The organism is Slackia piriformis YIT 12062, assembly GCF_000296445.1.
Classification (GTDB): Bacteria; Actinomycetota; Coriobacteriia; order Coriobacteriales; family Eggerthellaceae; genus Slackia; species Slackia piriformis.
Genome location: NZ_JH815199.1, coordinates 1 through 115,343, shown reverse-complemented (window position 1 = coordinate 115,343; position 115,343 = coordinate 1). Strand labels below are relative to the sequence as shown.

General features: G+C 55.3%; 85 protein-coding genes, 10 tRNA genes, 1 rRNA gene and 1 riboswitch (1 of these 97 running past the window's edge). Of the genes, 48 read left to right on the top strand and 48 right to left on the bottom strand.

All coding sequences use genetic code 11. The features are described from left to right. Positions 1 to 1,061, bottom strand: the 5' portion of a protein-coding gene (locus HMPREF9451_RS08375; RefSeq protein WP_009139860.1) for a PH domain-containing protein. 1,006 nt of this gene lie to the left of the window's left edge; 1,061 of the gene's 2,067 nt are visible here — the first part of the coding sequence; it begins with the start codon at positions 1,059 to 1,061; the stop codon falls past the left edge of the window. Positions 1,062 to 1,063: 2 nt separating this feature from the next. Next, positions 1,064 to 1,555 carry a PH domain-containing protein gene (locus HMPREF9451_RS08370; protein ID WP_009139859.1) on the bottom strand — a complete coding sequence of 164 codons (492 nt, stop codon included), beginning with the start codon at positions 1,553 to 1,555 and terminating at the stop codon, positions 1,064 to 1,066. Between the two features lie 251 nt (positions 1,556 to 1,806). Between HMPREF9451_RS08370 and HMPREF9451_RS08365 the strand changes: the two genes are divergently transcribed. Beyond that, complete coding sequence (locus HMPREF9451_RS08365) at positions 1,807 to 3,312, top strand: Mur ligase family protein (protein WP_009139858.1); 1,506 nt, start codon at positions 1,807 to 1,809, stop codon at positions 3,310 to 3,312. A gap of 220 nt (positions 3,313 to 3,532) precedes the next feature. Here HMPREF9451_RS08365 and asnB read toward each other — a convergent pair whose 3' ends face one another. The 6 genes from asnB to HMPREF9451_RS08335 form a co-directional block, all read right to left on the bottom strand. After that, complete coding sequence (asnB, locus tag HMPREF9451_RS08360; RefSeq protein WP_009139857.1) at positions 3,533 to 5,398, bottom strand: asparagine synthase (glutamine-hydrolyzing); 1,866 nt, start codon at positions 5,396 to 5,398, stop codon at positions 3,533 to 3,535. Positions 5,399 to 5,763: 365 nt separating this feature from the next. Then, positions 5,764 to 7,014: a carboxylate--amine ligase gene (locus HMPREF9451_RS08355; protein WP_009139856.1), complete on the bottom strand. Its 1,251-nt coding sequence runs from the start codon at positions 7,012 to 7,014 to the stop codon at positions 5,764 to 5,766. 161 nt (positions 7,015 to 7,175) lie between these two features. Then, positions 7,176 to 7,607 carry a GatB/YqeY domain-containing protein gene (locus HMPREF9451_RS08350; protein WP_009139855.1) on the bottom strand — a complete coding sequence of 144 codons (432 nt, stop codon included), beginning with the start codon at positions 7,605 to 7,607 and terminating at the stop codon, positions 7,176 to 7,178. A 263-nt stretch (positions 7,608 to 7,870) separates the two neighbouring features. Next, entirely contained in the window at positions 7,871 to 8,926 is a 1,056-nt protein-coding gene (gene cydB, locus HMPREF9451_RS08345) for a cytochrome d ubiquinol oxidase subunit II (protein WP_009139854.1), read from the bottom strand. Positions 8,927 to 8,929: 3 nt separating this feature from the next. After that, positions 8,930 to 10,402, bottom strand: coding sequence for a cytochrome ubiquinol oxidase subunit I (locus HMPREF9451_RS08340; protein ID WP_009139853.1), 1,473 nt, complete (start codon positions 10,400 to 10,402; stop codon positions 8,930 to 8,932). A gap of 435 nt (positions 10,403 to 10,837) precedes the next feature. Then, positions 10,838 to 11,320: an HsmA family protein gene (locus tag HMPREF9451_RS08335; RefSeq protein ID WP_009139852.1), complete on the bottom strand. Its 483-nt coding sequence runs from the start codon at positions 11,318 to 11,320 to the stop codon at positions 10,838 to 10,840. A gap of 244 nt (positions 11,321 to 11,564) precedes the next feature. On the opposite strand from HMPREF9451_RS08335, the gene HMPREF9451_RS08330 reads away from it, so the two are divergent. Next, positions 11,565 to 12,152 carry a TetR/AcrR family transcriptional regulator gene (locus tag HMPREF9451_RS08330; RefSeq protein WP_009139851.1) on the top strand — a complete coding sequence of 196 codons (588 nt, stop codon included), beginning with the start codon at positions 11,565 to 11,567 and terminating at the stop codon, positions 12,150 to 12,152. A 157-nt stretch (positions 12,153 to 12,309) separates the two neighbouring features. Here HMPREF9451_RS08330 and nagA read toward each other — a convergent pair whose 3' ends face one another. From nagA to HMPREF9451_RS08315, 3 genes are all read right to left on the bottom strand, one after another. Next, complete coding sequence (nagA, locus tag HMPREF9451_RS08325; protein WP_009139850.1) at positions 12,310 to 13,431, bottom strand: N-acetylglucosamine-6-phosphate deacetylase; 1,122 nt, start codon at positions 13,429 to 13,431, stop codon at positions 12,310 to 12,312. Positions 13,432 to 13,653: 222 nt separating this feature from the next. Further along, entirely contained in the window at positions 13,654 to 14,439 is a 786-nt protein-coding gene (gene nagB / locus HMPREF9451_RS08320; RefSeq protein ID WP_009139849.1) for a glucosamine-6-phosphate deaminase, read from the bottom strand. A gap of 317 nt (positions 14,440 to 14,756) precedes the next feature. Beyond that, a complete protein-coding gene (locus tag HMPREF9451_RS08315; protein WP_009139848.1) occupies positions 14,757 to 16,445 on the bottom strand; it encodes an FAD-dependent oxidoreductase in 1,689 nt (562 codons plus the stop codon). A 254-nt stretch (positions 16,446 to 16,699) separates the two neighbouring features. Here HMPREF9451_RS08315 and HMPREF9451_RS08310 point away from each other — a divergent pair, with 254 nt between their 5' ends. From HMPREF9451_RS08310 to HMPREF9451_RS08290, 6 genes are all read left to right on the top strand, one after another. After that, positions 16,700 to 18,175: a helix-turn-helix transcriptional regulator gene (locus HMPREF9451_RS08310; protein WP_009139847.1), complete on the top strand. Its 1,476-nt coding sequence runs from the start codon at positions 16,700 to 16,702 to the stop codon at positions 18,173 to 18,175. Next, the gene (locus HMPREF9451_RS08305; RefSeq protein WP_009139846.1) at positions 18,162 to 18,815 is read left to right on the top strand and encodes an HAD family hydrolase; all 654 of its coding nucleotides are present in this window, start codon (positions 18,162 to 18,164) and stop codon (positions 18,813 to 18,815) included. Before HMPREF9451_RS08310 ends, HMPREF9451_RS08305 begins: the two co-directional genes overlap by 14 nt. A 118-nt stretch (positions 18,816 to 18,933) precedes the next feature. Continuing rightward, the gene (locus HMPREF9451_RS10000; protein WP_009139845.1) at positions 18,934 to 19,647 is read left to right on the top strand and encodes a hypothetical protein; all 714 of its coding nucleotides are present in this window, start codon (positions 18,934 to 18,936) and stop codon (positions 19,645 to 19,647) included. Between the two features lie 56 nt (positions 19,648 to 19,703). Continuing rightward, entirely contained in the window at positions 19,704 to 20,093 is a 390-nt protein-coding gene (locus HMPREF9451_RS09995) for a 5-bromo-4-chloroindolyl phosphate hydrolysis family protein (RefSeq protein ID WP_009139844.1), read from the top strand. A gap of 58 nt (positions 20,094 to 20,151) precedes the next feature. Continuing rightward, positions 20,152 to 21,324: a toxic anion resistance protein gene (locus HMPREF9451_RS08295; protein WP_009139843.1), complete on the top strand. Its 1,173-nt coding sequence runs from the start codon at positions 20,152 to 20,154 to the stop codon at positions 21,322 to 21,324. 199 nt (positions 21,325 to 21,523) lie between these two features. Beyond that, positions 21,524 to 22,465 (top strand): 3-hydroxyacyl-CoA dehydrogenase, encoded by a 942-nt coding sequence (locus tag HMPREF9451_RS08290; protein ID WP_009139842.1) that lies wholly within the window; start codon positions 21,524 to 21,526, stop codon positions 22,463 to 22,465. 57 nt (positions 22,466 to 22,522) lie between these two features. On the opposite strand, the gene HMPREF9451_RS08285 is transcribed toward HMPREF9451_RS08290, so the two are convergent. The 11 genes from HMPREF9451_RS08285 to rpsF all read right to left on the bottom strand — a co-directional run bounded on the left by HMPREF9451_RS08285 (position 22,523) and on the right by rpsF (position 33,609). Beyond that, positions 22,523 to 22,598 (bottom strand) — tRNA-Phe (locus tag HMPREF9451_RS08285). Between the two features lie 206 nt (positions 22,599 to 22,804). After that, on the bottom strand, positions 22,805 to 24,139 hold the full coding sequence (locus tag HMPREF9451_RS08280; protein WP_009139841.1) for a coproporphyrinogen III oxidase family protein: 1,335 nt from the start codon (positions 24,137 to 24,139) through the stop codon (positions 22,805 to 22,807). Between the two features lie 6 nt (positions 24,140 to 24,145). Further along, a complete protein-coding gene (gene purD / locus HMPREF9451_RS08275) occupies positions 24,146 to 25,417 on the bottom strand; it encodes a phosphoribosylamine--glycine ligase (RefSeq protein WP_009139840.1) in 1,272 nt (423 codons plus the stop codon). 168 nt (positions 25,418 to 25,585) lie between these two features. Further along, positions 25,586 to 26,896 (bottom strand): adenylosuccinate synthase, encoded by a 1,311-nt coding sequence (locus HMPREF9451_RS08270; protein ID WP_009139839.1) that lies wholly within the window; start codon positions 26,894 to 26,896, stop codon positions 25,586 to 25,588. A 44-nt stretch (positions 26,897 to 26,940) separates the two neighbouring features. After that, positions 26,941 to 29,079: an ATP-binding protein gene (locus HMPREF9451_RS08265; protein ID WP_009139838.1), complete on the bottom strand. Its 2,139-nt coding sequence runs from the start codon at positions 29,077 to 29,079 to the stop codon at positions 26,941 to 26,943. Further along, the gene (locus HMPREF9451_RS08260) at positions 29,076 to 30,338 is read right to left on the bottom strand and encodes a metallophosphoesterase family protein (protein WP_009139837.1); all 1,263 of its coding nucleotides are present in this window, start codon (positions 30,336 to 30,338) and stop codon (positions 29,076 to 29,078) included. Before HMPREF9451_RS08260 ends, HMPREF9451_RS08265 begins: the two co-directional genes overlap by 4 nt. Before the next feature lie 20 nt (positions 30,339 to 30,358). Further along, complete coding sequence (gene dnaB, locus HMPREF9451_RS08255; protein ID WP_009139836.1) at positions 30,359 to 31,738, bottom strand: replicative DNA helicase; 1,380 nt, start codon at positions 31,736 to 31,738, stop codon at positions 30,359 to 30,361. Positions 31,739 to 31,951: 213 nt separating this feature from the next. Then, positions 31,952 to 32,473 carry a 50S ribosomal protein L9 gene (gene rplI / locus HMPREF9451_RS08250; RefSeq protein ID WP_009139835.1) on the bottom strand — a complete coding sequence of 174 codons (522 nt, stop codon included), beginning with the start codon at positions 32,471 to 32,473 and terminating at the stop codon, positions 31,952 to 31,954. 9 nt (positions 32,474 to 32,482) lie between these two features. Beyond that, positions 32,483 to 32,743, bottom strand: coding sequence for a 30S ribosomal protein S18 (gene rpsR / locus HMPREF9451_RS08245; RefSeq protein ID WP_009139834.1), 261 nt, complete (start codon positions 32,741 to 32,743; stop codon positions 32,483 to 32,485). A 49-nt stretch (positions 32,744 to 32,792) separates the two neighbouring features. Then, on the bottom strand, positions 32,793 to 33,251 hold the full coding sequence (locus HMPREF9451_RS08240) for a single-stranded DNA-binding protein (protein WP_009139833.1): 459 nt from the start codon (positions 33,249 to 33,251) through the stop codon (positions 32,793 to 32,795). 64 nt (positions 33,252 to 33,315) lie between these two features. Continuing rightward, positions 33,316 to 33,609 (bottom strand): 30S ribosomal protein S6, encoded by a 294-nt coding sequence (rpsF, locus tag HMPREF9451_RS08235; protein ID WP_009139832.1) that lies wholly within the window; start codon positions 33,607 to 33,609, stop codon positions 33,316 to 33,318. A gap of 358 nt (positions 33,610 to 33,967) precedes the next feature. Here rpsF and HMPREF9451_RS08225 point away from each other — a divergent pair, with 358 nt between their 5' ends. Further along, positions 33,968 to 34,441 carry a hypothetical protein gene (locus tag HMPREF9451_RS08225; RefSeq protein ID WP_009139831.1) on the top strand — a complete coding sequence of 158 codons (474 nt, stop codon included), beginning with the start codon at positions 33,968 to 33,970 and terminating at the stop codon, positions 34,439 to 34,441. A 262-nt stretch (positions 34,442 to 34,703) separates the two neighbouring features. Here the strand turns inward: HMPREF9451_RS08225 and HMPREF9451_RS08220 are convergent, their stop codons facing one another. Together HMPREF9451_RS08220 and HMPREF9451_RS08215 are read right to left on the bottom strand one after the other, a co-directional pair. Beyond that, positions 34,704 to 35,537, bottom strand: a complete 834-nt coding sequence (locus HMPREF9451_RS08220; RefSeq protein ID WP_009139830.1) for a VanW family protein — start codon at positions 35,535 to 35,537, stop codon at positions 34,704 to 34,706. A gap of 37 nt (positions 35,538 to 35,574) precedes the next feature. Beyond that, the gene (locus tag HMPREF9451_RS08215) at positions 35,575 to 36,105 is read right to left on the bottom strand and encodes a YqeG family HAD IIIA-type phosphatase (protein WP_009139829.1); all 531 of its coding nucleotides are present in this window, start codon (positions 36,103 to 36,105) and stop codon (positions 35,575 to 35,577) included. A gap of 90 nt (positions 36,106 to 36,195) precedes the next feature. Here HMPREF9451_RS08215 and HMPREF9451_RS08210 point away from each other — a divergent pair, with 90 nt between their 5' ends. Next, a complete protein-coding gene (locus tag HMPREF9451_RS08210) occupies positions 36,196 to 36,864 on the top strand; it encodes a hypothetical protein (protein ID WP_009139828.1) in 669 nt (222 codons plus the stop codon). Positions 36,865 to 36,940: 76 nt separating this feature from the next. On the opposite strand, the gene HMPREF9451_RS08205 is transcribed toward HMPREF9451_RS08210, so the two are convergent. The 14 genes from HMPREF9451_RS08205 to HMPREF9451_RS08140 form a co-directional block, all read right to left on the bottom strand. Beyond that, positions 36,941 to 37,033: transfer RNA gene (locus HMPREF9451_RS08205), tRNA-Ser, on the bottom strand. A gap of 180 nt (positions 37,034 to 37,213) precedes the next feature. Then, positions 37,214 to 37,305: transfer RNA gene (locus tag HMPREF9451_RS08200), tRNA-Ser, on the bottom strand. Positions 37,306 to 37,448: 143 nt separating this feature from the next. Continuing rightward, positions 37,449 to 38,693 carry a peptidylprolyl isomerase gene (locus HMPREF9451_RS08195; RefSeq protein ID WP_051001038.1) on the bottom strand — a complete coding sequence of 415 codons (1,245 nt, stop codon included), beginning with the start codon at positions 38,691 to 38,693 and terminating at the stop codon, positions 37,449 to 37,451. A gap of 232 nt (positions 38,694 to 38,925) precedes the next feature. Next, entirely contained in the window at positions 38,926 to 40,737 is a 1,812-nt protein-coding gene (typA, locus tag HMPREF9451_RS08190) for a translational GTPase TypA (RefSeq protein WP_009139826.1), read from the bottom strand. A gap of 2 nt (positions 40,738 to 40,739) precedes the next feature. Then, a complete protein-coding gene (locus HMPREF9451_RS08185) occupies positions 40,740 to 41,279 on the bottom strand; it encodes a J domain-containing protein (protein ID WP_009139825.1) in 540 nt (179 codons plus the stop codon). Positions 41,280 to 41,426: 147 nt separating this feature from the next. Beyond that, positions 41,427 to 41,502: transfer RNA gene (locus HMPREF9451_RS08180), tRNA-Ala, on the bottom strand. A gap of 72 nt (positions 41,503 to 41,574) precedes the next feature. Then, a tRNA-Ile gene (locus HMPREF9451_RS08175) sits at positions 41,575 to 41,651 on the bottom strand. 251 nt (positions 41,652 to 41,902) lie between these two features. Then, entirely contained in the window at positions 41,903 to 44,491 is a 2,589-nt protein-coding gene (gyrA, locus tag HMPREF9451_RS08170) for a DNA gyrase subunit A (protein WP_009139824.1), read from the bottom strand. A 134-nt stretch (positions 44,492 to 44,625) separates the two neighbouring features. After that, positions 44,626 to 46,575 (bottom strand): DNA topoisomerase (ATP-hydrolyzing) subunit B, encoded by a 1,950-nt coding sequence (gene gyrB / locus HMPREF9451_RS08165; protein ID WP_009139823.1) that lies wholly within the window; start codon positions 46,573 to 46,575, stop codon positions 44,626 to 44,628. 180 nt (positions 46,576 to 46,755) lie between these two features. Beyond that, positions 46,756 to 47,289 carry a DciA family protein gene (locus tag HMPREF9451_RS08160; protein WP_232204121.1) on the bottom strand — a complete coding sequence of 178 codons (534 nt, stop codon included), beginning with the start codon at positions 47,287 to 47,289 and terminating at the stop codon, positions 46,756 to 46,758. 5 nt (positions 47,290 to 47,294) lie between these two features. Continuing rightward, complete coding sequence (gene recF / locus HMPREF9451_RS08155; RefSeq protein ID WP_009139821.1) at positions 47,295 to 48,425, bottom strand: DNA replication/repair protein RecF; 1,131 nt, start codon at positions 48,423 to 48,425, stop codon at positions 47,295 to 47,297. 11 nt (positions 48,426 to 48,436) lie between these two features. After that, positions 48,437 to 49,534 (bottom strand): DNA polymerase III subunit beta, encoded by a 1,098-nt coding sequence (dnaN, locus tag HMPREF9451_RS08150; protein ID WP_009139820.1) that lies wholly within the window; start codon positions 49,532 to 49,534, stop codon positions 48,437 to 48,439. 198 nt (positions 49,535 to 49,732) lie between these two features. Beyond that, on the bottom strand, positions 49,733 to 51,538 hold the full coding sequence (dnaA, locus tag HMPREF9451_RS08145) for a chromosomal replication initiator protein DnaA (RefSeq protein ID WP_009139819.1): 1,806 nt from the start codon (positions 51,536 to 51,538) through the stop codon (positions 49,733 to 49,735). Between the two features lie 125 nt (positions 51,539 to 51,663). Further along, a complete protein-coding gene (locus HMPREF9451_RS08140; RefSeq protein WP_009139818.1) occupies positions 51,664 to 52,488 on the bottom strand; it encodes a helix-turn-helix domain-containing protein in 825 nt (274 codons plus the stop codon). A 686-nt stretch (positions 52,489 to 53,174) separates the two neighbouring features. Between HMPREF9451_RS08140 and rpmH the strand changes: the two genes are divergently transcribed. From rpmH to rlmN, 9 genes are all read left to right on the top strand, one after another. Beyond that, entirely contained in the window at positions 53,175 to 53,309 is a 135-nt protein-coding gene (gene rpmH, locus HMPREF9451_RS08135; RefSeq protein ID WP_040626826.1) for a 50S ribosomal protein L34, read from the top strand. Positions 53,310 to 53,324: 15 nt separating this feature from the next. Then, complete coding sequence (rnpA, locus tag HMPREF9451_RS08130; protein WP_009139817.1) at positions 53,325 to 53,678, top strand: ribonuclease P protein component; 354 nt, start codon at positions 53,325 to 53,327, stop codon at positions 53,676 to 53,678. Between the two features lie 2 nt (positions 53,679 to 53,680). After that, positions 53,681 to 53,968, top strand: a complete 288-nt coding sequence (gene yidD / locus HMPREF9451_RS09735) for a membrane protein insertion efficiency factor YidD (protein ID WP_449329013.1) — start codon at positions 53,681 to 53,683, stop codon at positions 53,966 to 53,968. Between the two features lie 11 nt (positions 53,969 to 53,979). Then, the gene (locus tag HMPREF9451_RS08125; protein WP_009139815.1) at positions 53,980 to 54,750 is read left to right on the top strand and encodes a YidC/Oxa1 family membrane protein insertase; all 771 of its coding nucleotides are present in this window, start codon (positions 53,980 to 53,982) and stop codon (positions 54,748 to 54,750) included. A 59-nt stretch (positions 54,751 to 54,809) separates the two neighbouring features. Continuing rightward, the gene (locus tag HMPREF9451_RS08120) at positions 54,810 to 55,373 is read left to right on the top strand and encodes a Jag family protein (RefSeq protein ID WP_009139814.1); all 564 of its coding nucleotides are present in this window, start codon (positions 54,810 to 54,812) and stop codon (positions 55,371 to 55,373) included. 170 nt (positions 55,374 to 55,543) lie between these two features. Next, on the top strand, positions 55,544 to 56,257 hold the full coding sequence (rsmG, locus tag HMPREF9451_RS08115; protein WP_009139813.1) for a 16S rRNA (guanine(527)-N(7))-methyltransferase RsmG: 714 nt from the start codon (positions 55,544 to 55,546) through the stop codon (positions 56,255 to 56,257). Between the two features lie 618 nt (positions 56,258 to 56,875). Beyond that, positions 56,876 to 57,889 (top strand): ParA family protein, encoded by a 1,014-nt coding sequence (locus HMPREF9451_RS08105; RefSeq protein ID WP_009139812.1) that lies wholly within the window; start codon positions 56,876 to 56,878, stop codon positions 57,887 to 57,889. Beyond that, positions 57,882 to 59,171, top strand: coding sequence for a ParB/RepB/Spo0J family partition protein (locus tag HMPREF9451_RS08100; protein WP_009139811.1), 1,290 nt, complete (start codon positions 57,882 to 57,884; stop codon positions 59,169 to 59,171). Before HMPREF9451_RS08105 ends, HMPREF9451_RS08100 begins: the two co-directional genes overlap by 8 nt. Before the next feature lie 110 nt (positions 59,172 to 59,281). Then, positions 59,282 to 60,301, top strand: a complete 1,020-nt coding sequence (gene rlmN, locus HMPREF9451_RS08095; protein ID WP_009139810.1) for a dual-specificity RNA methyltransferase RlmN — start codon at positions 59,282 to 59,284, stop codon at positions 60,299 to 60,301. Between the two features lie 86 nt (positions 60,302 to 60,387). Here the strand turns inward: rlmN and HMPREF9451_RS08090 are convergent, their stop codons facing one another. Next, positions 60,388 to 60,882: a ferritin family protein gene (locus tag HMPREF9451_RS08090; RefSeq protein WP_009139809.1), complete on the bottom strand. Its 495-nt coding sequence runs from the start codon at positions 60,880 to 60,882 to the stop codon at positions 60,388 to 60,390. 178 nt (positions 60,883 to 61,060) lie between these two features. Here HMPREF9451_RS08090 and HMPREF9451_RS08085 point away from each other — a divergent pair, with 178 nt between their 5' ends. Next, positions 61,061 to 62,014 carry a D-alanine--D-alanine ligase family protein gene (locus tag HMPREF9451_RS08085; protein WP_009139808.1) on the top strand — a complete coding sequence of 318 codons (954 nt, stop codon included), beginning with the start codon at positions 61,061 to 61,063 and terminating at the stop codon, positions 62,012 to 62,014. A gap of 55 nt (positions 62,015 to 62,069) precedes the next feature. On the opposite strand, the gene HMPREF9451_RS08080 is transcribed toward HMPREF9451_RS08085, so the two are convergent. Continuing rightward, the gene (locus tag HMPREF9451_RS08080; protein WP_009139807.1) at positions 62,070 to 62,729 is read right to left on the bottom strand and encodes a hypothetical protein; all 660 of its coding nucleotides are present in this window, start codon (positions 62,727 to 62,729) and stop codon (positions 62,070 to 62,072) included. A gap of 61 nt (positions 62,730 to 62,790) precedes the next feature. Between HMPREF9451_RS08080 and HMPREF9451_RS08075 the strand changes: the two genes are divergently transcribed. The 4 genes from HMPREF9451_RS08075 (at position 62,791) to HMPREF9451_RS09990 (ending at position 71,417) form a co-directional block, all read left to right on the top strand. Further along, positions 62,791 to 65,835, top strand: coding sequence for a helicase C-terminal domain-containing protein (locus HMPREF9451_RS08075; RefSeq protein WP_009139806.1), 3,045 nt, complete (start codon positions 62,791 to 62,793; stop codon positions 65,833 to 65,835). Between the two features lie 83 nt (positions 65,836 to 65,918). Then, positions 65,919 to 67,319, top strand: coding sequence for a hypothetical protein (locus HMPREF9451_RS08070; protein ID WP_009139805.1), 1,401 nt, complete (start codon positions 65,919 to 65,921; stop codon positions 67,317 to 67,319). 60 nt (positions 67,320 to 67,379) lie between these two features. Further along, positions 67,380 to 71,093: a hypothetical protein gene (locus HMPREF9451_RS09540; RefSeq protein ID WP_009139804.1), complete on the top strand. Its 3,714-nt coding sequence runs from the start codon at positions 67,380 to 67,382 to the stop codon at positions 71,091 to 71,093. A 174-nt stretch (positions 71,094 to 71,267) separates the two neighbouring features. Then, positions 71,268 to 71,417, top strand: coding sequence for a DUF5679 domain-containing protein (locus tag HMPREF9451_RS09990; protein ID WP_009139803.1), 150 nt, complete (start codon positions 71,268 to 71,270; stop codon positions 71,415 to 71,417). A gap of 97 nt (positions 71,418 to 71,514) precedes the next feature. On the opposite strand, the gene HMPREF9451_RS08050 is transcribed toward HMPREF9451_RS09990, so the two are convergent. Next, entirely contained in the window at positions 71,515 to 72,849 is a 1,335-nt protein-coding gene (locus HMPREF9451_RS08050; RefSeq protein ID WP_009139802.1) for a coproporphyrinogen III oxidase family protein, read from the bottom strand. A 257-nt stretch (positions 72,850 to 73,106) separates the two neighbouring features. Between HMPREF9451_RS08050 and HMPREF9451_RS08045 the strand changes: the two genes are divergently transcribed. Continuing rightward, positions 73,107 to 73,181, top strand: a tRNA-Gly gene (locus tag HMPREF9451_RS08045). 194 nt (positions 73,182 to 73,375) lie between these two features. Here HMPREF9451_RS08045 and HMPREF9451_RS09535 read toward each other — a convergent pair. Both HMPREF9451_RS09535 and HMPREF9451_RS08035 read right to left on the bottom strand, forming a co-directional pair. Then, the gene (locus HMPREF9451_RS09535) at positions 73,376 to 74,056 is read right to left on the bottom strand and encodes a 5-formyltetrahydrofolate cyclo-ligase (RefSeq protein ID WP_009139801.1); all 681 of its coding nucleotides are present in this window, start codon (positions 74,054 to 74,056) and stop codon (positions 73,376 to 73,378) included. A gap of 27 nt (positions 74,057 to 74,083) precedes the next feature. After that, a complete protein-coding gene (locus tag HMPREF9451_RS08035) occupies positions 74,084 to 75,334 on the bottom strand; it encodes a multidrug effflux MFS transporter (protein ID WP_009139800.1) in 1,251 nt (416 codons plus the stop codon). Positions 75,335 to 75,522: 188 nt separating this feature from the next. Here HMPREF9451_RS08035 and HMPREF9451_RS08030 point away from each other — a divergent pair. From HMPREF9451_RS08030 to HMPREF9451_RS07975, 12 genes are all read left to right on the top strand, one after another. Continuing rightward, a tRNA-Arg gene (locus tag HMPREF9451_RS08030) sits at positions 75,523 to 75,599 on the top strand. Between the two features lie 475 nt (positions 75,600 to 76,074). Then, a tRNA-Arg gene (locus HMPREF9451_RS08025) sits at positions 76,075 to 76,151 on the top strand. 184 nt (positions 76,152 to 76,335) lie between these two features. Next, positions 76,336 to 77,685 carry a magnesium transporter gene (locus HMPREF9451_RS08020; protein ID WP_009139799.1) on the top strand — a complete coding sequence of 450 codons (1,350 nt, stop codon included), beginning with the start codon at positions 76,336 to 76,338 and terminating at the stop codon, positions 77,683 to 77,685. Then, on the top strand, positions 77,685 to 79,046 hold the full coding sequence (locus tag HMPREF9451_RS08015; RefSeq protein ID WP_009139798.1) for an Nramp family divalent metal transporter: 1,362 nt from the start codon (positions 77,685 to 77,687) through the stop codon (positions 79,044 to 79,046). Before HMPREF9451_RS08020 ends, HMPREF9451_RS08015 begins: the two co-directional genes overlap by 1 nt. Before the next feature lie 193 nt (positions 79,047 to 79,239). Continuing rightward, on the top strand, positions 79,240 to 80,322 hold the full coding sequence (gene serC, locus HMPREF9451_RS08010) for a 3-phosphoserine/phosphohydroxythreonine transaminase (protein ID WP_009139797.1): 1,083 nt from the start codon (positions 79,240 to 79,242) through the stop codon (positions 80,320 to 80,322). Between the two features lie 93 nt (positions 80,323 to 80,415). Further along, positions 80,416 to 81,330 carry a 3-phosphoglycerate dehydrogenase gene (locus HMPREF9451_RS08005; RefSeq protein ID WP_009139796.1) on the top strand — a complete coding sequence of 305 codons (915 nt, stop codon included), beginning with the start codon at positions 80,416 to 80,418 and terminating at the stop codon, positions 81,328 to 81,330. A 104-nt stretch (positions 81,331 to 81,434) separates the two neighbouring features. Then, complete coding sequence (locus HMPREF9451_RS08000; protein ID WP_009139795.1) at positions 81,435 to 82,685, top strand: DUF1015 domain-containing protein; 1,251 nt, start codon at positions 81,435 to 81,437, stop codon at positions 82,683 to 82,685. Between the two features lie 295 nt (positions 82,686 to 82,980). Next, on the top strand, positions 82,981 to 84,318 hold the full coding sequence (locus HMPREF9451_RS07995) for a citrate/2-methylcitrate synthase (protein ID WP_009139794.1): 1,338 nt from the start codon (positions 82,981 to 82,983) through the stop codon (positions 84,316 to 84,318). Between the two features lie 174 nt (positions 84,319 to 84,492). Beyond that, entirely contained in the window at positions 84,493 to 85,632 is a 1,140-nt protein-coding gene (locus tag HMPREF9451_RS07990) for a pyridoxal phosphate-dependent aminotransferase (protein WP_009139793.1), read from the top strand. A 248-nt stretch (positions 85,633 to 85,880) separates the two neighbouring features. After that, positions 85,881 to 86,948, top strand: a complete 1,068-nt coding sequence (gene galE / locus HMPREF9451_RS07985; protein ID WP_009139792.1) for a UDP-glucose 4-epimerase GalE — start codon at positions 85,881 to 85,883, stop codon at positions 86,946 to 86,948. A gap of 199 nt (positions 86,949 to 87,147) precedes the next feature. After that, the gene (locus HMPREF9451_RS07980) at positions 87,148 to 90,450 is read left to right on the top strand and encodes an ABC transporter ATP-binding protein/permease (RefSeq protein ID WP_009139791.1); all 3,303 of its coding nucleotides are present in this window, start codon (positions 87,148 to 87,150) and stop codon (positions 90,448 to 90,450) included. Positions 90,451 to 90,984: 534 nt separating this feature from the next. Next, positions 90,985 to 92,463, top strand: coding sequence for an RNA-binding domain-containing protein (locus tag HMPREF9451_RS07975; RefSeq protein ID WP_009139790.1), 1,479 nt, complete (start codon positions 90,985 to 90,987; stop codon positions 92,461 to 92,463). Between the two features lie 108 nt (positions 92,464 to 92,571). Here HMPREF9451_RS07975 and HMPREF9451_RS07970 read toward each other — a convergent pair whose 3' ends face one another. The 4 genes from HMPREF9451_RS07970 to HMPREF9451_RS07955 form a co-directional block, all read right to left on the bottom strand. Then, on the bottom strand, positions 92,572 to 96,069 hold the full coding sequence (locus HMPREF9451_RS07970; protein ID WP_009139789.1) for a hypothetical protein: 3,498 nt from the start codon (positions 96,067 to 96,069) through the stop codon (positions 92,572 to 92,574). Between the two features lie 217 nt (positions 96,070 to 96,286). Beyond that, positions 96,287 to 96,362: transfer RNA gene (locus HMPREF9451_RS07965), tRNA-Arg, on the bottom strand. A gap of 121 nt (positions 96,363 to 96,483) precedes the next feature. Then, the gene (locus tag HMPREF9451_RS07960) at positions 96,484 to 97,635 is read right to left on the bottom strand and encodes an FAD:protein FMN transferase (protein WP_009139788.1); all 1,152 of its coding nucleotides are present in this window, start codon (positions 97,633 to 97,635) and stop codon (positions 96,484 to 96,486) included. Positions 97,636 to 97,791: 156 nt separating this feature from the next. Further along, positions 97,792 to 98,946 carry an amidohydrolase gene (locus tag HMPREF9451_RS07955; RefSeq protein WP_009139787.1) on the bottom strand — a complete coding sequence of 385 codons (1,155 nt, stop codon included), beginning with the start codon at positions 98,944 to 98,946 and terminating at the stop codon, positions 97,792 to 97,794. A gap of 542 nt (positions 98,947 to 99,488) precedes the next feature. Further along, a riboswitch (Lysine riboswitch) is annotated at positions 99,489 to 99,658 on the top strand. Between the two features lie 109 nt (positions 99,659 to 99,767). On the opposite strand from HMPREF9451_RS07955, the gene HMPREF9451_RS07950 reads away from it, so the two are divergent. From HMPREF9451_RS07950 to HMPREF9451_RS07905, 8 genes are all read left to right on the top strand, one after another. After that, complete coding sequence (locus HMPREF9451_RS07950; RefSeq protein ID WP_009139785.1) at positions 99,768 to 101,045, top strand: diaminopimelate decarboxylase; 1,278 nt, start codon at positions 99,768 to 99,770, stop codon at positions 101,043 to 101,045. Between the two features lie 87 nt (positions 101,046 to 101,132). Continuing rightward, entirely contained in the window at positions 101,133 to 102,029 is an 897-nt protein-coding gene (gene dapA / locus HMPREF9451_RS07945; RefSeq protein WP_009139784.1) for a 4-hydroxy-tetrahydrodipicolinate synthase, read from the top strand. Continuing rightward, positions 102,022 to 102,741, top strand: coding sequence for a 4-hydroxy-tetrahydrodipicolinate reductase (gene dapB, locus HMPREF9451_RS07940; RefSeq protein ID WP_148508753.1), 720 nt, complete (start codon positions 102,022 to 102,024; stop codon positions 102,739 to 102,741). The genes dapA and dapB overlap by 8 nt, the downstream gene beginning before the upstream one ends. A 212-nt stretch (positions 102,742 to 102,953) precedes the next feature. Next, the gene (gene dapD, locus HMPREF9451_RS07935) at positions 102,954 to 103,673 is read left to right on the top strand and encodes a 2,3,4,5-tetrahydropyridine-2,6-dicarboxylate N-acetyltransferase (protein ID WP_040626816.1); all 720 of its coding nucleotides are present in this window, start codon (positions 102,954 to 102,956) and stop codon (positions 103,671 to 103,673) included. A gap of 1,135 nt (positions 103,674 to 104,808) precedes the next feature. Next, positions 104,809 to 105,282: an IS200/IS605 family transposase gene (gene tnpA / locus HMPREF9451_RS07925; protein ID WP_009139780.1), complete on the top strand. Its 474-nt coding sequence runs from the start codon at positions 104,809 to 104,811 to the stop codon at positions 105,280 to 105,282. 764 nt (positions 105,283 to 106,046) lie between these two features. After that, positions 106,047 to 107,753, top strand: coding sequence for a hypothetical protein (locus HMPREF9451_RS07920; RefSeq protein WP_148508749.1), 1,707 nt, complete (start codon positions 106,047 to 106,049; stop codon positions 107,751 to 107,753). Positions 107,754 to 107,833: 80 nt separating this feature from the next. Then, on the top strand, positions 107,834 to 108,553 hold the full coding sequence (locus HMPREF9451_RS07915; protein WP_009139778.1) for a zinc ribbon domain-containing protein: 720 nt from the start codon (positions 107,834 to 107,836) through the stop codon (positions 108,551 to 108,553). Positions 108,554 to 109,731: 1,178 nt separating this feature from the next. After that, positions 109,732 to 110,484, top strand: coding sequence for an alpha/beta fold hydrolase (locus HMPREF9451_RS07905; protein ID WP_262361694.1), 753 nt, complete (start codon positions 109,732 to 109,734; stop codon positions 110,482 to 110,484). A gap of 406 nt (positions 110,485 to 110,890) precedes the next feature. Here the strand turns inward: HMPREF9451_RS07905 and HMPREF9451_RS07900 are convergent, their stop codons facing one another. Next, the gene (locus HMPREF9451_RS07900; RefSeq protein ID WP_009139776.1) at positions 110,891 to 112,333 is read right to left on the bottom strand and encodes a helix-turn-helix transcriptional regulator; all 1,443 of its coding nucleotides are present in this window, start codon (positions 112,331 to 112,333) and stop codon (positions 110,891 to 110,893) included. 370 nt (positions 112,334 to 112,703) lie between these two features. Between HMPREF9451_RS07900 and HMPREF9451_RS07895 the strand changes: the two genes are divergently transcribed. The 3 genes from HMPREF9451_RS07895 to HMPREF9451_RS07885 all read left to right on the top strand — a co-directional run. Next, on the top strand, positions 112,704 to 114,497 hold the full coding sequence (locus tag HMPREF9451_RS07895) for an FAD-binding protein (protein WP_009139775.1): 1,794 nt from the start codon (positions 112,704 to 112,706) through the stop codon (positions 114,495 to 114,497). Between the two features lie 329 nt (positions 114,498 to 114,826). Continuing rightward, positions 114,827 to 114,914: transfer RNA gene (locus tag HMPREF9451_RS07890), tRNA-Ser, on the top strand. A 347-nt stretch (positions 114,915 to 115,261) separates the two neighbouring features. Beyond that, positions 115,262 to 115,343 (top strand): 16S ribosomal RNA (locus HMPREF9451_RS07885); the annotation flags it as partial.

Genomic DNA, 115,343 nt, shown 5'->3' with positions numbered 1-115,343 from the left:
CACGCCTGAATGCTTGATTCGAATATCTGCGCCACAAACGACGCCACGCCGATGATGCCGGCGATAATCACACCGAAATGCCCAGCAGCGCCCGAAAGGCCAGCGAAGAAAAGCTCTTTGTTGCTCAATCCCGTTTCGTATGAGACGGACCCCGTTGCAACCTCTTCTCCACCGAAGACGCCGCGGATGTCCTGCAGCACTTCGTCTGCACCATCGAGAACATTGCCCGAAAGCTGCGCCGCCGTTGAAGCGACACGCGCATCTGCCGCGGCGAATGCGGCGCTGGCCCGAACGGACGCGGGGTCTTCGCCGAAGGCGATACGCACGGCGCGCTCGTCGCCTGCGGCGTTCGCCATCATCCACGCGGAAGGAACGACCATGCCAGAAACAAACGCGTTGCCGAATTCGTCGACGGCGCCTCCTGCCAACAAAATCTTCTTGCGGCGGAATATCTCGGAACGCAAGGCTTCGGCCTCGGAGGTCTGCACGAACTTCAACATGATGGCGTCGTTGGATGCGCCGCCCGCCGTGTCAATCTTCACATCGCACACGCCCAGTATGCGCTGCAAAACCCCCGCCTGCTGATTGACCGATTGCACGCGCTGATACGGAACATGGCGGCGCTTCTTGTTCAAAATGCCTGAATACAGATTGAATTCCTCCGGCAGCAGTTCGTAGGAAAGATGCTTCCAGGAAAGCCACTGCACTAGAAACACCACGGCAAAAACGACTACCACCAGCACCATCACGCCGAGGGCAACAAAAGGCACGACGAGCAACGAGGACGGGGCTTTCGCGAGAGCACCTACGACGCTGCCGAACATGGATACGACCATAAGAACGGCAACGGTCATGGCGGCGCCCAATCCACCCAGCCAAACATAGGAACTATGCACTCGGTGCTTCCCCGGCCTCAAAGATTCGGGAACCAGCGCACGAGGGTCGCCGGGAGAAAGCCCTTCGGCGCCCGCGCGGGCGTAAGCGACAAGCTGGTCTCGATACGCGGCCCATTCGGGGTCCAAGGACGTGAAAGCGGTCCTTTGGGGATTCTCGCTCATCATGGCTACACGTCCTCCTGCGCAAGGCGCGCCTGAGTGGCAATGCGATCGCGCAGCATATCCGCCTCTTCGAAGGCAAGGCCGGGAATGACATGCTCTCCCGCCGCCGTTGAAACGGTGACGCTTGCTAGATTAAACATCCGCAAAATAGGGCCTTGCTTCGTGTCAGTGTTTTGCACGCGCACGAAGGGGATGACGAAACGGGCGCGCCAGATGATGCCGCGCGCTATGTCAAGCTCGTTTTCTCCCACCTCATAGCGCCAGCGCATATGCCGTATGGGAGGCAGGATGCCGACCATCACGACAAGCGCGACGACCCATGCGACCGTCATAGCCGCAACCACGATCCATGCCCACGAGGATTCCGGATCGACAAGGGCAATGATGAAAAAGGTGGCCGAGCAAGCTGCATAAGCAAGCGTCAGCCACAACGCATCGCTGATGCGCCATACGCTTTTCACTTTGGGGTCGAGCTGGTTTTTGGGAAGAGGACGCATTTATGGCTCCTTCCGAAGGTAGAGATACGCGCCATATGTCGGAGCACCCTTCGATAATACCGAGAAAACGTCAATTTTTATTTAAGAAACGCATCGCAATTCGTCAACGCTTTAAAACCCCCTGACGCAAAGCCACAGTCACAACTGCCGTGGAATCTTCTAGCTTATAACAGGAAAACGGCTTCGAGCCTATCCATTTGGGATAAGCTATATCGACACCGCATCAACAATCCCCGAGCGAATGGAGCACCATGCCCCCCTTGAAGGCGTTTCACGCAAGCGATGTCGTCGACAACCTCATGAGCAACGAATGCCGCGCACGACTCATCGGAGCCGACATCGCAATACAAGGCATGTCCATAGACTCCCGCGCAATAGAAAAAGGTTGCCTTTTCGTATGCAAGGGCGTCTCTTTCAAACCGCAGTTCCTTTCCATGGCACTTGCATCTGGGGCCTCCGCGTATATGTGCGAAAAATCGGCCGAAGAAGCCCTTGCCCGCGTAGCTCCGGGCGCACCGCATATCGTGGTTGAAGACATTCGCCGAGCCATGGCTCTGGCTGCAGCTTTCATGTATGACCATCCCGATCGCGCTCTTAACGTCATCGGCATAACCGGCACTAAGGGGAAATCGACCACCGCCTATATGCTGCGCTCGATTCTCGACGCCGCAAACATGCCCTCCTCCATCCTCGGTTCGATTGAAACCGACGACGGCCTGGTGCGTCATGAGAGCCACAACACCACACCCGAAGCACCCGACTTGTGGCGTCACCTGCATAACACCGAACAATCCGGCCGCAAGGTCATGGTCATGGAGGTATCCAGCCACGGCCTGAAATACGAACGCGTCCTAGGCCTTCATTTCGAAACCGCCTGTTTCCTCAATATCGGGCGAGACCACATATCTCCCGTCGAACACTCCGACTTTGAAGATTACTTCTCTTCGAAGCTCAAGATTTTCGACCAGTGCTCCACCGCTGTGGTCAATATCGATTCCGACCACAAGGACCGCATTCTTGATGCCGCACGCAAGGCTCAGCGCATCGTAACCTTCAGCGCCGAGCAAAGCGACGCCGACTACACCGCACGAAACATATCGCTCTCGGCAAGAGGCACGTCTTTCGACCTCATTGCGGAAGGAGAGACTAGAAAAATCGACCTCGGTATAGCGGGACGCTTTAATGTATCAAACGCTCTCGCCGCCATCGTCATGGCGCGGCTTTCGGGTGTCAATTTCGACAGCATAGAAAAAGGCCTTTCGTCCGTAAGGGTTCCAGGACGCATGGAGATTGTGGCCTCTTCGGATGAGGAAAGCCTCGCTATCGTCGACTACGCGCATAACGAGCTCTCTTTCAAGACGCTCTTCGAATCGGTAGAAAACGACTACCCAGGTCGAAAAATCATAGCGGTGTTCGGAGCCCCTGGAGGAAAGGCGGAAGAACGTCGCGAATGCCTTCCCCGCGTTGCCGCGCAATATGCCGATTTCGTTATTTACACCGAAGAAGACCCCGCGCACGAACGCGTGGAGGACATCTGCGCGGAACTTGCCGCAAACACGCCGTCCAACCTTTCCTACGAGGTCATCGTGGACCGCGAACAGGCCATTGAACAAGCTTTCCGAATTGCCGAAGGTCATCCCTCCGTCGTCTTGCTTCTGGCGAAAGGAGACGAAACAAGCCAACATCGCGGAGACCGCTATGTCGAAGTGGAAAGCGACCTTTCTATAGCAAAGCGAATTCTGACGAGTTGTCATTAAAAGCATCCGCCTTGCTCAGAGGCGCCCCAAGCCGCTGCCGAAAGAATTGCTCGCCTTTTTAGCAAGCGGCAAGCAGCCCAGGACATAGAAAAGCCGCCCTTCGTATCCCGTCTTTCTTCTACCGTGCCAAGAAGAAAGACGGGATACGAAGGGCGGCTTTCGTTTGCCTAAAATCGGCGCTAAAGCACTGCTCTCGGCCAAAATAGCGCGGTGGCAAGAATTACGCCGCGGACGAAACTCCCTGTTCATCGATGAAATAACGCTTGTACCAGATAAGGAACGTAAGCGCGGTGTAAATCTTGCGATGATTGAGCGCTTTGCCCTCGTAATGGTCATCCAGCATGGCCATGAGCTTCTTGGTGTCGAAGAACTCTTCGGCCCACGACGCGGTGAAATATTCCTTCACGTAATCGTAGTACTTCTGCTCGCGCAGCCAGAACTTCAGCGGAACCGGGAAGCCCTTCTTGGGGCGCGTTGCCCATTCGTCGGGCAGAACACGATTTGCCGCATGACGAAGCACCTGCTTGTTTCCACTCTCATTCACGCGGAAGGAAGCAGGAATGTGCTGAGCGAACTCCATGACCTTTTTGTCGAGGAACGGAACGCGCAGCTCCAGAGAATGCGCCATGCACATCTTGTCGGCCTTGAGGAGGATGTCTCCCGGTAGCCACATGTTCATATCCAGATATTGGCGCTTGGACAAATCGCAGAAATTCTGCACGCGGTCGTACACCGGCGCGCACAGCTCAAAGGCGTCGGGGCCCTTGGCATAGGCGGGCTTCACGACGTCATCGATTTCGTCGCTGCGATAGATGAACGCCTGGCCGGTGAACCACTTCTCCGGCATCTCGGCAGCCTTCAGCAAGAAGTTCCTGCCCTTGAAATACGGCTTGTTCTCGACGAACTTGCCCAGGCTGCGACGAATGCCGCGCGGAACAATGCGCTTGAATCGCGCAAGGGAGGGAACGTCTTCGTAATACGCATAGCCGGCAAACAGCTCGTCTGCGCCTTCGCCCGAAAGCACGACGGTGACCTGCTCGGCGGCCAGCTGGGCCAAAAACCACAGCGGCACGCTGGACAGGTTGCTCTGAGGCTCGTCCATGTGGTACTGGATTTCAGGCAGCGTGTTGAAAAACTCGTCCGCCGTCACCATTTTGCGGTAATTTTTGATGCCGAGCTTGTCGGAAAGTTCGGCCGCATAATTGGTTTCGTTGAAGTCTTTGTAGTCAAAGCCGACGGAGAACGTATTGTCGGGCATAAGGCATGCGGCAATGTAGCTTGAGTCAACGCCGCCGGAAAGGAACGATCCCACCTTGACGTCAGCTATACGATGCGCAGAAACGCTTTCATGGACCACCTGGTCGCATTCCTCCACATACTGGCCGAACGTCTTCGAGTCATCGTCGGAGAAATCGGCATCCCAATAGCGGCGCACGGACATTTCGCCCGAGGCAAGGTCGTAAGTGAAGCAATGCGCAGCGGGAAGCTTGTACACACCCGCGAAAAACGTTTCGTCCGTAGCGGGGAACTGCATGGTGAGATACGGGCGCAAGGCCTGCTTGTTGACCTCTTTCACAAAGTGAGGATGGTCGAGGAAGCTTTTGATCTCGCTGCCGAAAAGAAGGTCGTTTTGAGCCGTGCGGCAATAATAAAACGGCTTGATGCCGAAAATATCGCGAGCGCCGAACAGGCGGTTTTTCTTGGCATCCCAAATGACGAAAGCATACATACCGCGCAAGCGGTCGACAATTTGCTCTCCCCACTCTTCGTAGCCATGCAGCAGCGATTCTGTGTCGGTGCCGCTATGGAAAACGTAGCCCTTAGCTTCAAGCTCGCTGCGAATCTCCTGGAAGTTATAGATTTCGCCATTGAAGGTGATGACGACGGTTTCCTCGTCGTTGCGCATAGGCTGTTTTCCAGCCTCGCTCAAGTCAAGGATGGACAAACGGCGAAAGCCCAGCGCCACGCTATCGTTGATGAACTGATCGCCCATATCCGGCCCGCGATGGACAATGCGACCCATCATTGCCGCAAGAACCTGCTGCTTGTTTTCGACATCGCCGGTGAAGCCGACAAAACCGCACATAGGGTACCTTTCGTTGTAAAGCGAACGCGAGCCTAGCGGCGGTTTCGCCCGCCCGACAGCGCCTTCGCTTGCCATGCATCGTCAGGATGCCCCGCAAGCCATCCGACCGATTGCCTTTCGAAACGATGATTGTACCGCTTGCAAGGCTCCCTGTGAAAAACTGCGCCGTTTCCCTATGAGAAGAGCCCCATCGAAACATCTCGGTGGGGCTCTTCGAGCAAGACGGATTCTTTGAGGCCGACTCTAGGCAGAGCGGTTCGCTTCTTCGCGAAGCTTCTCCGACAAATCGGATTCACTTCTCGCGAGGTCCTTCTGACGGGTCGAACTCACTGTTCGCAGAATTTTCCGAACGGAATGGGGTTCCTTTATTTGTAGTTATCCGGATTCGCGAATTTGTCGATATAGCGATGCACGTGAATCTTCATCCAAGCCCAACGCATAGGGTTAAAGCGCAAATCATACGGATAGTCAAAGCTCATAGACTCTTTGCCCTGAGCAACCAACTCCTTGGCGCGAGCCACGAACTCGGGGTCTTTCACGTATTCGTAAACAACCTTACGAGGCACCGAATGCCAGAAGACCTCATTGGTGTTTTGCACGCATTCCCCCAAATCGCGCTTGAATACACGATCTTCCACCACGTAACGGGCTATGTTGTGACCCGCCGCTGTAACATGGTAGTTCGTGCGACCCTGGCGGAGATTGACCTCGAAGATTTTGTACGAACCGTCGCGGTCGTCGCGTTTGATATCAAAATTGGCGAAACCGGTGAATTCGATCTTCTCGAGGAAGTTCTTAATCAGCTCCTGCAGCTCTGGGTTGGGCTGTGTGATGATGGCGCACGGGTTGCCCAGCGCCGTGGGCGTATGTTCCTCCAAGCCTTCGCGGCCGAAGCAGATAAGTTTCACCTTGCAGTTGCGGTCGCAATACGCCGTAAGCACGTTCATGTTGCAATCTTCGCCCACGACCATATCCTGCAGCAGTACTTCGTCAGGATAGCCCGCACCGAAAATCAACCCCAAAATGCGCAGGGCTTCCGCCGGGGAATCGGCCGTATAGACCTTCTTCATGCCTTCAAAGGGATGCTCCCAATACGTCACGCTCATAGCCGGCTTCACGATGACAGGATAGGAAAAGCCAAGGACGTTCTCGGACACGTCGGCCTCGGAAAGGCCTTCGCCAAAGCGCGCCGGCGTCACCGAGAACGTTGTGGGGTAGGGAAGACCGTGCTCTTCGCACATCTGGTAAAAGCTCGTCTTGGACTCAAGACGGTCGCGCAGGTCGGCGTTGATATAAAGCGTCACGCAGTTCTTGGGCAGGTCATCCTGAATTTCCGAAAGAAGCTCTGCATACACGTCTGCGCATCCCCATACCAAATGCATGGTTTCGGGATGCTTTGCAGCAAACTCCTTGATGGTGGCAAGAAGCACGTCGGGCTTGTCGAGGTCTTCGTTGTACTGGCATTCGACAATGCGGCTGTGCATGGTGTCACCGGCGGCAAAACGGCCGAACGCGTAGCTTTTCTTGCCATACTGTTCATGTATTGCACGTGCTACGGAATAGCAGTTCATATCCCCGCCTATAAGAACGGGAATGAAGTCGATTTCCTCAGACAAAATTACTCCTTGTACGTTTTCTCGCGCAGCAAAAACGGAGGCGAGCCTCGATTCGTTACCGTATATGATGCACCTCATGGGCATAAAGCGCGGCGGCGCTTCCTCGGCCGTTCAGAAGCGTTGGCGCGGCACTGCCGCAACGCCCCAAACGATATGGCGGCTTACGCCAGGCGGCTTCCCACCTCTTTGGCCGCAGCCGCTTTGTCAAAGTTACCGCCGGTGGCTGCAGTCAAAGCCCCCATGACCTTGCCCATGTCGCGTTTGGTCTCGGCCCCCAGATCGGCAATGGTTTTTTCAATAAGAGCAATGAGCTCGTCGCCAGATACCTGCTTCGGCAGATACTCTTCAAGAATGGCAACCTGCTCTTTCAGCATGGCCGTACGCTCTTCGCTCGTTGCCGCCTTAATGGACCCTTCAAGCGTTTCGCCCGTCTGCTTGAGCATGGCATCGACGTCCGCCTCGACGATGTCGCGGCGCTCGTTTACTTCGATGTTCTTCACCTCGCCATGAACCTGGCGAAGGATGCTCAGACGGTTCTTGTCGTGAGCGCGCATGGCGTTTTTAATCTCTTCCTGGAGCTTTTCGTATTGCATGGGTTCCTCCCAACAAACTTTCACGCGGATGAGACCCAGTATAGCCAAAACGAACGAAAGCGCACCGTCGCCCGCTCATAGCACAGAAGACCCACGGAGGTCGGGCAGCGTAAGAAGCGTATCGTGGGTTTTGTGCGTCGCCCGCCTCCACCTGCCCGCATACGCAGGCTCGCCCGAGACGCCATCGCATGGCGCAGGCACAATCGGGACAAGAAAAAACCGGCCTCGAACGAGACCGGTTTTTCAGTGCATCAAGACGGGCTTTAGTAGTCCAGCTCGTCCATCTTCACACGACCGCGGAACGTGCGGTAAATGATGAAGTGATACGCGAGCACCAGCGGCAAACCGACGCAGGTGATGCCGAGCATCCAGGTAAGCGCAAGCTCGCTCGAGGCCGCAGTAGCGATGGTGATGTTCTCGCCCGATGCCGCCGTGCCGAACAAGGCGATAGGATCGCCCGCGCCGGCAACAACCAGATTCGGGAACATGAGCGACGCCCACAGGCCAACCAGCATGACGCATGCAGCGGACGTGGCAATGAAGACCACCAGGTCAGAAGAGTCGCTGCCGTTCTTCATGATGGCAACCGCCAAAGCAACGATCACCAGAGCGAAGAAGACCATGCGAAGCAAAGACAGCTCCGGAGCCATTTCGGGCTTGAGCACGAACAGCGCATACGCAGCCGTCGCGAAGAACAGAACGGCACCGACGATAAGCATGACGCCGCGAATCTTCTTGGCGCGAGCGAGTACTTCAGAACCGAGGGGCGCCTTCAGGGAAAGCCAGCTGGCGCCCTGGAACAAGAAGAAGCTCAGACCCAAAAGGCCGGTAAGCAGCGTGAACGGGGTTACCAGGCCCAACAGAGGAACGCCGATGTAGTCGCCGTTGGCATCCATGGGAATGCCCGCGAACACATTGCCTGCAGCCACACCGAAAAGCAGCGCAGGAAGCAAGGAACCTACGAAGAACAACGCATTCCACAGCTTCGACCATGCTTTGTCATGACCGGCAAACTCGAGGGAAACCGCACGGACGATCAAGCCCATCAAAACGAGCATGATGGCAAGATAGAAGCCCGAAAACGTGGTGGCATACGCCGGAGCGAACGCCGCGAAAAGAGCACCGCCCGCAGTAAGCAGCCAAACCTCGTTGCCGTCCCACACGGGACCGACGCTCGAGCGCACAATAGCCTTCTCTTCGTCGTTTTTCGCTACGAAGGGACTCAAGACGCCCGCTCCCAGATCAAAGCCGTCGAGTACGAAATAGCCTGCGATCAAGACGAAGATGAGGCAGAACCAGATAATGCCGAGGATAGTCATGGCTTATGCCTCCTTCTTCTTTTCGTCCGCGGACGCATCGGAACCGACCGCAAAGCTGGCGGCCGATGCGGCAGTGTCGGAGCCGGCCGCCGCAGCCTTCTCAGACTCGAGCACGGGACCCTCTTTGACAGCTTTGCCGATGAGACGGACCCATGCAACAAGCAGGAGCAGATAGACCACTGCGAACAAGGCGATGGTGATCATAAGCTCGGGAGGGGTAACGGACTGGGACGCCGCCTCGTTGGTGAGCAGAGACACACCGTCAGGACCGCTCACGGAAGGATAGACAACGTAGGGCTGACGGCCGAATTCAGCCGTAGACCAGCCGGACTGGATGGCAATGAACGGAGCCAGAGGAGACAGGATTAAAATCCACTGGACCCACTTCTTCGATCCGAGCTTGCTGCCCTTCTTGAAGGCGGCAATAGCCGCCAAAATAAGCACCAACACAATGACGCCGAACAGGGCGACCATCAGGTGGTAGCTCTGGAACACCAGGTTGACGGGAAGGTCGCTATGCTCGATTTCGTCATTTTCAGCGACGATCTGGTTCAAGCCGGGGTATTCCTTGTTGAAGTCGCCCGAAGCCAGGAAGCTCGTGAATCCGGGCAAAGCAATGGGAGCCGCCGTTTCCTGAGCCTCTTCGTCAACCCAACCGACCGCATACAGCGGCAACGTGCCGGTTTCGTAGTGGCCTTCCATCATGGCGATTTTGCTCGGCTGCTCTTCGGCAACGACCACGGCAGCGGAATGAGCGGAAACAAGCAGGCAGCCCGTAGCAATGACAGCGGCCACAACGCCAACCTTCATGGTCTTTTGGGCGAAGTGCTCGTGCTTGTTCTTATGCATGTACCATGCAGACATTGCAATCGCCACGAAAGAGCCAAGTGCCAATGCGGCAAGAACCGTATGGGTGTAGCGGGGAAGTGTGGAGGGATTGAACGCCGCAGCGAAGAAGTCGGTGATGACCGCCTTGCTGCCGTCGGCCACAAGCTCGGCGCCTGCGGGAGTCTGCATCCAGGAGTTGGCAATGAGAATCCACAGCGCGGACAGGCAGCTGCCGAAGAAGACCAACCAAGCGGAAACAAGATAGAACTTCGGGCTTACCTTCTTGCGCCCGAAAATCACGATGCCCAGGAACACGGACTCGAGGAAGAAGGCCAACAGCGCCTCTGCCGCAAGCGGCGCGCCGAAGATGTCTCCGACGAAACGGCTGTAATCAGCCCAGTTCGTTCCGAACGAGAATTCCATGGTGATACCCGTGGCAACACCCACAGCGAACGTTGTGGTGAAGATTTTCACCCAGAAACGCGTTGCCGCTTCATCCTTGGGATTGCGCGAGCGGTAATACCGCGTTTCGTTGATGGCCATGATCAAGCCGATACCGATGGACAGCGGAACGAATACAAAGTGAACGAACACGACCAAAGCGAACTGCACGCGCGAAAGAAACGCAGCATCGGTCAAAAGCTCCATAGCACACCCCCTTTTTCGTTATGACGCACCCTCAGGTGCTCTTTTTCGCCTCCGATGCTGGGGTTCTATCCTGTCCCCAAAGCACCCCGCATCAAAAGCCCTTCTTCTGTGCTTTCCTTGACCTACGTCGCATGTCCTGCGCCGTCACGCCAGACCGCGCAGCGCACGTCGCGTTATTGGCCCAGGAAAGCACCGTAACCATAATAACACGTTCTTGTTTTTATATGTTATTTTTTTAGTAACATATTACCGAAGAGGCTCATCTATAGTTCAGGGGGCAAAACGCGCCCCGAACAGGATGAAGTCACAATAAAACCCCGCGGCTCGCCCTGGCAGACAGCCGGCAAGCCGCGGGGTTTCTCGTTTTCGTACGAATTTCGCCAACCCGTTGGGCGAGCGCACCAGATTCGTCAAACGACACGAATCGAATCGTCTCTAATGAGACTTGCGCGTCTTCGCACGACGGAAGAGAACCATCGCGAACGCGGACACCACGATGACGCTCGTGCCGACCGCACATACGGCGCGAAGATGAATAGCCGGAATGCCCACAAGCAATCCGATGATATAAGGAACCAGCCAGAGTAGCCACACAAGCGTGCTAAACGTATGAAATGTTTTCTCCGCACGCTCATTGCGACGCAAGAACGTGACCGTGGCCCATACCGCATGAATCAGCATCAGGATAATTGCGGCCAATCCGGAAATGGCATGAATACCAAAACCCGTCGCACCCGAAGTCTGAGCAATATTCGTCATGATGGTCGTTCCCGTGGTATCGAAAACCAAGCCACACCAAAACAGTATTACGTGACTCTTCTTCAGAAATCCCGCACGGCGCTCCGAAAACACGCCTATGGTGTAAAAGACCAGCGCCAGCGTAATGGCGCTCGAAGCAGCAACAAGTTCCAAACTCATATCAATCCCTCCCCATAGCCGACCGTGCCGGCTGCCTTCTATTCTGAACATTGTTCATAAATGAACGTCGTTCAGAATAACGAAATTCTGACGGGCTGGCAAGAACGCCTTTCCCTCTTCACAGAATATTCTCTGCAGCAGCACGCGTCCGACAATCGCGCTCAAACACGTTCCATGCGTTTGTATAATTCATTCGCACAGCAAACCGTACAAAGACAGAAGCCAATGGGCAAAGAGGCAAAGCATGGGAAACAAAGCCGTCATTTCTAAAGACCTCATCCTCGAGGCATCATACAAACTGGTTCTTGAGTCGGGGCCGGCAAATCTCAGCATCAGAAGCGTTGCGAAAGCGTGCGGAGTGTCTGTCGGTTCCATCTACAATTACTACCCCACGAAAGCGATGCTTGTCGCCGACGCCGTAGGAATGTTTTGGCAGACCTCCCTTAGCAAGGAAATGTTCGTGGCGTCTTCGGGGGAGGACTTCGTCACGTTTTGCGAACGCCTTATGCACGATCTCGAGCACACGATCAAGGCCTTCCGAAAAAGCTGGCTCAGCGAGCTTGCAGCATTGGATTCCGAGAGCAGAAAAGAAGTTCGTGCGCGGGAAAATGCCGCATTTGCCCATATAAAACGCGGATTGGTCGTAGCCATCGAGCACGACGAGGGAATCAACCTTGACGCTTTATCCTCATGCAGCGTCAAGCAGGGCAATAAGCCGGCCGAATCGCTTGCAGCTCTGGTCTGGGGCGTCATGGTTTTGTCCCTCCAAAACAACGACACCGCCTATCAGTCTCTTTTTGCCCTTATGAGGACGGCACTGTATAAAAACTAGAGCGCACGAACAAAACGTATGCCATATAAAGAGAGACAAAAAGCGGGCGGTTCGCCATGAACCGCCCGCTTTCCGTTTTCCATATTCGCCGGACCTCGAAAATCGCGGCCTTTCTGCCATCGCTTTCCCCGCCCATCTTTCATGAAGGGTCGGTGTTCTACAAAACCCTGCCTCGCACAACCACCGTACGAAGATCGAGATTCTCATCAAGAACAACCATGTCGGCAACAGAGCCAATGTTGAGATTGCCACGCGTCTCGCCAAGGCCAATGGCTCGGGCGGGATTCACGCTCGCCGCCTTAACGGCGGACACCAAGGGAATTTCCATGTCTCGCACCGCGATTTTGAAGCACGACATGAGGTCGGTCGCACTTCCCGCAAGTGTTCCATCGTGAAGGGTTGCCCGATTACCGCGCACGGTGACCGCTTGACCACCGAGACTGTATTCACCGTCGTCGAGACCCGTCGCCATCATGGAATCACTGACGAAAATCATATGGTCGTCGTCAAACAGCTTAAAAGCCGCACGTACCGCCGACGGGTGGATGTGCACGCCGTCAGCAATAATCTCGGGCGTGGCCTTGGCGTCTGCCGCAGCGCCGATAACGCCCGGCTCCCTATGGGCCAACGGAGGCATCGCGTTGAACAGATGCGTCACATGGCTGGCGCCCGCTTCAAAAGCGGCATGCGCCTGGTCGTATGTCGCGGTGGTGTGGGCAATGGATATGCGCACTTCGTTGTGCACCTCTTTGACGAAATCAAGCGCACCAGGCTCTTCGGGGGCAATGTCCACGATTTTGAACAGACCACCCGCCGCCTCCTGCAGACGATGGAACATGCCGGCGTCTGGGCATTGGACGTATGCGGGGTTTTGCGCTCCAACTTTATTCGGGCTGATGAACGGCCCTTCCATATTGATGCCCACGAGCGCCGCGGCGTCATCTGCATCCTCGTGTTCGGCGGCGCATCGCGCGATTCCTGCAAGCTTTTCCTCAGGATAGGTCATGGTCGCAGGGCAATACGCCGTCACGCCACGCGATGCCTGGTAACGGCAGATGGCATCGATCGCCTCGTGCGTACCGTCGCAAAAATCGTAGCCGACGGCACCGTGGGAATGCACGTCGACCAGGCCGGGAATGACATAGCATCCACGGGCGTCGATGTCCTCAACGTCAGCGCCGTCCGCCAAATCCTCGACGATGCGACCGTCGCACACAAACAGGGTTTTTTCTTCGAAGGCTTCACCGGTGAAAACCTGGCCGCCTGTGATTCTCAGCATGTTCAAAACGCTCTCCTCTCGCATGCGTATAGGGCCATCATACAAAACGAGGCCGCCGAACCATTCGGCAGCCTCGTTAAAGCCAGAATCTACGCAGCATATTCCGTAATTCCGCAAAAGCCTCGCAACATGCGGCGACGCTTGAGCCGCTTCGCAGCCTCACGGGCGACATATCCAGCAAACATGCCGCTTTCGCGCTTGCTTTCGCCTCCTGCACGCAGGCTAGCAGCAGCAACCGCCTTCGTGGTCATGACCGCAGCCGCACGTACCTTCAGCGATTTCCTCACATGCAGAAAACGCAGCTTCGTCGACAACGGCGATGGCATTGGGGTGGAACTGCAGGATGGAAGCGGGAACCTTCGGGGTAACAGGGCCGAAGAAGACGTCACGCACAATCTGCGCCTTGTCTTCGCCGCTTACAACCAGGAGAATCTGCTTGGCGGCCATGATGGTGCCAATGCCCATGGTGTACGCCTGGCGGGGCACTTCGTCTGCGGAATTGAACAGACGGCTGTTGGCCTGAATGGTGCTTTCGGTCAAATCGACGCAGTTGGTCTCCTTGGTGAATTCGTCGGCGGGCTCGTTGAAGCCAATGTGACCGTTGTGGCCAAGGCCCAAAAGCTGCAGGTCAACGCCGCCGGACAGGGCGATGGACGCCTCGTAGGCGTCGCATGCCGCTTCAGCATCGGGATTGGCGCCGTTGGGGACATGCGTGTTCTCGGGACGAACGTTCACATGATCGAACAGATGCTTCTGCATGAAATAGTGATAGCTCTGCTCATGGTCGTGAGAAAGGCCGCGATACTCGTCCAAGTTGAAGGTGGCCACGCGGGAGAAGTCGAGACCTTCCTCTTCGTAGCGCTTGACGAGTTCGGCATAAAGGCCCTCGGGCGTAGAACCCGTGGCGAGACCGAGCACGCAGCCAGGCTTTTCGGAAACCAGTTCCGCGATGATATCCGCAGCCGCTTCGCTCATATCCTGATAATCTTTAGCAACGATGATCTCCATCGAAACCCCTTTCGCTTCATACCAGCCCGAGCTCTTTCAGCCGCGGGCGAAACGCAGCCTTCGCATACCGCCCCATGATGACAAAACGGGCAAGGGCGATTCATCCATAACGAAAAACCGCACGGAATAACCAAGGCGCGAAACCAAGCCTACAACAAGCCAGACAACGATGATACCGCACCAAGAACATGCGGGAAAGACGCCCGCGGTATGACCCTGAAGCCCCAGAGCGCAAGAAAGGGGCGTGCCAATTGACACGCCCCGATCGAAAACGCGTCCGAAAAAGGGGAGGGGAAGGACGCGCGGAAATTGGTTGATTAGTCTAGCGCAACAACATCGGCCTCGGTAATGGGCGTGGTCGGCTCGAGCTTTCCGCCCGTAGCTGCCTGAATGCCGCAAATACGACCGGTGGTCATGCAATGGCCAGCCGACATTCCTCCCTGGAACATCGACCAGTCAGGCAGACCGCATAGTTGTCCGGCGGAAAATCCCGTAATCCACAGGTTCGGAATAACGTTGCGGTCTTTATCAAGAGCTTGATAATTGCCATTTACCGCAGCGCCTGCGCACATGGCGGACACGCGGATATGCTTGTGAATGCCCCAATACGGAGGCTGCTCGATCTTTTTGAGGTACTTCGCCTTCTTGCCGAAATCGGAATCGAAGCCCGCATCGCACATCTCGTTGTAGCGCTCGACAGATTTCTTCAGCGCGTCGGCAGGGATGCCGAGCTTTTCGGCAAGTTCGTCCAACGTATCGCAGCAATACGTGTCAATGAGGTCCTCGATGACGTTTGCTCCACTTTCCGCAGAGCGATCCATCTCAACATCGGGCATGTAAACCTTGATCGCTTCTTTATCGGTCGGTTTGCCGCCCCATTCCGTCACCTGGTCAACATAGTTGTCGTCGAAGATTTGACTATACCAGCCAGGCTTGGGCTGATAGCGCAAAACGCAGTTGAGCTGTTCGAATTCAGCGTCTTCGTTCATGAAGCGCTCGCCGTTTTCGTTGACCGTCAAAAACGGCTCGTTATACATCGGGCCCGAATCGAAATCGTGCATCATATGAGAATGTCCCACGGGAACGAACGTACCGCCGATTGCCATAGCCATCATGATGCCGTCGCCCGTCTTGTTGGTCTGCTTGCGGTCGAAGTCTTTCACATCGGGGCAGTAGCGCTCTATCAAGCTCTGGTTGTTCTGGTAGTCGCCCGTCGAAAGAATGACGCCTTTGGTAGCATTGAATTTGATGTAGTCAGTACCGCTTTTGCCCACAACGCCGGTCACTGCCCCGGATTCGTCGGTAACAAGCTGAACGCCAGGCGTGCTATAGAAGAACTCGACGCCTTTTTCGGCGGCTAGCTCGGCTAGCGCCTTAATTGCATTTCCGTTGTTGTACGGCTTAGGCCCGAACAGAATGGAGCGACGAGAGCATTTGCTACCGTCCTCGTATTCAGTCACGGCCGTAGGACGGATTTTGTACGGAGGAAAACCGGCCTCCGCGGTACGCACTTGCATCCAGCGGATTGTCTCACCCGAGTATTTGGCCCACGTGGTGGCCAAATCTCGATCGGCGCGCCAATGGCAATCCTCCATGAAGGCCTGAATGAAGTTCATCACGCCCTGTTCGTCCGATTCGTCGAGCAGCACGCCCGTGCACGTGCCACCCTGCGCAATCGGCGTGGGCTCTTTCTGAAGCACGGCAACCGTCGCGCCTTCTTCAAGCGCGGAAAGAGCCGCCGGAACGCCACCCGTTCCGGCACCGACGACTACGACGTCGTAGGTCTTCTCTTCAGAGAACTTAGTAATGGGGTCGAGCTCTACAGGCGAGCTCTCGAAGTCAGAAGCCTGCAATCCTTCGGGGTACGGAGTACCGCCTTCGGTAGCGCCCGACTCGGGTTTTTCGCCCGATTCGGAAGGCGAACAGCCGGCAAGCGCTACGCCCGCAGCAGCAACAGCGCCCGTAGCAAAAGCGCCTTTGAGAAAATGACGACGATCGAGTTCCATAGCCCCTCCTTGTATCTCCAAGTATTCTTTCGAGCGCTTTGCTCAAGGTGGCAAATCACCTCGAGCAAACACCTCGACAGGCGAAACTCTATGACACCGATAATGCATTCCGCGTACCACCAACGGTCTGAACTACGGTTTTGCCTCACGTCGTCTACTACAAACAGGATGAATTCGAAATGAGAGCAAGAGTCGAGCCGTTCTTGCGAACGCAAGCGTCATACGTTTCCTATAATCGCTATGGGAGGGAAACCATGCTGAAAACATTCTTGAAGGAAACGCCTCAAGCGGCGTCAATTGTCATAGGGCTCGCTTGCGCGGGGCTTGCCTTGGAGGCGTTACGAACTCCTGCCGTACGCAACGTCACCTTCGAAGTTTTCCATCCGATTCCATACCTCATTGAGGGCATCGGATTATTGATTGCCGCTTTCGTTCTCGGTAAAGCAAGCAAAACATTTCGCATGGATAAGCATCCATTCCTATCGATCGGAGTGGGTGCGGCAGCAAGCATTTCCCTCTTCCTTATTATGCAGTCGGGCGACCCTTTAACCGGAGACGTCTCAAGAAACGTCGTAGTGAGCGCCTATCGGCTTTCGAGCGCTCTGCTTTTCGTTCTATGGGCAGAACGCCTTTACCCCATGGGAGCACGGCGCGCGGCATATGCCTACGCCCTTTCCCTTGTCGTCGCAGCTATCCTGATGGCGGTTCTCTCGTTCTGCTCTCTAGCCATCGGACAATCCGTGCTGGCAACGCTCCCCCTACTTTCCGTTGGGTTGCTTCTTTCGTCACACAATTCCGAGGAGGACACAGAAAGCAATACGGGCGCTGAAGACACGCATCCTCTCGCCGAAAGCCTCCCGGCACTCAGGACGAAAACAAAACGCGACATCCTTATTGCAGCCGTTCTGCTGCTCACGCCACTCGTCATGCGCGGCCCCTTTATTTCCGTGCAGTCGTCATGGATCGATCAGCAAAGCGACTCGATTGCTTCATTCTTGATTCAAGTGAGCATGGCAATCGGTCTCCTCCTCGGATGCGGCCTGATCTTCATGCTTATCCGCTTTCTCTGGAACAAACGCTGCATCATGTTCTTTGAGCTGCTCATCGTCCCGCTGTCCCTCCTGGCTTTCTACGCTGCGCAAGCATCGGAGACGCTGTGGTTCTTCTACGTCCCCATCGTCGATGCCACATATCGCACGCTCCTGCTCTTCGTCATCCTCATGCCCTTCCTCGTAAAAACAAAGAACTCGTTCGCCCTGATGCCAATTGGCCTTGGCGTACTCATTATCGGCCGTGCGCCGTTTTCCCTCCTCGTATCGATACTGCCTGAAGCCGCATATGCGGGCGTTTTCGTAGCGTTCGTCATGCTAGGAATTGCAGGCAGCATCACCGCGCTCCTTGCAAGCGGCATGTTCGAAGATGAAAGGCCGGAGCAATCTCTCGTTCAACCCGCCTCCTCTGCGTTGAACGGCAACCTCGAACTTGCATGCGACACCCTTGCGCAGCAACGCAGGCTCACGGCGCGAGAACGCGAAGTGCTCGGTCTGCTCGCGCAACACTACAACGCCCCCTACATCGCCAAAAAGCTGGTCCTCAGCACTTCCACAGTCAAAACCCATATGCGAAACCTCTATGCGAAATTGGAAGTCCATTCGCAAAGCGACCTATACTTGCTCCTGGAGAGCACCGCGAAAATCTCAAGCCAGGAGGAGTCCCATGACCGCCCGTAGAACTTTCGACGCATTCGTTTTCGACCTTGACGGAACACTGCTCGACACGCTCCCCGACCTTGTCGCGGTAACTAACGAAGTGCTCGCAAGCTTCGAGCTCCCAACCCACTCTCGCGATGAAATCCTTGCCATGGTCGGCAATGGCCTGCGATCTCTCATCTCTCAAGCCGTGCCGCAAGACCTTCCCCAAGACGAGGTCGAGCGCATCCTCACTTGCTGGAAAAAGGCTTACGACGAGCACGGACAAACGCATACGTCGATTTACGACGGCATGATGGAGGCACTCCTGGAGCTTAAGCAGCGCGGAAAAAAGCTTGCCGTGTTCTCCAACAAGTTCGATGGCGGCGTAAAAACGGTCATGAATCATTTTATGCCGGGACTCATGGATTACGAACTCGGCGAAGGCCCCGTGCCGCGCAAGCCCGATCCCCAAGGACTCTTCCTCATAGCAACCGAGCTCGGCATCGATCCAAAGCGCATAGCATTCGTAGGGGATTCGGCCGACACCGACATGCAAGTGGCTCGCAATGCCGGCGCTTTCGCACTGGGAGTGAGCTGGGGTTATCAGCCGGTAGAACGTCTGCGCGAAACGGCGGATGCCGTTATAGACAACCCTTCGCAGCTGCTCGATTTCGCGTAATGCGACAAACGAGACGATTCCTCGCCGCAATCGAAGCGTTGCGCTCCCGTAAAGTCCTTACGCTACAATAATCTGACGCAAACGAACCATTCCGCAAAAGCGAGCCGAGGAGGCAACCATGGCCTCGCCTAAAAACATCGGAGACCAGATTTTTGATGCTGTGCAAGACGCCGTGAGCTCTCAAGACTTCAGCGCATTGCAATCGACCATCGAGTATTCCGTAGGCCTTGCTGCGAAGAATATCAGCAAAGGCCTGGCCCACGCCTCAAGAAGCATGCAGCAGGCGCAAGCCGAATATCAGCAAGAGCAAGAAAAACGCCGCCAAAAGCAGCTGATGCAGGCCATCTATGCGAAAAGCACCCCCTCGAAAGCCATCGGGTACGCCATGGCCATCGGGGGAGGCGTTGCAGTCGTTCCTTTCCTCCTTGGCGCAGCCATCGTTTCCACGAGCGGGATTGCCGCATTCTTCGTACCTCCTCTTTTATTCGCCGCAGGAGGACTGGTTTTATGCGGTTTCGGCATACGCCGCCTGCGTCTGACAAAATCTTTCGAGCTGTACAGGGACATCATTTCCACGCGCGAATACTGCACCGTAGAAGAACTTGCCGCCCGCACGGCCGCGTCGTCGAAAACCGTCATGAAGAACCTCAAGGCCATGCTGAAAAAAGCATGTTCAAGCAAGCTGCGTTCGACGACGACGAACAATTCCTCATCACGACGCACGACGCCTACAGGGAATACCGCGCCGCTCAGCTTGAAGCGCAGCATCTCCGCCACCAAGAAGCCCTCGCTCAAAGCGTCGATGCCCCATCCGGACAAAGCCAGGCCTTAACCCCCGAAGCGCAAGCCCTGCTCGCGCGCGGCGAGGCATTCGTCGCGAAGATTCGCATGAGCAACGACGCCATTCCGGGCGAGGATATATCCCGCACAATAGACCAGATAGAGCACACCGTACGCACCATCCTCAAACGCGCCGAAGAATACCCCCAGGTCATCAATGACCTTGACCGACTGATGGACTATTACCTTCCCACTACGGTCAAGCTTTTGGATGCATACAAAGAACTTGATGCACAGCCTATCCAAGGAGAGAACATCCAGAAGTCCAAGAAAGAAATCGAGGCGGCGCTTGATACGCTCAGCACAGCTTTCGAGAAGCTTCTCGACTCCGTATTCAAAGAAATGGCTTGGGACGTTTCCACCGACATATCGGTCTTGCACACCGTCCTCGCACAGGAAGGCCTTGTGGAAGACCCTTTTACAAAGATGCGTCCCTAACAAAACGCGAGCACAGAACCGACCCGAGCATCCATCCGAAACCGAAAGGCAGGATATCATGAGCGACCTCCTTAACAACGACCAGATGCAGGCCCCCGGCGTGCCCACGCTAACGCTCACGCCCACCATGAGCGACGCTGCGGCCCCTGCGCCTGCGCCCACCCTGGTTGCGACGCCCGAAGAAAAAGCCCCAGCCGCGCTCGACGACAGCATGCTGAGCGACGAAGAAAAACGCATGGTAGACAACTTCTCTCAGCAGATCAACGTGCGTGATTCCAGCATGATTCTCCAATACGGAGCCGGGGCCCAGAAGAAAATGGCAGACTTCTCCGAATCAGCGCTCGCCAGCGTGCGCACGCAAGACCTGGGCGAGGTGGGCGACCTGATCAGCAGCGTGGTCGTCGAACTGCGCAGCTTCGACGCTACCGAAGAAAAAGGCGTCTTCGGCTTCTTCAAGAAAGGCGCGAACAAAATCGAGTCCATGCGTGCCAAATACGACAAGGCCGAAGCGAACGTGGATAAAATCGTTGGAGCCCTGCAGGGCCACCAGATGAAGCTCATGAAAGACGCCGCCATGCTCGATAAGATGTACGACCTCAATCTGATGTACTTCAAAGAGCTGACGATGTACATTCTGGCAGGCAAGAAGAAACTCGCCGAAGTGCGCGATGTCGAGCTGAAAGAACTCGTGGCCAAAGCACATGCAACGGGACGCGCCGAAGATGCGCAGGCGGCGCAAGACCTCGAGGCCATGTGCACGCGCTTCGAGAAGAAGATCTCGGACCTCGACCTTACGCGCACCATCGCTATGCAAACCGCGCCGCAGATCCGCCTGGTGCAGAACAACGAGGTCACCATGGTGGAAAAAATCCAGACCACCATCGTGAACACCATTCCCCTGTGGAAAAGCCAGATGGTTCTGGCATTGGGCATCGCGAATTCCGCCGAAGCGGTGCGTGCACAGAATGCCGTCACCAACATGACCAACGACCTTCTGAAGAAAAACGCCGAGATGCTGCACACCTCCACCGTGGAGGTGGCGCGCGAATCCGAGCGCGGCATCGTAGACATCGAAACCCTGAAAAACACGAATGAAACGCTGATCAGAACCTTCGACGAAGTCATCCAGATTCAAAAAGAGGGCCGCCAAAAACGCGCCGAGGCCGAAGCCGAGATGCGCCGCATGGAGGCCGACCTCAAACAAAAGATGCTCGAGATTCCACGCGCCTAGCAAAAACCGGCGGGAGATGCAGCCAAGCGCATCTCCCGCTTTTCTTTTCTCTGGGCATAGTTAGTTTAGAAGCCGCACGTCACGCAAACCATCCCGCTTGCGGAAGAACCCGCCCTTCTTTATGCAAGAGACGTATGCTTGACGCATATGTAAACGCTTACGGTTCATGCTCGCGCAGACGAGCGGAAAGCGAGGCTTCATGAACATCAAGAAGGTCGTTGTTGCAGGCGCGGGCGTTCTAGGGAGCCAAATTGCCTTTCAAAGCGCATACAAAGGCTTTGACGTTATCGTGTGGGCGCGCAGCGAAGGCTCAGTCGAACGAGCTCGTCCCAAATTCGAACGCCTACTGGACATATACGAGACGACTCTCGAGGCCATGAAAACAAATCCGGCCGCCTACTGCCGCGGACTGGCCGAAAGCCCTCAAGTTTCAGAGGAAAAAATAGACTCCCTGAAAGACGCGGCGAAAAAAGCCTTTGAAAGCCTGAAGTTCACAACGAGCTACGAAGAGGCCGCAAACGATGCCGACTTGGTAATTGAAGCCATCGCCGAAGATCCGGAACAGAAAATTGCATTCTATACCGAGCTCGCGCACTACCTTCCCGAAAAGACCATCCTAGCTACGAATTCCTCCACCATGCTCCCGAGCACATTCGCCGAAGCAACAGGACGTCCCGAGAAATACCTGGCGCTGCATTTCGCCAATGAAATCTGGAGGAACAACACTGCCGAAATAATGGGGCATGCCGGCACCGCGCAGCAGCCATACGAAGAAGTGGTCAAATTCGCCGACGCCATTGGCATGATTCCTCTGTGCCTCAAGAAAGAACAGCCCGGCTACATCCTGAACAGCCTGCTTGTGCCGTTCTTGAAATCGGCGCAGGCTCTGTACGCAACAGGAGTCGCCGACCCCGAGACAATCGACAAGACGTGGATGCTTGCAACGGGCGCACCCCTCGGCCCATTCAGAATCCTCGATATCGTCGGGTTAACCACGACCTACAACATCGCAATCATGGACCCGCTGGCAGCGGACCCTGAAACGGTTCAGGGCAAGGTGGCAGCCATGCTCAAAGAGCGCATTGGTGCTGGAAAGACGGGCGTCAACGCAGGAGAAGGTTTTTACCGATACGAGAAATAGTTTCGCATAACGGGTAGTACCAAAAAAGGCCGCTCAATGAGCGGCCTTACAATTCAATGGTGGTCAGAGAGGGACTCGAACCCCCGGCACGGGGATTTTCAATCCCCTGCTCTACCAACTGAGCTACCTGACCAGTTACGCTAAGCGCAGGTATGTATATTACAGAAACCTCTTCGTCTTTGCAAGAAGAATTTCTGACTTTTTTAAAGGACGACCCTGGCTCATATTGCCGCATACACGCTCGTCACGCGCGCGCAGCCATCCCCTGAAAAAACGGATTCGAAGCATTATTTCGCTCCGAATCCGCCATCGAACTTTGTTCCGATAGCCCAATCGATGTTATTTCATCGCGCAACCAGCGCCGAAAAGAAGGTCGCGTTCGTCCTCGGGAAGTGCGGCGCGCGCTTGGTCACGAAGATTATTTACGCCGATGAAGAACTGACGCATCATGACGACCATAAGATAGCGCCCTTTTGGCGTTAGCGTGATTTGTTCGTCGTCGTCGACATCGAACGCACCCGACATCTTCATGAACGCATACTCGGCAGGAAGGCCTTGGGCAACGCTGCAACCGAAATCACGCTTCCACTGCTTTTTATCCAATCGAAGGCCGAAAAGCTGCATCATGAAGCGATAGCGCATACGGTTGTGCTTGGAAAACGTCGCCTTGCCCATGACGGACATGCGGTTCGCCTGTATGGCTTCGTTGTATTCGCGAACACTGAAGGTGTTAACGTATTGGGTGTCGCCCAAATACGTCATGCCGCCGCTGCCAATTGCGGGATACTCCTCGTAATCGACAATATACTCGTCAATCATCTGGCCCCCGCGAGCGTCCGACAAATTGCCTTCGGGACGTTTATTGAACGTCCATGCGCTGCCATGGATGAATGGGGAGTTGCCACCGCCTGCCAAGGTGTCGCAAATAATCTCGTAAAAATGCCTCTCGCGGTTGTAGTCAACCTTCCCCACGGTGGCGGCAAGGGACTTTTCCACCGAAGGAGATGCCATAAGGGGATAGAACGTAGTCTGGCTCGTGCCGCTTTCAAGCACCATTTCCAAATCGCGACGAAGAATCTCCTCGGTCTGCGCCGGGAAGTTAAAAATCATGTCCACGTTAAGCGATTTGAAGTACGGCGCGGCCACCTTGATAGCCTCCAGGGTGCTCTCGCCGCTTCCGTACTTGTCGTAGCGATCCATCTGCTTCAAAAGGCCGTCATCGAAGCTCTGGACACCCACGCTCATACGGTCAACACGACCCTGCAAACGCTCCAGGTATTCGGGAATCAGATGATTCGGATTGGTTTCGCAGGACACCTCTTTGATGGAAAACTCGGACTTCGCCATGTCTATGATGTCGCACAGCTCACCAAGGACGATGGTTGGCGTACCTCCGCCAATGTAGACGGAATCGAAATCGTAGCCGAGCTCTTTGAGCATCATCATTTCGCGACGAAGGTTGGCGAAATACGGCAGAGCGTAATCTTCCGAAAACGGGAAGCGATTGAACGAGCAGTACGGGCACAATCGTTCGCAGAAAGGAATGTGGATGTAGAGCATATACGGCTGGCCCGGCTTGGGTCCAGGGATACGCGCATCAGAGCAGGGGTCTATCTTCATGAAGCGCGATGCGCACATACGCACCGCGCTTGTAAGCATTCGTTCGCTGAGCATGCGGTCCTAACCTTTGAGCGCTCGCAATGCAATATCGCGGCGCAGTTGTTTACCTTCGAAGTTGATTTTGTCGCACGCCTCGTATGCGAGTTCGCGCGCATCTTCGAACGTATCAGCAAGGGCGACAACATTCAACACACGCCCGCCATTCGTGACAAGCTCTTCATCTGCATTGAACGCCGTTCCCGCATGAAAGACCGTAACGCCTTCGAGGGCTTCGGCCTCTTCGATTCCGAGAATGACTTTTCCTTTTTCGTAGGAACCGGGGTAGCCTTCGCTTGCCAGCACGACGCAGACTGCGCACTTGTCGCTCCATTGCAGGTCAATGTCGCCCATGCGGTTTTCAGCGACGGCCTTGAACACCTCCACAGCGTCACTTTTCATGCGAGGCATGACAACCTGGGTTTCCGGATCACCGAAACGAGCATTGAATTCGAGCAGCTTGGGTCCTTCGGGAGTCAGCATAAAGCCGCCATAGAGAACGCCCGTGTATGCCGCCTCGAAATCCTCCGCAGTAGCAGCAGCGGCCTTTTGCATGATGCCCTGCATCCGAGCCTCAAGCTCGGGCGTAACGCACGGAACGGGGGAGTACACGCCCATGCCGCCCGTGTTGGGACCGCGGTCTCCATCGTATGCGCGCTTATGGTCCTGGGCACACGGCATGCAAAGGGCCTTACCGCCGGCAAGATACGCAAGCATGCTGCACTCGGGGCCTTCGAGCATCTCTTCGATGACGACGATAGAGCCTGCCTCGCCGAAGTCTCCCGCAAAGCAGTCGCGAACGGCTTCTTGGGCATCCTCCAGGCAATCGGCAACGATAACGCCTTTGCCGGCAGCCAAGCCGTCGGCCTTAACGACAATGGGAGCGCCTACTTCGTCAAGATAGGCCATAGCTTCCTGCTCGCTGGTGCATTTCTTGTAGCGCGCCGTGGGAAGGTCGTGAGCCAGCATGAATTCCTTGGAGAAGCTCTTGCTGCCTTCGAGCTGCGCACCCTGGGCGTCGGGGCCGAACACGGCAAAGCCGGCATGGCGAACCTTTTCGGCAACGCCTTCGACCAAGGGAGCCTCAGGGCCTACGACAACCAGCTCGATATCGTTGTCGCGGGAGAAGCCGATGATGGCCTCGGCATCGAGAATATCGAGCGGGACGTTTTTCGCAATGGCCGCCGTACCGCCGTTACCAGGAGCCACATACAGCTCTCCGATATGAGACGACTTAGCAAGCGCCCACGTCAGGGCGTGCTCGCGACCGCCACTACCAAGCACCAGTACGTTCACTTACGTTCCTTTCAACGTGCAGACACGCTGCTTATTGAGAATCGACCCCGGACCAAGCCGGGATCGATTCGTTCATGCATTGATCATAGTGTTTCTTTTGGCGAATCGGACAGAGCGGTTTGCCGCCGAACCCGTCCGCCATACAACCGACAGAGCGGGACGATCCTTTTACCAGCCCCTCATAAACGTCTGGTTGCGATCGGGACCGACCGAGATGATGGAGGCCTTCACGCCGCTAAGACGCTCGATTTCCGAAACATAGTCTTTCGCTTCCTGCGGCAGCTCGTCGAAGCTTTTCGCGGAGGTGATGTCTTTACCCTTCCAACCAGGCATGGTCTTATAGATCGGCTTGGCATGGAACAGCACGCTCTGCTGCATGGGGAAGTAATCGTAGCGCTTTCCTTCGCACTCGTAGGCGACGCAGATTTTCAGCTCGTCGAAAGCGGAAAGCACGTCGAGCTTGGTGAGCGCGATATCGGTCAGGCCATTGACTTCCGCCGCATAGCGGGCAATGACAGCGTCAAACCAGCCGCAGCGACGTTTGCGACCCGTGGTAACGCCGAATTCATGGCCCTCGGAGCACAGCAGATCGCCATCGATGGCGTCCTGGCCCTCGCCGCCGTTTTCGGGATACAAAAGCTCGGTGGGGAAGGGACCGGCGCCAACGCGGGTAACGTACGCCTTCTGAATGCCGAGCACGCGGTCGATGGCCGTGGGACCGACGCCCGAACCCGTTGCAGCGCCTCCAGCACAGCAGGAAGAGCTGGTAACGAACGGATACGTGCCGTGGTCTATATCGAGCAGGGTACCCTGCGCACCCTCGAACAGAATCTGCTTCCCTTCGCGCAGCGCATCGTTGAGCAACTGGGCGGTTTCCGCCATATGAGGACGAATGACCTCGGCATACGGCAGGTACGCTTCGCAGATTTCTTCAACCGTGAAGGTGCGCTTGCCGTACACTTTTTCAAGAATAGCGTTCTTGGTTTCCAGAGCCGCTTCAACTTTCATGCGGAAAACGTGCTCGTCAAGAAGATCCTGTATGCGGATGCCGCTGCGGGCGGCCTTATCCTGATAGCAAGGACCGATGCCGCGGTTCGTTGTGCCGATTTCGTTTTTCCCGAGACGGAACTCCGAAGCTTTGTCCAGCTCAATGTGATAGGGCATGATGACGTGGGCATCGCAAGAGATTTTCAAGCGATCGCAGGAAAGACCTTCGCCCTCCAGCATCTCCATCTCTTCAACCAAAACCTGAGGGTTCACCACGACGCCGTTGCCGATAACCGGAATGGCGTCTTCATACATGATGCCCGAAGGAATCAGATGCAGGGCAAGTTTCTTTTCTCCGTGGATGACCGTATGGCCGGCATTATTGCCGCCCTGATAGCGAACCACGTAGTCGAAATCTCGGGCAATAAGATCGGTGACCTTGCCCTTGCCCTCGTCGCCCCATTGGGCGCCGACCAACACCACGTTCGGCATGTTCGTCCTTTCACTTGACGATATCGTGTTAGACAACCTTGTAATTATAGCGCGACCATTGTATGACCGTCGGCATATTGCCGAACGGCCTCAACAATCTCCTTATGGCAGGTAAAAAGAATGACCTGGCGTTTTTCAGCAAGCTCGCTCAACGCTCGAACGGCCCCTTTGCGGCGTTCGTCGTCGAAGTTTACGAGTATATCATCTGCGAGCACGGGCACGGCGTTCCCGACACCTTCTACGCACTCGAGCAGCGCGATGCGCAGGGCGAGATAGAGCTGCTGGCAGGTACCCATGGAAAGAAAGCGAGGCTCCCTTTCGCCCCGGGATACATCCACGGCCACCAGGCGCCCGTCGTCTTTCATCCGAATCTCAACCCACGTTCCGCCCGTCATCAGAGAAAGCAGGTGCGACGCGCGAGCATACACCTCGGGCACGCTTTCGCTTTTCCATTCTTCGATAGCACGAGCCAAAACGCGGCGGGCAAGAAGAAGCTTTGCAAGGTTTTCCGCCTCTTCGTTCTTTCTTGTGATGATCTGCGCACGCTGCGTTTTCAGAAGGTCGAATTCACGAGAGCGCTCCGCATCGAACAGGCATTGCCTCAGTTCGCCAAGGCGAATGTCGTTTCGACGCATGGACTCAAGGAGAACATCCCTCTCCTCGAGCGCTTCCTCGAGTGCCTGATGAACGCCTTCGAGGCCTTGATCTTCAGCACATTCGACGCGACGGAAGAATTCGCAGCGGCGCGCCTCCTCCCGATCGAGGGTCTCATGCTCTGCGGTTTTTCGGGCTTCGAGAGCCCTTATCCGCTCCTCGATTCCGCGCAGCTCCGAAAGCTGAGAGCGAGACCTCTCCATAATGATGCGGGCGTTTCGAATTGAGCCCTGCGCTTCGGCAAGACCCATGGCATCAAGCTCTTCCTGAACGCGCAACGAAAACATGAGCTCGTCCTGCTCGCACACTTCAAGAACACGACGCGCCTTTGAAACTTCGCCTTCGCCCTTCTTTGCCGATGCGGCACGGGATTTTTTCTTCCGCTGGGAAAAAAGAAACGACCCCACGCCAACCGCACACGCACCAACCGCAACCCCCACGCATAAAAGGAAGGCGTCGGAGCCCGACAATCCTTTGACCGCCGTTGCCGCACCGGCGAGGAAAAGAACGATACAGCATGCGAGGATAGCTTTATCGGATTTCGAAAACGCTGCCGTGTCCTGTTCGTCGCACGCTTCAGCCTGCGCTCGGGCCCGGTCGAAGGCGTCTTGAGCCGACTCGATCCTACGCTCAAGACGCACGGATTCCTTCTCCAGCCCTTCAAGCCGACGAAGCACCGTTGCTTCGGAGCTTTCGTCCGCCGCATAGACTCCTCCGCGCTGTCGCAAGGCCCGAACCCCTGCAGCAGCTTCGTCCAGAGAACGATTACAACGAGCAATCTCTTCCGTCGAAGCGTCTATTCTTTCTTCCGTCCGACGAATCTCAGCCTCGCATGCTCCAAGCAGTTCGACACGAGCATTGAGCTTGCCTATTTCGACGAGGCGCTCGTCCTTCCGACGAAGCAGGCCTTCGTACTCTTCGCCCTCCTTCTTGAATCGGTCCGACTCTTCCCGCGCCAGGGCAAGACGCCGCTTGCATTCGTCTTCTTCGGCCTGGATGCGCACAAGGGAGTGCTTCGCCGAGGCCGAACGACTTGTGCGCGCCGCTATGGATTCGTCGATGGCACGAAGGGCCTCAGCGGGGGATATCTCGGTGCCCGACCCGGCGGTCAAGAGCTTCGAGGTCATGTTAGCCGCGCTTCCAAGGCTTCGAAGTTCATCGCTGTCCAGGGAAAACATGGTTTTAAATGTCTCTTTATCGAGCGATTCCGCAATGCTTTTCGCCTCCGCCGACGAGCAGGAGAGGCCGTCAGCGTTGCGTGTACGCGACACTTCGTGAAAACAGCCCTCCTCATCAACGAAACGAAGCGTCCCCGACCTCTGCGCAAACGGAGGCTTGTACGTATTTTTCTGGCCGCGCGCATCCTCCCATCCGAAAAGAACACCGCCGACAAACGCGTTTATCGTTGTTTTCCCCGCTTCGTTTTCCCCGTAGACGACATTCAGCCCCGAAGAAAACGGACCGATATTCTTGTCGAAAAATTTCCCGAACGCCTGAATATGAATTCTGTCAAGGTGAAGACGGCTCATCGCGCATCACCTCGTTTTTCAAGAAGAGACAGAATTTCATCCTCGCCCAATTCGTACAGACGGTCTATGGAACTCTCCACGGAGCCGGGAAGCGTGAGCCCCCTTTTCGAAAACTCCTCTTGCAGGTAGAGAAGCGCGTCTTCTTTCGAATCCTTCTCTTTTTCGAAGCCATTCAACAACGTCGAGTAAAACGAAGCGGAACGGGCAAGGGCCCGCTTGTCACGCGGCGGCACGGTGGCGCACAACAGCGCGTCGCAATAAAACGACGGATACCCTTCGTTGAGTTCGCGCCTCAACGACTCAAGAGCCTCTTCGCGAGAAAGCATCTCGTGAAGAGGCGTCGTTCCTTCGAGCGTAATACGCACGACCATCTCATCGCACGCGCTGGCGGCGTTCTCATCGAACACGCGGCGAATGCACGCCGAGATAACGTCGTCGTAGCCCGCACACTGCGACACATCGACGCGAAGACGCTCCCACTCGACCGATTCGCACGCGACGAATTCAACCTGATTCGCAAAGCCCTGTTCGAGGGTCACCATAAAACAGCCCCGGTCGCCCGTTTCCTTGATGTCCCTACCTTGGACACACCCGCAGAACGCGACGCGAGGATTCGTCTCGGAATTCATATATCTCTTGTGTATGTGCCCCAAAGCCCAGTAGTCCATCCCGGAGGCCATAAGTTTCTGCTCGGAAGTCGGGGCTTTATAAGGGTCCATCCAAAGTCCCGTATGGAGCATCCCTACGCAAAACGGCGCTTTTACCCCGCACTTTTCTTCTGCCGCCGCCCTGGTCATGCCCTCGGAAATATCTTCCCCGGGAGCCATATTGCAAAAACCGCGGGCGGCTATGACGGCAAGAGGCTCTCCGTTTTTCTCGTGGCAGACAAACCCCGGCTTATCCGAAGGAAAAAGATATGCGTTCTCGGGAAGGTCTGGAATGACGGCACGCCAGTTCGGGTAAGGGTCGTGGTTTCCGGCGATAATGTATGCTTTTATCCCCTCGTCACCGAGACGCTTCAGCCCCTGGATAAACCGACGATAATGGGCATAGCTCGGTTTATCGGTATCGAACACGTCTCCGCAAAGCAGGAGAAAGTCGACCTGGTTTTCCACGCACGCCTGAATAACGCGATCATACGCATCGGGAATCGCATGCACCAGGCGGTCGGCCCATGCGGGAGACAGGGCACGCAGCCCTCTGAAAGGGGCACCCAGATGAATGTCCCCCGCATGAATGAATGTAAGTCTCTCTCCCAATCTAGGCCCATACCTCGTCGTTAAATTTGGGACGCGTCAATATAATTGCCGAACTTCGTGTATTCGGGATTGAACGAAAGCGTGATATCGCGCGTCGCGCCGTTGCGGTGCTTTGCGACAATAAGCTCCGCCGTACCAAGGTCGGGGCGGCCGTCCTGTTCGGCCTCCACCTCGTCCATGCTTCGGTCGATGAACATGACGATGTCGGCGTCCTGTTCGATAGAGCCGGATTCACGCAAGTCGGAGAGCATAGGACGCTTCGTTCCGCGCATCTCTACTGCACGAGAAAGCTGAGAGAGAGCCAGCAGCGGCATATCAAGCTCTTTGGCAAGGACCTTCAATCCTCGAGAGATCTCGGCAACCTCGACGGCGCGGTTTCCATCACGACGCGTCGAAGGCGGCTGCATCAACTGCAGGTAGTCGACGATAATCAACCCCTTTTTCTTATCGCGAAGCTGACGACGCGCCTTCGCACGCATCTCGAGCAGAGAGAGACCAGGGGTGTCGTCTATATAAAGCTCAAGTCCCGACAGCGTTGCCGCCGCATTCATGATGGCGTTCCAGTCTCCTTCTTTCAGGTTGCCGGCTCTCAGCTGACCAAGATTGACGCGGGCTTCCGCGCACAAGATACGCTGGACAAGCTGATTGGCTCCCATCTCCAGGCTGAACATCGCAACAGCAGCTCCGGATTTTGCCGCATTCGTTGCCAAGTTGAGCGCGAAGGACGTTTTGCCGACACCAGGGCGCGCCGCAAGAATAAGAAGATCGCCTCCTCGGAGACCCCAGAACAGCTTGTCAACATCGGTAAAGCCCGTAGGAACACCAGCCATATGACTTTTGTTGTTGACCAGCTCGTCAATATCATCGAAGGCCTGGGTGAGAAGGTCGGTGATGTTTTGAAAGGAAGACGAAACGCGCTTCTGCGTTACGTTGAAGAGCATTTTCTCCGCTTCTTCGATAACCGCGTTCGTATCGTCAGGCGCATCGTAGGCAAGTGCATTGATGTTGGTGGAGGCATACACCAAATCACGCAGCACGCTCGTCCTTTTCACGATTTCGGTATGGCTTTTCCAATTGGTCAGGGCAAGCGTATTGTTAGCAAGCTCTACCAAATACGGCCTTCCGCCAACGGCCTCAAGCTGCCCTTCCGCAGACAGACGCTCGGCAAGCGAAATCTGGTCGATAGGTATATGACGAAGATTCAACTCGAGCATGCCTTCGAAAATACGCTGATGAGCAGGCCTGAAGAAGTTCTCAGGAGCGAGCTTTGTCGCAATTTCATCGATAGCATCCGGATTCAACATGCAGGCGGCCAAAACCGACTTTTCAGCCTCTATGTTGCTCGGCAGGGGTCGGCCTGTTGTGGATTGCAGAACAGGCGCCGCGTTGTTCTCAGCCATGTAATTTCGCTCCGTCTTTCGCGCGTATGTGGAAAATCGTCTTCTATCGCCATCTTACTTCATCGCTTGGAAGGAACGATGGAGGACGTCGAACCGAAGCGAGAAGCGGGCGGATCGTTACGTTGAAAAGAAGGCAGGATGCAACGATTCGTGCGTACAAAAAAAACCGACGGAACTATGTTCCGCCGGTTTCAAAGCCTATGGGAGCAAGCGTTACTCAGCAGCCTCTTCGGTTGCCTCGACAGCTTCCTCGACGACCTCTTCGGTCTCCTCGACAGGCTCTTCGACCTTCTCTTCGCCAACGAAGAGGTTGAGGTCAACCTTGATGTCGCGGTAGATGGAAAGGGTGACGACATGCTCGCCAGCAACCTTGATGGCCTTCTTGAGCTCAAGGCGCTTACGGTCGATGTCGATGTCGAGCTCCTTCTTGACGGCGTCGACGATCATCTGAGCGGTGACGGAGCCGAAGAGGATGCCCTCTTCGCCAACCTTAGCCTCGACCAGGATCTTCTTGCCTTCCAGGGAAGCCTTGAGAGCGTTGGCATCTTCGATGCGCTTTTCCTCGCGCTTTGCGATATTGCCGCGACGCTGCTCGAGCTGCTTCAGGTTGCCCTTGGTGGCCAGGATAGCCATCTTCTGAGGGCCAAGATAGTTATTGAAGAAGCCAGGAGCAACTTCGACGACGTCGCCTTCGCCGCCCTTGCCCTTCAACTCGGTAAGCAGGATAACCTTCATGGAAACCTCCTAGCGATTGCGACGATCGCCACGACCGCTAACTGCGGGCACCGTGTAGGGCATGAGAGCCATCTCACGAGCGTTCTTGATAGCGTTGGCGACATCGCGCTGGTGCTGGACGCAAGCACCCGTCACGCGACGGGGCTTGATCTTGCCACGATCGGTCATGTATTTGCGCAGCATAGCCGTATCTTTGTAATCAACGTACTGTGCGTCCTCTTTGCAGAACTGGCAGTACTTGCGGCGAGGCTGCTTGGTGTATTCAGCCATGATTTCCTCTTTCAATCCTTAAATGGGGTAGTCTCGGTATGCCCAAGGTCTAGAAGGGAATATCCTCGTCGTAGACAGACGTGTCTACCGCAGGGGCTGCGGGAGCCGGAGCGTAAGTCGGGGCCGCATACGCGGGTGCGGGAGCGCTCATGTGGGACATGCCCATATTTCCGCCCTCGCCTCGAGCCGTCATGAACTCGATCTCGTCCACAACAACCTCGATTTTGCTACGCTTCTGACCATCGCGTTCCCACTGGGACCAACGAAGTTTTCCTTCAATTGCAACCTTGGAGCCTTTGCTCAAGAAACGAGAAACGCTCTCTGCACGAGCGCCGAACATCGTGCAATCGATGAAATTGGGGTAATCTTCCCACTCGCCAGTCTGCTGGTTTTTGCGACGATCATTGACCGCAACGCCAAAACCGAGAACAGGGAAGCCGTTTGCTGTCTGACGCAGCTCGGGATCGCGCGTGAGATTGCCCGAAATCACCACTTTGTTGATGCTCATTACTCTTCCTCATTCCTCGAAGCAATGAGGGCCATGCCCTCGATCCGATAGCTAAAACCGTGAACTAGTCGCGGTCAGCGCGGCGGACGATCTTGTGGCGAACCACCGCGTCGGTGATGCGCAGCACGCGGTCCAACTCCGCGATGTTAGCAGGATTTGCATGGAAATCGATCAGGGTGTAATCACCCTCGGTCAGGCCAGCGACCTCATAAGCGAGCTTGCGCTTGCCCCAGTCCTCAACGTTGTCGACCTTACCCTCGCCCTCGGCGATAGTGGTCTCGATACGCTTCATAACTGCCAAACGGGTCTCGTCTTCGATCGTAGGCGCGACAAAGAACAACAATTCATAAGCCTTCATTATGTCACCTCCTCTGGACTTACGGCCCCGGGACGCATGAAGGCATCTGCCCGGGACAGGAAACTTGCTCATAATATCAGCAGCATCCGCCCGATGCAAACAAAAAATCCCACGTCGCCGCGCTCATCACAACTTGTCCATGATGATACAAAAGACCGCTTTCGCGTTTCTTCCCGATGTCATCAACCCCTCTTCCAACAACCACTCGAAACCCTGCCGTCTTTCTGCGCGAAAACGAACGCTTTCGTCCGCTCTCCAAGTGATTCTCTTGTTCTTTTCCCCTCGCTACGCCACCTGTCCTATACTTCTTTCAGGATATGAAACCGCGGCATAATGCCGCCTAACCCAAGGAGATACGATGGCTGATAGAAATGTCGAAAGCGATACCATCGGAGTTCCCAAGCTAGACGAAACGCTTGAAATCCTTCTTCTTCAGGTGATTGAGGAAGCACAGCAGCGCATGGAAAACGGCGAGGACGTAGTTCCGTTCACGGCCCTCCTTGTAGGCGATTCCGTCTTCGAGGAAACCCACAACGGTACCACCGACGAATGCTTCGCCTCTGCGCAGAAAACCGTCGAGGGGGCAGAAGGAGCGCGCGCTTACGCGTTTTGCTATGACGGCTACATCGAAACCGACGATGGGGACAAAGACGCCATCATTGCCGAGGGAGGCATCCCGGGCGAAAAAGACGGCGTGGCAGTGGGCCTGCTCTATGACGCGAGCGGGGAGGAAATAGCCTTCGAAGAAGAGGTTTGCTACATCGCCGAAGCCCCGAACTTCCTGGCAAGCAAAGAGCCCGTTCCCGCCATCATAGAGGACGACGAGGAGTAACACATCCTCTTGGTTTTCCGATTGAGGTCCGCCCATAGAGGCGGACCTTCTTTTTTTTCATGGCGACAGAACAAGGCGCATAGGGGAGAAGCGCGCGTATCGAACAGACATGAAGCCTGAAGAACTAAAAACGCGCACCATCGCTCAAATCACCAAAAAACGGCGGCTTCGCATTCCTATGCTGCGGAGCCGCCGCTCATCAAAACCCATGCGTCCTTTCTTGCCGGGGCGCCCCTCGCCGTCTGCCCACGGAGCAGGAACGCTACTCCCTTATCTGATCGGCGGGTATCTCGGATGGATCGAACATCACCTTCGATCGATTGTCCCATATAAGGTCGCGGCGGACGAACGCCCCCGTGCTCTTGTCCTTGACGTCGCGATAGATTTTGCTTACGCGATAATAGTCTTCACCCTCTTTTTCGAAATGATGGTCTTCCTCCACGATTTCATACGCTAAAGGGATTTCCTTCTCGCAGCGAAGCTCACCGTACATGCGCTCTTCATCGAACCAGATCAAAAGTTGAAAATCCTGATCGGTATTGTTCTTGAACCTGAAGTCGACGTAGTTGTACCCCACGGATGTCCCTGCGCTCATCGGAACGCGCTTCCCATGATCTGGAGCCAATGCATCGGAGTGCGTGTGGAATTCGGTCACATCGAGAGGACTATCCAGCACAAGAAGATGGATGGTGTTGGCAAGATTGCACAACCCTCCTCCCACATCCGGCACCAGTTTTCCTCCCTGAATCACACGACCGGCCTTATAGCCTTTTTTCGGAGTTATCTTTCCCGTTAGCTTGAAGAAAGAAAACGTCTCCCCCGGATGAATAACAAGCCCGTTCATAGGCTCGCTGGCAATTTTGAGGTTCACGACCTTGTTCCGCTGAAGCACAGGGTCGACACCTTTTCCCGTCTTAATGAGGATATTGCTTTTATGGGAGAGAACGACAGGAAGCTTTTCTTCGCAGCGCGCCGTTGCGAAGCGCTCGGAAGAACGCGCATTCTCGATATGCCTCTTCGCTATCTCTTTCTTCACTGAAATTGCGTACGTTACAGGATTGATATCGCAAAAACGAACACGCTTCTTATCGGCCATCTCGTACCTTACCTGATATGATTTCTTCCATTTTCTTCTACAAGGGGCGCTCGACAAATCCTAGGCGCTGATGCAGACGCCCGCTTTTCCTCCACAGGACAAGCAGCGCCTTCTCCACATAACGACGCTTTCCGATGCGCTGCCCTGGAACCGTGACGTAGTGAACCAAGATGCTCGCAAGGCCGCTCGCGTTCGCTCCGCGGATATCGGTAAACATCTGGTCGCCTATAACGATTGCCTCGCTACGCTCCAAGCCCAGTTTCTCAAGAGCAGCTTCGTAGCCCTTCGGGCTCGGCTTTCCTGCATCCGGGATAAACGGGATATGGGTCTTCGCGGTAAACGACTCCAGACGCGACGTTTCGTTGTCCGACAAAAGCACAACCCTGAAACCACGAGATTGCAGTTCGAGGAGAAAGGCATCCACTTCTTCCGTCGATGGGTCTCCGTGATGCACGAGGGTATTGTCAACGTCAAAAATAAGGCCTCGATACCCCAGCTCGTACAACTTATCGTAATCGATGCTGAAAACGCTTTGCGCGTATTCATACGGATAGAACTGCTCAAACACGATATTCCTCCCATGCGGTACAAAGGCCATATTACCACGGAGCTGTATAATGACGGCGTTGTAAACACAAGCCCTCGAGAGGCGCCGCATATGAACACCAACCCTGAACTCATCGTCATGCTGACGCATAACGACCGAACCGTATCAAACGCACAAGAGATCTTCGAAGCATGCAAGAACTCCAAGGCTCGCTTCTGGGGGTTCAAGGAAGAGCCTCTTCCTCTTGAAGATATGAAAAGGCTTTACTCAGTCATGAAGAAATGCGGCAAAATGACGTTTCTGGAAGTTGTCGCATACACGGATGCAGAATGCCTTGCCGGAGCGGAAATGGCGGTGGAATGCGGCGTAGACGTGCTTCTCGGCACAATGTACTCGGACTCCATACGGGAGCTTTGCGAGGCTCACGGACTAAAGTATATGCCGTTCATAGGGAAAGTATCTGGCCGGCCATCCGTTCTCGAGGGCTCCCTCGAGGAGATGATTGACGAGGCGCGCAGAGCGTTGGAGAAGGGCGTTTACGGCTTCGATCTCCTAGGATACCGATACGCAGGAGATGCGGCCGCCCTGAATAAGGCATTCGTGCAGGCTATTGATGCGCCCGTATGCCTTGCCGGCAGCATCAACAGCTACCAGCGCCTCGACGAGGTCAAGGAGGCCTCGCCATGGGCCTTCACTATCGGCGGGGCTTTCTTCGAGGGGAAGTTTGGAACGTCGTTCGAGGAACAGATTAACGCCGTCTGCGACTACGTAGCCCGTTGATGCCTGAATCGAAGAAGCAATCGACACCCGAGAGCAAAAAGCGGGCCCGATAATACCGGGCCCGCTTTGTTGTATCTGGCGGAGGAGGAGGGATTCGAACCCTCGTCACCCGGGTTGCGGGTGAAACGGTTTTCGAGACCGCCGCATTCAACCACTCTGCCACCCCTCCGTAGGATGGCGCGACTTCCGTCATGCGCAATAGTGCATGGTAACAGGTTCGCTCAAATCGGACAAGTGTTTTGTTTCCCGGGACAATGTTTCACGTGAAACACTCCGTGGACTAAACCGCTTCCGAATGATTTAACACCCGAATAAAGAAAAACGCCGCTTGAAGCGGCGTGGTAATTTCTGGCGGAGAGATGGGGATTCGAACCCCAGATACGCTTTTGGCGTATACACGATTTCCAATCGTGCTCCTTCGGCCAGCTCGGACATCTCTCCTTGGCTCTTCTGCATGTATTTCATGCAGCGAACATGCAGTATAGCAAAGATTGCGAAAAAGGAAATAGGTTTTCGCAAAAAATAATTGGAGCCGCATTGGCGCGGCTCCAATCGAACGAAATCAGTCCAAAAGAGAAACTTCTCTACGAAGCGGGAGTTGCTTCGGGAATCTGCTCAGACTCAGAAGAGGATGCTTCGGCAGCGGGCTCTTCAGATGCTGCCTCTCCCTGCCCCTCGGCAGAGGAGGAACCCTCGCCGGTCGATTCTTCGCCTTCAGAGGCCCCTTCGCTCTGCGTTGCTGCGGCGGTTGAACCCTCGCTCGGCTCGATGCCGTCAGTGCTTACATCGTAGGCAAGACCGCTCGGCATATCGGTGGTCTCGATCTCGGCAGACTCTTTATAGCTCTGGTACCAATCGGAGTAAGACTGATTCTTGCTCGAGGCCTCGAGAGATTGCTTGATGCTGTCCGAGAATTCGGAGGGAATCTGATCGATGGACGTCACCTCGTCGGGCGCGGTGAATACGTCCGTGCACTTGATGATATGGATGCCGTACGTTGACGTAACGAGAGCGCTTACCTGATCTTTTTCAAGGCCGTCAAGAGCCGTCTGGTATTCGTCGACGAAAGAGGTCAGTTTATCCCAGCCAACGTTTCCGCCATCGGCTTTAGATCCTTCATCCTGGGAATACTGCTGCGCGGCATCGGCGAAATCAAGCTCACCGGAATTGATCTTATCGAGAACCTCCTGCGCTGTTGCCTGGTCATCGGATGCAAACAGAATATGGCTTGATTTCTTCGCACCATCATAGGCGGATGCGTACATCTGAGCATACTGAAGCATTTCCTCGTCCGTAGGCTCGGTCGCCGTGGCTACCTTATCCTTCAGCCCCGTCTCGGTCAGGCTAAGCTCAATCATGTCTCGATACTGGTCCTCGGTGGTTCCGACAGCCTCGAGGGCGGCATTCCACTCCTCATCGGAAGAGTAATAGCTGCGCATGGTGGAAATCTGACCGTCAACCTCGGAGGAATCAACCGTGACGCCATTTTCGGACGCCGCCTGGCGAATCAGTTCCTGGCTCACGTAGTAGTCGATAACCTGGCTGCGCACATCCGATGCCGTAAATCCGTTATCGACCATCCATTGAGCCCACGCAGTGTCGTCGGCAAGTCCGTTCGAGTTCCGGAAATTAGCCACGTACGCCGTCACAGCGTTTTCACCTATCTCCGCTCCGTTGACCTTGGCGGCAACACCGCCGGACACGTCGGAGACATCAATTCCCGATCCTGTCTGGGATTGCCCATCCTGGGAGCACGCAGCAAGGCCAAAACAGCACGAAGCAGCCAACGCTGCAGTGCATACGACCTTGAGCAGTCCGGTCGATTTCATACGCACACCTCTCATATACAAGGACAACAAGGCTTTCGCCTTGGGTTTAAGCGTTTGTATTGTGCCATATGCCCTTTCGCGGGCGAAGCCGTCCACAATACACTCACAAGGGTCGTACGGTTCCGCCATGTTTCATGCCTGCTCCGCATGTAAAAAACCAAGACACGCAATGTCCCGCAAACAAAGAGAGGGCTCCGATGAGCCCTCTCTTTAAAGATAACGCACGTAGTTTCTATTTTTTATTCGCCTTGCGACGGTCGGTTGCGGAAAGCAGACGCTTGCGCAAGCGGATGCTCTGAGGCGTCACTTCGACGAGCTCATCGTCCTCGATGTACTCGAGAGCCTCTTCAAGCGTGAACGTAACGGGAGGAGTGAGCTGAATGGCTTTATCAGCGCTCGAGGAACGCTGATTGCCGAGAGACTTCGCCTTCTCGACGTTAACGACCATGTCGCCTTCCTTCGCGCTCTCTCCGACAATCATGCCTTCGTAGCATTCGTCGCCAGGGCTCACGAAAAGGCGTCCGCGCTCCTGAAGCGTATCGAGAGCATATGCAACGGCCTTACCCGTGCTCATGGCAATCATGCCGCCGTTTTTACGACCGGTCATATCACCCGAGAACGGGCCGTATTCACGGAAGTGGTGGAACAAAACAGCCTCGCCGTGGCTCACATTCAGCACGCGGGTCTTAAGACCCATCGTGCCTCGGGAAGGAATGCGGAACGTAAGATGGGTGAGGGTTTCGTCGGTGACCATATCCTCCATGATGCCGCCGGCGGTGCCCAAAACTTCGATGACCTTGCCGGCGTAATCGTTAGGAACGTCGACCGTAGCCTCCTCGATAGGCTCGAGCTTGTTGCCGTTTTCGTCCGTCTTGTACACAACCTGAGGACGACCGACCTGGAACTCGAATCCTTCACGACGCATGGTCTCCATGAGGACGGACAGATGAAGAACTCCTCGGCCGGCAACGCGAACGCCGGAATGGTCTTCCGTCTCCTCGATGCGCATGGAGATATTGCTCTCCTTCTCGCGCATCAGACGCTCCTTCAACTGGCGCGCGCCAACGATATCGCCTTCACGACCGACAATCGGGCTCGTGGACGCCTCGAACACGACAGCCATCGTAGGTTCTTCGACGGCAATGGGATCGAGCTCGACCGGGTTCTCACGGTCGGTGATGATATCTCCGATGTCGGCATCCTCAATGCCAATGACCGCGATGATATCGCCCGCCTGAGCCTCGGAGACTTCGGCCTTTCCGAGATTCTCGAACGTATAGACCTTGCGGACCTGTGCGTTGTATTCGCTGCCATCGGCCTTTTTGACCAACACAAGTTCTTTTTCATGCATAACGCCGCTATGAAGACGACCGATGCCGATACGGCCTTCGTAGCTGCTATGGTCGATGGTGCACACCTGTAAAGCAACCGGCGCCTCAACCTCCACCTCGGGAGCGGGAATCTCCTTCAGAATGGTATCGAGCAGCGGAACCATGTCCATATTGCCGTCTTCGGGATCGAAGCGGGCATAGCCGTTCACTGCAGAGGCATATACCACGGGGAAGTCGAGTTGATCATCAGAAGCACCGAGCTCAACCATAAGGTCAAACACCTTGTCGACCGCGCCTTCCGGGTTCGCATTCGGACGGTCGATCTTGTTCACCACCACCACGATGCGCAAACCGAGCTCCAGGGCATGGGACAGGACGAAACGAGTCTGGGGCTTGGGTCCTTCGTAGGCATCGACGATAAGCAGAGCGCCGTCCGCCATATTGAGGACACGCTCCACCTCTCCGCCGAAATCGGCGTGGCCGGGCGTGTCGATGACATTGATCTTGGTGTCTTTGTATCGAATGGAGATGTTCTTGGACAGAATGGTGATGCCGCGCTCTCGCTCCTGATCGTTGCTGTCGAGCACGCGCTCCTCGACCTGCTGGTTGCTGCGAAAGACGTTGGCGGCAAACAGCAGGCGGTCGACCATCGTGGTCTTGCCGTGGTCAACGTGGGCAATGATGGCCACGTTTCTAAGCTGCTCTTGTTTCATGGTTATTCTTCTTCCCATTCTTCTTCGATACTGCGCTTTTGCAGCTCGATTTCTTTCAGATGCTCGTTTATCGTCGAAATGTTTTGGTGGGTCGAGATGAAGGACACAATGCCCCATATCACCAAAGTGCCGAAAATAGCGGCGATCCATACGATGCGCCTTAGAAGCACAGCTCCCACCGCGCCTGCCGCCATCATGATGAGGGCGTTGCGACGCTCGTCATAAAGGGCGTCACGCTGCGCTATAAGCTGCGTTCGCGCGGCAGCCAATCCCGCAAGTTTCGCTTCCGCAAAATGAGGGGGAGGAGCCGACCTTGAGCGAGACGAGCCCGACGAAGACTTCGACCCACGTCCGCTTGAAAGATAGTCATAGGCGTCTTGAAGACGCTTGAACTGTTCGGTTGCCCGATCTTGCAGCTTCGCGTTGCCAGCAAATCTGTCTGGATGCAGGATTTGAACACACTCTTTGTAGGCGACCTTAATATCCCGATCCGTTGCATCGTCATCGAGCCCGAGAATATTAAGCGCTTCTATGCGGTTCACCCCGCCTCCTTTCGGATTGACCAGATTCCTGGATTTTACGGCGTGCCATTATAACATCGGACGCAGGGGCGCTAGACGCCCTGCAAAGAAAACAACAAACGCCGTATAAGCAAAAAACGCCGGCTCGTAAGCCGGCGTCAAGATTCATGGTGGAGCTTAGGGGGATCGAACCCCTGACCTCAGGCTTGCAAAGCCCGCGCTCTCCCAGCTGAGCTAAAGCCCCATGGAGACTACACTTTTTGAATAAACGCTCCACCGGCTCGTGGCTCACGGTGGAGCGTTTATTTATCGCGGATGGTGGGCCTGACAAGACTCGAACTTGTGACCTCACGCTTATCAGGCGTGCGCTCTAACCACCTGAGCTACAGGCCCGCGAAAAGTGCTCCGCTATAATACAACGCTGATTTTCATTTGCCAAGCACTTTTTTAGAAAATTTTCGACATTTCTGCCAATCCATAGCAAATCAAGCTTCCAGCAATCAATAAAACACCAGGTCAAAAAGGTTTTACGAAGTAGAGAAAAATTTTAAACTTTTTTGAAACAAAGTCGTTTTCTCGGTTCAGAACAAGAAGAAAGAGGCATGACGCCTCTTTCTTCTTGTTTATATTTTTTAGCCAGGGCCTTATTGGTCCGCTTCGGAAGATTCAAAATCTTCGTCAACGTCCTCTCCGTCAGCGTCTTCGTCGACAAACACATCGCCCGACTCCAACTGCTCGAAGTCGGTCTCGGCATCCTCGGAATCCTCGCTTGACTTTTCCTTCGTCGAATCCGTCGCGATCGCCACAGCCGTCACCTTGTCTTCCTCTGCGACATTCATGACCCGTACGCCCTGTGTGGAACGCCCAAGCTGGCTTACGTCTTCGACCGGAGTGCGAATGACGACGCCCTCCTCCGAAATGATCATGAGCTCATCGGCCTCCCTCACGACCTTCATAGCCGTCAGAAGCCCTTTCTTCTCCGTCATGGTGATGGTGAACACACCCTGACCGCCGCGATGATGCTCGGGATATTCCGATACCGGAGTGCGCTTACCGTACCCTTTCTCGGTAATGACGAACAGCTCGGTGTCCGGTTTGGCAATCTCCATACCCAAGACCTTGACGTCGCCAGGCACCGTCATGCCGCGCACGCCCATGGTGTCGCGACCCATGGCTCGAGCCTCGGCTTCGTCCCACATGATGGCCTTACCGGCGCTCGACACCATCATGACCTTCTCGCCCCGTTTCACGCGGCGTACGGCAATCAGGCTGTCACCCTCTTTGAGGTTGATGGCAATCAACCCGTCACGACGCGTGCGGTCGTACAGGCTCATGGAGGTCTTCTTCACCATACCCTGCTCGGTTCCGAACATAAGGAACTCATCCTCGGGGAAATCCTTCGTCGCGATAATGGCGGAGATTGTCTCCCCCTTAGCGAGAGGCAGCAGGTTCACGATGGCCGTTCCACGAGCATGGCGGCTCGCCTCGGGCAGTTCATAGACTTTCAGACGATACACCTTGCCTGCGGTGGAGAAGAACAGCATGTAGCTGTGAGTCGACGCCACAAACAGATGCTCGACGAAATCATTGTCTTTCAGGTTCACACCCTGCATGCCCTTGCCGCCGCGTTTCTGCTGGCGATACGTTGCGACGGGGAGGCGCTTCACATAGCCAGCCTTGGTCACCGTAACGACCATGTCCTCTTCGGCGATCAAATCCTCCATATCGAGGTCTTTCGCCGCGGCAGAAAGGAGCGTGCGACGCGGGGTGTTGAATTTGTTCTTTATCTCCTGAAGCTCTTCCTTGATAACCTGGCGCATCAAGACTTCATCGGACAGAATCTGCTTGTAGTACGCAATCTTCTCGCGCAGCTCCTTCAATTCGTCTTCGAGCTTATGACGCTCCAAGCCGGTAAGACGACGCAGGCGCATTTCGAGAATAGCCGCCGTCTGGGCTTCGGAGAGATTGAAGCGCTCGATCAACTTCGCAGAAGCTTCCTTGTCGGTCTGAGAGCCGCGAATAATAGCGATGACTTCGTCGATGTTATCGAGCGCAACAAGCAGGCCTTCCAGGATATGGGCGCGCTCTTCGGCCTTACGCAGGTCGTAGCGCGTACGGCGAATGATGACGTCCTCCTGGTGCTTGATGTAGTGGAACAGCATCTCCTTGAGCGAAAGCGTGTGAGGAACGCCATCCACAAGAGCGAGCATGTTGACACCCCAGCCCACCTGAAGCTGCGTATGCTTGTACAGCTTGTTCAGCACAACCTGAGGAATGGCGTTCTGCTTCAATTCGATGATGATATCGACCGGACTATTGCGGTCGGCGCCGTCATGCACGTTGGAGATCTCGGGGAGCTTCTTTTCGCGAATGAGCTCTCCGAGCTTTTGCATCAGGTTCGTTCGGTTGACCTGATAGGGTATCTCGGTGATGACGATCGAGCTTTTCCCGTTCTTGCCTTCGACGATTTTGTGCTTCGCGCGAATAGTCAGGCTTCCTCGTCCGGTTTCATACGCATCGATGATTCCCTTTCGGCCCATGACGATGCCCCCGGTGGGGAAGTCGGGACCGGGAAGAACCTTCATAAGCTCTTCGGTGGTCACATCGGGATTGTCGAGCATCAGACACGTAGCGTCGATGGTCTCGCCGAGATTGTGCGGGGGGATATTCGTCGCCATGCCGACGGCAATACCGTTCGACCCGTTGACCAAAAGGTTCGGGAAGCGCGCCGGCAGCACCTCAGGCTCCTGCAGACTTTCGTCGTAGTTAGGACGCCAATCCACCGTCTCTTTCTCAAGGTCGCGCAGAAGCTCCATGGCGGGCTTCGCCAAGCGCGCCTCGGTGTAACGCATAGCCGCAGCGGAGTCGCCGTCGATGCTTCCGAAGTTTCCATGGCCGTCGACCAAAGGGACGCGCATGGAGAAATCCTGAGCCAAGCGAACCATGGTGTCGTACACAGCGAAGTCGCCGTGGGGATGATATTTGCCGATAACGTCGCCGACTGTACGGGCAGACTTGCTGTGCGGACGATTCGGGGTGATGCCGCTGTCGTACATCGCATACAGGATGCGGCGATGAACCGGCTTGAGGCCGTCGCGCACGTCAGGAAGCGCACGCGACATGATAACGCTCATTGAATATTCGAGGAACGACGTGCGCATCTCCTTGCCGAGCTCGGCGGATTTGACGCCGGCGGCTCCAGAGTCGATTTCGTCGAATTTTTGTTCAGCCACGATTCTTCCTCCAACGTAGAAATCGTAGTTCCATCATTTGCAAAAACGCGTGAAACGCCCGGATGTTTCACGTGAAACATCCGGCGGCCCGGCGCCATCGCATCAATCGATAGCCAAAACGCCGGACCACGGCGCTAAATGTCCAGGAAGCGAACGTCGCGCGCGTGCTTCTGGATGAACTCCTTACGGGGTTCGACCTGGTCGCCCATGAGCTCGGAAACCGCGAGCTCCGCAGCGGCGGCGTCTTCGATGCTCACCTGCAAAAGCGTGCGCGTCTCGGGCTCCATCGTGGTTTCCCACAGCTGCCCAGGATCCATCTCGCCGAGGCCTTTATAGCGCTGCATGTCGTATTTCTCGGCATCGTCGCCAAGCTCCTCCATCAGAGCGTCTTTCGCTTCGTCGTTGAAGAGGTACTTCAAAATCTTGCCCGACTTCGAGTTTTTCTTCTTCAGACCGTACAGCGGAGGCTGCGCGATGTATATGTATCCGCGATTGATGAGATCGGGCATATAACGGTAGAAGAACGTGAGCAACAGGCAGCGGATATGGGCTCCGTCGACATCGGCATCGGTCATGATGATGATGCGATGGTAGCGGGCGGCATCTCCGTTGTAGTCGTCCCCGATATTCGTACCGATGGCCGTGATGAGGCTTGAAATGGTATCGCTCGACAGGGCTCGGTTAAGGCCGGCGCGCTCGACATTCAGAATCTTGCCGCGCAAGGGCAAGATGGCCTGATACTTACGGTCGCGAGCCTGCTTTGCCGATCCACCTGCCGAGTCGCCCTCGACAATGAAGATTTCAGACAATGCCGGGTCTTTGCTCGAGCAGTCGGCAAGCTTGCCGGGCATGCTGAAGCTGTCGAGCACACCTTTGCGACGAGTCATCTCACGCGCTTTGCGCGCGGCTTCGCGCGCCTTGAGGGCCTGGGTCGCCTTGCCGATGATTCGCTTCGCGGGCGCCGGGTTCTCCTCGAGAAACTCCGCGAGGCCCTTGGTCACCGCCCCTTGGACAAGGCCGCGAATCTCCGTGTTTCCAAGCTTCGTTTTCGTCTGACCCTCGAACTGGGGATCGTGCAGCTTCACGCTGATAATGGCCGCAAGACCCTCGCGCGTGTCGTCGCCGGAAAGGTTGCTGTCCTTCTCTTTCAGGATTCCGTGCGTGCGCGCGTAATCGTTGATCGTGCGCGTCAGGGCGTTCTTGAAGCCGTCGAGGTGAGTACCGCCCTCGTGGGTGTTAATGTTGTTGGCGAACGCCAAGATGCCGTTCGAGGAGTAGCTGCTCGACCACTGCATGGCAATTTCGACCGTGCCATCGTCGCTTTCCGCCTCGAAATAGATCGGTTTGTTGAGGGTTTCTTTTCCTTCGTTGATGTAATTGACGAAGTCCACAATGCCGCCTGCAAACTGGAACGTTTCGCTTTTCGGCTTGCCGCTTCCGTCAAGATCGCGCTCGTCGGTCAGCTCAATATGAAGGCCCTTGTTCAAGAAGGCCATCTCGCGAAAACGCTGCGCAAGCGTGCTGTAGTCGTAGACGAGCGTCTCGGTAAACACTTCGGGGTCGGGCCAAAACGTGGTCTTGGTTCCCGTTCCCTCCGCATCTCCGATGCGGCGGAGCTTTTCCACCGTTTTGCCGCGCTCAAACGCGATAAAATACAGCCCGCCGTCACGCTTGACCTCAACTTCGAGACGAGTGGAAAGGGCGTTGACGCAGGAAACGCCGACGCCATGGAGGCCGCCGGAGACTTTGTAGCCCTCGCCGCCGAACTTGCCGCCCGCGTGAAGGATGGTAAGAACGACTTCAACCGTAGGAATTTTTTCCTTTGGATGTTCGTCAATAGGAATACCGCGGCCGTTGTCTACAACCGTAATGGAGTTGTCCTCGTGAATGGTCACGTCGATCTTCGTGCAGAATCCGGCCAGAGCCTCGTCGACAGAGTTGTCGACGACCTCATAGACCAGATGGTGAAGACCACGCGGACCAGTGGAGCCAATGTACATGCCAGGACGTTTGCGGACCGCTTCCAGGCCCTCGAGCACCTGGATATCCGAACCATCGTAATGGCCGGGGTTTTTCTGTGCCACGTGCGTACTCCTTTTCTGGTTCTGTTGACGGGCTAGGGGTTGACGGAAAACTTCCCGCACCGCGCGGGCAAACACGCTGCGACTGCAGGCGAAATCCGTTTTCCAGCAATCTATAAATTCTACCATAAACCGCTGTTTCATAGATTCATTAAACAGCGCGTTTGAGATGCTTCACATCCCCTACAAGGCTCGATTATTGCTTTTTCTTTTTTCTATGCCAGATTTCCACTCCAAATCGGAAATCATCGCTTTCAAAAGCGATTTGCGAAGACGTTCGTCGGAAATGAGCGAACACTGCTCCTCCAACTCAGCCTTCCTTTCTTCGGGAAGCGGAACCCGAACAGCAGGCTCCACGTAAAACGGATCGCCGCCTTGGTCTCGGAATGGATAATTCTGCTTGTACCTGCCGCGGGAAATGAGAATTTTGAACTCTTCGATTTCCTCGTTGAATTTCTGCAGGAATTTAAGCTTGATCAATTCCCTTCGCGCATTGAGCTCGGCAGCGAACATGCTGTCGTCGACATAGACGATGAGCGTCTTTTCGTCGCCCTCGCGAACGATGTAGACAGCGTTCGTGTGGTCGAGAAAAACGGGATCCACGGCCTCACGCCACATCTGCTTCACCTTGTTCGCCCGCGCGGCCTTCGCGGCAAGCTCGCTCGAGGCCGCCGTCGACCTGAGGCTATTCTGCAGAACGGAAGAAAACGACTTCATCGAGCTCACCGCAACCCGCCTTTCAGCTCCACGACGCTGGCTGCGCCCAGCGCGGCCTCTTCGAAAAAAGAAGTATCGGTGGTTGTCACGAACACCTGGGATCCCTTCGAGACAAGGGCCATGAGGGCGGCGCGACGTGAGGCATCAAGCTCGCTCATGACGTCGTCCAGAAGCAGGACAGGGGGAACCCCGAGCATTTCCTCCACAATCCCGACCTCGGCAATCTTCCACGCCAAGACCAGGGAGCGCTGCTGCCCTTGAGACGCAAACATCGATGCATTACGACCGTCGATGAAGAATTCCACGTGGTCGGCATGAGGGCCCACGACGCTTCTTCGACGCGCGCGCTCCTCTGTTCCTCGGCGTTGCATGGCCCGGCGAAGCGAAACCTCCGCCGATTCCCTATCGTAATGAAGACCCAAGGGTTGCACTCGCGACGCCTGCTTGACATGTTCTTCTTCCCAGGAGGGGACATACACCGCCTCTATATGCTCGGCACCGCCCGCAATCGCCTCGTAGGCGGACGCCATTCGCTTCGCCAGGTTCGAAACCAGGGCCTGGCGATACAGAAACAGCTGCAATGCCGTTGGAGCAAGCATGTCATTCACGGATTCCAGAAGAAGAGCCGGCGCCTCATCACGAAGAAGCGCGTTTTTATGCTTGACCAGTTTCTCGTAATCCCGCTTGATAACGCGGTGGTTCCGAGAAAGTTGGCACCCAACGAGATCGAGCGCGGCACGGCGGGCCGATTGGGTCCCTTTCACGAGAAAAAGGTCGTCGGGAGAAAACGTCACCGACGGCAATATGCCCTGGAGGTCTTGGACGGCCTTTTTCTTGCCGTTCACGGCATAGGAACGCACCCCGGGTCTGACCTCGAGAGAGATGGAAAGATCGCGCGTGTCGGAGACGAAGCGGGCGCGAAGGCGCGCCCGCTGCTTGCCCCAGCGTATCAAATCGGCAGAACGTGGGTTTCTGAAAGAACCGCATGCCGTCAGAAGCTGCATCCCCTCGATAGCGTTCGTTTTCCCCGCGGCGTTAGGTCCGACAAGTACCGTTGTGCCTGCAAGGTTATCCAGCTCGAAAGACGCGTAGCTTCGAAAGTCTTCGAATCGTACCGTGTCTATATGAAGACCCATGGACGCATACCTTACGCAATGCGAACAGGCATGACCAGATATAGAAATTTGTCCTCACCAGCCGCTTTGAAGATGCCAGGCTTCAAGGGAGATTGCGTCTCAAGGAACACCTGCGGCGTAGAAATCGACATCAACCCGTCAAGAACGTACTGATGGTTGAACGCGATCTGGGTGCTTTCGCCGTCCACCTCGCAAGGCAGAATTTCTTCCGCCGACCCGACATCCTGCGACGTTGTGTTGATGATGGCGTTTTTCGTCGCTTCGTTGATGTCGAATTTGATAGGGGAGGAAAGACTGCTTACCAGGCCTACGCGCTTAACCGCCGTAATGAGATCTTGCGTGGCAAAGCACGATTTCGTCACGTACGTTGCGGGGATGAGCTGCTTGTAGTTGGGGAAGTTGCCTTCGATTCTCCTGTTGATGAAAACCATGCTCTGATAGGTAAGCACGACCTGGTTTTCCGAAAGGCCGATTTCAATGGAGTCTCCGATTTTAGGAAGAGAAGCTACTTCCTGCAAAAAGGCTCCGGAAACAATGGCTTCGAATCCTTCTTCTATTCCTTGCACTTCGGTTTCAGATACCGCAAGACGATAAGAGTCGGTTGCGACCATTTTCAGCGATTGTTCGCTTGTAGAGATGAGAACGCCCGTAAGAACTGCGCGGCTCTGATCTTTCGAAACGACCTTCGCAACGCGTTTAATCATATGGCAGAACGTGTCGAAGGGAACGCTGATACGGTTGTCTACATCGACGACAGGGAATTCGGGGAAGTCGTTCGGGTCGAGAGTCTTAAGAACGAAGGAGGATTTATCGCACGATACCGATACCGTGCCTTCCTGGGTTTCGAATCCCACGGCGGCTTCGGGGAGCTGTTTGACAATATCGAGCAGAAGTTTCTCGGGAATAACGATGGATCCCTCTTCCTCAATGAGTGCAGGGACAGTGTATCGGATCGAACGTTCCAGGTCCGTCGTCTGCATGACGAGATTCGATTCTTGCGCCTTGACGTAGACACCCGAGAGCACTGGAAGCGTCGAACGGGAAGATGCCGCTTTCGATACGATTGTCAGGGCATTGAGCAGCTCGCTCTTGTTTATGTTGAATCTCACGCCTCTATCCCTTCTATCAGTAAAGGTAAAGTAATTAGAATAGTAGTAATAATAAGGGCGGTGGAATTGGGGAAAAATCCGAATAACGCCATGTCACCGTGCTTTTTTATCGGATGAATATCTGTACCGAGTATTGCACACGATCCCACCGGAATTATTGCCTATATTATCATTCCACGGCATTGCACGATCTTTACCTTAGTTTTCCCGTATGTTCTTAATGATCAATTCGAGTTCTTCCTGGAGGTCCCTGCTCTTCGTGAGCTTCTCTTCCACTTGCCCGACCGAATACATGACGGAGGAGTGGTCTCGGTCGAATTTCTTCCCGATGTCGTTGTAGGGGATATCGAGCATTTGGCGGCACAGGTACATGGCAACCTGGCGTGCGTAAGCGATGTTGCGCGATCTTTTCTTTCCTACCAGATCGGCGTGGCTGACTTTATAGTAGCGTTCCACCTCGTGCTGAATCGAACCCACGTCGAGACGCTTCATGGCACCCGACGAGAAGTGGTTTTCCAGCAAGGAGCGGACGTCGGCAAGGGAGATGTCCGGGTTGTCGAAGTATGTGATTTGAGAGATGACCTTCGTCACGGCGCTTTTAAGCTCGCGAACGTTCGAGCTGGAGATTTCCGCTATGTACATCTGTATGTCTTCGGGAACGTACAGGTCGTAGGCGTTCTCGGAGGTTCGATATTCCTCGATAAAGCCCTTGATGATTCCCAGCTTCGTTTCGACCTCCGGCGGTTGGATGTCATACGTTCCGCCGGAGTTGAATCGGCTTGTGTAGCGCTCGTCAATGTCGATCATCTTCGGTGCGCGGTCTGCCGAGAGGACCACCTGTTTTCCCATGTCGGTGAGCTTGTTGAAAAGCTGGAAGACAATATCGACCGTTGCCGATTTTCCTTGGAAGTACTGGACGTCGTCGATGAGGAGGACGTCGGCATCGAGATAGCGGTTCTGGAAATTCTGATAGCTGTCCTTATTCTTGTCATGCGCCGCAACGGCTGCGGTGTAGTCAGAGAGGAACTCAGCCGAGTCGATGTAGACGACATGCATATGCTCGTTCGTGGTGAGGATGTAGTTTTGAATGGCGCGAAGTAGATGCGTTTTCCCAAGGCCGCTTCGCCCGTAGATAAAGAGGGGGTTGAGGTTTTTCTTCCCAGGCTCTTCAGCTACGGCGACGGCCATGGAGTAGGCGAGCCTGTTCGAATTTCCCACAACGAAGGTCTCGAACGTAAGGGACGATGCGAGCGCGGAGTTGACGCCGCGTTTTCCCTGCTCACGATTTGTATTTTGCTGGTCTTCCCGCGAACCTTCCATGCGTTCCGGCTTGGCGATATTCGCATTTTCCATCATGAATTCTTCGAACGAGGAGTCTTCCTCGGGCATGAAAGACGGCATGCGATCGACCGGGTTGGTCTGTTCGGCGGCGTGGTTTTGTGCGGGCGAAATGCTCTCCTGCGCCGCGACGGTTTGATTCGCGTTGTTCGCGGCGGGAGATTCTGGCGTTGGCACGTAGGTCGGTGCGGGCGCGGCGGGCTGCTCGGCCGTGGGTTGTGCTTGCGGCGCGTACGGGGTCGGGGACGTCGTTGCGTCGACCGGGGGAGTTGCGAATATGGGCTGGGCAGGCTGAGGCGCGGCGTTTTGGGGCGCAGGGGCCGAAGGGTACGGAGCATGGGGCGCGGCGGGCGGAACGGTTTGTGCGGGCGCTGCCTGCGCGGTGACGAGGGGCTGTCCTGCGGTGGGGTCTACCTCTATCTCGACAAGGTAGTCTATGCCGAACAGGTCTTTGAGAGCCTGCTGTATGGTGGTAAGGAACCTTCTCTCCACCTGGTCTTTTATGAATGCGGTATCGGCGGTTACGATCAAAAACCCGTCGGATATGGCCTGGGGTTGGAGGCGGCCGAAGAAAGCGTCGACCTGGATGGCGTTGACCGTGTCGTAACTTTTCACCTGGGCGCAGACGAGCTGCCAGGTTTCGTAGAGGTTGCTGGAGTCTACCATGGTTGCACTTTCTCTTTCGTTCGATAGAGGCTGCTTCGTCGTCTTGTTTAACGAAATAGCCGTGTCGTATATGCGTAATGCCGCTGTCTTCTTGCTGTAGGTGCGGCGTACCTTGTCTAGAGGGGTTAAAACAGGTCTTCCGCAATGCCCAGGCCAAAGTCGGTCAGGCATCTCATCTTCCCGACCGATTCCACAAGCCCGGCCTCCTCGAGGTTCCCGAGGATTCGGTGCGCGGTGCTAGGGCTTAGGCCGAGATCGTTTTTGATGTCCGTGAGCCTCAGAGATCCTTCTTGCATGAGGAGGCGGAGGATGTCCTTCTCTCGGTCGGTGAGACGCGGGGTCGAGTCGTTACGCTGGGGCGTGCTCGTGTGACGTTTCGATGGGCTGCGGTCCTGACCAGGTGCGACGCTTATGGTGACGACCGCTCCCGCCCTGAGGTTGTCTTCTATGGTAATGCGCCCATGGGAGAAGGAGAGGTATTCCTTGACAAGGGGCAACCCGCTTCCCACCCCTCGAATGTATCGTTTCATGGGGTCTGTGGCGGAAGAGAACCCCGGCATCTGGGCTTTCTCTTTCTGGGGAATGCCCGGGCCTTGGTCGGAGAACCTGATGGTGTTTCCTCCGTCATATATGGAAACGACGATTTCGCAGAATCGGGCATGAATGAAGTTCTCGCTTACTTCTCTGATAACGGTGTAGGGGATGGACCCGCCCGTTTGCTGCGCCTGCGTGTAGATTGTGGAGGCAAGGCTCTCGATGAATTCCGCTGTTGTGTTCGGTGCAATCTCGGTAACACGTGGTGCGCTGCGGAAATCGTCGTAGCATGCGATGCGCGCGGAAGTGAGTGCATGGGAAAAATCGTCGCTCAACGAGCCGACGGTTTCTGGAGCGTCTTGCGGTGTGTTTGATGTGGGTTCCAACGCTTTTCCATTTAATTCCGAAGTTTTCATCATTTTCCGACGATTCCAGGAAGCGAGATAGTTTTCCCCGAATCGGTTTTCCCCATTTTACGGATTGTGGAAAACTTTTCCAAGGGGCATTTCGAGGGTACGTGGAAAATTTCAAGCAGTATCACCCCGCCTTTTATAAGTTTTCAACATTTTATTCAACCATTGTGGAAAGTCAGGAATCATTCTTGAAAAGTTGATTGAAAACAGTGGGCAACGCTTCTAAAAATGAGGAAAACCCTGCGGGCTGCTTTGTCGAGAAGGGAAAATTCCATGTTTTTAAACTGGAAAAAGCCTGGAAAAGCGTGGCAGTTCTGAAAAATGGCAAAAAGCAGAAACATTGAAGCTATTTTGTATAATGCCTGTTCAGATAGGTATAAGATTGCATACTGCCTTTTTTCACAAGGATATTTTCCATACGGAAAGAACAGTGTGGAATGTTTTCCAGAGACTTTTCAACCGCGAATTCCTGGGATTATGCCACTTTTCAACGTTTTCAACATTTCGAAGATGGCGCTCATGGAAGAAGAAGCCTCCAGCTAGAGGGACGGGAAAGACCGGTCCGTGGCTCTTCATGGAGTAACGGGGATATTGTTTTCAAAAAGGGTTTACTTTTCGGTTGCGCGCGGTACAATCATACGGCTATTCACTAATGGACTATCAAATGCTGACCGTGAAAGGGAGACGATATGAAGCGCACTTACCAGCCGAATAAGCGCAAGCGCGCCAAGTGCCACGGTTTCCGTGCTCGCATGGCTACCAAAGGTGGTCGTGCTGTCTTGGCCGCTCGTCGTGCTAAGGGCCGCAAGCGTCTTTGCGTGTAGAAGAAAGGCATCGGTGTGAAATCGACCATAAAGTCGAGCGCCGATATCTCGCTTCTTTTCTCGCAAGGAAAAAGATTCAGCACGCCTTTTCTTACGGTGATTGTGCTGAAGCAAAACAATCAACACGACCATGAACTACTTCATGGTCGTGTTGCTTTTATTGCGGGTAAAAAGTCGGGAGGTGCCGTCTGGCGCAATGGCGCAAAAAGGCGCATGCGTGCTCTCGCCTATGATTTCGGGGGGCCGTGGGAAGGCTACGACGTGGTATTTCTGGCCCGTGCACCCATCTTGAAGGCTTCTTATAGTAAAGTGAGCAAAGCGTGTGAAAAGGCCTTAGCAAAGGCCGGAATCGTTCAGTCTGCTTCGTGATAATGCTCCGGGCGGATATGAGAAGGTTGCATATGTCTTTGAAATCGGTGTTTTGCTTCATGGGCACGTTGCCGTCGAGGGCTGCCCTTGGGCTCATCATGTTCTATCGCTCTGCAATCTCCCCGCTCTTCCCGGCATGTTGTCGCTATATTCCCACGTGTTCAGAATACGGCATGATCGCGATCCGAAGATTCGGGTTCATCAAGGGAGGCTGGCTGACTATCAAGCGGATTTGCAGGTGTCATCCTTTTCATCCTGGCGGGTATGACCCTGTACCTGACGAATTGTAGAAAGGAACCGTATGTGGGACGCGTTTAAAGATTGGATATTCAGCTGTATCCAATTCTTCTCCAACTTTGTGGGCGACTGGGGCTTGGCCATTATCATCATCACGGTCATCTTCCGCCTTATCGTTGCTCCGATCATGCACAAGCAGATCAAGTCGAGCTTCCAGATGCAAAAGATTCAGCCTCTTATCAAGGAAGTTCAGACGAAGTTCTCCAACGATCCCGTTCGCATGAACGAGGAGATGCAGAAGCTGTACGCCGAGACGAAGTTCAACCCTTTGGCGGGCTGTCTCCCCATGCTTCTTCAAATGCCGATCTTCTTGGCTATGTTTCAGACCTTGCGCGAGCTTGGTGGCCGTCAGACTGGTACGAGCTACACTTTTTACGGGATGGTTCCGGATTTGACGCTGACCCCGTCTGAAATGTTCTCTCACGGCATCGCGGCGTTTTTCCCGTACCTCGTCCTCATGCTGGTGTTCGCCCTGGCAACGTTCTTGCCGATGATCCTCCAGAACATCCACAACGATAGCGCCCAGCGCAATCAGATGCTCATCATGGGCGGCATCATGACCTTGATGATGCTTTGGATTTCGTGGGGTTCTCCTGCCGGCGTTTTGCTGTTCTGGGGCACCTCGTCTGTTATCGGCATTCTTCAGAACCAGATCACCATGCGTATGATGAAAAAAGCTGAAGCTGCTAAAGAGGCGGAAATGATCGACGTGAAGCCGGTCAAGGTCAACGTGGAGCGCAAGCAGAAGAAGAAGCGCCCCACCAAGAAGCGTTAAATGAAACAGGGCGCGTTCTCTTGAGGAGGATGTGCTGTTGATGGAAGGAAGGACGCGTTATGACCGAAGAGGATATCGTGGCCGTAGAAGGCGTCGAAGAAGATTCCGAACAGGAAATTCAGGCAGACAGCTCTCATACCGAAATGGTGGAGCTTACCGAAGAGGAGCTTGACCGCGTGGCGGACACCGCCATAGACGCGCTGCAGGGCATCCTGAAGCACTTCGATGTCGGAGAGGTCACTATCGACGAGTACGAAGGCGATGAAGGCGAGCTGATTCTCGACATTACCGGCGACAATCTGGCCATCTTGATTGGTCGCCATGGAAAGACGCTCGATGCTCTCCAGTTCATCATCTCTGCCATTACGACGCGCACGCTTGGGTTCCGCTATCCCGTCGTGGTTGACGTGGAAGGCTACAAAAATCGTCAGCGCCAGAAGCTCGAGTCCATTGCACGCTCGGCAGCGAACCGCGCGGCGTCTCAGCATCGCAACGTTAAACTTCGTCCGATGACCCCCTATGAGCGCCGCATTGTTCATTTGACTTTGCGCGACTTCGACGACGTGGAAACCGCCTCCGAAGGGGAGGGAAGCGCCCGTCACGTGGTGGTTATCCCTCGTTAGCGTAAAGCGTGCGAGTCTGCAAAAGCCCGATTGCGGGTTTGAGCCTTCTGGGGGCTTGCCAACAACGAAGATGAAGCCGGGTCGGATAGATGTATCCGACCCGGCTTTCTTTGTTGGCATGCCTTCTTCGCGTACAATAAGCCAATCGACTGTATATATGAGAGGTGAACATGGGCCGTTTAGCCGAATTGATGAAGGGATACCACGGCATTGAGGTGAAGGAAGACCGTGAGCGTTTGCTCATGGACGACCTTCATGCGATCATGGATGTGAATAAGACCATGAATCTAACCCGGATTCTTTCCGAAGAGGGCGGTATCGTCTTGCACCTCGAAGACAGTTTAACGGGGCTTCCTTACATCGGCGACGCACCCGAGGGTCTTTATGCCGATCTGGGAACGGGCGGCGGGTTTCCGGGCATCCCCCTTTGCATCATGACGGGCCGCAAGACCCTTCTTGTCGATTCGGTCAAGAAGAAGGTCGCCGCGCTTGATGGTGTTGCGGGCAATCTTGGTCTCGGGGACCTTATCGATGTGTACGCAGGGAGGATTGAGGACCTCGCCAAGGAGAGGAAAGGGCAGTTTTCCGTACTGACGGCACGAGCATTGAGCTCTCTTCCGTCTTTGATGGAGCTTGCCTCTCCGCTTCTGAAGAAGGGAGGCCGCCTTATCTGCTATAAGGCTCAGCCTACCGGCGAAGAGATCGAGAATGCGCTGGGAATCCAAGAGATTGTAGGGCTTCGTTTGGAGTGCGATCAGACGTTTCGCCTCAGCGATGATTCGACCCGAAGGATTTTTGTTTTCGAGAAAACAGGAGCTCCTCGGATAAAGCTTCCTCGAAGAATCGGCCTTGCCCAGAAAGATCCTCTACGTCCTCGGTCATAATCGGGCCGTTGTGGCGGATTGGGGTTCGGGGTGGATTTGTTTCACGCAGCGGACCGGGCGGGCTCTTAAGCAATGCGCCGGTCTGGCAGGATTGCATTCGGCTGTCCCTCGTATCATGTAACAATGGGTGATACAAAAATGCCAGATATTATTCTATTCGACATAATACTCGTCGAATAGAAGAGGAAGATGCTTGCCTCATGCACTTGGTTGGGCATGAGGCAAGCTCCGATAAAGCTATCTTTTCGATGCGCAAGTTTCGTTTTTGGCGGAAGTTTCACGTGAAACATTCTCTTAGGTCGTGGCTTGCGCATCGCCCTTTTGCCAAAAAATCCCGAATCGGGTATTTTTGGCAAAAGGGCGAACACGGGCGCGAGCCTGGTGCCAACGTTGAGATGTTGTCGCCGCCGGTTCGATTTCGTTCGCGTGTCTCGCGTAAAGAAAATACGCATACAGATGCTTATTGCAATGCGTCGGCTTGCAGCACGCTATAATAACGAGATTAGCCGCTCGGCTTTTCATGGTGATTAGAGTGTTTCACGTGAAACACCCCGCTATTACAGATGCGTATATATATCGGTAGGGCGAGCCTGTGCCGTTGTCGTTGAGGAGGATCTTGTGGGACTATTTGATGGTTTTAAGCGTCAGGTCAATCATCATGAAGCCCAATTGACGCCATCTTCCGAGAATCGAATGGAGGAGCGTTTTATAGACCCTGAAAAAGTCGAGGTAATAGAGCGCGAAGTAGACGATGTTTCACGTGAAACATCGTCCGACGTATCTCCCGAACCTCGTCAGAGCGACCCGGTATTTGTTGCCACGCCTCTCAAAACGTATGCCGACAAGAAGCCTGTCAAGCACGTTGTAGGGGCTACGAAGGTCATTGCCATTCTGAATCAAAAGGGCGGCGTTGGGAAATCGACGACGACGATCAATCTGGGTGCCGCTTTGGGAGAGCTGGGTAAGCAGGTTCTTCTTATAGACCTCGATCCGCAGGGGAATACTTCGAGCGGTTTGGGCATAGAGAAGAACAAGCTCGAACAGTGCGTATACGACGTCCTTCTTGGGGAAGCCGCCTTGACCGACGTTATCATCCCCGACGTCTGCGAGGGGCTCGACGTAGCTCCTGCGACAATTAATCTTGCGGGAGCGGAAGTAGAGCTTGTCTCCGAGATGGCTCGAGAAAATCGCCTCAAAGAGGCCATCGGCGCGATTCGCGGCAAGTATGATTACGTGTTCATCGATTGCCCGCCGTCACTGGGTCTCCTGACGGTCAATGCCCTTGTTGCTGCCGATAAGCTGCTCATCCCCATCCAATGTGAGTTCTACGCTCTCGAGGGTGTTACGAAGCTTCTTGATTCTATGAAGAGGGTTAAGACTTACCTTAATCCTAGTCTGGATATATTCGGTGTTCTTTTGACGATGTATGACGGACGTACGACCCTGTCGAAACAGGTTGCGAACGAGGTGCGAGGCTTTTTCGACAAGATAGTATTCGACGTTGTCATTCCTCGTTCGGTCAAGGTTTCCGAAGCTCCTAGTTTTGGGCTTCCTATAACGGAATACGACACGACAGGGAAGGGCGCCGAGGCCTACAGAACCCTTGCTAAGGAAGTGATACAGCGTGGCTAAGAACACTCGAAGCGGTCTCGGTCGCGGTCTCAACTCTTTGATGGGCGGCTATGAGGCGCCGGCCGAAGCTTCTTCTCGCAAGAAGAGCGAGCAGTTGGAGAATCTTTCCTCCGAAGCTGCTCCCGAGGTGAAGAAAGCGGTCGAGGAGCTCCCTCGCCGCAGCGTCGAGCGAGAGGTGATCAGGGAGGAGAACCTCACGCAAGAGGATCGGGCTGTTATAGACCGGGAAAAGAGGAAATTTTCTGCGCCAACGAAAGCAAGCGATCCTCTCGGTGTGAAAATAGCGGTCAAGGACGTCATAGCGAAGAAGGAACTTATCGAGGAAGACGACGGCGTCACAATCAAGGGGGTCGTAGAACGCATAGCCAATCCCGAAGCGGCAGCTCGGTATTCCGCGGAAACCTCCGCATCTTCGTCTCCGTCCTTTGCGGAGCGAATGGAGGCTCGCGTATCGGCGGTATCTACCTCGTCTGCCGAAGAGACCGGCCATGTACGAGCGACCGACGAAGTGGACATCGACAAGATTCACCCCAACCCAACCCAGCCTCGGATGCATTTCAACCAAGACGAACTCGAGGAGCTTTCTGCTTCGATCGAGAAAGATGGGCTGTTGCAGCCTATTCTCGTGCGAGAAGCCGAGGATGGCTATGAGATCATTGCGGGTGAGCGCCGTTGGCAAGCGTGCAAGCTCGTAGGGTTGAAAAAGGTTCCTGTCAGGATAAAAGAAGCGGATGACTTGAAGGTCCTGGAGCTGGCTCTTATCGAGAACCTTCAGCGTAGTGATTTGAACCCCATCGAAGAAGCGTATAGCTACAAAAGGATGATGGAGCGCAGCGGCCGCACCCAGTCAGAGGTTGCATCGGCGGTTTCGAAGGGGCGTTCGACTATTGCGAATGCTCTGCGTCTGCTCGACCTTCCGGAAGAGGCCCAGCAGCTCCTTTTCGAGGAGAAAATCACGGCAGGTCATGCTCGCGCTATTCTTTCGGTACAGACGCCGGCCAATCGCTTGAAGCTGACCGAAAAACTGAAGAACGAGAAGATTTCGGTACGAGAGGCCGAATCCATCGCCCGTCTTATGGTGGGGAGGGAAAACGCCGCCACAAAGCCGCCGAAGCCTCCGGCGCCCAAAGCGTACAAGACAACCGCGCGTTCTCTTGGGGAGAAACTTCATACGAAGGTGAAGATTAGATCTGTGAACGGAAAGAACAAGATAGAAATCGAATTCAAGGACGAAGACGATCTCCAGCGTCTTTTCGAAATCATGAACGGATCTGAGCAATAAGAGCGCAGTCCGCCTGCCAGCTCGAAGATAGAGGCCTCGCTCGTCATGAAGGAGCGAGGCCTTTTGCAACGAATCGAACATATGTGATGAGATAGGAAGGGTTATCGCCAATGGGGGAAGAAATCAAATCGTATTCCTACGAAGGCATTAAAAAGCTTCTTGCTAGATTAGGTCAGCCTCAGTTCAGAGCGAAGCAAATCGTGCAATGGCTGTATCAGAAAGGTGCTTCGTCGTACGACGAGATGAGCAACATACCCGCAAGTCTCAAGGAGGTGCTGGAAAAGGAAGCCCCGCTGCATCCGCCGGTGATATCCGATAAACGGGTCTCTTCGGACGGCACAAGAAAATACATCATTCGATTCCATGATGGCGCCGAAACGGAAATGGTGGGCATACCCTCGAAGGATCGCCTTACCGTTTGCTTTTCTACGCAAGTCGGATGCCCTATGGGCTGCACGTTTTGCGCAACGGGGAAAGAGGGTTTCACGAGGAACCTTCTTCCCGGGGAAATGGTCGACCAGGTGATGCTTGTTCAGGAAGATTTCGGCGAACGAGTATCCAACGTGGTTGGCATGGGTCAGGGGGAGCCTCTCCTCAATTACGACAACGTGCTTGCTGCTTTGCGATTCCTGAACTCTCCCGACGGATTGAATATCGGAGCTCGCCGTATCACCATTTCCACGTGCGGTCTTTTGCAGGGTATAGATCAGTTCGCAAGAGAGCCGGAACAGTTCACGTTGGCTATATCGCTGCATTCCGCCATTCAGGAAACCCGAGACGATATCATGCCTGCCCTGATGAATCAGAAGCTCCCTGCGCTTAAGAGGGCGGTGCAGAGATACCAGGAGGAATCGGGAAGGCGCGTGACGTACGAATATGTCATGATCAACGGCGTGAACGATGACGCGGAGCATCTCAAGGCTCTCGTTCATTTTTGCAGAGGTACGCTATGTCATGTGAACTTGATTCCCGTTAATGGAGTTGAGGGTACGGGATACGCTCCGAGTGCATCGGATGCTTCTGCTCTGTTCCTGAAGGAACTTACGAGCAAAGGGATTGAAGCGACGATTCGTCAGTCAAGAGGTGCCGATATAGCGGGCGCTTGCGGGCAGTTAAAGAACGCGAAGTAGGAATTACAATCCGCGTATTCGGCAAAAAAGAAGACGACCCGGAATAAATTCGGGTCGTCTTTAGCTTCCATGGTAGGAAAGGGGGACTACAGAGCCTCTGCGGCTTTCTTGTAGCCAGCCTTGTGAGCGCCCTCGAACTTGGCGGTCATCTCAAAGAAGTGAGCGATGTCCTCGAAGCCTTCTTCGCGAGCGGTCTTGGCGAATTCGGGATACATGCTCTCCTCTTCGTACTGCTCGCCTGCAGCAGCGCTCTCGAGGTTCTCCTTGACGCCACCGAACATGCCGAGGTAGACAGCCTCAGCAAGTGCGTGGGCGGTTTCTTCCGCCATGGGGCGGTCGAAGGCGGCAGCAGCTTCGGTTTCGCCGGCCTCTTCAGCGATGTGCTTCCAGAGGGTGTACTTGCGGTTTGCCTGAGACTCGCCTGCGAAAGCGGCTGCAAGATTCTCGGCGGTCTTGGTGCCGGTTACATCAGCGGGCTGGTACTCGGAAAATGCCGCCTGGCCTGCATGGCACATGGAGCATTCCTCGGGGGCGGAGCCGACGTGGAGGTAACCGCATACTTTGCAACGATAGATTTTCATGAAGACCTCTTTACCTATGATGAGTTTGCGCTGTTAAAGCAAAATAAATGATACTGCTTCGATGCGTTCTGTCAACGAAGCCCAACGAGCGTACATCGTTGGTATATATTATGGCTTCCTAGAGGCGAAGCTTTTAGAACGGGCTGAGATTTGTAGGTTTGTTACAGTAAGGAATGACATGGCATATTCTGGGAATCCGAAAGACTACTCGGTTGCGGTTTTGTATGGAGGAACCAGCGGCGAGCGAGAGGTCTCTCTTAATTCGGGCGCATGCTGTGGGGAGGCTCTGAAGGAGTTGGGCTTTTCCGTCACGATGATCGATCCTGCGTCTCGCGATGATTTGAAGAAGCTTGTTGAAGAGGAGTTCGACGTTGCGTTCTTGGCCCTTCACGGCAAAGGAGGGGAGGACGGAACGCTGCAGGGATTTCTCGAGACGCTTGGAATTCCTTACACGGGTTCGGGCATACTCTCGAGCGCCATTGCCGTCAATAAGGCGAAGTCGAAGGAATGTTACGAAGATGCGGGCTTGCGTGTAGCCGCGTCTGTTGTCGTCGGCCGAAACGACGTTCTTGATTCGGAGGATTTGAAGGAAATCGAGGAGACGTGTGGAATCCCATGCGTTGTGAAGCCCACGACGGAGGGAAGCTCCTTGGGCATGACCATCGTTCGCGATGCATCCCAGATTCAGCCGGCACTTGACGTCGCATTCCAGGTGGACGACGAGGCAATGGTGGAACAATTCATAGAAGGCATCGAGCTTACGGTTGGCGTCGTGGGCAACGATAGCTACGAAGCTCTTCCCGTCATCCAAATTGTCCCGAACGACGATGAGTTCTACAACTACCATGCGAAGTATGCTGCTGGCGGAAGCACCCACTTGTGTCCTGCTCCGCTTGACGAAGACACTACGCAGAAGGTTCAGGACATGGCAATTGCGGCCCATGCGGTTCTTGGATGTCGTGGTATTTCCCGAACCGACATAATGCTGGATAAAGAAGGGGATTGCTGGATTCTCGAGACGAATACCTTGCCGGGTATGACGAAGACCTCTTTGATTCCCGATGCCGCTCGTGTTGTCGGCATGGATTTCCCCCGGGTTTGTGAAAAGCTCATCGAGCTTGCTCTTTCTTAAGGGGTTGGCAGAGGCTTGGTTCCAAGGCGCGGTTCAAACCGCGCCTTTTTTAGCGCTAAAAGATGCCCATGCAATGCAGAAACCATAGAATACATGCACCAACGCCCAGGATGAATGCCCAGCTTATGATGTAGCATCCGATATTCTTGCTTCTTCCAAGATCGAGCACTTTGTCGTGGACGCTCCTATGATCTTTCAGTATCACGCTCGATACTTCGTTGTCGGGTATTTTCACCTTGTTCGAAGGCTTCCAGCTTGACGGGTCTTTTGCAATTTCTTCAGCTGACCGAGCGCTTAGAGAAGGGTCGGGCCGCAGGCCTCGAGCGGCTTCTCGGGCGAATGATGACGCAAACGAGCGAAACGATTCGGCATGCTTTGGCGAATAGGCCATAATCGCAACCTGTCCCCAATAGGCGTTTCCCCCGAGGGCTTCGCTATAGGCAGTGAAGCTGAGGACATAGGTTATCTCCCAGTCTTTAGCCTGCAGGACGGCAAGCGTGTGCGACATGTTCTGGTCGAGAAATCCAATGGCCTGTCCGTAAGGGTTCACGAGCCAAGCTTGGCGATGCTTGTGCTCGTCGAGCCTCCATTCGATGGATCCCCTGTCTCCCACTGCATTATCGGGGCCTGCGAGTGCCGCGCCGCTGCGCTTATCTTTTGTCTGAAATGTGGCATACGTGCCGAAATAGATGTCGGACGCGTTGAGAGGCGCCATGATATTCCTTTCGTGGTAGGCTTACTGTCTACGGTTGATTGAAAGATGAGGACATGAGAACATGAGTGTATACGACTTCGTATCCCAGGGTACTCCAGATGATATCGTCGAGCGCTATGCAGCTTTGAAAAACGATGCGGAAACCTCCGATTTTGGCGCTCTCGATCGCAATGTCGTCATCCTCGATACCGAGACGACGGGCTTCTCGCAAAATCATGACGAACTTACGCAGATAGCCGCCGCCCGCCTTGAGTGCGGTGTTGTGACCGAGTGGTTCGTAACGTTCGTTAATCCAGGGAAGCATATACCCGACGAAGTGGCTCGTTTGACTGATATTCACGACGAAGATGTAGCAGATGCCCCTCTTCCTGACGAGGCGCGTGCCCGTTTGGTCGAGTTTATTGGCGATGCGACCGTGGTGGCTCATAACGCCGCTTTCGATAAGGGCTTCGCGACGAAGACGCCATCCGGCTATCCTCTTCTTGAGAATCTTTGGGTCGATTCGCTCGATCTGGCGCGCATTGCGCTTCCTCGCCTGAAATCGCACAGGCTTATAGACCTGGTAAAGGCGTTCGATGCTCCTCTTTCGACGCATCGCGCCGATGCCGATGTCGAGGCATTATGCGCCGTGTATAGGATCCTGCTTGCCGCCATCCAGGCTATGCCTCTCGATCTTGTTGAATACATCGCAAAGCTCGCTCCTGTCGAAGAATGGCCGACGGGAGCGGTATTCGGCTTCATGGCGAGCCATATGGCCGCGCTCGAGGAGGCGAAGACGGGCCCCGGAATCCAGAGGAAGAGCTACCCGCTTACCATCAGGGGGCTTCGTTCTGCGCGTTTTGCGAAGAAGGCCGCTCGAGACTCGCGAGAAGGCGGGCCTTCGTGTTCCGAGGCGAAAGGCGAGCTTCTTGCCGCTTACGATACGGACGCGTCTTCGACTCGGCTTAGGGAAGACGGCGTTTTGGAGTTTCCCGATGTATGTGAGGTGGAAGAGGCGTTTTCTTCCCAAGGCATCGTGGGCGGGCTTTACGAAGGCTACGAACCGCGGGCTGAGCAGAATGTCATGGCATCGCAGGTTCTCAGGTCTTTTTCGACGGGAAGGAACCTTGTCGTGGAGGCGGGGACCGGCGTGGGAAAGTCCATGGCATACCTTCTCCCGAGCGCTCTTCTCGCATTGAGGAACAATACCGCCGTGGGCGTTGCCACGAAGACGAATGCGCTTCTCGACCAAATCGTGTACAAAGAGCTTCCTCTGCTGAACGAAGGATTGAAGCAGCAGGGTTTCGGAGCGCTTGAATATGTGGCCCTTAAGGGGTTTTCTCACTACCCCTGTCTTCGACTGGTCGATAAATTGATGAACGACGGAGCCTCGAGCGTCATGGTTATGGGGAAGCAGGTGAGTCAGGCACCCTCCATTGCCGCGCTGCTCTCTTTCGTTGAACAGACGGAATATGACGATATGGACGGGTTGAAGCTCGATTTCAAAACGCTGCCTCGATACGCGTTCACCACGACGTCGAGGGATTGCCTGAAGAGGAAGTGCCCCTACTACGGCACGTATTGCTTCGTGCACGGTCTGAGGAAGAAAGCCGAAACGGCGCATATTGTGGTGACGAACCATTCTTTGTTCTTCTGCGATGTGGCTGCCGATGGGGGCCTGCTTCCCGATATTCGTTTCTGGGTTATAGACGAGGCCCACGGCGCAGAGGCGGAAGCGCGTCGCGCCCTTGCCGTCACCCTTGATGCGGCGGAGATGGTGCGTCTTGCGAACAGGCTTGCTTCCGACGAGGCGAGGCGAAATCCGTTCGTTCGCGTCGAACGCCGTGCTCCGCTCGATTCTGGCTCCCAGCCCGAAGCGAGCACTCTGTTCTATGCATTGACGGAGAAAGCCCGAGCCCGCGGCAAGGTGTTCGGCGAATGCGCGATCGAATTCGCCCATCATATGAAAGACCTTGTTGGCTGCGATACCAACAAGAGCAATAAAAGCTACGAAACCATAGAGCTATGGATCAACGACGATGTTCGCAGCGACGAAAGGTTTCAAACGCTTCGTGGCTTTGCGAAGGATTTCCGCGAAGCCGCCGAGAAGCTGATAACCTCCGGAAACGAACTCGTCGCTTTTCTCGACGGAGTGGATGGAGCTGCCGATTGCCAGCGTGACATTGCCACGATCGTCATAGATGCGAAGGAGATGCTCCAGTCGAGCGAGCTTATCATGGAGACGGCCGATCCGAAATTCGTGTATTCGGCGAAGCTGTCGAAAAAGCCCGAGCGAGTTTCCGAGGCTCTCCAGGCGCAAATCATCGATGTCGGGCAGATGTTGAGGGAAACGCTGTACGAGAAAACCGAGAGTATCGCCTATGCAAGCGCGACGATAACCATCGGGAAGGACTTCAAGAACTTCATCGGCTCCATGGGTCTCAACTCGAGCGAATCGTCCCAGACCGACACCTGTCTTTTAGGGTCGAGCTACGATTACGATGCCAATATGCAGGTTCTCGTGATAAACGACATACCCGAGCCAAACCAGCCGGGGTATCTCGAATCCCTCCAGAGGCTTCTCGCTCAAGCCCATGTGGCGCAGCAAGGAAGCATGCTCACTTTGTTTACCAACCGCAGGGAGATGGAAGCCTGCTTCGACGCGGTGGACCCCGTCATGAAAGAGAGCGGGCTGAGGTTGGTATGCCAGAAATGGGGTGTTTCGACCAAGGGCCTTCGCGACGATTTCCTGAAAGACGAACACCTCTCGCTCTTTGCGCTGAAGAGCTTCTGGGAGGGGTTCGACGCTCCGGGGGCAACCTTGAAAAGCGTTGTCATACCGAAGCTTCCTTTCGCAAAGCCTACGGACCCCCTGTCGTGCGAACGTGCTCTTCGCGATCAGTCGGCATGGTCTCATTACACGCTTCCTCAGGCTGTTATAGAAATAAAGCAGGCGGCGGGAAGGCTCATCAGGTCGTCCACGGATAAGGGTGTTCTCGTTCTTGCCGATAGGAGGCTTCTGACGAAAGGGTATGGAAAGGTATTTTTGAATTCGCTGCCGTCACGTACCATTCGTTTTTGCAGCATTGACGAAGCAGTGGAGGTATTGCGCGGGAACAGGGCGTAGGAAAAGCACCTCGCCCTTAGCGACGGAGGCGAAATGCCTTGGTCGTGAAAACATGCGTTCGAGGGCAGAGCAAAGGAGGCGAAGTGGCGCGCAAGGAAAAGGGAAGCACCCATCTTTTCAAAGACATGGCCACGAGCCTTCATATTAAAAAGAACACGGCGGGCAGATCGAACGAGATCTCCCTGTCGGTCCTCGACGGGTTGAAGAGTCAAGCGGACGACAGATTGGGGGAGGCCGACCAGAAAGTCCGCTTGGGAGACTTGTCTATATTTACGGTTTCTCCGAAGAAGGAGAAGAAAGCCTCCTTTATAGACAGGCCCTCTTCAAGCTCGGCCGATTCTTCCCATCAAGGCGCTTCCCGTATTGCGCAGGAAAGTAAGCGCGCCGCAAAGCGAAAAGAGGAAGGAAAAGCTTCTTCGGGCGAGAAGGGCGACACGACCCGCCCTCGTTCCTTCGTTCCGGAGCTTCCGAAGAGAGACGCATCGGCGAATACGCGCAAAGAGAGAATGCGCGAGCGTGCCCTGGCGGATCCCGATGCCGAAATCAAGAGAAGAAAGAGAGCGCGCAGGATACGCCGCGCAATCGTTGCGACGCTTGTGTCTTCTGTGTCGGTTGCCGCATTGGCCATCGGCGGCCTGTATGTCACGAGGGAATATCAGGAATATACGAGAAGCATGGGCTTGCTTGACAAGGCGTTTACGGAGATATCCAGAGCGGACGAACTTGTCATCGAGATGGACGAGATCGTGACCCAAGAAGTTACCGAGGCATCTCGTGACGAAATGGCGTCGGTCGGGCAGGGGATGGAGGATGCCGAGCTTCATCTTAAGGCGGCCACTGCCTTTGCCGAGGAAGTCACGGCGGACATGGCGTCCCAAGAAAGCAAGGATGCGGCTGCAAAGGTGGTCGAATCGGCGGATGCGAGAAGAGCCATGATGCAGCACGCCGAAGTTCTCATGAAGGCAGACATCGAGGCCCTAGAAGCGGTTTCGGTGGCCGAAGAGGCCTGGAATGTCGTAGAGGAAGCGAATGGCTTGATGCAGGAGGCCGCAGCGCTGGTTTCTGATACGACGGTGGAGAACACGAGAGAATCGCAGGCGAAAAGCGAGCAGGCCACAGAGCTTCTCGAGGGGGCTTCGGCGAAGCTTGACGAAGCGTCGGGCCTGTACCCCGAGGCCGACTTCTCCGTTTTGAGGGAATACATTGCAAAGCGCATAGAGCAGAATGGATTCGCGGTGCAAAGCGACCAGGCTATCTATGTGCAAGACAAGGCAACGGCGGAATCGTTCAATGAGGAGTACAATCGGGCTGATACCGAGGCCGTCGATTTGGCGTCGCGTCTCCCGGAAAAGCCCGCACAGCCGATTCTCGACGCTTTTCAGGAAAACGTTGAAGAGGAGAGAGCTCTCTATTTCGAGGCTCGTCAACGGGCTGCTGAATCGGATGCGTTTATTAGGGAATATCTAGGAGAGCCAATCGGATAAGTTATACTGTCCTGCGAATATGCCCATATTCGAGTTGATATCGACATTAAGAAGGTCAGTATGAGCACACCTATAGACCATATCGCCTACCTCTCCCAGGAGGTCGGGCCTCGTCCAGCAGGCACGGAGGAAGAGCAGCAGGCGGCTCTCTATATCACGGAGCGCTTCCAGAAGGAATCTCATTTGCCGGTGGAAATAGAGGATTTCACCTGCAATGCGAATCCTCTCATGCCTAAGTTGATTTGTTACGCCGTCACGATCGTGGCGACGATTCTTGCTCTGTTCGTTCCTGTTCTTGCGATTCCGGCGGTCGTTGCGGCTGTGCTCTCTGCGGCGATATATATTGCAGAATCGTTCGACAAGCCCGTGCTCTCTCAGCTTTTCATGAAAGGCGTAAGTCAGAACGTTGTCGCGAAATACGAGCCGGCGAACGATTCTGAGGGATCTGGAACGCGCCGCCGCAAGGTCATCCTGGTGGCGAACTACGATAGCGGCAAGGTTCGCCATGATCTCTCTGGCTTTTTGGTCGGTTTCCAGAAACCTCTCCAGTACACGGTCATGGGCTCCATGTGCCTCCTTCCCCTGATTCTGCTTATGCGTCAGGTTCTTTTCAACGGGGAGGGAATTGCCAGCACGGTTCTCATGGCTTTGTCCTTGATTCTTGCTGTTGTCGTAGCTGTTCCTGCGGTTTTTTCTATCATGGAGAAGATGGCGGCATATAACGAAGGCGCGAATGCGAACGCAGCCGGTATTGCGGTCATGCTCGAAGTTGCTCGTCGTATCAGCGATGGGGAAGCGACGTCTGAGTCCGCGGGGGAAGGCGTTATGCACGGCGAAGAGGAGGCGTATGCCGCAGGAGTCGTTCCGGATGGGGCGACCATTTCCTATGAATACGGAACCTCCGATGGTCGACGCGCAGAGCGTGTCCATGATATATCGGACAATTTGGCCCAGGCGAAGGAGGGCCCGATTGGTGCGGCGACCGACGAAGAGGTATCTCGTTCGCGCAAAGAAACTCGCAGCGCTTTGTCGAGTGCGCCTGTTGATACCCTCGCTGCCGCTGCCGCCAAGGCCGCGGAGCTTCATGAGGCGGCTCAGGCGGCCGAAGCTGCCGAACGCGCTCGCAAGGAGGCTGAAGAGCTTGCGGCTGCGTACGAGCTCGAACAAGAGCGCATTCGCGAAGAGGAAAGGGCTAAAGCGCTCGAAGAAGCTGCCAAGAAGCCTGCGCCCAACGTGCCTGATTGGTATTTGAAGGCTACGGAAAAAGCTCGCAAGAACTATCCGCAGAATCTTGTCGCGAGCGATTCTTCGTATCGTTCTCGCTATGCGGTTCGCCCTGAAGAGCCGCAGGTGGTTGGAATAGAGGAAGCCCCCGAAGAGCCCGTGGGTGAAATCGAGGAGATTCTCGGGTCGGCTGCCCCTGTTCCTTATGTCGATGATTTCGTAGAGTCCCGCACGTTCGACGGTGAAAATCAACCGGCGATTCAGGGAAAAGAACTTCCCGAGAACGTTGTCGAGCCCTCTGGGGAGGCCGGCTCTGAAGAAGAGAATGCCGCACCCGCCGAATCCGATAACGATGCAGTTCAGAAGGATTCCTCTGCCGAGGGGGATGCGCATGAAGGCGCCGACGCCGCAGATGGCCATCAGGGCTCCGTCGTCGATGGGGCCTTGCAGGCCGACGCAACCGTGCAGGCCGTTGAAGAGCCATCCGATTCGTTCGATTTCGGAGATGACGGCCATCAGTCTATGGGCGTGATGTCGGTGGATGCGTTCTTGGAAGAAGAAACTTCGGTCCAGGATGCCCAAGATGGAAAACGGGGCGAGGATCCCCAGGATCTTCCTGTGCTTGATTTTTCGAATACGGGACGCACGGCGGCGATGCCCCCCGTCGAAGGGGCTGGGGTCGGCCAAAGGGACGAAAGCGTTGCCTTCTCTGCGGCGGATGGGTCGCGCACTACGGCGATGCCTGCCGTTTCGGATGCCGGAAATCTTGACCTTGACGCGCTGCGCATGGTTGCGGAGGGGCTGGATAACGGCTCCGAAGCCGTTCGGATTTCCGAAGATACCGCAGCGGTGAACCCTCAGGTTATGTATTACAATCCGCCGGAGGATCGCTCTCAAGAACTTCGCGATCGCGCCCGCAAGGAAAGGGCAGTCGTCACGCTTACCGCGGACGAGATGGAAGATATGGCTGTCAGCGTGAGCGAGGCCGAGCCTATGGCTTCCGCTGCGCAGGTCGTCTCAGTCGCTTCTTCGCGCATGTCCGACTCTGTGGCAGCATCCGAGGGCGCTAGCGTTCTTTCTCAGGAGACGGCTGCGGAAATCAGCAGCGAGCCTTCCGCTCCTAACGTTGCGCAGGAGGCTGTCTCGGTTGCTTCTGAGGCGACAGCGGCCCTCCCTGCTGTCGGCGGTCTTGAACCGAAGGGCGAACCTTCCGCCGCCAAGGCCGAGCGCCGCATTCCTTCCATTCCCTCCATCGACCAGGCTCCAGGCAGGGTCGTAATACCGAGGATTCCCAAGGTCGATCTTCCGAGCATTGTTTTGCCTCCGGTTTCGGCTCCCGAGCCGAGGCCTATTTCGTTTGACGATCTTCGTCAGCGCGCACCTTTGGCAAGCGTTGCCGAATCGAACGGGCAAGAGGCTGCCAAGAATCTTCTTTCGACCACGCTTCCTTCCATCGAAGGGGCTCCTTCGTTCAGCCGGGAAGAGACCGCGACGAAGGCTCAGCCTCAGAACAACAGCGTGAGCGTGACGGGTTCGTTTGCCGCTATTGGGGCTATCGGGGCGGAGCCTGTGGGGGATGAGCTTCTCGAGAACGTCGATCCTGACGACATCTATGTCGATGATGCGGATGATTCCGTGTTCGAGGAAGAGTTCACCGAAACGGGTGCGTTCGCTGGTCCTGGGTATGTCGAGATGCCTCAGTCGCGTGTTGGGAAGTTCTTCGGCAAGTTCCGTCGCAAGAAGGAAAAGAAAGAAGAGAGCGCCCATGAATGGCTTGGCGTAGACGAGGACTTTGACGCTCGTTCGGCCGGCAAGGCGCGCGGAAGCTGGGAAAGCTTCCGCGAGGACGACGACGAGTGGCAGGGTGGAGCGTTCGGCAGCTTGAAGGCTCGTTTGCCTAAGAATGATCAGGACGAGGAGGGAACGGCGGAGGCTTCCCGAGGCTCCGAGCATCGCCAAAGTGTTCCCGCGGTATCCTCGGATGCGTTTGCGGCCGCTCTCGCTGCAGCAAACGCCGCTGCTGAAGCTTCGGGCAACCCTGTCGTTTCGGAGGATGTGCATCAGCCCCATGAGGAGGATATCCAGGAGATCTATTCCTTCGCGGCGGGGGACATCAACACCGAAGTGTGGTTTGTCGCCCTCGGTTCCGATTTGGCGGGCAATGGAGGCATCAAGGCATTCTTGGCCGATCATGCTTCCGATATGCGTGGCGCTGTTATCGTGAACCTCGAGGCGCTTGGCGCGGGAACCCTGTCTTATCTCGAAAGAGAAGGCGCTATCAAGCAGGTGTCTTGCTCGCCGCGTATGAAGAGGTTCATACGAAAGGCCTCTCAGGCATCCGGAGTTGACATCCGTGCCGAGAGGGTGGATTGGCGCGAGAGTCCTGCAAGCTATGCTCAGAAGCATCGCATGCAGGCCATGACGCTGGTTGGCATGGACGGAAAGAAGCCTGCGTATTATGCTGAGGCGGACGATATTCTGGAGAATATTGACGCCGAGGCTCTCAATAGAAGCGCGAATGTCGTCGTGGAGCTCCTTAAGAACATCTAGGCGAAAGCCGCATCGGTAAAAAACGATGCGGCTTTTTTCATACGTATGAACCCCGTGTTTGTTGGGTTTTGGGATAAGTTGAATTTGGTAAATACGTTATGATGACATTTCCCGCAGGGGTGGCGTTTTGTCTGGCTGTTTCTGCGGCATTTCGTACTACGTTTGGAGGCAACCATGGCTATTGAGGCATACTGCGTGAAGTGCAAGGCAAAGAAGGTCATGCAGGATCCCGTCGAGGGAACCACGAAAAACGGCAAGCCCATCACGAAGGGTAAATGCCCCGATTGCGGCACCACCATCTGCCGCATTGGTGCCGCCAAGTAAAGGCTTCTCAGCACTGTATAGCAAGCATGAAAAGGCCCGAGCTTCATCGATGAAGCTCGGGCCTTTGTCTTGTCGGCTATTGCGTTCGCCGAACGGGCTACTCGGGCGTGCCGTCGCCGAACAAGAGCTCACGCTCTGGTCCGGTGAGAGCGGCGCGTGCCTGGTCGCGCAGGTTGTTCATACCGCTGAGGAATTGGCGGTACATGACGAGGGTTAGATAGCGGCCTTTGGGGGTAAGGGTGAGCTCGTTTTCGTCATCGGTGGCGAATGCTTTATTAAGGCGCATGTACGACGTCTCCGCAGGAAGACCGCGTTCTACGCTACAGCCAAAATCGCGTTCGAACTGCTTCTTATCGAGCCTGAGATCGTAGAGCTGTAGCAAGAACCTGTATCGCATCAGGTCGTGCTTTCCCAGCTTGGTTTTTCCCATGACGGACATCGATCCGCTTGAAACGGCGCTGTTGTAATCTGCGATGCTGAAGTTGTTGACGTAGAGGCATCCGTCAAGGTGGCTGATGCTGCCGCTTCCTATGGCCGGATACTCTTCGTAGGAAACCGCGTATTCGTCAACCTCAACATGGTTGCTGCATCCGCAAGGCTTAGCGCTGCTGCCCAGCCTGTTGAATGTCCAGAGCGTTCTTCTGTCGAATTGAGGGTCGGCCCCGCCCGTCAACTGTTCATCGATTATGTTGTAGAAGGTGTATTCACGGTTGTAATCGACCTTGCCAAGGGTTGAAGACATTTTCCTCGTCGTGGCCGACGAAACATACAACGGCGAGAAAGTTACCTGGTCGCAGGCGCACGCCTTGATGGTCTCGATATCGTTGAGCAGCGAATCCTCCGTCTGCGAGGGGAAGTTGAAAATCATGTCGACGTTGAAGTCATCGAAGTACGAAGACGCTTCGCCGATGCGCTCGAAGATTTCTTCACCGCTGCCGTATTTCTCGTAGCGGTCCATCTGCTTCAAGAGGTCGTTGTCGAAGCTCTGGACGCCGACCGAAAGGCGTTGAACGCGACCTTTGAGCTTGTCGAGATACGGCTTGGTCAGGTGGTTGGGGTTCGTCTCAGAAGACACTTCTTTTATGTTGAAGTTCTCGCGGGCGAGGTCGAGGGTTTCGCACAGCTCGTCAATCATGATTGTAGGCGTGCCTCCTCCGACGTAAATACTTTCGAAGTCGTAGCCGAGGTCTTTGAGCATGAGCATCTCTTTGCGCATGTTTTCGAAATAAGGGGCTGCGACTTCTTTTTTGAATGGGTATCGATTGAAGCTGCAGTATGGGCACAGTCGTTCGCAGAACGGTACATGCATATAGAGCATGTACCGTTGGTTTGGCTTTGCTTCTGGCATTGTGGAATCGTCGGTGATGTTCAAAGCAAGGTGCTTCTTCGTCATGGATTTGACGATGGAAGTTAGCATGCGCTCCGAAAGCACGGTGTCTCCTTTTCGTTACGGGCTGTCGACGCATCATGATAGACTCATCTGCTGTATATGCGGTGATATTTTTTAGGAGCTTTGTCTTTTTACGGATAAACTTCAGCCGTTTGCCCGTTTTCTCGAAGGGTGAGAGGCTTCCTATGTGCGACGTCCCGTAGGGGCGTCGATGCGGCTTCATTTGAAGCGAAGGTGAACTCGGCGATGTTTTCCGCTGACAAGGTGTCTCGATGCGCTATACTATCTAACGCTTTCATGCGGGTGTGGCCAAGTGGTAAGGCAAAAGCTTCCCAAGCTTTCATTCGCGGGTTCGAGTCCCGTCACCCGCTCCAGGTATATGCAAGCCGCCGATGGGTTTCCGTCGGCGGCTTTTTTTGTTTCGTGGGGAATGCTCTTCGAGCCTTGTTGTCGCACGATCTGCCTACGTCGTGTCGAATGGGGCAGGTGGGTTTTAGCTCTATGCTTTATGCCTCCGACTTTTGCGTCCTCGTTCTCAGGTTCCACTTCAAGAGAACGCGCGCTGTTTTTAAGCGTGGGCGATATTCGGCAGTCTTAGATCGTGGTCTTCGGTAGGAACGGATGCAACATGCTGCTCGTCGAAAGCCGCTCCTATGATTGCGGCATCGCTCCTTGTTTTAGAGAGGAAGGAATCGTAATTCCCTCCGCCGTATCCGAGTCTCATCAGCGAATCGTCGAATGCAACCATGGGAATTACGGCGAAGTCCACCTCTTCAGGAAATACCGCAGGATAGTTTTTTACGGCCGCGTCGTTCGTTGTATAAGCCCTGATGGGACTTATGATGAAAGGGACTTCTCGGGCGCGGTGCTGTTCGCAGGAAACAGATCGCATAATCATTGAGGGGCGTACAGGCGGTTTGTTGCGCTCCGGTTTGCCCCGCTGTTGACTGCCTTGCTCGTCTTCGTCTTGTTGCTCGGCTTTGCTCATGCAGGGGAAGGCCACGCGTGCGCCGCATTCGTAGGCGTATTCGATGAAACCTTCCAGATCGACCTCGCTGTTCATTGCGGCGTACACAGCGACAGTCGGGTGAGCCTTGGTAGCGCAGACGCGCTTGAATTCTTCGGCAATATGCTGGCAGACGCATTTGGACTTCGTACGCCTTGCTTTTTCGGGGATGGCGTCTCTGCGCGCAATGACTTCGCGGCGCAGGGCTCGCTTTCTTTCGAGGATGTCTTCAGGTTTACACACGGCGGCAATCTTCTCCAGGGTAATCTCTTACAGAATGGATACGGGCTCTTCATCCTTGACGCATACGAGCGGAATGCGTGATCTGAGCAATGCCACCCAGGATGCCAGCGCTATGGACATGAAAACCACAATGAGAATGGCAATGCCCATGACAAAGTTCGTCCAAGGAAGTGCTGCAAGCGCCATGCCAATGGCTCCGATTCCCGTGCGAATGCAATTCATCAGGGCGGAGGCCGACCCCGCATCGCGCTTCTGCTGCTCGAGCAGGATGTTCATGCAGTAAGGACGGGTGCACGACTCAGCCATGGCAAAAGCGACGAAGCATGCGCAGAACGCATGGGAGCTGTTCTGGCCCACGAGCATCATTGCGATGCCCATGGCGCCTGCAAACGCCAGCATGATGGTGGTGAAGCGAATGACCGAAACGCGCCGCGATGCCGCGATCCAGATGAAGGGACCGGCAGCCATGAGGATGGCGGCCACGGCGAAAAAGAGGCTGTAACCTACTTCGCCGACGCCGAAGAAGTCGACATAAATATACGACCCCACGGCGATATATCCCATGAAAGGTATTTCGAAAAGGCTGGTCAGAAGCAGAAAAGACATAAAACCAGGGTTTTTGCCAACGACGACTAGCTGTTTCATGGTTTGCAAGAAATTGCCGTCGGAACGTTCGTTTTCAGAAAGAGTTTCCTTGAAGGCGAGGGACAGGCCGAAGCAGGCCACTCCTACGATCGAAAGAATGAGAAACGTCGCCCTCCAGTCGGCAACAGCCAAAACGCCCGCTCCGATAACGGGGGCTGTGGCAGGACCGACAACAAAAAGCACCTGGATGACAGAGAGAATCTTTTCGCGGTAGTACGTCTGAAACGAGTCCTTGACGACGGCCGTGCATACCGCGCTTATGGATCCGGCACCTAGGGCTTGGATGACGCGAAATGCGATGAGGAGTTCGATCGAGGAGGCAATCGCGCATGCGGCCGATCCGACGGTGTAGAGGCCTACGCCCGCAAGAAGCACGGTCTTTCTGCCGTATTTGTCGCTCAAAGGGCCGAAGAACAGCATTCCTAACGCGAAAAAGACGTAGTAGCCGACCAGCGTCATGTTCACCATGGATACGTCGGTGTTGAAATACTGCGCCATGCCAGGAACGGCAGGCGTGTACATGTCGAGGGAAAGGGGGGTTATGAGCGAGGAGGCGACGAGCAGGATAATGAGTCCAGCGGCGCCGAGTCTCGGTTGGGGCTGTACAAGCCAATCTCTGATAGACAATGCCATGGTGTTGCTTTCCGTTGTGTGCTGCAGGGATGGAACGAATTCCGAGGCGATATTGGCATTCCGAAGACGGGTTTTGCGGGCGAATACCGCTTGATATGCAAGTGTACAGCACGCCGGGTAAAAAAATGAGTTTTATTACTTGACGGTCGATATATTCTTGGCTAATATAAACGAACTGCATGAGACATGCGCCGTTACCTCAGCTGGATAGAGGGACTGACTACGAATCAGTACGTCGGGGGTTCGAATCCCTCACGGCGCACCACTTGCGCTTCAAGCCCGCATAGCGGGCTTTTTTTTATCTCGACTGATGCTTGGGTCTTCTGGCTTTGCAAACTTTTTCGGTTATGAGCTCGAAAGAGCGTCCATGTCGGTGAAAATGCCGCCTTTCCCTTCTTGTCTGAAATCCCATCCTTTTTTGACCCGGTTTTTGCAAGTTTTCAATGCACTTGCCACACGGGCGGGTTCATAGCCGAAAAACTTTCCATTTTTTTGGTCCTCGCTTGCTCCCTCGAGGCAAGGAGTTGGTTCGGTTCTGCTGGGTGGACGTTCGAGGCGGAGACGCAAGCGGGGGTCGGGACGAAGGTTCAAGACGGCCCTCATGACCGAAGGCTTGCGATGAGTGCTTCGATGAATCTGAAAGCAAGGGGTTCGTGATGAGGGTCGCTTCTCGGGGTTGTCAGAAAAATGTTTTGACAGGGTCGGTCAAAGCTGCTATTCTTATCGGGCTGCTTAAAGATGCGCCGTTACCTCAGCTGGATAGAGGGACTGACTACGAATCAGTACGTCGGGGGTTCGAATCCCTCACGGCGCACCACTTTTCTTTAGAAGAGGGGCAGTTGCGGCGCGTAAGCGCCTTTTTTATTTTCTAGGGGTTTCCTAGTGCTCACGAGGAGAAAAGGTTCGACTTGAAGGTTCGAAAACACAACAACCGCTGATCAGCCTTTGCCTCGTCGCTCCCATGCGCACGGCTAAAGGCCGATTGCGCACGAAGGGGAGCTATGTTCTATCTGTCTAACATGCTCGGGCGACCCGTGTATGATTCTACGGGTGAAAAGCTCGGCACGGTATCTGACCTCGCCATTTCTACGGGCGAGGTTTTTCCACGCATCACCTCGCTTGCATTTAAGGGGCCTGGTCGCACGCCCTTTATGATTAGCTGGCGCAAATACGTCGAAGATTTCACCGAAGACGAGGTTCGTCTTAACACCGAGTCTTACAACATTCGCTTCAGCTACCTCCAGCCCACTGAGGTTCTTCTTGCTCGCGATTTGCTCGACCAGCAGATCGTTGATACGCAGGGCTTGAAAATCGTTCGCGTAAACGACCTGAAGCTTTCTCCGTCCGGGTCGCAGATGCGGCTTTTAGGTGCCGAAGTTGGCGTGAGGGGCATTTTGCGCGGTCTGCACCCGCTGCTTGAAAAAGCCGTGGTTTCGGGCGCGAAGCTTCTCAATAGGAAAATCGAAGAGAAAATCATCGCCTGGAACTACATGGACCTGCTTGACCGAGACCTGTCGAAGGTGAAGCTTTCCGTGACCCACAAGCGCCTTGACGAGCTGCATCCTGCCGACGTTGCGGACATTCTCGAACAACTCGACCCCAAGCAGCGTGCAGAGGTGTTCAACCATCTCGACGATGCGCGCTCTGCCGAGGTTATCGCCGAGTTGGAAGACGAATTCCAGGCCGAGACGCTTGACGACATGGAAGATAGCGAAGTCTCTGGTCTGCTCGGTCAGATGGACCCGGACGACGCGGCCGACATCATCCGCGATCTTCCCTATGAGAAGGCCGAGACCCTGTTGCGTCTTATGGGCGTGGAGGATGCCGCTGAGATCCGCCGCTTGCTCGGATATCGCGAAAATACCGCGGGCGGCATGATGACCACGCGTTTCGTGGCTTTGAGCGAAGACGATACGGTGGGCGAGGCAATCGAGACGCTTCGTCATCTGGACGAAGATTTCCCCACGGTTCACTACGTGTATGTGCTTGAGGAAGACAGCGAAAAGCTCGTTGGTGTCATGTCCATGCGCACGTTGGTTCTGGCGCATAATGACACGCGTCTGGGCGACGTCATGTACACCGACATCATCAGCGTTCCTCCCGATGAGGATGAAGAAGAAGTTGCATCGGATATTTCGAAGTACGACTTGGTTGCTCTTCCGGTAGTTGACGAAGGCGGCCATATGCTCGGTCTGGTTACGGTCGACGATGCGCTCGATGTCATCGAGGAAAGCACCGAAACGGAGAAGACCACCAACCTCTGGATGAAGGTTGCCCTTGCCATTGCGGGAGGCGTCATGTTCTTGGCGCTTTACACCGCGGTCATCATGCGTCTCATGGAGGTGGGCTAATGGCTGCCATCAAGAAGGGCGCGTCGTACGACGAAGTCATGCAGGCTGTCGCTGAAGGCGATCAGGATGCCATCGAGGTGGCATCGTCCGGCGGCTTGGCGTCGAGCGAAGAGCGCGGAGAAACCGCGAAGAAGCGGGCGAAGATTCTCCTCATCTTGGGGGCCATGGGCCCTGGGGTCGTGAGCGCCATGGCGGGCAACGATGCCGGCGGCATATCGACATATTCTACGGCGGGTGCCGATTTCGGCTATGCAACGCTCTGGGTCATTCCTGTCATGTGCGTTCTTCTCATGGTCGTTCAGATGACGGCTGCACGTATGGGAGCAGTCACCGGCAAGGGGTTCGCTGCTCTTATTCGCGAACGTTTCGGCATTCGCCTTACCGCGCTTGCCATGGGCGCGCTGCTTATTGGCAACGTGGCTACAACGTTCAGCGAGTTTGCTGGTATTGCCAGCGGCATGGAGCTGTTCGGCATTCCCCGCCTTGCTAGCGTACCGGTGGCGGCGCTTGTGGTGTGGCTTCTTGTGGTCAAAGGCAGCTATAAAAGCGTGGAAAAGATTTTCCTCGCTGTTTCGCTGGTGTTCGTAACGTATGTTGTAGCGGCGTTTTTGGCTGGTCCGAACTGGGGAGATGTCGCGCAGGCGACGGTTATTCCGCAGATTCCCGCAGACACTCATTTTGTATCGCTCGTTATTGCCATGATTGGTACCACTATTGCGCCGTGGATGATGTTTTTCACGCAGAGCAACGTTGTGGACAAGGGCATCACGGATGACCGCCAGGAAATGATGCTGCAGAAGGTGGACGTGGCCACGGGAACCATTGTCGCGTGTCTGGTGGCGTGGTTCATCATCATTACAACGGGTGCCGTGTTGTACCCGCAAGGCATTGCCATCGATTCTGCGGCCGATGCGGCCAACGCATTGGCTCCTTTTGCTGGCGAATATGCGCAAATCCTTTTCGCGGCGGGCCTGACGGCGGCAAGCTTTCTAGCGGCCTGCGTGCTTCCTCTTACGACATCCTTTGTCATCTGCGAGGCGTTCGGCTGGGAAGCGGGCGTTGATTTCACCTGGAAAGAAGCCCCTATGTTCAAGGGCATCTTCACGTCGGTCATCGTCTTCTCCGCTGTCGTGGTGCTTATTCCCAACCTCGATCTTATGGGAATCATGCTTACTGCCCAGTTCATCAACGGCGTAATTCTGCCCGTTCTCCTGGTCTTCATGGCGCTTATTGCTGCGGACAAGCGCATCATGGGCTCGTTTGTCAGCAAATGGGGCGGGAAAATTGTCATCTGGGCTACTGTTGCCATTGTAACGGTTCTTACCGTGGCGCTTTTGGTTATGCAAATTCTGGGAATTTAGCGGAAGGTCCTGCCGTTCACGTGCTTCTTTAGACTCCCTGTGGGCGCCTTCGCCTCTCCGATGCGTTTGCTTCGTACAATGCAATGATGTTCGCGCGCTTTAACGCATGCGGCCGCGTTTCGCCTTTGCATTTGATTGCGCGTCAACGAAAGAACAGTTCTACGGAATCGGACCAATGAAGGAGGTCGTCGACATGGGCAGGGTTTTCAACTTCTCTGCAGGCCCCGCGGTACTGCCTGAAGAAGTTCTGCGCGAAGCCGCCGAAGAAATGCTGGATTACAAGGGTTGCGGCATGTCAGTCATGGAGATGAGCCACCGATCTAAGATGTTTGATGAAATCATCACGACGGCCGAGCAGGATTTGCGCGATTTGATGGGAATTCCCGACAACTATCGCGTGCTGTTCCTGCAGGGTGGTGCGTCCACTCAGTTCGCCATGATTCCCATGAATCTCATGAAAACCGGCAAGGCCGATTACATCGTGTCCGGCTCTTGGTCGAAGAAGGCGTGGAAAGAGGCGCAGATTTTCGGCGAAGCACGTTGCTTGGCGAGTTCCGACGATGAGAACTTCTCCTACGTCCCCGACGTCAAGACCATCGAGGTCAACGATGACGCCGATTATGTCTACATTTGCCAGAACGAGACCATCTACGGCACGCTCTATCGCGAGCTTCCCGATACCAAAGGCAAGCCGCTGGTGGCGGATGTCTCTTCTTGTTTTCTCTCTGAGCCGATCGACGTAGAGCGTTACGGCGTCATTTACGGCGGCGTCCAGAAGAATGTCGGTCCTGCAGGCGTATGCATTGTCATCATTCGTGAAGACCTTATCCCCGAGGAAAAGCTTCCCGGCGTGCCTACTATGATGCAGTACAAGACCCACGCAGATGCAAAGAGCCTGTACAACACGCCGCCGTGCTATGGCATTTATATCTGCGGTCTTGTGTTCAAATGGCTTAAGGCCCAGGGCGGCCTTGAGGCCATGAAGAAGCGCAACGAAGAAAAGGCGCAGCTGCTGTACGACTTCCTTGACCAGAGCAAGCTGTTTAAGGGCACAGCGCGCAAGGAAGACCGCTCTATCATGAACGTTCCGTTCGTTACGGGCAATGCCGATCTTGACGCGAAGTTTGTTGCCGAAGCCAAGGAAGCCGGGATCGAGAGCGTCAAGGGGCACCGTAGCGTTGGCGGCATGCGCGCCAGCATCTACAACGCCATGCCTCGCGAAGGCGTAGAGGCCCTGGTTGCCTTCATGGAAAAATTCGAGAAAGAAAACCTGTAATGATGCTGCGCCGTTCAAAAGAGCGGCGCAGATGTTTTGCGGGGAGGGCGCTTTAACATTCGTCTTCATTTCGTCCGATAGGGGAGGAACACCATGTACAAAGTACATTGCTTGAACAATATCTCGGCCGAGGGTCTTGCCGTCTTGAGCGCCGATTACGAATTGACTGACAGCGTGGAAGAGGCCGACGCCATTTTGGTTCGCAGCGCCGATATGCATGAGATGGAGCTTCCTGCGAACTTGAAGGTCATTGCACGCGCCGGTGCTGGCGTGAACAATATTCCGCTGCAGAAATGCGCAGACGCCGGCATCGCGGTCTTCAATACTCCTGGCGCCAATGCGAATGCCGTCAAGGAGCTCGTGCTTGCAGGCATGCTCCTTGCCGCACGCGACATTGTCGGCGGCATCGAGTGGGTTAAGGCCAATGCCGAAGACCCCAACGTTGGAAAAGCTGCGGAAAAGGCCAAGAAGGCATTTGCCGGCGGAGAGATTTTCGGAAAGACGCTCGGCGTGATCGGCCTGGGTGCAATTGGCGCTAAGGTTGTAGCCGCTGCCGAGGCGCTTGGCATGAAGGTTGTCGGCTATGACCCCTTCGTCAACGCAGAGCGTGCTGCAGCTATTTCGGCCGATATGACGTTCGTCACTGACCTTTCCGAGCTGTATCCTGCATGCGACTACATCACCATTCACGTGCCCGCGCTGAAAGACACGATAGGCATGGTCGACGCGGCTGCTATTGCGCAGATGAAGGAGGGCGTCGTATTCCTGAACTTCTCGCGCGACACCCTGGTTAACGACGCGGACATGGCCGCTGCGCTCGCCGAAGGCAAAGTCGCTCGTTACGTGACCGACTTCGCCAATCCTGCGGTTGCGGCCATGGAGCGCGCCATCGTTCTGCCGCATCTGGGCGCCTCCACCAAAGAGGCGGAGGACAACTGCGCCAAAATGGCGGCGCAGTCCGTCATGGATTACCTAGAGAACGGCTGCACTGTCCATAAGGTGAACTAAGCAAGAATCGTCTCTATGCGTTGACCTGATAGTTTGTCGGCGGTTTGTGTGGCTCCTCGAGTATCGCGCAAGCCGCCGATGTGTATGACGAAGGGAATTTGTCTATGCGAATTCATCCGTTCAAGGCCGTCCGCCCCGCCGACGGCGTGGCTTGCGAGGTGGCAGCGTTGCCGTACGACGTATACAATCGCGCTGAAGCTGCAGCTGCCGTTGCCGGCAAACCGCTTTCTTTCCTGAACATCGACCGCCCTGAAACCCAATTTGACCCCGAGATGGATATGTATGCCGATGAGGTGTATGAAAAGGGCCGCGATTTGCTGCGCGAGCGCATTGCCGACGGCACGTTCGTGCGCGAGGATGCTCCGTGTCTTTTCCTCTACGAGCTTGTCATGGACGGGCGCAGCCAGGTTGGCGTTGTGACGTGTTGCGCGGTCGACGAATACGAGAACGGAACCATCAAGAAGCACGAAAACACGCTTGAGAAGAAAGAGCGCGACCGCATTCGTCATATCGATGCACTCGATGCTCAGACCGGACCCATCTTTCTTACCTACCGTGATAGTACGACGGTTGACGCTTTGGTGAACGATGTTCGTACCGAAGCCCCCCTGTACGACTTTGTTTCCGAGGACGGCATTGCGCATCGTGTATGGCGTATAGCCGACCCCGAGAAGGTCAACGCGCTGGTCGAGGCATTTGTCGACGTTCCTGCGGCCTATATCGCCGACGGCCACCATCGTGCCGCTTCCGCTGTGAAGGTGAGCCGCGCTCGTCGCGCGGCATGCTCCGATCGCACGGGCGATGAGGAGTTCAATTATTTCCTATCGGTGCTTTTCCCGGCAGGTCAGCTTGCCATCCTGCCGTACAATCGCGTCGTTCGCGACCTGAATGGCCTTACGGTCGAGGAATTCCTGAATAAGCTCCAGGAGAAATACGAGATACTTCACGTTCAGGAGCCGCAGCTCGAGCCCATCGAAAAGGGTGCTATGGGCATGTACCTGCAGGGCCGTTGGTACGGATTGGGAATTCGCCCCGAGTTCGAAAGCGACGATCCTGTGGGCGGCCTGGACGCGTCGCTGCTGCAAGACCATGTGCTTTCTCCCATTCTTGGGATAGAGGATCCGCGTACGAGCGGGCGTATCGAATTCGTCGGCGGTATTCGAGGCCTGGGCGAACTCGAGCGCAAGGTGAAAGCGTACGATGCGGAGGGAGGCCCTGCGGTTGCGTTCGCCATGTTCCCGACCGCTATCGAAGAGTTGCTTGCCGTGGCTGACGCGGGCATGCTTATGCCTCCTAAATCCACGTGGTTCGAGCCGAAGCTTCGCAGCGGTTTGTTTATTCATGAGCTTTCGTAACCGATGGCAAACGAACTGATCGTTGTGCTGGAATAAGCTCCGTTTCGTTCGGGGGAGCGTCTTGTGAAGGTCCCTTTGCCGTTCGGGGCTTTCGTCTGGTAACAAGTTTGTACGGAAGTGCCGCGTCTGCTTTTCGGGCGCGGCACTTTCGCATACTATAGTGATTTGCGCAAAGGACGCTTTGAAGAATCGTTGCTTCGGCTCGCCCTGAGGCTTCGGTTCGCCTGCTGTTGCAGGTGTCAAATGCTGACGTGCGCTCTATGCCTTGAAGGGATTCATGCATGAAAGGAACACCATGAAAGACTCCTTGCCCCTGTATAGGGATTTCTCGTCCATCCATGCCGTCGATCCGGAATATTATTCTGCAAAGTACGATGTGAAGCGCGGTTTGCGCAACGCCGATGGCACGGGCGTGCTGGCAGGCGTCACCAACATTTCCAACGTGCATGGCTATGTCGTGTCCGAGGGCGATAAGGTGCCCGATCGCGGCCGTCTTTCTTATCGTGGCTACAGCATCAACGACCTGGTGGACCATGCGGTTCAAGAGGACAGGTTCGGCTTTGAAGAAACCGCATACCTGCTCATGGCCGGTTCTTTGCCTACGGCCGAGGAATTCGCTCAGTTCAAGGCTCTTATCGACGAGCAGCGCGATTTGCCTGACGGCTTTACTGCGAACTACATCATGAAGCCGCCTACGCGCGACGTTATGAACTGCCTGGCTCGTTCGGTTCTCCAGCTTTACGCCTTCGATCCGAATGCTGAAGATCGCTCCGCAGAGCATGAGGTAGACACGTCTATTGCGCTGCTTTCGCGTTTGCCGCGCATCATGGTGCTCGCATACCATGTCATGCGTGACAAGTTCCACGGCGATTCCATGTTCATTCATCATTTCGTCGAAGGACAGAGTACCGCAGAGACCATCCTTTCTATGCTGCGTCCCGACCGTTCCTTCACGGACGCCGAAGCGAAGATGCTCGACATCATGCTGATGCTTCATGCCGAGCATGGCGGCGGCAACAATTCCACGTTTACCTGCCGTGCACTGACCAGCGCCGATACTGATCCGTATTCGGCATACGCGGGAGCCATCGGGAGCCTGAAGGGCGCTCGCCATGGTGGTGCCAACAACCGCACGCTCATGATGACCGACGATATCAAGGCGCATGTGGCTGACATTACCGACGAGGGGCAAGTGGCCGATTATCTGCGTAAAATTGTCAAGAAGGAAGCGTACGATCGCACGGGCCTGATTTACGGCATGGGTCATGCCGTGTATACCTTGTCCGACCCGCGTGCTGAGCTATGCCACAAGTATGCCGAAAAGCTGGTTGCCGGCACCGATTTCGAACCTGAGTTCCGCTTGCTTGAAATCATCGAGCGTCTCACTCCGGAGTTGCTGGCCGAAGCGGGCAAGAGCAAGGACATTTGCGCGAACGTGGACCTCTACAGCGGCTGCGTGTACAGCGCGCTTGGCATTCCTCGCGAGATGCTCACCCCCATTTTCGCCTGCGCCCGCATGGCCGGCTGGAGCGCTCATCGTTTCGAAGAAATAGTATCGGGCAAACGCATCATGCGCCCTGCTTACAAAAAGACGGGATGTCCGCGCGAATACGTGGCCATGGCCGATCGCTAGGGCTCAAGGTTCTTTACGGCTGGGCGGCCGTCGTCGGTAGTTTTCGATGGCGGCCGTTTGTTTTGCGCCCGGCCGCAAGACGGCCCTCTTCTCAAAAGCAGGAGGATTTTGTAGAACGGCTTCCGTGACGTACCGGATTTCAATTGCAATGAAACTACGCACGAAAGGTGAGGCATGCTTTCCCTCAACACGACGCTCGACGAGCTCAAACTTTCTGGTATCCGTCGATTCGCCGCCATGGCAAAAGAGACGCCCGGCTGCATTTCTCTTACGCTTGGAGAGCCGGATGCGGATACGTCCGACGAGATCAAGGCCGAGGTTGCCGCCGACCTTGCTGCCGGGTTCACCCATTATCCCCCGAACAACGGATACGATTTTCTGCGCAACGCATTGAGCAAGCACATGGCCTTGTTTGGCAAGCATTACGAGCAGCATGAAATCATTGTGACGTGCGGCGCCACCGAAGCGCTCTTCGTCGCTCTGACAAGCGTTCTTAATCCCGGCGACGAGGTCATTGTGCCTACGCCTGCCTTCACGCTCTATGAGTCCATCATTACGCTCAACCGTGCGACGCCTGTTCTTATGGATACGAGCGACGCGCTGTTTCAGATTACCGACGAAATGCTGGAATCGGTGGCTTCGCAGCGCACAAAGGCCATCGTTATAACGTCTCCGAACAACCCCACAGGTTGCATTTTGAGCGAAGAGAGCCTTGCTGCGGTCGCCCGCTTCGCAAAGAAGCATGACGCGTTCGTTGTTTGCGACGATGTGTACGGGCAGTTGGTGTACGAAGAAGGGTACAAGAGCTTTGCCGTGGAGCACTCCCAGCTGCGCGATCGGGTCATTGTGTGCGACAGCTTCTCCAAGCCGTATGCCATGACTGGCTGGCGACTCGGATGGGTTGCGGCGGATGAGTCTCTTTTGTCTCAGATGGCGAAGGTGCACCAATATATGGTCTCGTCTGTGCCTGCATTCGTCCAGTATGCTGCTGTGCGCGCTCTTGAAGAAAGTGTTGCGCCGGCTCGCGGAGTGTATAGTGAGCGTCGCGATGTGGTGTTGCGTCGCTTGGACGAGATGGGACTCGAAACCGTCCGCCCTGCGGGTGCGTTCTATGCGTTTCCCTCCATTCGGGAATTCGGCATGTCTTCCGAGGAATTCTGCACGCGTCTTATAAAGGAAGCTCGCGTCGCGCTGGTTCCCGGAGTATTCTTCGGGGCCGAAGGGTTTGTGCGTCTGTCGTATTGCTGCTCTATGGAGGACATTGTGCAGGGCCTCGATCGACTCGAGGGGTTCGTGAGCGGGCTGCGTGCATAAGTGTGGCTGACAGACGGAAGGCGATGCTCTTCCGATGTTTCACGTGAAACATTTGCGCTTGCGCTCTCAGTCCTGGGAGAGGGGCTCTTTGAATCGCTCGAGCGTATTCGAGTGAACGTATTGATTGGCATCTCTCATCCATTTCATTTCGACAGTATGTATTTTTCGCAGGGTTTACGCTCTGGTCGTACAATGAAGACATGCTGTTTCCGACGCGCCGTTGTGCGCGAGCGAACGAAAGGCGTTTTATGTCTGAAAAGAAGAATATTCTGGTCACTGGCGGTGCCGGATTCATCGGAAGCCACACGTGCATCGAATTGCTCGAAGCTGGCTACGGCGTTGTTGTTGTAGACGATCTCTCTAATTCCAGCGAGGTCGCTCTCGATCGTGTCCGTTCGATTGTGGCCGATTCTGTCGCGGCGGGCAAGGCTCCTGCGGATGCCGTGGATGATTTGAAGTTTTACGAGCTGAACATTCTCGATCGCGACGCCTTGTCTGCTGTGTTCGACGAGAATAAGATCGATGCCGTTATTCACTTTGCTGGCTACAAGGCTGTCGGCGAAAGCGTGGAAAAGCCGCTCGAGTATTACCACAACAACCTCACGGGTACGTTTGTGTTGTGCGACGTGATGCGCGAGCATGGCTGCAAGTCCATCGTGTTTTCCAGCTCTGCAACGGTGTATGGCGAGCCAGAGAGCGTGCCCCTGTCCGAGTCTGCGGAGAAAAAGCCTGCTACCAATCCTTATGGCTGGACGAAATGGATGATTGAGCAAATTCTGACCGACCTGCATACCTCAGACCCCGAATGGGACGTTGTTCTTCTTCGCTATTTCAACCCCATCGGTGCTCATGAGAGCGGCTTGATTGGCGAAGACCCCAAGGGCATTCCGAACAATCTCGTTCCCTACGTCGCTCAGGTGGCGGTTGGCAAGCTTGCTGCGGTGCGCGTGTTCGGCGATGATTATCCGACGCCCGACGGCACAGGCGTACGCGACTATATTCATGTCGTTGACCTGGCTCGCGGCCACGTTGCCGCTCTGAAGTGGATGGCTGGCAAGACGGGTGTCGAGGTGGTAAACCTTGGCACGGGCAAAGGGTCGAGCGTCCTCGATGTCGTTCATGCGTTTGAGCGTGCGTGCGGCAAGGAACTTCCTTATGAAATTCAGCCGCGCCGCGCGGGGGACATCGCCACGAATTACGCAGATCCGGCGAAGGCGAAAAGCCTGCTTGGCTGGGAGGCGGAGTACGACCTTGACCGCATGTGCGAGGACTCTTGGCGCTGGCAGTCGAACAATCCGAATGGGTATGCGGAGTAGACCGCAAGAGTTCGCAAGATTGCAACGGGGCGGTGAGTTCTTCTCCCGCCCCGTTGCGGTTGAAGCACCGCTTCGTTTTTTCGCGCGGGATAAACCGCAACGAGACAGCAACGATGTGCCGCTTTGCAGTTATGCTGCGATATAGTTTACATGCTTAACAATCATGTAAATATTTACATCGTAAAGAAAGCGAGCCTTCATGCTCGAGCTCAAGAACATCACGAAAGACTATGTTTCGGGCGATGCTACGGTGCATGCCCTGAAGGGCATCAGTCTGCAATTTCGCGATAGCGAATTCGTCGCCATTCTCGGTCAGTCCGGCTGCGGCAAAACCACCATGCTCAACATCGTCGGCGGCCTTGACCGCTACACGTCGGGAGACCTGGTCATCAACGGCGTTTCCACCAAAGAATACAAGGGCCGCGACTGGGACTCGTACCGAAACCACAGCGTAGGCTTCGTGTTTCAGAGCTACAACCTCATTCCTCACCAGGATGTGCTTTCCAATGTCGAGTTGGCATTGACGCTTTCGGGGGTTTCGAAATCCGAGCGTCGTGCGCGTGCCATCGCCGCTCTTGAACAGGTGGGGTTGGGCGACCAGTTGCATAAGAAGCCCAATCAGATGTCTGGTGGGCAGATGCAACGCGTTGCCATTGCGCGCGCCTTGGTGAATGACCCTTCGATCGTACTGGCGGACGAACCTACCGGAGCGCTCGACTCGGAAACAAGCGTGCAGGTCATGGAGATTCTCAAGAACGTGGCCAAAGACCGCCTCGTTGTCATGGTCACGCACAATCCCGAGCTCGCTGACGACTACGCAGACCGTATTGTTCGCTTCAAAGACGGCATGGTTGTTGGCGACAGCGATCCGTATGAGCCCACTTCCGTAGAACGTCAGGCGGCCCGTGCCCGAGCGGGCCATGCGCGCCGCACGTCTATGAATCCACTTACGGCGCTTTCGCTTTCGCTCAACAATCTCCTGACCAAAAAGGGCCGCACGCTCCTGACGGCGTTTGCAGGATCTATCGGCATCATAGGCATTGCCTTGATCCTTTCGCTTTCAAACGGCGTGAACGATTACATTGCCAAGGTCGAGCAAGACACGCTTTCAAGCTATCCGCTCACTATCGCAAAGCAAAGCTATGACCTTACGAGTATGCTGGCGGGAGACGCCGGCTCAACGGACGATTCTGCATCGGACGCTACGGCGGCGAATGACAACGATTCGTCGCAAGAGAGCGATCAGCAGGGCTCCATTCAAGTCTTTACCATGCTTAAAGATATGTTTGCGAGCGTGAAGTCGAACGATATGAAAAGCTTCAAGGCGTTTCTTGACGAAGGTGGCAACGGCATAAGCTCCGAAGTCAGCGCTATCCAGTACGATTATGGCATCACCCCGCTCGTCTATCGTGCCGATACGACAGACGGGGCCGTTCAGCTTTCGCCGAATTCCATGACCACGGCCATGACGGGCGGCGCTTCGAGCGGGGCTATGGCTGGAACGGGCATGGGAGCCACCACTTCGTTCAATGAAATGATTGACAACAGGGAATTGCTCGACGAGCAATACAATGTCGTCGCCGGGCGCTGGGCGGAATCGGCCGACGAATGTGTGCTCGTTTTGTCCTCAAGCGGGAAGGTCAGCGATTACACGCTGTATAGCATTGGCGTGCTCGATCCTGCGGAGCTCGACGATCTGGTGGATAGCACCATGAACGCCTCCGGCGAAATAGAGGTGCCGGAGACTGAAGTAAATTTCACGTACGAAGACGCGTTGAACACGAGCTTCAAGGTCTTGAGCCCTTCCGATTCTTATCGCAAGAACGAAGAAACGGGCGGATGGACGAACATGGAGGACGACGCCGATTTTATGCGTGAGAGGGTCGAGAGCGGTCTTGACCTTAAAATTGTCGGTGTGGTGCAGCCCGATCCTGCGGCAAAATCCGCCGCACTAACCCAGGGAATCGCTTATACGCATGATTTGTCCATTGCCCTTATGGATCGCGCCGCATCGTCCGAAATTGTGAAGCAGCAGCTTGGCGCCCCTGACACCGATGTGTTTACGGGCAAATCGTTCGACACCTTGCAGGAAGAAGCGAAGGAAGGTGTTGACCTGGCCAATCTCTTTACCGTCGACCAGGCCGCCATCGCGAATGCATTCAAGTTCGACCAGAGCAAGCTTGGCGCTGGTCTTGATTTGTTAGGCTTCGATTTCGCGGGGGTCGATTTAAGCGGCGTAAGCATAGACCTTTCCGGAGCGGCGGATTCCGTAGATGTCTCTTCCCTTATTTCCCAGGCTCCGACTCCTGATTTTTCGAGCATCTTGGGAGGGTTGCAGGACGACCCCGTGCTTCAGCCCGACCAGCTTGAGCAAGTGACCAAATTCAGCGGCGACTACGTGCAGGGATTCATGACGTGGCTTGCGGCCAATGGCGATGGGATATCTCCGAACGATCCGGAATTCGGGCAGAAGATTGTAGCGAAATTCCAAGAGTACGCGGCAACGTCCGAAGCGCAGGCAATTATTGCGAAGGTTGTAGACATTGCCGGTCAGCCCGTTGCGGATCGATTGCAGGGAGTTGCTCAAGAATACGTATCGGGTCAGCTTGCTCCTTACATGCAAAGCGTGTTCACGGGAATTATGAGCCAGGTGAGCACCCAGATAGGCGCTGCCGTGTCCACTCAGCTTCAAAGCAGTCTTGCTTCCGCCATGACGCAGATGGCATCGCAGATTGGGCCGCAGCTTTCGCAGACTCTTGCCTCGAATATGCAGAACGCTTTCACGGTTGACGCGGCGGCGTTTGCCAACGCTATCCAGTTCAACATGGATGCCGAAGACCTGACGTCGCTTATGACGAATTATGCGAATGCGAGCAAGCTCACGTACGACAACAACCTGATTACCTTGGGCTATGCGGATGAAAACGATCCGCAATCGGTCAAGATTTTCCCGGTTGATTTCGAGGCGAAAGAGCGCGTGATTGCGAGCATCGACGAATACAACAGCCAGATGGAGGCGGCCGGCGAAGACGACAAGGTTATCCTGTACACCGACTACATGGGTGTTCTCATGGGTAGCGTGACCGATATCATCGACATGATTTCGCTGGTGCTCATTGCCTTCGTCAGCATTTCGCTGGTGGTGAGTTCCATCATGATCGGCATCATCACGTATATCAGCGTTCTGGAACGTACGAAGGAGATTGGCATCTTGCGTGCCATTGGCGCCTCGAAGGGCGATGTGTCGCGCGTGTTCAATGCGGAGACGTTCATCATCGGCCTCGCTGCGGGCGTCCTCGGCATTGGCATCACGATGCTGCTCAATATCCCGATGAATATCGTGATAGAGCAGCTTTCCGGTGTGCAGAGCATGGCGGCGGTTCCTCCGGCTGCGGCTGTCATTCTCATTGTGATCTCTGTGGTCTTGACGTTAGTCGGCGGCATCATTCCCAGCCGCATGGCTTCGAAGAAAGACCCCGTGACGGCATTGAGGACCGAGTAAGGAATGCCTCGGTCGTTATGATTGCGCAACCTTAATGGGTGTCCATGTCGTCCTCCAGCCTTTTCCGTGCCTATTGTCGCTCCAGCGCCGTTGACGCTAGTCAGAGGCGCTGTTCGCAGCCGCACGGTATCAAGAAGGATTCGCAACGGCGTTGGGGAACTAAACGTATCTTGAATACAACGCGGCTTCTTTTGCTGCGGTAATTGCGGTTGATGCGCCAAGACGCACGGGCGTCCCCATAGTGCGCTCTGTTGGTTTGGCGCAGCCCGCCCGCGCCGCGCTCCGCGCTGCAGGTGACTCTGCTTGTGGATTCTCCGTTTTTCGAGAGGGATGCAACCCGCGCCCAATGGACGCGCCGCGCCCAAACCCGCGCCCAATGGACGCGCCGCGCCCAAGCCCGCGCCCAATGGACGCGCCGCGCCTAAACCCAAAGTATCCTGCGTTGTTTTGGGCTTGGCCTCTTTTTCTTGAATGGGATGAGACTGCTAGAATGCTTTCGACGACTCTTGCTTTGTATTTTTCTGGAGGGCTGAGATGGGCTTCCTAAGTGACGCTGGCGAATTGGATGATCTGCGTGAAGGTCAATATCTAGAATTCAAAGAGGCTGCTTTCAGTCTGCCTAGGGATATGTGGGAAACCTACTCTGCTTTTGCAAACGCAGAAGGTGGGGAAATTGTTCTTGGCGTGCGTGAAGATAAGGAGTCGCATCGTTTTTATCTTGATGGAGTCCCTAACCCAGACGACCTAATTGCGGAATTCTGGAGCACCGTAAGAAACAAACAAAAAGTAGAGCGCGATGTCATGCTGTTTGATGGCGTGGAAACTGTGCGGGCCAACGGCGTTGACTTGGTAGTCGTGAGTGTCCCTCGGGCGGAGAGAGGAGAAAAGCCTGTAAGGGTCTACGATAGGTCGGAAAAAAGTTTCGTCGCCTATGTCCGACGCGGCCCAGGGGATTTCAAAGCGACTGACTCCGATATCTCCCTGATGAGGTACGACGGCATTCCTGGGGCTGACAGAAAGGCATTGAGCCAATTCGGCATGGACTGTTTCGACCAAGAAACGGTTGCTCGCTACCGCAGCATCTATGCAAGTAGCAAGCCGAAGAGCCCGTGGAACCAGGATTCCACGGAGGATTTTTTGTACCACATCGGGGCGCTTGCAAAGGGAAGGGATTCGTCTCTCCATCCCACCCAGGCGGGTCTTCTGGCGTTTGGATACGAATACGAGATCACAAACTATCTACCTCAATACCTGCTGGATTACAGGGAGGAAACTTCGGGCAATCTTCGCTGGGACGACAGGGTGGTGTCCCAGAGCGGTGATTGGAGCGGCAACCTTGTCGATTTTTACTTGTCGGTCTCTGACAGGCTGAATCGCTATTTCAAGATGCCCTACTCGACAGACGAGACAGGAACGAGGCATGGTTCTCGCAATGTCGTAACAGAGGCCGCGAATGAGGCCGTGGTGAACGCTTTGGTTCATGCATACTATGGAGAGAAAAGCGAGGTGCGTATCGTACTGAAGAGCGATTCTCTTGTTGTCGTCAATTCGGGCAGTATGCTTATCGACAGGGATATCGCTATTGCCGGTGGGGCGTCCGAGACAAGGAACCCTACTCTCATGAGGATTTTTAGCTTCATAGGAGCAAGCGACCGGGCGGGAAGCGGGCTGTTTGATATTTGGCTGACTTGGCAGAAGGTATTCGGAAGAGAACCTGTTTTGAGCGAATCCCACGCTCCTTCTATGGTGAAAATAGAACTTCCCTTACTTGGGAACGCTATGAATAAAGTAAAGGAAGAAAGAAACGGCAGGGAAGTGACAGCTCGCGTAAGCGATGACGATCTTCTTAATGTAATCGCCTCTTCGTTGCATGGAATGTTGGCGAAGGATGTGAGAGACGCAACGGGAATGTCTGAGAGATCGGCTCAGGAACGGGTCAAAGCGCTGGCGGACGAGGGGAAGCTGAGAAAAGTAAAAGAAGGTCGTTCTTTCAGGTATTTCGTGCGAGAGTAGAACGCTGTTTCGTTTGGCCTTGCACCAGAGTGTGCTTGCGTCCGCCGAACGTGTCGATCCCGAAGCCGCACCTGCGAGTGCGGCTTCGGGCGTTATGGCTACACGGTCCTAATCGGTGACCATGTCGTCATCCCATTCCTCGTCGTCATCGTCTTCCCAGTCCTCTTCGTCCGCATCGCTTTTCCCGTCCGACGCGCCCCAGACCCGGTAATCGCCGAATCGTATATTCAAGGTCCAGTAAAAATTGCCGGCGTAGTATTTCGTCCAGGCTTTGTATATACGCACGCCTCTTTTGACGCTGTCGGTTTTCGTGTCGTACACATCTCCTGTTTGCGCGATTTCGTGATATGCGGCGAACTGGTCGGACGTTGACTTTTTAGAATTGAGCTTCACTATATGCTGGTGGGCCTGGCTCTCCGACGCATCGACCTTCGCCTCCCTGTTGCTCCCCAGGTTGTACGACCAGCTTCCGAAGCTTTTGCTCAGGGGAATTTTAAGGGAGCCAAACTCCTCCGAGAGGTTCTTCGGACCGGTGTATCCCTCTTGTCCGCTGCGAGCTTTAAGGCGCTTGCCCATGTCGACGAACTGGGCTTCGCTTATGACGGTGTCGAGCTTGTCTATGTTCACACGGCCAATATTGCGGCTTTTCAGCACGGCGTCGTAATCCATGCCTGAGTGATTTGCTACGGAGCTTACGGCGATCATGCCTGTCTTGTTGCTGCTTTCGGTGGCAAAAACGCTTTTGGTGACAAGATTCAGCACGCCTCCGTCGGCGCGTGCGTGGGTGCGAGAGGAGAGCTTGGATTCAGACACCAGCTTGCCCGTTTCGTCCACTTCGCCCGATATAATTTCGCCGACCTTGCCTGCCTGCTTGGCGAGCGTTTTCTGGGCGCTTTCAATGGCTCTCACGCTGCTTTCGTCTCCGGCCGCCTTCGCATCTGCCAGCTCTACGTTCAACTCGCACATCGAAGCGGTGTAGCCGTTGATGTATGCCGCTCCGACATAGGCAAGGAACTGCTTGCGGGCGTCGAATGTCTGCGGCTCCCAGTTGTAGTACGTGTCGACGTAGTCGAAGTACAGGCTGCCGATTCCGTTTGCGCTTATGGCAGCGTTGCCTGTAATGAGATCGCCAAGCCCCTTGGTAAGGGCAATGGTTTCGGTGCCATGGCGTTGCGAGTAGGCGCGCGTCGACTCGGCAAGAAGACGAAGCTCCTTCTGATCGGCTTCGCTCAGTTCGGCAAACGAAGAGGCCCCGCTTTTGACGTCTACTTTTCCGAGGGCGTTACGGACCAAGAGGGCGATCCCGTCATCTTCGCCCAGAATGCCGGTATACGAGGAGAGCTGGGCTACCGCCGTTCGGTAGGCGCTGCGCGACTCGAAGGATTCGAGCTGCATATTGAGCTGGCTCACGCCGCCCTCAAGTGCGTTGAGGCTTTCTTGCATGGTATCAAGCCTGCTCATGACATCGGCGAGCGTGTATTGCGGCGGAGAGGAGATGTCTACCATCTTGGAGACGAATCCCAGCACGCTTCCAACGCCGCTGAACACTTCGGTAAAGTCTTCATTGGCTATGGCTTTGGCGAAAGATCCTGCGGCATTAAGCGCCTCTTGAGCGGCGGAAAGGGCCTTCGAGGCCACTTCCGCATCGGTGAATCCTCCGTCGCGGGTAAGGGTTTGATATTCGTCGTCGGTAAGCGCAGGGGCACTTGCGTTGGAAAGAGGCACGCCCCACTGGTTGGATGCGTTTGAGTCGCCAAGCTTGACTGCACACGAAGAGAACACCCAGTCAGACCGTGCGGCGGTTTCTTGGAGGTGGTTCAAGGGGTTGCCGCATTGGTCTTCATCTTCCAGGAGGGCCCAGAATGCGTCCGCTTCTCTCGCGGAGCCTTCGTTGCTCGATGCATCGAGGGTCGTTTCGAAGGTGAAGGAATTCTGGCTGGTGACGTGGATGCTGCCTTGGTCGACAATGGATGGCCCGTTGGCAATGTTCCCGGAATCGTCCGTCGAAACTTCGAACACGTCCAGGTCGGACTCTGTCCCAGCAAGGTTGACCTCTCCGCCGTCTACGGTTTCAACAATTGCTTCGCAGACAAGGGTCACCGGTCCTTCTGCTACGTCCGCGTGTGCGTCCTGTATGCAAATGCGTGAGAAGAACGTGGCGTCGGCGTATTCGAGCGCCGTGGTTTCGTAGCCATATTCGGGAGCGCGCGAAACGTCGTCTGAAACGGCGATGAGTTCGCCGCAATTGGTTGCTGCCGCATCGATGCGCACTCCGCCTTCGGTAAGGGCGGCGTCAAGCGTTTCGAGCTGGTCTTCGGGAGACGAGCCTGGTACGGAAAAGCTCAGAAGCGCCTCGTGGCCGCCTTCTGTGCAATCTGCATTTTGCACAGTTATCGCAGGGTTGGAGGGAAGGGAGAAATCGGCCGCTTTCACGGTGGCAGAGAATTCTGCGCAGTCTATATGGACGGGTATGAGGAAGAGCGACGAGTTTTCGTCCCATCCCTCGGTTGCTTCGTCGGCGTCGGCAAGGGCTGCCTGCGGGGCTTCAACGGGTATGACGCCAAAGCCTTCGGAGACCTCTTCTGCGAAGGCCGCAGCGGCTGCATGGATGCTTCCGTCGGCGCCATCGTCGGCGGCGAGGCCTTCGATGACGAGGTCTGCTTGCGTATCGGATGTGCGGGACGCTTCGGTGACCGTGCAGTCCGCCAAAGCCTCGCCCAATGAGAAGGCCGCGGCGTCTAGGTCTGCTGCGAAAACCTTGTCGGAGGTGATGGAGACATGGGCTTTTGTCGCATCATGAGCGACGTAGGTTTCCGTTGAAAGCCACGCGGTGGAGGGGTACGCGCTTTCAGGAACTTCATCGGCGGAAGAGATGATTAACGAAACGCCGATCTCGACGGGCGTTCCGTTCATATCGATTTCGACGGAGGAATATCCCTTCGTTGCGGGAGTTGCTTCATCGGCATAAGAGCTCTGTGGAAATACTGGCGTCAGACCCGTGGCCAGGGCGGCCATGAGCAGTACGCACATGGTGCCTGAAGCCGTCTTATGGGCACGTCCGCGTCGGCGTATGGCGAAAAGTATGCCAGCTGCTGCCACGAGGCCGATGATCGCGATAATCGCCGCTTTGGTGAAGAGGTCGTCGTTCGTTTTCGCGAAAGACGACGAAGGCGCGCTGGGTTCTTGGTAAGGATTGGCGTTTGCGTTTTCGACTGATGTTACGACGAGTTCGGCGGTGATGGAGTCGCCCGCATCGAGCGATTCGGCGGAGGTGCTTTGGTCGCCTTTCACAATGACGGCCTGATCGGGAAGAACGAATTCGAGGTTCGCTCCGTGAATTGTCGTGGGGCTATCATTGGTTCCGGTGGCGTGTATGCGTATATATCCGGGATTTTCTGGATCGTGTTCGGCATCGATGGACACGTGCGGAGTCCATAAAACATCGCCTTCACCAGAGGGCTCCTGATCGCTCGCCCAGGCAAAAACAGGATGGGCCGCGAGCATGGCAGCGCATGTCAGCGTTATCAGGGCGAATATGCATAGTGTTCGGAATGTGACAAGGGGCTTGCGGTGCTCCTCTCGTGCGTCTGCGCTATGGAATGACATAAGGGCCTCCTGTTGAACGAACATGCTCAGATTATATTGTCTGTTCGCTGGGATGGAGGCGGAAGTGTTTTGATTGCAGGGCGATAGTTGGAAGTTACGAACATTCAGAAGCGGGATCATTGGCTTTGCCTTTTCCCGAATCGTCTTGTCTTTTTTCTGCCAATCAAGACAAGCGCCCGTTGCGCATGCCACGCAACGGGCGCTTGTTCGTATTCGATGGTGCCCCCGGGCCGATTCGAACGGCCGACACCCGCTTTAGGAGAGCGGTGCTCTATCCCCTGAGCTACGGAGGCGTATGCAGCGTTCTATTTTACCATGGCACCGTGTTCTTGCCGCGAAGGCATTGAATTTTCATGACCTTTTATGATGACCTTTTATGCGGCGGTTGGCTGCAGGCGCGAGTCCCTTCAGCGGTTAGCCTCTCGTAACAACGAACATTCGTCCTTCGTCATCGACAAGATAGGCTGCAAGGATTGCCTCATGCGTGCGTACGAACTCGACGGCTGCGTCTTTGCCAAGGGCAAGCAGTGTCGTCGAATATCCTTCGGCATCAAGCGATGTGCGGGCGACAACCGTGGCTCCTGCAAGGTCGGTCTGTACGGGATAACCCGTTTTCGGATCGAGGATGTGGTGGTATGCGCGTTCATTGTGCATGAAGTAGCGTTCGTACGTTCCGCTGGTGACGGCGGAGGCGTTTTCCAACGGAACGGCGCCAAGGATGCTGCCGCTTTCCCGCGAAGCCCTCGGGTCTTGTATTCCGACGCGCCACGGATCGCCCTGGGGTTTCGACCCGTGGGCAAGCACGTTTCCACCGAGGTTGATTACATAAGAGGAGAGACCGTTGTCTTGCAGCAGTTCGCCCAGGTCGTCAGCGATGTATCCTTTGGCGGTTCCTCCCACGTCAACGGATGCCCTCGGGTCTGCTATACGTGCAGAGAAGCGTGGTCTGCGGCAGATATCATTGCGAGGATTGAGCTCTTCGCGTATGCCGAGTTTAATCGTGCGCCAATCCACATGGGTCAGTGCTTCGGCGATGTCTTTTTCGTCAGGAATTACGCCCCGATGAAAATCCCACAGGCGCACGACAGACCCCATGGTTATGTCGAAAACCCCGCCGCTTTCCTCGCAGTAGTGTAACGAATGCTGCAGAAGTTCGTACGTTTCCTTGCAGATTTCAACCCATGCTCCGTCGGCGTTGTTGAGTCGCGAGATATCCGACCGCGAAAGCGTTCTGCTGTACCTGTTCTCGAAAAAACGGCATCGGTCGCGTGCGGCCTCGAAAACGCCGCGAAGATCTTCGGCGCGGCGGGCGTCGGCATCTTTCCGAGAGTCGTCTGCGTCGCAGGTCGTGATATCGAAGCTGTTCCGAAGGAACTCTTCGTTGCCGGCTTTGGCGGCGCTGTTCTTTCGGCGGATTTCTTTGTTATGGATGCTTGCCGTATACGCCTGCAGCGTGACCACGGTGTTGAAGGCGTAGAACGTGGCGGTGCACAGCCCTGCTTCGTTCGGGCCTTCGAAGACGAATTTGTCAGCGAGGGGTATTTCGTCCGTTGTCTGTTCGCTCATAAGAACCCCTATGCAGTGGTCGGTTTGATTTATGTGGCGGCTGGGTCGGGAAAGCTCTATGCGGTGGTCCGGTCGGTCGGAAAAAGCGCTTTTCCTGCCTGGCTTGCTCGGTTGCGGGCGCGCGGTCGGGCCGGTCGACCGCGCGCAGCGGCAATCTTACGGGATACGCACCAGTTTTTTATACGTTTCCAACCCGCTTACCAGTACGTTCTCGTCGAAATTGAATGTGTCAGCATGCAGGGGGATGCCCGTTCCCGTTCCAAGCAGCAAAAACACGCCGGGAAGATGCCTCTGGTAGAAGGCGAAATCTTCGGCAATCAGCAGAGGCTCGGGAAGCTCCGTCATATCGGGAAGGTGCGACGCGGCGAGTTCGAAAAGCTCGGGATTGTTGACGACGGGCGGGTATCCCTCGGTGAAATCCACGTCGACCGTACATCCCGCATTGGCTGCCATGTCCTGGGCGAGTTTTGCCAGGTCGGCCTTGGCACGAACGGTCATTTCGTCCGAATAGGTGCGCAAGCTTCCTTCGATATAGGTGCGGGAAGAGATGACGTTGCGCGCCTGGCCGCTCTGCATGAATCCGCATTTGAAAAGACAGCGCTCTTCCTTGGCCCGCTCGGTCATGTAATCGTACGCCCCGAGCACGAAGCGCATGCCCGCCTCGAGCGAATCGGCGCCGTCGGAGGCTTTGGCGATATGGGTCGCCTTTCCGTGGAAGGTGAACGTCGCCTCGCTCGTTGCCGCGAGCAGTGCGCCCGGTCGGCTCGCGATGCAGCCTGCCGGCAAGTCCGGCCACAGGTGGTAGCCGAACATGCGGTCGACACGGTAGCGTTCGAACACGCCTGATTTGCAGATGATGTCCGCGCCTCCTGTAGTTTCTTCTGCTGGCTGAAACACCAGAAGCACGTTGCGCGGCAGCTCGTCGAAGGTTTCTGCGAGGTGGTTGGCCAGCCCGAGCACCATGGACATGTGGCCGTCATGCCCGCATGCGTGCATCATGCCTTCGTGGTGCGAGGTGAACGACACGCCTGTTTTTTCCGTCACCGGCAAAGCGTCCATGTCGGAGCGAATGCCCGTGGTGTACTCGGCGCCCCTGTTGAAGAATGCGCATACGGTGCTTTTGCAGGGGGAGAAAACCTCGCACGACCCTTCGCCGTGTTTCGCAACCATGGTATCGCGAACGCGCTCCAGCTCGGCGGTGACGTATGCGACGGTTTCAGGTATGTCGAAGTCGACTTCGGGAATTTGGTGAAGGTCCCGACGAAAGCGGGTAAGCATTTCGAGTTCGTTCGCATGGGTTTTGGCTGTCATGCAGGCCCCTTTCGTTGGGCGGAGGAACGGTTTCTGAGAGCAGTATGACAAAATTTCTTGCAAGGTGTGCGCTGCGGTCGGGAATCCATGCTATTTCGTGCGTTTGTGCACGCAAAATGCACGCATCGACGAAATAGCATGGCTGCCGGCCTCCTTCTTTCTCGGAGGAATCGGACGCAAGCCTCTGGCCTGGTGTTTTAAATGGCGCCACCGAGGAGGCGCGCCGGACGTAGGGCCGAATCCATGCTATCTCGTCAAAAGGTGCGTTTCGGCTGCGCAAGCGGACGATTCAGTATGGATGAAGCAGCCCCGGCCGCACAAACGAACTGCCCCCGCGCCCTCGCGCAACTTAGAGGCTCGTCCTTCCCGCATTGCGGACGCGTATCCCCTTATTTGGAGCGCTCGCGGGCGGCGCCATAAATGGAGTCGAAAGCTTTCGCAGCCCGAAAAGTGCCCCAATATCCAAATGCCACGCCGTTCTTTATTTCTTATGCGCTTGCGCAATCGCTCTTGACTATCGCACACTAAAGCGGTAGTTTCGTTAAATCGATAGAGGCGCGGGCAAGATGAGCCTTGGCAAAGCCGGCAGGCGTTTGATGCCAGGGGGAGGTGCGCTCGCCGAACTTATGCGTCAGGCATGGCGCGTGGGTGGGCTTGCGGGGAATACCCTCAAGACTGTCCGCAGCAACGCTGCGGGTGCGCTATCTTGCTGATTTGCCATACGTCATGTATCGCCAGTAAGGCAGCGCCTTGCTGGCGTTTTTCGTAAGTAGAGACAGGCCGCTTTGGCGGTGGAGCAAAGAAGCAGGAAGGCGTCTTCAATGGAGAAAAAGCCGTTTGCCACTAAGGATCAGCTTGAGGCCATAGCGGCCCAATATCCCACGCCGTTTCACCTCTATGACGAAGCGGGCATTCGACGCAATATGGAAGCGTTGCGCGATGCTTTTTCGTGGAACGAAGGCTACAAGGAGTACTTTGCCGTCAAAGCGACGCCCAACCCGTTCCTCATCAAGCTTCTGCACGAATACGGCTGCGGGTGCGATTGTTCTTCCTACACGGAGCTCATGCTCTCCGACGCGTGCGGCATTCGCGGGCATGACATCATGTTCTCTTCCAACGAAACCCCCGCGGCCGATTACCAATTGGCAGACGAATTGGGTGCAATCATCAACCTCGACGACATCACGCATATTGACTTCCTGGAAGAAACCATCGGCCATATCCCCGAAACCATCAGCTGCCGATACAATCCAGGCGGGCTTTTCGAAATCAGCAACGGCATCATGGACAATCCGGGCGATGCGAAATACGGCATGACCACCGAACAGCTCTATGAGGCTTTCCGGACCCTGAAGGCGAAGGGAGCCAAGGAGTTCGGCATTCATGCGTTCCTCTGCAGCAACACGGTCACCAACGATTACTACCCGGCGCTTGCGAAGGTTCTCTTCGAGCTTGCCGTCGATTTGCAGCGCGAGACGGGAGCGCATATCAAGTTCATCAACCTCTCGGGCGGCATCGGCATTCCGTACAGCCCCGACCAAGAGCCCAACGACATTCGCATCATTGGTGAAGGCGTGCGCAAGGTCTACGAAGAGGTGCTGGTGCCGGCTGGTATGGGGGATATCGCCCTGTTCACCGAGCTTGGCCGATTCATGCTGGGTCCTTACGGATGTCTGGTCACGCGTGCTATCCACGAGAAGCATATCCACAAGGAGTATATCGGCGTGGACGCGTGCGCGGTCAACCTGATGCGTCCTGCGATATACGGCGCATACCACCACATCACGGTTGCGGGCAAGGAAGACGCCTTGTGCGACCATGTGTACGACGTGGTGGGCGGCTTGTGCGAAAACAGCGACAAGTTCGCCATAGATCGCAAGCTTCCCCAGGTGGAGGTGGGTGATCTGTTGGTCATTCACGATACGGGTGCGCATGGCCACTCTATGGGCTACAACTACAACGGAAAGCTTCGTTCGGCCGAGATTCTCCTTCGCGAGGACGGCGCAACGCAGCTCATTCGTCGCGCGGAAACGCCGGCGGACTATTTTGCCACGCTCGATTGCTTCGACGAGTTTTCCGGCCTGTCGAAACGCAGTTAACAATTCGGCACGCACGGGCAACGTTTTAGTCCGTTGCCCGCGGAACACGCTCATAAGCAAAGAAGTGCAAACGAAAGGAACCGCATCATGGGAAAGAGCTTGAAAGGCCTGCAGGGTTCTATCGTGGCCCTGGTAACTCCGTTCGCCGAAGATGGCAGCGTCGATTTCGACGCGCTTGCCCGTCTGATTGATTTCCATCTCGAGAGCGGCACCGACGCCATCCTGGTGCTCGGCACCACGGGAGAATCCTCAACGATGTCTCATGAAGAAGACGATGCGGTGTGCGAATTCACCGTCAAGCGCGTGGCTGGTCGCGTGCCTGTTATTGCCGGCAGCGGCTCTAACACCACGCAGACCATGCTCGAAAAAAGCCTGAGCTATCAAAATCTTGGCGTCGATGGTCTTTTGTTGATCACGCCGTATTACAACAAAAGCAACGAAGAGGGGATCTACCAACACTTCAAGACCGTCCTCGACGCCGTGGACGTTCCGTGCATCCTCTACAACGTGCCCGGCCGCACAGGCTGCTCCATCTCCCCGCGCAATGTCGGGCGCCTCGCCAAGCATCCCAACGCTTTCGGCATCAAGGAGGCTTCGGGCAGCATTTCGTATGCAACCAAGATTGCCCGTTTCCTGTCCGACGACTTCGTCATGTTCTCCGGCAACGACGACATCGTGGTGCCGTTGATGTCCCTGGGCGCGAAAGGCGTCATCTCCGTATGGGCGAACGTCATGCCGCGCGAGGTTCACGAAATGACCTGGAATTACCTCGAAGGACGCCACGACGAGGCGTTGGCCGAGCAGCTTCGTTGCCTTGATCTTATCGATGCGCTGTTCTGTGAGGTCAATCCCATTCCCGTAAAGGGCGCTCTCGAGATGATGGGCATGGGCAAGGCCGTCTACCGCCTGCCTCTGTGCGAGCTTTCCGAAGCCGGTAAGGTTCGCGTCGCCGAAGCTCTGAAAGGGGTTGGTCTGGTTGACTAGGGTTATGATCGTAGGAAACGGCCGCATGGGCACCATCATTCGCGAGCTTGTAGAGGCGGACGAATCGTGCGAACTTGCAGGAATTGTCGGCATCGAGACCATGGACACGCTTGCCGAGAGGGCTCCCGAGGCGGACGTGGTGATCGATTTCTCCCATAAGGACATGCTGCCGCATGTGGAGGCGTACGTGCATCGTACGAATGCTGCCCTCGTTTCTGGCACAACGGGCTATGACGAAGACGAAATGGCGCGCGTTCGTGCGCTCGGTGAGGGCGTCCCTGTCATTCACAGCGCGAATTACTCGCTTGGCGTCGCGGTGCTGCGCCGTCTTGCCGCCGAGGCTGCGGCGGCGTTGGACGGGTTCGATATCGAAATCGTCGAAACGCACCATAACCAGAAAGTGGATGCTCCGAGCGGAACGGCGAAGCTTCTGCTCGACGCCGTGAATCCCGCCGGCGAATTCGACCCTGTATATGGACGCGAAGGCATGTGCGGCAAGCGCCCCGCCAAAGAAATCGGCGTACATGCCCTGCGTGGCGGCACGGTCGCCGGCACGCACACGGTGCACTTCTTCGGTCAGGACGAAGAAGTCGCGCTGACTCATCGTGCGACAAGTCGTAGAATCTTCGCGGCAGGAGCCGTGTCCGCCGCGAAGAAGATCGTTTCGCGCGAAGCGGGCTTCTATTCGTTCGACGAGCTGATGTTCGGCTAGTCGCTTCGTTTGTTTTCGACACCCCTATTGGCGTGCGCCGTCCGTCTGCGCGTCCATGGCTTTCAGCGGAGGGGTGCGCCTGCTTGAGCGTCAACGTCCTCTGCGGACGGAGTCGTTCGCCTGCCAATACTTTTAGCGGCGTGCGTCGATTGCGGCGTGCGTCGATTGCGGCGTGCGTCTTGGATTCGCTCATATCGAAAGAAAGGTTCATCGTGAACGCAGAAGAGATCATCAATTTCATTGCAACCTCCGAGAAAAAGACTCCGGTCAAGCTGTATGTCCGAGAAAAGCCTGGTCAGAAAATCGATTATGCCGCTAACGCGACCAAAGGCCAGGTGAAGGTTTTTGGAAGCCGCAAAGGCAAGATCGTTTTCGGGGACTGGGCCGATTTGCAGCCGGTTCTTGAGGAGAACGCCGACCGCATCGACTACTACGAAGTCGAAAACGACTGCCGCAATTCAGCTGTGCCGCTGCTGGACAAAAAGGCTGTCAATGCCCGAATCGAGCCGGGCGCCATCATCCGCGATCAGGTGGAAATTGGCGACAACGCCGTCATCATGATGGGTGCCGTCATCAACATCGGCGCGGTGATTGGCGAGGGAACCATGATCGACATGGGCTGCGTTTTGGGTGGCCGCGCAATTGTGGGCAACCATTGCCACATCGGCGCCGGAACCGTGCTTGCCGGCGTGGTCGAGCCCGCAAGCGCAACGCCGGTTATCGTGGAAGACAACGTCATGATGGGCGCAAATGCGGTGGTGCTCGAAGGCGTTCGCGTAGGCGAGGGCGCCGTTGTCGCAGCTGGAGCCGTCGTGGTGAGCGACGTTCCCGCAGGCGCTGTTGTCGCGGGCGTTCCTGCGAAAATCATCAAGATGAAGGATGAGAAGACCGAGTCTAAGACGGCATTGGTAGACGCTCTGCGTACGCTGTAGGGCGCTAGCGAGTCGCGAACGTGCAGCGGTCTTTGAGGATGCGGGGTGCATGGGGAAATTCCTGTGTACCCCGTTTGTGCGCAGCTGCTTCATTTTGGCATGGTTGGTGCGGCTCTTGAAGCAGTTGCTGTCTTTGCTTGGAACTATTCTCGTTTGAAGTGTAATTCATATCGAAAGAAACGCTTACCACGGCGAAATACGAAATCAGCGAAAAAAGGCAGCGCAGGCGCTGGCGTGGTAGGATTCGACAGGCATTGGCGTAACCTTGGACTCATCCGCGGCGTAGAAACGCTTGTGTTACGTTCGGCTCCGCTTTTCGGTGCGGGGAATAGTCTGTGATTCGATGGGGCTGATACCGAAGTTAAAGCTCGCGATTGGCCGTTTATGCCAGGGCCGTTCGCGCACAGCGTCGCCGATACTTTGGTCTGTGTGGACTCTCTCGATCGGTTTGACCCCTCCTCTCTTGACGGGTTTGCGGACGGGGTCGTCGAGGTTCTTCGCCACAGCAAGCATGCTGCAAGGTTGGGGAGATTGGATTTCATACGGGAAGGCCTTGAGGAGAATGTACGCGCGGTCATCTAAACGTCGCGAATCTTGATTCCGCGTATTGGCCACGGGCGATGGGGCCGTGCTGGAACCGACGCTTTGTCGGGGGCCTGCCGCCCTACGTCTCGGAACGGTGTTCTGCCAATTCATTACGGCTTACGGGGTATAGTCCGGCGAGCGAATGCCTACTCATAGGCTTCATCGTCGGGCATCGCCGCTTATGGGGGCTTGCGCCCATGCCTCATGTAGCCGCAAGAAAAGAGGTTTCCTGCTAATCGGTTTCTGTTCGTCCTGCACCCGACCCAGCAAAGTGACGAACGATGTGGGGCCATCCTATCGTTGGAGGTGAGTAGAAACGGCTCTATCCCATCTTTGTAGCATGTGCGGACTCCAGCCTGAGCCTTCAAGGCCCAGGCTGGAGTCCTGTCATTAATGGCTTCAGCCTGCCCTCTGCGCCGTAGGCGCGAGAGGCTACAAACCACCCGCTATGCGGGTGGACGGCACAGGGCTTTACAAAGCCACCCTCCTGCCGGATATCGACGATTGTTCAGGCCGTCAAGAATCCGAGTCAGGAAGGTGGTGGTCGGCCATGGCTCAGAAAGCCTACAGCCTGTCGCGCACGAAGTGGATGTGCAAGCACCGCATCGTGTTCACACCGAAGTATAGGCGCAAAGTCATCTACAACGAGCTGAGAAAGGACATCGGGGAGATCCTCCGCAAGCTGTGCGGGTACAAGGGGATCGAGGCCATCGAGGGCCACCTGATGCCCGACCACGTGCACATGCTGGTAGCGATACCCCCGAAGTACAGCGTCTCGAGCGTGATGGGGTACCTGAAGGGGAAGAGCTCGCTGATGATATTCGACAAGCACGCGAACCTGAAATACAAGTACGGCAACCGCAAGTTCTGGGCCGAGGGCTACTACGTCTCGACCGTCGGCCTGAACGAGGCGACTATCGCGAAGTACATCCGGGAGCAGGAGGCGGCGGACATCGCCCTGGACAGGCTGAGCGTCAAGGAGTACGAGGACCCCTTCTCGGCGAAGGGGCACAAGAAAAGCTAGTCCGCCGACGCGGCTCGCCGGTTTGACCGGCTTGTCGCGAGTCAACGGCAGTCAGGCTTTCACCCCTAGGGTTATACCCTAAGAGCAAACCACCCCTTTGAGGGGTGGTTTTTGATTGGCGCTCATATCTAGATTCTGATGGTATGTTTGCGATAAAATGCGTACACGCATCTTGCCCGTTCAACAAGTAGGACCTACTGCTTGTCCGCGATGGCGGCGGTATGTCATACGGCAGGAGCCGGACATCTGGAGCACGGCAATATTCGTTTGCACGTATGTCTGCCAACGTAATCGTCAAGATTGCATGTGATGAAAGCTCAGTTGCGGCGACTGGTGAGCTTTGGTGCATTGGTTTTCGACTCCGTAACGAGCGTATTAGTCATGAGACACGGGTGCCAGCCAAAGTGAGGCCCCCTTTTCCGTTTAGGTGGTGTGTAGGATGGCTAACGAACAATACGAAATCGTATTTCGATCAGAGCAAAGTGCTGGGGGGGTGTTTCGGATGGGAAGAAGGCTGTCCCATCTTTGTTGAAGCGGTTCAAGTCTCACGTGATAGCGATAGAGACGTTGCTTTTCTCCAGGTAAGAGTCTGCAATGTAGGCGCTCGATGCATTCATTCAATCGAAATCTTAGGAAAAATACTGAGACTAGATGGTTCTGTTGATGATGTGGGCGGCGTAAGCTGCGATATCGACATCAGCCCAGGCGATAGCAAACCGCTAAAAGCCCTCGAGCTTCCTTATTCTGATGTGCAGGGAGCGTCCGTGCGGATTATCGAAGCTGACAATTGGTCTAGCGCGTCCGTGCCGAGTCCAATCGGGAAATTAAAATCAATATCGCTTTCGTCAGATGCGAAGAATGAACGCGATATCGAGCTGCAAGAGAACAGCATTAAGAGCTCTCACGAGTATTGTTTCGAAGATAAGGGAGCCTGGTGGAGATGTAGTTGCGGCGAAATCAATCTTGGTGAGCGCGCTAATTGCTGGGCTTGTGGTGTAGACAAGGAATTCATAGCCTCTCTTTCGGACGAGGGGTCTTTGCTATCCAAGGCGAAGGAGCGCAAGGGCGCTGAGGCCGAAAAGAAAGCAAGGTTCGATAAGGTCAAAAAGAAAGTCGGCAAGCTGGCTGCCATTATTAGTGTCGTAGTTGCAGCATTGGTTGCGGCTTGGTTTGTATTGATTAGTCCCGCAATAGAGAATTCGAGCAAGCAGGCTTCGTATGATCAAGCGCAGGTCGCTCTCGATTCGGGTGACTATGCAACTGCATACAGCGGCTTTAGCGCGCTGGAAGGGTTCAATGATAGCTCCGAGAAAGCAAAGCAGGTACTTTCTGCTATGCCCAGGTATTGGGAAGCAGTAAAAATGTTGAACATAGATACCGAGACCGCATCTCTCAACTTAGAGAATCAAGGCCTGACTTATAGAAATCCCAGTAAGACCTGGAAAGGAAAGCCACCTGAGCTTCCGTCGGACTTGCCCACACCATCTAGTGTTGCCGTGGGTTTTGTCACGATTGACGGACCGGGACAGTTAACCCAGGTAGACCCTGCTTCAACTCAGCCTACGGGATATGCCGTTAATTTCTTCTATGACTCAGGTCAGCCGAAGGCTGATTCGGACATTATTGCAGGGCTCAGGGATAGCTTAGGTCTGACGAATCAATTGTGCGAAGGCTGGCAAGTAGGTGGTAGCTACGGCGCAGCTGGCCTTTGTGAGGTTGGTGGTGAAAAGGCGTTTTGGCAGATTTTCTACTACGTTAATGCGGACAATTCAATACGCCGGATAGGTGTCTTTGTCGGCCAAGAGGGCGGCATCGTAACGGATGACGATGTAAAGGCGTTGTTTATGAGCGATGCCGGTGTGATACCGAATCTATTCAGCATGGTGCAGCTCTACAACATGGAGAGCGAAGAACGCACTTCGTTATTAACGCAATGTATAGAAACAAATGTGTATTCGACCAACGGCGACGGCGAGTGTAAGATGTGGGGAGGAGTGCCATTTGGCGGCCAACTTCCTGACGGAATGCAATTTGCTCCCCCAACCTCAAGTCTCGCCGGTAATCCCCCGGTAAGTTATCGTATCGTTGCGCTTCTTGACTCATACTCGCGTTCTCCAAGCCTATCCGGAAGTGCGGGCTCAAGCTTTGACTCTTTGCATTCCCAGTCCTTCATTCTTGCTCCCGAGGGCATGGGCGAATTGCAAGTAGCAGAAGCCATAGCAAGTCATTCCGGCCTCAAAGATGTTGTTACATCTGTAGAAACGGATGGCCTGGGTAGACTGTTTGGCAAGTGCACTTTAAACGGTAAAGAAGGGGTATGGGAAATTAGTGTTGAAACTTACGATGACAGCGGAAAGCTTTTTGTCAACGGATGGGCAAAGCCGCTAAGCCTTTACCTGAAGCATTGTCCCGATGATGTGTCTTACGAAAGATTGGTTGAAAAATACCAACATAATCCAACAATAAGTTAATTTACTGCGCGTCTGCCAGGAACAATTAGCTCATTTTTCCTGGCAGATTTATTACTTGAACACCATGGCTAGGAGTTCAAATGACTTTAACAAAGTGCTCTGATTGCGGAGTAGACGTATCAGACAAGACCGTAATCTGCCCCAAATGCGGCCGCCCGCTTAAAAGCATGATAAGCACCGACGGCGAATTATTGCCGGAAATTGGTCATTCATCCAAAAACAAGAGCGACTCAGGTGGGGAATCATCGAGAAATAGCGTCGATCATGCAAGTTGCGTCAAAAAATCTGTTGGCGTTATTGCCTTAGTCCTGGCAATTGTCTTTACGGGCGCTCTCGTGATTCAACAGGTCGGCAATCAACAGGAGCAGCAATCTGGCGAATCGGTAGAAAGTTCTTCCGTGGCAGCTTCCGATAAAGGCCCGGCAATAGGAAAATGGAAACTGATAAGACAGTCGACTGATGGTGGCTACACGATTGTCAACGCGCCTTTAGAAGAAGCAGATAGTTACGTAGTTGTTAACGAATCGGGTTCTACGATTTTCTATCTACAAGGCAAAGGGTATCCCGGCACTTGGGCATACGATTCATTTTCTAAGACATACACAATGACTTACGGCAATAGAGTCTACAAAGGGATGTACATTGAGCCGGAGGATTTTGGTATGCCTGTCGGTCCGAATGAGAGTGTAAGTGACCGCAAGACTGTCGAAACGATAATTAATGGATATGGCGGCGTCGAGCTATTTGCAATGATTGGAACAGGTGAAATGAGAAACTACTTGAACTACTTTACCAAATAGCTCAAGGCGCAGTGATGTATGACTGTCTGCCGTCAAGAGCCCATACGTACAGATTGACAACGAGGAATACTGCTGATTTTTTGCTCGAGGATTCAAGCGATTTTCTGGGCGCCTTAAGCTGCATAATCTAGCGATGGTCGGTACTCTATCGTGCTTATCCGTTCAGGGTGTTTCATTTTGCGGTCCTCTATTGTGGGAATCGTTACATCAATCAATTCTGCTGCCGAATTCTTCGAAGGTTGCACTAGTCCAATTGCGATAGCAATAGTAGAAGAGTTCGTTTTCCGCCTATCGAAGAAGACCTTTCAGGTAGCGTTATCGAGCGAACGCGCCTTCTTGGACATGAACCCAGTGATGCCGTGTTTATCGTAAGGCCTTATCCGGTCGGGCCGACAGTGATGGCACCCGAATCCGTGATAGCCTCCGCAGCCCGGACTAACGTTGGGCCGGCAGAGTTCGCATTAGGGGTCGCGAACAGACGACAGGATATTATCTCTCCGTCGAGCAATCGATGATGGCTGAGGGGAGCACTTGCATTCCAGCAACGTGAGCTGCGTTATGTCCGTGGGCCATAGTCTATTGGGCTTGTCTGCATAGAGGTCGCGTTCAGTTTCACTGTCAGGATGTTCGCTGATCCTATCTCCGCAGGAGTCGTAGGCGCGTTTCTTTTGTTACGGATGGCGATTGGGCTTTCTTCGCGCATGAGCTTTCTCATTACTCTTTCTGATATATGGGCAGCCCAAGACTATCGGCTCTGGCCCGAAGGCCACGCTGCTCTGCTCGAAGATGCCGCGCATCCGAAGGCGTGCATCTGCAGGGGAATCAAGGCGCAGGGTGGTAGGAGTTTCGGGTGATACGGAGCCTGATGTGTAGCTCGGAGGCATTGGGTCTATTTTTTCATGGCATCGATTGCCACTGTCTTCTTTGGGTTGCTCAGACTAGAGACGCTGGGGTTTTTGGCTCTTCAATGGTTTGTTTGGAGGTGGTGTTATTAAGCTTCAAATCGGTATATATCTTCTTGAGCTGGTCTTTGCCATCGGGTTGATTCGTTGAATCGACGTGTGGTGCTAAGATTGTTTCTTTCTCGTCATAATCGAGAGTTTGCTTCTTTGGCGGCATTCGTCGCAGATGCTGCAGATTGCGGTGGCAGGGGTTTTGTGGCACTTATATAGGAGTCAGTGAGGTTGAGGTGTGTATGCTTTTGGCTCCTCTTTCTATCGTTCCTCCAACGTTTGCAGCGTCTTTGCGCTAGCGGCTTAATCTTGCGAGATGCCCTAATACAAGAGTCTCCATGCCTATCAGGAGCTTTCGGGCCTTTTTCTTCACAGGCAATTGCGTGTTCAGGAGGTCCTCCGCCTCTTCATTTCGCCAAACCCGTTATCATCGGGCAGTCGATGGGCGGATACGTAGGCCAGGTCTATGCCCAGCTATTTCCGGATGAAATGAGCGGATTCGTCTCAATCGATTCGGCACCTCTGCAACGGGAGTACATGACGGCTCTGGAAATATGGGCTCTCAAGACGGTCGAGCCTATCTACCGTTGGTATCCGTGGAAATCGCTGCTGAAAACCGGGACGAACGGTGTCGCCGCATCCGATTACGGCAGGAGCCTGATGCGCGACATGATGATGGCCTACGACGGTGACCAAGGGCGATATGCCAAACTGGCCGGCCATGGATACAAGATGCTGGCCGAAGCGATCGAGGCCGACCTGCCCTATGCCATCACTTGTCCGGCGCTGCTGGTCTGCGGCGAAAAGGACCGCGCCGGCTCGTGCGTTCGATACAACCGCGAGTGGCACAAGCGGACCGGGCTCCCTATCGAGTGGATATCAGGTGCAGGACATAATTCGAACACGGACAAGCCTCATCTTGTCAATCGGGCGATAGAGGAGTTCATCGCCCGACTGCAGGAGGAACGCGCCGAATAGGCGGGCTCCGTCAACTTCCAAGTTGGGTGGAAATCCATGCTATTTCGTGCGTTTGTGCACGCGAAATGCACGCATCGACGAAATAGTACGGACGCGACAGGCGTGTAGGAGCGAAGCGAGCCTGCGACCTGGGGTTTCTCAAGCTCTCGTGTGAATGCGCGCCGACTTTCCGGGCCGAATCCATGCTATTTCGTCGAAAGGTGCGCTTGGGCTGCACGAACGGACGATTTAGCATGGACGGATGGGCCTCGACGCGCGAAAGCGCGAAATAGCATGGCCAGGCGGCGGGCTCGGCCGGCCGGCCCACGCAACCGGTCGGCTCGGGCGAGGCCAGTCCACGCGAGCGACCCGGCTCACGCAAGCAGATGCTTCAGTATGGGTTTCCGCTCCGGCCGAGGAAACACTGCTACTCTGCTTCCTGGGATTTCGTCTGATACAGCGAGATGATTTCGTCGCGGTTGTGCACGTTGCATTTTCGGTAGATGCTGCGCAGGTGCGACTTCACCGTAGATTCGCTGATGAAAAGCTCGTTTTCAATGTAGCGCATGCCGCGCCCGGCAATCCAAAGGGCAAGTACGTCCTGCTCTCGCGGGGAGATGTCGTATTGCGCTGCGAAGTGCCCCATGAACCCGTTCGTTGTCTCTTCCGGAGTTTCGTCTGCGGTCGTAACCTCATCGGGGTCGTCCTTCTCGGAATCTTCTGCGGCGGAAAATCTGCGAGTATCGTTCTCTTCGAGGTCTACGTCCAAGACCAGTTGCCCTTCGCTAAAAGCGAATCCGACGCCCAGAATAATCAAGACGATGGCAAGGGCAAAGAATGCGCTACCCTGCGCAGCAAGAAGCGGTGCAGCCATCTGCCCTAGAGCATTGCCCATGCATTCGGCAACCCAGCCGACGGCGAAAACGACATGGGGGACGACGGGCGTCTTCTTCGCCCAGAGCGAAAGCATGGTCCACGTCATGACTTCGCAAACGATAATGGCGTAGAACACAAGTGACGATGTGATTCCCACCGACGATGCCAGCAGAAAAACCACGCCGGCAAATCCCGCAAGCAGAATTTTATAAAGGATAGACGGGTCAAGATGACGCTTTGCCAAAAGGGCGCTTCCAATGAAGAACGCGGTGATGCAAAGAGGGACGACCAATGAGACGGGGGAGACTGCCGCGCTGAATTTCTCGAATTCGGGCGCGAGCGCGGCTATGGAGCGCACGATGAAGAAGGTAATCGAAAGACCGAGAAGCGTTCTCAGCGGCACGGCAGCGGAAAGCACTTCGCGCAAGGTGCGTCCAGACATGCTCTGTTGAAGGTCGCCTTCGGGCTTTCCCGGAAGAAGGGCGACCGAGAGAAGAGGCAGGGCCGAGGTAATGAGACTCGCCACCTCGCGCGGGCACGAAAGAATACCCCAGCAGGCGAACGCCGCAATGCTTACCGCGCATCCTGCCAGTACGATAATGGCGCGAGGGTTCAGCCGCGCAAACGTATCGAACCATGCCATGATGAGGGTGATGGCGAAAAAACCTGACAGGATCAGCCCGCTGACATGAAGGGCGGCAATATGGGCGGGTGCTGGATGCGTGCACATGAACGTGCCGGCGCAGACAAGCGCTCCCGCCAGCATGACGAAGGGAGTTCGTCCCGAAATGGAGGGGAATCTCTTGAAAAGGAAGATGCTGCTCAGACATGCCACAAGCCCTGGAAGCATGGATGTTGCGACGGTGTAAGGAGCTTGAGGCGCGTTGAACGCTGCCGAAGAGAGCAGGACGACGGCCCAGATGCATGTGCAGGCGTAGCCTACGGCAAAGCGAATATGCCGAGGAGCCAGCCCCGGTATGTGCGAATCTATCAATGGTCCCCCTCCAGAACTCGTTCGCCGTATTATCGCATAACAAGCACTTTCCCCCCGAAGATCCAACCATCATGGTTGATGCGTGTGGTCAGGCAATTCGGCATTTCCGATTTTTCTACAACCAAGGCGCTTCGGATGCGGCTTTGCCCCACGCCAGGAATACGCCGCCTTTTCGTCCGACGATTCGGATTCAACCATTGCGGTTGGTGTGCTTTTTGCTTGTCGACGGCACAATGTCCTCATCGGATATCCGCAACGATGCGTCCAGCGCAGGCCGGCGGCGTGACATTCGTGCGTCTTGTGTAGCGCGGTCGAACAAGGTCGTCTTGCTTTTTGGCGCATCGTTCGGTTGTTGAAAGAGGAGGGAATCATGTTGAACGAAACCAAGGGAATCAGCCGTCGTAATTTCTTGTCCGGCGCGGCGCTTGCGGGCGCGGCGCTTGCGGGCGGCGCGGCATTGACGGGATGCGCTCCCAGCGCATCGTCTTCCAAGGAGGAAGAGACCTCCGCATCTTCTTCGACGTCTGCCGCCACGGTTGGCTACGACGGCACGGGCGCAATGCCTTGGCTTGGTGAAGCCCCTGAAATCGCCGACGCCGATGTTGAGGAAGAGCTTGAGGCTGACGTTGTTGTCGTGGGTCTTGGCTGCTCTGGCGTTCCTGCCGCTCGTGCTGCAGCAGAGCAGGGTGCCAAGCTTGTATGCCTCGAGGCTTCGCCCAAGCTCAATAGCGTCGCAAGCGACCTCGCCGTTCTCGGCGGGGCTACCCAGGAGAAATGGGGCCGCGGCGATGGCTTCCTCGACAAGAAGATGATTGCCAACATGCATATGACCGAGTGCAGCCATCATAGCAACTACAGCATCATCAATCGTTGGTGTGACGAATCCGGCGCAGCTCTCGACTGGTTTATCGAGCCGAGCGCAAATCTCTACATCACCGAGGAAAGCTACTCCGAAGTTCCCGAAGAAAGCCAGGCGAACTATCTCTACCCGTACTTCGTTCCTATGCTGGAATCGTACGACTACACCAAAGAGGAAATGCCCTGCTATCCTACCTCGGTAGGCTTTAGCAGCCTTGCCACCGTCATGGCCGACAATCTGCAGGTCGCAATCGATGCAGGTGCTGACGTTCGCTACAACACCAAGGGCGTCAAGCTGATTACCGATGACTCTGGTTCTGTCGCGGGCATTTACGCCCAGGCGGCGGGCTCCGATAAATACATCAAGATCAATGCGAAAAGCGTGATTCTGGCAACCGGCGACTATCTTGCCAACGAAGAGATGATGAAGTTCTATGCGCCCCAGTGCGTCGAGAACGGCATCCAGATTCTCAGCTTGGACATGGACGCCGACGGCAATTACACCAACGTCGGAGACGGCCACAAGATGGGCGTTTGGGCCGGTGCTGCCATCGAGCAGTGGCATGCGCCGATGATTCACCACATGGGCGGCGGCGCAGGCGCTGATGGTCGCGGCGTTATCGGCAATAACGGCTTTTTGTGGCTGAACCTGCATGGCAAGCGTTTCATGAACGAAGACATCGCTGGCCAGCAGCTCGAGAACCAGGTCGAGCTCCAACCGCAGCGCAAGGCGTACCAGTTCTTCGATGCTTCCTGGCCCGAACAGCTGCAGTATTTCCCCGCTGCTCACGGCGTTGCGTGCATCTATCGCGAAGAGGCTCTGCCCGAATACACCGCCGCCGGTCTACGCATCAACGTTCGCACCGCTGCGGACATCGACACCGCGGTCGAAGAGGGCCGTTGCCTGAAGGCTGACACCATCGAAGAGCTTCTCGGTATGATCGAGGGCATGGACGTCGAAACCGCCAAGGCTTCCATCGAGCGTTATAACGAGCTGGCGAAGGCGGGCGCAGATGCCGACTTCGGCAAGAGCTCCCAGCGTCTGTTCGCCCTGGAAAACGGTCCGTTCTACGCGGCCGAGTGCGGTTGCGCACTTACCCTGGGCAACCTGGGCGGTCTTGAGTCCGATGAGGAATGCCATGTCTACAACACCGACCGCGAAATCATCAAGGGCCTGTATGTGTGCGGCGCTCCCCAGGGCGGACGCTTCAACGTGCAGTATCCCATTTCCCTCAAGGGCCTCAGCTCTTCCATGTGCGTGACGTACGGCAAGATTGCCGGCGAAAACGCTGCAGCCGGCAAGTAGGCTTCTGCAAGAGACTATTCGCAACAAGCGCTCCTGCGATCCCTTCCCTTCAACGCGGGGCGTCTTGGTTATCAGCACGTTTTGACGTGCGCCCGTAAAGAAGCGACGGCTGACTCGGCCGTCGCTTCTTCGTACTCGTCCTTGTGTAGCGCCTTGTGTCGACGTGTTCTTGAGGGTCGTTCGGGGGGGGGTGTTTAATACAACAGGTTCGGTGTGCTGGCTACCGGGTCTATTGTCATTCAGGAAAGCGCTTATTTCAGTGTAGTTTCGAAGGGGCGTACCACTTTCTAGGCCTGCTCGCGGTCTTTGTGGTATGCTTCAAGCACTTTGGAGGAATGGCCGAGTGGTTGAAGGCACTTGTCTTGAAAACAAGCAGGGCGAAAGCTCTCGTGGGTTCAAATCCTACTTCCTCCGCCAAATGCTCAACCCGCCCCTCATGGGCGGGTTTTCTTTTCTATATATAGAGTACGTTCCCTTTGTGTATTGGATGCGTCTTGCGCGGTTCACGCCCCGTATATGGAGGAAATATGGAGAGCGAAACCGGCCCTTGCGCAGGGGGCGGGGGGCGCGTAATATACAACCTCGCCGCTTGACGCGGCAGCCCTCCGAAGGGAGGGCGGGGACCTTGAAAACCGGATACTGTGGAACAGGAATTAGGAACAGCCATACACCCCTCCTCGGAGGGGGTCGATTCCGATGAAGGATAGACAATAAACGGACCGGGACGATCTCACAGAACACGACGCCCCCTCGGGGGCGCTTTTCGAACGGAGAGTTTGATCCTGGCTCAGGATGAACGCTGGCGGCGTGCCTAACACATGCAAGTCGAACGGTTAAGGCGCCTTC

Bases quoted from the DNA above. Each gene is read 5' to 3' on its own strand.
- HMPREF9451_RS07990 (WP_009139793.1), top strand. From the start codon at position 84,493: ATGCTTTCCCTCAACACGACGCTCGACGAGCTCAAACTTTCTGGTATC.
- dnaB (WP_009139836.1), bottom strand. From the start codon at position 31,738: ATGGCTGAGAACAACGCGGCGCCTGTTCTGCAATCCACAACAGGCCGA.
- HMPREF9451_RS07955 (WP_009139787.1), bottom strand. From the start codon at position 98,946: ATGACAGCCAAAACCCATGCGAACGAACTCGAAATGCTTACCCGCTTT.
- HMPREF9451_RS08210 (WP_009139828.1), top strand. From the start codon at position 36,196: ATGAACACCAACCCTGAACTCATCGTCATGCTGACGCATAACGACCGA.
- HMPREF9451_RS08265 (WP_009139838.1), bottom strand. From the start codon at position 29,079: ATGAGCCGTCTTCACCTTGACAGAATTCATATTCAGGCGTTCGGGAAA.
- HMPREF9451_RS07970 (WP_009139789.1), bottom strand. From the start codon at position 96,069: ATGTCATTCCATAGCGCAGACGCACGAGAGGAGCACCGCAAGCCCCTT.
- yidD (WP_449329013.1), top strand. From the start codon at position 53,681: ATGCTCCGGGCGGATATGAGAAGGTTGCATATGTCTTTGAAATCGGTG.
- HMPREF9451_RS09995 (WP_009139844.1), top strand. From the start codon at position 19,704: ATGAGCAACGACGCCATTCCGGGCGAGGATATATCCCGCACAATAGAC.
- HMPREF9451_RS07915 (WP_009139778.1), top strand. From the start codon at position 107,834: ATGACTTTAACAAAGTGCTCTGATTGCGGAGTAGACGTATCAGACAAG.
- HMPREF9451_RS08335 (WP_009139852.1), bottom strand. From the start codon at position 11,320: ATGAGTTTGGAACTTGTTGCTGCTTCGAGCGCCATTACGCTGGCGCTG.
- HMPREF9451_RS08280 (WP_009139841.1), bottom strand. From the start codon at position 24,139: ATGCTCAGCGAACGAATGCTTACAAGCGCGGTGCGTATGTGCGCATCG.
- dapA (WP_009139784.1), top strand. From the start codon at position 101,133: ATGGGAAAGAGCTTGAAAGGCCTGCAGGGTTCTATCGTGGCCCTGGTA.
- HMPREF9451_RS07995 (WP_009139794.1), top strand. From the start codon at position 82,981: ATGAAAGACTCCTTGCCCCTGTATAGGGATTTCTCGTCCATCCATGCC.
- HMPREF9451_RS08005 (WP_009139796.1), top strand. From the start codon at position 80,416: ATGTACAAAGTACATTGCTTGAACAATATCTCGGCCGAGGGTCTTGCC.
- HMPREF9451_RS08075 (WP_009139806.1), top strand. From the start codon at position 62,791: ATGAGTGTATACGACTTCGTATCCCAGGGTACTCCAGATGATATCGTC.
- HMPREF9451_RS09540 (WP_009139804.1), top strand. From the start codon at position 67,380: ATGAGCACACCTATAGACCATATCGCCTACCTCTCCCAGGAGGTCGGG.
- HMPREF9451_RS08225 (WP_009139831.1), top strand. From the start codon at position 33,968: ATGGCTGATAGAAATGTCGAAAGCGATACCATCGGAGTTCCCAAGCTA.
- asnB (WP_009139857.1), bottom strand. From the start codon at position 5,398: ATGTGCGGTTTTGTCGGCTTCACCGGCGATGTCGAAAACAAGCAGCAG.
- HMPREF9451_RS07960 (WP_009139788.1), bottom strand. From the start codon at position 97,635: ATGAGCGAACAGACAACGGACGAAATACCCCTCGCTGACAAATTCGTC.
- HMPREF9451_RS08220 (WP_009139830.1), bottom strand. From the start codon at position 35,537: ATGGCCGATAAGAAGCGTGTTCGTTTTTGCGATATCAATCCTGTAACG.
- HMPREF9451_RS08305 (WP_009139846.1), top strand. From the start codon at position 18,162: ATGACCGCCCGTAGAACTTTCGACGCATTCGTTTTCGACCTTGACGGA.
- HMPREF9451_RS08140 (WP_009139818.1), bottom strand. From the start codon at position 52,488: ATGAAAACTTCGGAATTAAATGGAAAAGCGTTGGAACCCACATCAAAC.
- HMPREF9451_RS08160 (WP_232204121.1), bottom strand. From the start codon at position 47,289: ATGAAGTCGTTTTCTTCCGTTCTGCAGAATAGCCTCAGGTCGACGGCG.
- HMPREF9451_RS08080 (WP_009139807.1), bottom strand. From the start codon at position 62,729: ATGGCGCCTCTCAACGCGTCCGACATCTATTTCGGCACGTATGCCACA.
- rpmH (WP_040626826.1), top strand. From the start codon at position 53,175: ATGAAGCGCACTTACCAGCCGAATAAGCGCAAGCGCGCCAAGTGCCAC.
- HMPREF9451_RS08370 (WP_009139859.1), bottom strand. From the start codon at position 1,555: ATGCGTCCTCTTCCCAAAAACCAGCTCGACCCCAAAGTGAAAAGCGTA.
- nagA (WP_009139850.1), bottom strand. From the start codon at position 13,431: ATGCTGAGAATCACAGGCGGCCAGGTTTTCACCGGTGAAGCCTTCGAA.
- HMPREF9451_RS08350 (WP_009139855.1), bottom strand. From the start codon at position 7,607: ATGCAATACGAAAAGCTCCAGGAAGAGATTAAAAACGCCATGCGCGCT.
- HMPREF9451_RS08270 (WP_009139839.1), bottom strand. From the start codon at position 26,896: ATGCCGAACGTGGTGTTGGTCGGCGCCCAATGGGGCGACGAGGGCAAG.
- HMPREF9451_RS08340 (WP_009139853.1), bottom strand. From the start codon at position 10,402: ATGGAGCTTTTGACCGATGCTGCGTTTCTTTCGCGCGTGCAGTTCGCT.
- recF (WP_009139821.1), bottom strand. From the start codon at position 48,425: ATGGGTCTTCATATAGACACGGTACGATTCGAAGACTTTCGAAGCTAC.
- serC (WP_009139797.1), top strand. From the start codon at position 79,240: ATGGGCAGGGTTTTCAACTTCTCTGCAGGCCCCGCGGTACTGCCTGAA.
- nagB (WP_009139849.1), bottom strand. From the start codon at position 14,439: ATGGAGATCATCGTTGCTAAAGATTATCAGGATATGAGCGAAGCGGCT.
- HMPREF9451_RS08090 (WP_009139809.1), bottom strand. From the start codon at position 60,882: ATGAAAATCTATCGTTGCAAAGTATGCGGTTACCTCCACGTCGGCTCC.
- dnaA (WP_009139819.1), bottom strand. From the start codon at position 51,538: ATGGTAGACTCCAGCAACCTCTACGAAACCTGGCAGCTCGTCTGCGCC.
- cydB (WP_009139854.1), bottom strand. From the start codon at position 8,926: ATGACTATCCTCGGCATTATCTGGTTCTGCCTCATCTTCGTCTTGATC.
- HMPREF9451_RS07950 (WP_009139785.1), top strand. From the start codon at position 99,768: ATGGAGAAAAAGCCGTTTGCCACTAAGGATCAGCTTGAGGCCATAGCG.
- HMPREF9451_RS08125 (WP_009139815.1), top strand. From the start codon at position 53,980: ATGTGGGACGCGTTTAAAGATTGGATATTCAGCTGTATCCAATTCTTC.
- rsmG (WP_009139813.1), top strand. From the start codon at position 55,544: ATGGGCCGTTTAGCCGAATTGATGAAGGGATACCACGGCATTGAGGTG.
- HMPREF9451_RS08310 (WP_009139847.1), top strand. From the start codon at position 16,700: ATGCTGAAAACATTCTTGAAGGAAACGCCTCAAGCGGCGTCAATTGTC.
- HMPREF9451_RS09990 (WP_009139803.1), top strand. From the start codon at position 71,268: ATGGCTATTGAGGCATACTGCGTGAAGTGCAAGGCAAAGAAGGTCATG.
- HMPREF9451_RS08035 (WP_009139800.1), bottom strand. From the start codon at position 75,334: ATGGCATTGTCTATCAGAGATTGGCTTGTACAGCCCCAACCGAGACTC.
- rpsF (WP_009139832.1), bottom strand. From the start codon at position 33,609: ATGAAGGCTTATGAATTGTTGTTCTTTGTCGCGCCTACGATCGAAGAC.
- typA (WP_009139826.1), bottom strand. From the start codon at position 40,737: ATGAAACAAGAGCAGCTTAGAAACGTGGCCATCATTGCCCACGTTGAC.
- rplI (WP_009139835.1), bottom strand. From the start codon at position 32,473: ATGAAGGTTATCCTGCTTACCGAGTTGAAGGGCAAGGGCGGCGAAGGC.
- HMPREF9451_RS07975 (WP_009139790.1), top strand. From the start codon at position 90,985: ATGGGCTTCCTAAGTGACGCTGGCGAATTGGATGATCTGCGTGAAGGT.
- tnpA (WP_009139780.1), top strand. From the start codon at position 104,809: ATGGCTCAGAAAGCCTACAGCCTGTCGCGCACGAAGTGGATGTGCAAG.
- HMPREF9451_RS08290 (WP_009139842.1), top strand. From the start codon at position 21,524: ATGAACATCAAGAAGGTCGTTGTTGCAGGCGCGGGCGTTCTAGGGAGC.
- HMPREF9451_RS08000 (WP_009139795.1), top strand. From the start codon at position 81,435: ATGCGAATTCATCCGTTCAAGGCCGTCCGCCCCGCCGACGGCGTGGCT.
- HMPREF9451_RS08085 (WP_009139808.1), top strand. From the start codon at position 61,061: ATGGCATATTCTGGGAATCCGAAAGACTACTCGGTTGCGGTTTTGTAT.
- HMPREF9451_RS08120 (WP_009139814.1), top strand. From the start codon at position 54,810: ATGACCGAAGAGGATATCGTGGCCGTAGAAGGCGTCGAAGAAGATTCC.
- HMPREF9451_RS08240 (WP_009139833.1), bottom strand. From the start codon at position 33,251: ATGAGCATCAACAAAGTGGTGATTTCGGGCAATCTCACGCGCGATCCC.
- rlmN (WP_009139810.1), top strand. From the start codon at position 59,282: ATGGGGGAAGAAATCAAATCGTATTCCTACGAAGGCATTAAAAAGCTT.
- galE (WP_009139792.1), top strand. From the start codon at position 85,881: ATGTCTGAAAAGAAGAATATTCTGGTCACTGGCGGTGCCGGATTCATC.
- rpsR (WP_009139834.1), bottom strand. From the start codon at position 32,743: ATGGCTGAATACACCAAGCAGCCTCGCCGCAAGTACTGCCAGTTCTGC.
- HMPREF9451_RS08295 (WP_009139843.1), top strand. From the start codon at position 20,152: ATGAGCGACCTCCTTAACAACGACCAGATGCAGGCCCCCGGCGTGCCC.
- HMPREF9451_RS07895 (WP_009139775.1), top strand. From the start codon at position 112,704: ATGTTGAACGAAACCAAGGGAATCAGCCGTCGTAATTTCTTGTCCGGC.
- HMPREF9451_RS08020 (WP_009139799.1), top strand. From the start codon at position 76,336: ATGTTCTATCTGTCTAACATGCTCGGGCGACCCGTGTATGATTCTACG.
- HMPREF9451_RS08365 (WP_009139858.1), top strand. From the start codon at position 1,807: ATGCCCCCCTTGAAGGCGTTTCACGCAAGCGATGTCGTCGACAACCTC.
- HMPREF9451_RS08330 (WP_009139851.1), top strand. From the start codon at position 11,565: ATGGGAAACAAAGCCGTCATTTCTAAAGACCTCATCCTCGAGGCATCA.
- HMPREF9451_RS08015 (WP_009139798.1), top strand. From the start codon at position 77,685: ATGGCTGCCATCAAGAAGGGCGCGTCGTACGACGAAGTCATGCAGGCT.
- HMPREF9451_RS08315 (WP_009139848.1), bottom strand. From the start codon at position 16,445: ATGGAACTCGATCGTCGTCATTTTCTCAAAGGCGCTTTTGCTACGGGC.
- HMPREF9451_RS07980 (WP_009139791.1), top strand. From the start codon at position 87,148: ATGCTCGAGCTCAAGAACATCACGAAAGACTATGTTTCGGGCGATGCT.
- HMPREF9451_RS08195 (WP_051001038.1), bottom strand. From the start codon at position 38,693: ATGAAATCGACCGGACTGCTCAAGGTCGTATGCACTGCAGCGTTGGCT.
- HMPREF9451_RS10000 (WP_009139845.1), top strand. From the start codon at position 18,934: ATGGCCTCGCCTAAAAACATCGGAGACCAGATTTTTGATGCTGTGCAA.